Annotated in this window: 98 protein-coding genes, 3 tRNA genes and 2 riboswitches (2 of these 103 cut by a window edge); of the genes, 25 read left to right on the top strand and 76 right to left on the bottom strand. The window is 46.7% G+C overall.

The window, feature by feature from the left end; all coding sequences use genetic code 11:
• The 6 genes from K7R11_RS04500 to porV all read right to left on the bottom strand — a co-directional run.
• Nucleotides 1–249: the start of an SDR family NAD(P)-dependent oxidoreductase gene (locus tag K7R11_RS04500; protein WP_224488989.1), read on the bottom strand. The gene continues 438 nt to the left of window position 1, outside the view; 249 of the gene's 687 nt are visible here — the first part of the coding sequence; its start codon is at nt 247–249; the stop codon falls past the left edge of the window.
• Nucleotides 250–286: 37 nt separating this feature from the next.
• On the bottom strand, nt 287–1,282 hold the full coding sequence (locus K7R11_RS04495) for a M28 family metallopeptidase (RefSeq protein WP_224488988.1): 996 nt from the start codon (nt 1,280–1,282) through the stop codon (nt 287–289).
• Between the two features lie 93 nt (nt 1,283–1,375).
• A complete protein-coding gene (locus K7R11_RS04490; RefSeq protein ID WP_224488986.1) occupies nt 1,376–3,004 on the bottom strand; it encodes a pyruvate dehydrogenase complex dihydrolipoamide acetyltransferase in 1,629 nt (542 codons plus the stop codon).
• A 5-nt stretch (nt 3,005–3,009) separates the two neighbouring features.
• Nucleotides 3,010–4,008, bottom strand: coding sequence for a pyruvate dehydrogenase (acetyl-transferring) E1 component subunit alpha (pdhA, locus tag K7R11_RS04485; protein ID WP_224488984.1), 999 nt, complete (start codon nt 4,006–4,008; stop codon nt 3,010–3,012).
• 160 nt (nt 4,009–4,168) lie between these two features.
• Nucleotides 4,169–4,660, bottom strand: a complete 492-nt coding sequence (locus K7R11_RS04480; protein WP_224488982.1) for a cytidine deaminase — start codon at nt 4,658–4,660, stop codon at nt 4,169–4,171.
• A 112-nt stretch (nt 4,661–4,772) separates the two neighbouring features.
• Nucleotides 4,773–5,930 carry a type IX secretion system outer membrane channel protein PorV gene (porV, locus tag K7R11_RS04475; RefSeq protein WP_224488980.1) on the bottom strand — a complete coding sequence of 386 codons (1,158 nt, stop codon included), beginning with the start codon at nt 5,928–5,930 and terminating at the stop codon, nt 4,773–4,775.
• A gap of 397 nt (nt 5,931–6,327) precedes the next feature.
• Between porV and gldJ the strand changes: the two genes are divergently transcribed.
• Nucleotides 6,328–7,977: a gliding motility lipoprotein GldJ gene (gene gldJ, locus K7R11_RS04470; RefSeq protein ID WP_224488978.1), complete on the top strand. Its 1,650-nt coding sequence runs from the start codon at nt 6,328–6,330 to the stop codon at nt 7,975–7,977.
• Between the two features lie 66 nt (nt 7,978–8,043).
• Complete coding sequence (locus K7R11_RS04465) at nt 8,044–9,321, top strand: UDP-N-acetylmuramoyl-tripeptide--D-alanyl-D-alanine ligase (protein ID WP_224488976.1); 1,278 nt, start codon at nt 8,044–8,046, stop codon at nt 9,319–9,321.
• Between the two features lie 58 nt (nt 9,322–9,379).
• On the opposite strand, the gene K7R11_RS04460 is transcribed toward K7R11_RS04465, so the two are convergent.
• The 3 genes from K7R11_RS04460 to K7R11_RS04450 are packed head-to-tail and all read right to left on the bottom strand — an operon-like array spanning nt 9,380 to nt 11,119.
• Complete coding sequence (locus tag K7R11_RS04460; RefSeq protein WP_224488973.1) at nt 9,380–9,973, bottom strand: outer membrane beta-barrel protein; 594 nt, start codon at nt 9,971–9,973, stop codon at nt 9,380–9,382.
• On the bottom strand, nt 9,970–10,617 hold the full coding sequence (locus K7R11_RS04455) for a DUF4136 domain-containing protein (RefSeq protein WP_224488971.1): 648 nt from the start codon (nt 10,615–10,617) through the stop codon (nt 9,970–9,972). Before K7R11_RS04455 ends, K7R11_RS04460 begins: the two co-directional genes overlap by 4 nt.
• A gap of 16 nt (nt 10,618–10,633) precedes the next feature.
• Nucleotides 10,634–11,119 carry a hypothetical protein gene (locus tag K7R11_RS04450; protein WP_224488969.1) on the bottom strand — a complete coding sequence of 162 codons (486 nt, stop codon included), beginning with the start codon at nt 11,117–11,119 and terminating at the stop codon, nt 10,634–10,636.
• Between the two features lie 197 nt (nt 11,120–11,316).
• Here K7R11_RS04450 and K7R11_RS04445 point away from each other — a divergent pair, with 197 nt between their 5' ends.
• The gene (locus K7R11_RS04445; protein ID WP_224488967.1) at nt 11,317–12,519 is read left to right on the top strand and encodes a glycoside hydrolase family 53 protein; all 1,203 of its coding nucleotides are present in this window, start codon (nt 11,317–11,319) and stop codon (nt 12,517–12,519) included.
• A 4-nt stretch (nt 12,520–12,523) separates the two neighbouring features.
• On the opposite strand, the gene K7R11_RS04440 is transcribed toward K7R11_RS04445, so the two are convergent.
• The 5 genes from K7R11_RS04440 to K7R11_RS04420 form a co-directional block, all read right to left on the bottom strand.
• A complete protein-coding gene (locus K7R11_RS04440) occupies nt 12,524–13,690 on the bottom strand; it encodes a serine hydrolase domain-containing protein (RefSeq protein WP_224488965.1) in 1,167 nt (388 codons plus the stop codon).
• Nucleotides 13,691–13,695: 5 nt separating this feature from the next.
• Nucleotides 13,696–14,298 (bottom strand): hypothetical protein, encoded by a 603-nt coding sequence (locus K7R11_RS04435; protein WP_224488963.1) that lies wholly within the window; start codon nt 14,296–14,298, stop codon nt 13,696–13,698.
• Nucleotides 14,299–14,393: 95 nt separating this feature from the next.
• A complete protein-coding gene (locus K7R11_RS04430; protein ID WP_224488960.1) occupies nt 14,394–15,242 on the bottom strand; it encodes a LytTR family DNA-binding domain-containing protein in 849 nt (282 codons plus the stop codon).
• 42 nt (nt 15,243–15,284) lie between these two features.
• Nucleotides 15,285–16,508: an OprO/OprP family phosphate-selective porin gene (locus tag K7R11_RS04425; protein ID WP_224488959.1), complete on the bottom strand. Its 1,224-nt coding sequence runs from the start codon at nt 16,506–16,508 to the stop codon at nt 15,285–15,287.
• Between the two features lie 12 nt (nt 16,509–16,520).
• Nucleotides 16,521–18,272, bottom strand: coding sequence for an amidohydrolase (locus K7R11_RS04420; protein ID WP_224488958.1), 1,752 nt, complete (start codon nt 18,270–18,272; stop codon nt 16,521–16,523).
• A gap of 354 nt (nt 18,273–18,626) precedes the next feature.
• On the opposite strand from K7R11_RS04420, the gene K7R11_RS04415 reads away from it, so the two are divergent.
• A complete protein-coding gene (locus K7R11_RS04415; RefSeq protein ID WP_224488957.1) occupies nt 18,627–19,442 on the top strand; it encodes a DUF5694 domain-containing protein in 816 nt (271 codons plus the stop codon).
• A gap of 676 nt (nt 19,443–20,118) precedes the next feature.
• On the opposite strand, the gene K7R11_RS04410 is transcribed toward K7R11_RS04415, so the two are convergent.
• The 9 genes from K7R11_RS04410 to K7R11_RS04370 all read right to left on the bottom strand — a co-directional run bounded on the left by K7R11_RS04410 (nt 20,119) and on the right by K7R11_RS04370 (nt 28,007).
• Nucleotides 20,119–20,193: transfer RNA gene (locus K7R11_RS04410), tRNA-Val, on the bottom strand.
• 618 nt (nt 20,194–20,811) lie between these two features.
• Nucleotides 20,812–20,886 (bottom strand) — tRNA-Val (locus tag K7R11_RS04405).
• A gap of 60 nt (nt 20,887–20,946) precedes the next feature.
• Nucleotides 20,947–22,158, bottom strand: a complete 1,212-nt coding sequence (locus K7R11_RS04400) for a bifunctional folylpolyglutamate synthase/dihydrofolate synthase (RefSeq protein ID WP_224488956.1) — start codon at nt 22,156–22,158, stop codon at nt 20,947–20,949.
• Nucleotides 22,159–22,162: 4 nt separating this feature from the next.
• Nucleotides 22,163–23,080, bottom strand: a complete 918-nt coding sequence (locus tag K7R11_RS04395; protein WP_224488955.1) for a cell envelope integrity protein TolA — start codon at nt 23,078–23,080, stop codon at nt 22,163–22,165.
• A complete protein-coding gene (locus K7R11_RS04390) occupies nt 23,080–23,466 on the bottom strand; it encodes an ExbD/TolR family protein (protein WP_224488954.1) in 387 nt (128 codons plus the stop codon). The genes K7R11_RS04395 and K7R11_RS04390 overlap by 1 nt, the downstream gene beginning before the upstream one ends.
• Nucleotides 23,467–23,532: 66 nt before the next feature.
• Nucleotides 23,533–24,222 carry a MotA/TolQ/ExbB proton channel family protein gene (locus tag K7R11_RS04385; protein ID WP_224488953.1) on the bottom strand — a complete coding sequence of 230 codons (690 nt, stop codon included), beginning with the start codon at nt 24,220–24,222 and terminating at the stop codon, nt 23,533–23,535.
• A gap of 54 nt (nt 24,223–24,276) precedes the next feature.
• Nucleotides 24,277–25,638, bottom strand: a complete 1,362-nt coding sequence (gene nhaD / locus K7R11_RS04380) for a sodium:proton antiporter NhaD (protein WP_224488952.1) — start codon at nt 25,636–25,638, stop codon at nt 24,277–24,279.
• Nucleotides 25,639–25,657: 19 nt separating this feature from the next.
• The gene (locus tag K7R11_RS04375) at nt 25,658–26,884 is read right to left on the bottom strand and encodes a Glu/Leu/Phe/Val dehydrogenase dimerization domain-containing protein (RefSeq protein ID WP_224488951.1); all 1,227 of its coding nucleotides are present in this window, start codon (nt 26,882–26,884) and stop codon (nt 25,658–25,660) included.
• A 64-nt stretch (nt 26,885–26,948) separates the two neighbouring features.
• Entirely contained in the window at nt 26,949–28,007 is a 1,059-nt protein-coding gene (locus K7R11_RS04370) for an anhydro-N-acetylmuramic acid kinase (protein WP_224488948.1), read from the bottom strand.
• Nucleotides 28,008–28,094: 87 nt separating this feature from the next.
• Here K7R11_RS04370 and K7R11_RS04365 point away from each other — a divergent pair, with 87 nt between their 5' ends.
• From K7R11_RS04365 to K7R11_RS04330, 8 genes are all read left to right on the top strand, one after another.
• Entirely contained in the window at nt 28,095–29,237 is a 1,143-nt protein-coding gene (locus K7R11_RS04365; RefSeq protein WP_224488946.1) for an acyl-CoA dehydrogenase, read from the top strand.
• A 440-nt stretch (nt 29,238–29,677) separates the two neighbouring features.
• Nucleotides 29,678–34,189, top strand: coding sequence for a glutamate synthase large subunit (gene gltB, locus K7R11_RS04360; protein WP_224489141.1), 4,512 nt, complete (start codon nt 29,678–29,680; stop codon nt 34,187–34,189).
• Between the two features lie 2 nt (nt 34,190–34,191).
• Nucleotides 34,192–35,649: a glutamate synthase subunit beta gene (locus K7R11_RS04355; protein WP_224488943.1), complete on the top strand. Its 1,458-nt coding sequence runs from the start codon at nt 34,192–34,194 to the stop codon at nt 35,647–35,649.
• Nucleotides 35,650–35,740: 91 nt separating this feature from the next.
• On the top strand, nt 35,741–35,947 hold the full coding sequence (locus K7R11_RS04350) for a hypothetical protein (RefSeq protein ID WP_224488941.1): 207 nt from the start codon (nt 35,741–35,743) through the stop codon (nt 35,945–35,947).
• An 81-nt stretch (nt 35,948–36,028) separates the two neighbouring features.
• Nucleotides 36,029–36,586 (top strand): PepSY-associated TM helix domain-containing protein, encoded by a 558-nt coding sequence (locus tag K7R11_RS04345; RefSeq protein WP_224488939.1) that lies wholly within the window; start codon nt 36,029–36,031, stop codon nt 36,584–36,586.
• 132 nt (nt 36,587–36,718) lie between these two features.
• Complete coding sequence (locus tag K7R11_RS04340; RefSeq protein ID WP_224488937.1) at nt 36,719–37,582, top strand: sigma-70 family RNA polymerase sigma factor; 864 nt, start codon at nt 36,719–36,721, stop codon at nt 37,580–37,582.
• 252 nt (nt 37,583–37,834) lie between these two features.
• A complete protein-coding gene (gene rpe / locus K7R11_RS04335) occupies nt 37,835–38,494 on the top strand; it encodes a ribulose-phosphate 3-epimerase (protein WP_224488935.1) in 660 nt (219 codons plus the stop codon).
• Entirely contained in the window at nt 38,494–39,471 is a 978-nt protein-coding gene (locus K7R11_RS04330) for a YpdA family putative bacillithiol disulfide reductase (protein ID WP_224488933.1), read from the top strand. The genes rpe and K7R11_RS04330 overlap by 1 nt, the downstream gene beginning before the upstream one ends.
• Nucleotides 39,472–39,495: 24 nt before the next feature.
• Here the strand turns inward: K7R11_RS04330 and K7R11_RS04325 are convergent, their stop codons facing one another.
• From K7R11_RS04325 to K7R11_RS04315, 3 genes are all read right to left on the bottom strand, one after another.
• Nucleotides 39,496–39,921: a CBS domain-containing protein gene (locus K7R11_RS04325; RefSeq protein ID WP_224488930.1), complete on the bottom strand. Its 426-nt coding sequence runs from the start codon at nt 39,919–39,921 to the stop codon at nt 39,496–39,498.
• 12 nt (nt 39,922–39,933) lie between these two features.
• Complete coding sequence (locus K7R11_RS04320) at nt 39,934–40,359, bottom strand: hypothetical protein (protein WP_224488928.1); 426 nt, start codon at nt 40,357–40,359, stop codon at nt 39,934–39,936.
• Between the two features lie 116 nt (nt 40,360–40,475).
• On the bottom strand, nt 40,476–41,696 hold the full coding sequence (locus K7R11_RS04315; RefSeq protein WP_224488925.1) for an SGNH/GDSL hydrolase family protein: 1,221 nt from the start codon (nt 41,694–41,696) through the stop codon (nt 40,476–40,478).
• 416 nt (nt 41,697–42,112) lie between these two features.
• Between K7R11_RS04315 and K7R11_RS04310 the strand changes: the two genes are divergently transcribed.
• Nucleotides 42,113–42,298 (top strand): hypothetical protein, encoded by a 186-nt coding sequence (locus K7R11_RS04310; RefSeq protein ID WP_224488923.1) that lies wholly within the window; start codon nt 42,113–42,115, stop codon nt 42,296–42,298.
• A gap of 178 nt (nt 42,299–42,476) precedes the next feature.
• Here the strand turns inward: K7R11_RS04310 and K7R11_RS04305 are convergent, their stop codons facing one another.
• The 16 genes from K7R11_RS04305 to K7R11_RS04230 form a co-directional block, all read right to left on the bottom strand.
• Entirely contained in the window at nt 42,477–44,390 is a 1,914-nt protein-coding gene (locus K7R11_RS04305) for a CocE/NonD family hydrolase (RefSeq protein WP_224488921.1), read from the bottom strand.
• A gap of 795 nt (nt 44,391–45,185) precedes the next feature.
• Nucleotides 45,186–45,259: transfer RNA gene (locus tag K7R11_RS04300), tRNA-Arg, on the bottom strand.
• A gap of 41 nt (nt 45,260–45,300) precedes the next feature.
• Complete coding sequence (locus tag K7R11_RS04295; protein ID WP_224488918.1) at nt 45,301–45,753, bottom strand: GatB/YqeY domain-containing protein; 453 nt, start codon at nt 45,751–45,753, stop codon at nt 45,301–45,303.
• 109 nt (nt 45,754–45,862) lie between these two features.
• Nucleotides 45,863–47,830 carry a cell division protein FtsZ gene (ftsZ, locus tag K7R11_RS04290; protein ID WP_224488917.1) on the bottom strand — a complete coding sequence of 656 codons (1,968 nt, stop codon included), beginning with the start codon at nt 47,828–47,830 and terminating at the stop codon, nt 45,863–45,865.
• 59 nt (nt 47,831–47,889) lie between these two features.
• Nucleotides 47,890–49,254, bottom strand: coding sequence for a cell division protein FtsA (gene ftsA / locus K7R11_RS04285; RefSeq protein ID WP_224488916.1), 1,365 nt, complete (start codon nt 49,252–49,254; stop codon nt 47,890–47,892).
• Between the two features lie 3 nt (nt 49,255–49,257).
• Nucleotides 49,258–49,977: a cell division protein FtsQ/DivIB gene (locus tag K7R11_RS04280; protein WP_224488915.1), complete on the bottom strand. Its 720-nt coding sequence runs from the start codon at nt 49,975–49,977 to the stop codon at nt 49,258–49,260.
• Nucleotides 49,974–51,332, bottom strand: coding sequence for a UDP-N-acetylmuramate--L-alanine ligase (gene murC, locus K7R11_RS04275; protein ID WP_224488914.1), 1,359 nt, complete (start codon nt 51,330–51,332; stop codon nt 49,974–49,976). The genes K7R11_RS04280 and murC overlap by 4 nt, the downstream gene beginning before the upstream one ends.
• Complete coding sequence (murG, locus tag K7R11_RS04270; protein WP_224488913.1) at nt 51,325–52,431, bottom strand: undecaprenyldiphospho-muramoylpentapeptide beta-N-acetylglucosaminyltransferase; 1,107 nt, start codon at nt 52,429–52,431, stop codon at nt 51,325–51,327. The genes murC and murG overlap by 8 nt, the downstream gene beginning before the upstream one ends.
• Nucleotides 52,424–53,620, bottom strand: coding sequence for an FtsW/RodA/SpoVE family cell cycle protein (locus K7R11_RS04265; protein ID WP_224488912.1), 1,197 nt, complete (start codon nt 53,618–53,620; stop codon nt 52,424–52,426). The genes murG and K7R11_RS04265 overlap by 8 nt, the downstream gene beginning before the upstream one ends.
• Before the next feature lie 46 nt (nt 53,621–53,666).
• Complete coding sequence (gene murD / locus K7R11_RS04260; RefSeq protein WP_224488911.1) at nt 53,667–55,001, bottom strand: UDP-N-acetylmuramoyl-L-alanine--D-glutamate ligase; 1,335 nt, start codon at nt 54,999–55,001, stop codon at nt 53,667–53,669.
• Nucleotides 55,002–55,003: 2 nt separating this feature from the next.
• A complete protein-coding gene (mraY, locus tag K7R11_RS04255) occupies nt 55,004–56,251 on the bottom strand; it encodes a phospho-N-acetylmuramoyl-pentapeptide-transferase (RefSeq protein WP_224488910.1) in 1,248 nt (415 codons plus the stop codon).
• Between the two features lie 38 nt (nt 56,252–56,289).
• On the bottom strand, nt 56,290–57,753 hold the full coding sequence (locus K7R11_RS04250) for a UDP-N-acetylmuramoyl-L-alanyl-D-glutamate--2,6-diaminopimelate ligase (protein WP_224488909.1): 1,464 nt from the start codon (nt 57,751–57,753) through the stop codon (nt 56,290–56,292).
• Complete coding sequence (locus tag K7R11_RS04245; RefSeq protein WP_224488908.1) at nt 57,750–59,756, bottom strand: penicillin-binding protein; 2,007 nt, start codon at nt 59,754–59,756, stop codon at nt 57,750–57,752. The genes K7R11_RS04250 and K7R11_RS04245 overlap by 4 nt, the downstream gene beginning before the upstream one ends.
• Before the next feature lie 2 nt (nt 59,757–59,758).
• On the bottom strand, nt 59,759–60,076 hold the full coding sequence (locus tag K7R11_RS04240) for an FtsL-like putative cell division protein (RefSeq protein ID WP_224488907.1): 318 nt from the start codon (nt 60,074–60,076) through the stop codon (nt 59,759–59,761).
• A gap of 3 nt (nt 60,077–60,079) precedes the next feature.
• Nucleotides 60,080–60,982 carry a 16S rRNA (cytosine(1402)-N(4))-methyltransferase RsmH gene (gene rsmH, locus K7R11_RS04235; RefSeq protein WP_224488906.1) on the bottom strand — a complete coding sequence of 301 codons (903 nt, stop codon included), beginning with the start codon at nt 60,980–60,982 and terminating at the stop codon, nt 60,080–60,082.
• On the bottom strand, nt 60,972–61,439 hold the full coding sequence (locus tag K7R11_RS04230) for a division/cell wall cluster transcriptional repressor MraZ (RefSeq protein WP_224488905.1): 468 nt from the start codon (nt 61,437–61,439) through the stop codon (nt 60,972–60,974). The genes rsmH and K7R11_RS04230 overlap by 11 nt, the downstream gene beginning before the upstream one ends.
• Nucleotides 61,440–61,726: 287 nt before the next feature.
• Between K7R11_RS04230 and K7R11_RS04225 the strand changes: the two genes are divergently transcribed.
• Together K7R11_RS04225 and yihA are read left to right on the top strand one after the other, a co-directional pair.
• A complete protein-coding gene (locus tag K7R11_RS04225) occupies nt 61,727–62,491 on the top strand; it encodes an alpha/beta fold hydrolase (RefSeq protein ID WP_224488904.1) in 765 nt (254 codons plus the stop codon).
• Between the two features lie 4 nt (nt 62,492–62,495).
• The gene (gene yihA / locus K7R11_RS04220) at nt 62,496–63,104 is read left to right on the top strand and encodes a ribosome biogenesis GTP-binding protein YihA/YsxC (protein ID WP_224488903.1); all 609 of its coding nucleotides are present in this window, start codon (nt 62,496–62,498) and stop codon (nt 63,102–63,104) included.
• Here yihA and K7R11_RS04215 read toward each other — a convergent pair.
• The 3 genes from K7R11_RS04215 to gldB form a co-directional block, all read right to left on the bottom strand.
• Nucleotides 63,101–63,340 (bottom strand): hypothetical protein, encoded by a 240-nt coding sequence (locus K7R11_RS04215; RefSeq protein WP_224488902.1) that lies wholly within the window; start codon nt 63,338–63,340, stop codon nt 63,101–63,103. The genes yihA and K7R11_RS04215 overlap by 4 nt on opposite strands.
• A 137-nt stretch (nt 63,341–63,477) precedes the next feature.
• Nucleotides 63,478–63,813: a gliding motility protein GldC gene (gene gldC / locus K7R11_RS04210; protein WP_224488901.1), complete on the bottom strand. Its 336-nt coding sequence runs from the start codon at nt 63,811–63,813 to the stop codon at nt 63,478–63,480.
• Entirely contained in the window at nt 63,813–64,769 is a 957-nt protein-coding gene (gene gldB, locus K7R11_RS04205) for a gliding motility lipoprotein GldB (RefSeq protein WP_224488900.1), read from the bottom strand. The genes gldC and gldB overlap by 1 nt, the downstream gene beginning before the upstream one ends.
• Before the next feature lie 139 nt (nt 64,770–64,908).
• Here gldB and nadE point away from each other — a divergent pair, with 139 nt between their 5' ends.
• Together nadE and K7R11_RS04195 are read left to right on the top strand one after the other, a co-directional pair.
• Nucleotides 64,909–65,697, top strand: coding sequence for an NAD(+) synthase (nadE, locus tag K7R11_RS04200; protein ID WP_224488898.1), 789 nt, complete (start codon nt 64,909–64,911; stop codon nt 65,695–65,697).
• 150 nt (nt 65,698–65,847) lie between these two features.
• Nucleotides 65,848–66,477 carry a response regulator gene (locus tag K7R11_RS04195; RefSeq protein WP_224488896.1) on the top strand — a complete coding sequence of 210 codons (630 nt, stop codon included), beginning with the start codon at nt 65,848–65,850 and terminating at the stop codon, nt 66,475–66,477.
• Here the strand turns inward: K7R11_RS04195 and dnaG are convergent.
• From dnaG to K7R11_RS04110, 17 genes are all read right to left on the bottom strand, one after another.
• Nucleotides 66,474–68,432 (bottom strand): DNA primase, encoded by a 1,959-nt coding sequence (gene dnaG / locus K7R11_RS04190; RefSeq protein ID WP_224488895.1) that lies wholly within the window; start codon nt 68,430–68,432, stop codon nt 66,474–66,476. The genes K7R11_RS04195 and dnaG overlap by 4 nt on opposite strands.
• 76 nt (nt 68,433–68,508) lie before the next feature.
• Nucleotides 68,509–69,585 (bottom strand): hypothetical protein, encoded by a 1,077-nt coding sequence (locus K7R11_RS04185; RefSeq protein ID WP_224488894.1) that lies wholly within the window; start codon nt 69,583–69,585, stop codon nt 68,509–68,511.
• Between the two features lie 31 nt (nt 69,586–69,616).
• A complete protein-coding gene (locus tag K7R11_RS04180; RefSeq protein ID WP_224488893.1) occupies nt 69,617–70,315 on the bottom strand; it encodes a hypothetical protein in 699 nt (232 codons plus the stop codon).
• Nucleotides 70,296–70,883, bottom strand: coding sequence for an RNA polymerase sigma factor (locus K7R11_RS04175; RefSeq protein WP_224488892.1), 588 nt, complete (start codon nt 70,881–70,883; stop codon nt 70,296–70,298). The genes K7R11_RS04180 and K7R11_RS04175 overlap by 20 nt, the downstream gene beginning before the upstream one ends.
• Nucleotides 70,884–71,013: 130 nt before the next feature.
• Complete coding sequence (locus K7R11_RS04170; protein ID WP_224488891.1) at nt 71,014–71,991, bottom strand: polyprenyl synthetase family protein; 978 nt, start codon at nt 71,989–71,991, stop codon at nt 71,014–71,016.
• 453 nt (nt 71,992–72,444) lie between these two features.
• Nucleotides 72,445–73,488 carry a 23S rRNA (adenine(2503)-C(2))-methyltransferase RlmN gene (rlmN, locus tag K7R11_RS04165; RefSeq protein ID WP_224488890.1) on the bottom strand — a complete coding sequence of 348 codons (1,044 nt, stop codon included), beginning with the start codon at nt 73,486–73,488 and terminating at the stop codon, nt 72,445–72,447.
• Between the two features lie 130 nt (nt 73,489–73,618).
• On the bottom strand, nt 73,619–74,668 hold the full coding sequence (gene queA / locus K7R11_RS04160) for a tRNA preQ1(34) S-adenosylmethionine ribosyltransferase-isomerase QueA (protein WP_224488888.1): 1,050 nt from the start codon (nt 74,666–74,668) through the stop codon (nt 73,619–73,621).
• 262 nt (nt 74,669–74,930) lie between these two features.
• Nucleotides 74,931–76,157 carry a 3-phosphoshikimate 1-carboxyvinyltransferase gene (locus K7R11_RS04155; protein WP_224488886.1) on the bottom strand — a complete coding sequence of 409 codons (1,227 nt, stop codon included), beginning with the start codon at nt 76,155–76,157 and terminating at the stop codon, nt 74,931–74,933.
• 72 nt (nt 76,158–76,229) lie between these two features.
• Nucleotides 76,230–76,556 carry a nucleotide pyrophosphohydrolase gene (locus K7R11_RS04150; protein ID WP_224488884.1) on the bottom strand — a complete coding sequence of 109 codons (327 nt, stop codon included), beginning with the start codon at nt 76,554–76,556 and terminating at the stop codon, nt 76,230–76,232.
• A gap of 4 nt (nt 76,557–76,560) precedes the next feature.
• On the bottom strand, nt 76,561–78,504 hold the full coding sequence (locus K7R11_RS04145) for a DUF3857 domain-containing protein (RefSeq protein WP_224488882.1): 1,944 nt from the start codon (nt 78,502–78,504) through the stop codon (nt 76,561–76,563).
• Between the two features lie 44 nt (nt 78,505–78,548).
• Nucleotides 78,549–80,480, bottom strand: a complete 1,932-nt coding sequence (locus K7R11_RS04140; RefSeq protein ID WP_224488880.1) for a DUF3857 domain-containing protein — start codon at nt 80,478–80,480, stop codon at nt 78,549–78,551.
• Between the two features lie 69 nt (nt 80,481–80,549).
• A complete protein-coding gene (dtd, locus tag K7R11_RS04135; protein ID WP_224488878.1) occupies nt 80,550–81,002 on the bottom strand; it encodes a D-aminoacyl-tRNA deacylase in 453 nt (150 codons plus the stop codon).
• A 20-nt stretch (nt 81,003–81,022) separates the two neighbouring features.
• Nucleotides 81,023–81,973, bottom strand: a complete 951-nt coding sequence (gene rsgA / locus K7R11_RS04130) for a ribosome small subunit-dependent GTPase A (protein WP_224488876.1) — start codon at nt 81,971–81,973, stop codon at nt 81,023–81,025.
• A 566-nt stretch (nt 81,974–82,539) separates the two neighbouring features.
• Entirely contained in the window at nt 82,540–83,622 is a 1,083-nt protein-coding gene (locus tag K7R11_RS04125) for a bifunctional 3-deoxy-7-phosphoheptulonate synthase/chorismate mutase type II (protein WP_224488873.1), read from the bottom strand.
• Between the two features lie 13 nt (nt 83,623–83,635).
• Entirely contained in the window at nt 83,636–84,490 is an 855-nt protein-coding gene (locus K7R11_RS04120; protein ID WP_224488871.1) for a prephenate dehydrogenase, read from the bottom strand.
• Nucleotides 84,487–85,653, bottom strand: coding sequence for a pyridoxal phosphate-dependent aminotransferase (locus tag K7R11_RS04115; protein WP_224488869.1), 1,167 nt, complete (start codon nt 85,651–85,653; stop codon nt 84,487–84,489). The genes K7R11_RS04120 and K7R11_RS04115 overlap by 4 nt, the downstream gene beginning before the upstream one ends.
• The gene (locus tag K7R11_RS04110) at nt 85,650–86,474 is read right to left on the bottom strand and encodes a prephenate dehydratase (RefSeq protein WP_224488867.1); all 825 of its coding nucleotides are present in this window, start codon (nt 86,472–86,474) and stop codon (nt 85,650–85,652) included. Before K7R11_RS04110 ends, K7R11_RS04115 begins: the two co-directional genes overlap by 4 nt.
• Before the next feature lie 311 nt (nt 86,475–86,785).
• Between K7R11_RS04110 and gldA the strand changes: the two genes are divergently transcribed.
• A complete protein-coding gene (gene gldA, locus K7R11_RS04105; protein WP_224488865.1) occupies nt 86,786–87,682 on the top strand; it encodes a gliding motility-associated ABC transporter ATP-binding subunit GldA in 897 nt (298 codons plus the stop codon).
• Here gldA and K7R11_RS04100 read toward each other — a convergent pair.
• From K7R11_RS04100 to metK, 8 genes are all read right to left on the bottom strand, one after another.
• Nucleotides 87,679–88,431 (bottom strand): head GIN domain-containing protein, encoded by a 753-nt coding sequence (locus tag K7R11_RS04100; protein WP_224488863.1) that lies wholly within the window; start codon nt 88,429–88,431, stop codon nt 87,679–87,681. The genes gldA and K7R11_RS04100 overlap by 4 nt on opposite strands.
• A gap of 5 nt (nt 88,432–88,436) precedes the next feature.
• A complete protein-coding gene (locus tag K7R11_RS04095; protein ID WP_224488861.1) occupies nt 88,437–89,537 on the bottom strand; it encodes an acyloxyacyl hydrolase in 1,101 nt (366 codons plus the stop codon).
• 24 nt (nt 89,538–89,561) lie between these two features.
• Nucleotides 89,562–90,515 carry a methylenetetrahydrofolate reductase [NAD(P)H] gene (gene metF / locus K7R11_RS04090; RefSeq protein ID WP_224488859.1) on the bottom strand — a complete coding sequence of 318 codons (954 nt, stop codon included), beginning with the start codon at nt 90,513–90,515 and terminating at the stop codon, nt 89,562–89,564.
• Nucleotides 90,516–90,547: 32 nt separating this feature from the next.
• Complete coding sequence (gene metH, locus K7R11_RS04085; protein WP_224488857.1) at nt 90,548–93,232, bottom strand: methionine synthase; 2,685 nt, start codon at nt 93,230–93,232, stop codon at nt 90,548–90,550.
• The gene (locus K7R11_RS04080; protein ID WP_224488855.1) at nt 93,229–94,230 is read right to left on the bottom strand and encodes a homocysteine S-methyltransferase family protein; all 1,002 of its coding nucleotides are present in this window, start codon (nt 94,228–94,230) and stop codon (nt 93,229–93,231) included. Before K7R11_RS04080 ends, metH begins: the two co-directional genes overlap by 4 nt.
• A gap of 91 nt (nt 94,231–94,321) precedes the next feature.
• A riboswitch (SAM riboswitch) is annotated at nt 94,322–94,426 on the bottom strand.
• A 153-nt stretch (nt 94,427–94,579) separates the two neighbouring features.
• Complete coding sequence (locus K7R11_RS04075) at nt 94,580–95,752, bottom strand: trans-sulfuration enzyme family protein (RefSeq protein WP_224488853.1); 1,173 nt, start codon at nt 95,750–95,752, stop codon at nt 94,580–94,582.
• 23 nt (nt 95,753–95,775) lie between these two features.
• Nucleotides 95,776–99,192, bottom strand: coding sequence for a bifunctional aspartate kinase/homoserine dehydrogenase I (gene thrA, locus K7R11_RS04070; RefSeq protein WP_224488852.1), 3,417 nt, complete (start codon nt 99,190–99,192; stop codon nt 95,776–95,778).
• 76 nt (nt 99,193–99,268) lie between these two features.
• Nucleotides 99,269–99,373: riboswitch (SAM riboswitch) on the bottom strand.
• A gap of 42 nt (nt 99,374–99,415) precedes the next feature.
• On the bottom strand, nt 99,416–100,702 hold the full coding sequence (gene metK / locus K7R11_RS04065) for a methionine adenosyltransferase (RefSeq protein WP_224488851.1): 1,287 nt from the start codon (nt 100,700–100,702) through the stop codon (nt 99,416–99,418).
• 512 nt (nt 100,703–101,214) lie between these two features.
• On the opposite strand from metK, the gene K7R11_RS04060 reads away from it, so the two are divergent.
• Complete coding sequence (locus K7R11_RS04060; protein ID WP_224488850.1) at nt 101,215–101,829, top strand: deoxynucleoside kinase; 615 nt, start codon at nt 101,215–101,217, stop codon at nt 101,827–101,829.
• A 215-nt stretch (nt 101,830–102,044) separates the two neighbouring features.
• On the opposite strand, the gene K7R11_RS04055 is transcribed toward K7R11_RS04060, so the two are convergent.
• The 4 genes from K7R11_RS04055 to K7R11_RS04040 form a co-directional block, all read right to left on the bottom strand.
• Nucleotides 102,045–104,396: a sodium-translocating pyrophosphatase gene (locus K7R11_RS04055; RefSeq protein WP_224488849.1), complete on the bottom strand. Its 2,352-nt coding sequence runs from the start codon at nt 104,394–104,396 to the stop codon at nt 102,045–102,047.
• Between the two features lie 111 nt (nt 104,397–104,507).
• Nucleotides 104,508–105,035, bottom strand: coding sequence for an inorganic diphosphatase (locus K7R11_RS04050; RefSeq protein ID WP_224488848.1), 528 nt, complete (start codon nt 105,033–105,035; stop codon nt 104,508–104,510).
• Between the two features lie 103 nt (nt 105,036–105,138).
• Nucleotides 105,139–107,631 (bottom strand): DUF5686 and carboxypeptidase-like regulatory domain-containing protein, encoded by a 2,493-nt coding sequence (locus K7R11_RS04045; RefSeq protein WP_224488847.1) that lies wholly within the window; start codon nt 107,629–107,631, stop codon nt 105,139–105,141.
• 65 nt (nt 107,632–107,696) lie between these two features.
• Nucleotides 107,697–108,674: a pyruvate dehydrogenase complex E1 component subunit beta gene (locus K7R11_RS04040; RefSeq protein ID WP_224488845.1), complete on the bottom strand. Its 978-nt coding sequence runs from the start codon at nt 108,672–108,674 to the stop codon at nt 107,697–107,699.
• Nucleotides 108,675–108,855: 181 nt separating this feature from the next.
• Between K7R11_RS04040 and K7R11_RS04035 the strand changes: the two genes are divergently transcribed.
• The 5 genes from K7R11_RS04035 (at nt 108,856) to K7R11_RS04015 (ending at nt 114,011) form a co-directional block, all read left to right on the top strand.
• The gene (locus tag K7R11_RS04035) at nt 108,856–109,602 is read left to right on the top strand and encodes an electron transfer flavoprotein subunit beta/FixA family protein (protein ID WP_224488842.1); all 747 of its coding nucleotides are present in this window, start codon (nt 108,856–108,858) and stop codon (nt 109,600–109,602) included.
• 38 nt (nt 109,603–109,640) lie between these two features.
• Nucleotides 109,641–110,609, top strand: coding sequence for an electron transfer flavoprotein subunit alpha/FixB family protein (locus K7R11_RS04030; protein WP_224488840.1), 969 nt, complete (start codon nt 109,641–109,643; stop codon nt 110,607–110,609).
• 83 nt (nt 110,610–110,692) lie between these two features.
• On the top strand, nt 110,693–111,319 hold the full coding sequence (locus tag K7R11_RS04025; RefSeq protein WP_224488838.1) for a bifunctional nuclease family protein: 627 nt from the start codon (nt 110,693–110,695) through the stop codon (nt 111,317–111,319).
• Nucleotides 111,320–111,378: 59 nt separating this feature from the next.
• Nucleotides 111,379–113,052, top strand: coding sequence for a NupC/NupG family nucleoside CNT transporter (locus tag K7R11_RS04020; protein ID WP_224488836.1), 1,674 nt, complete (start codon nt 111,379–111,381; stop codon nt 113,050–113,052).
• Nucleotides 113,053–113,186: 134 nt separating this feature from the next.
• On the top strand, nt 113,187–114,011 hold the full coding sequence (locus K7R11_RS04015) for a thymidylate synthase (RefSeq protein ID WP_224488834.1): 825 nt from the start codon (nt 113,187–113,189) through the stop codon (nt 114,009–114,011).
• 113 nt (nt 114,012–114,124) lie between these two features.
• Here K7R11_RS04015 and K7R11_RS04010 read toward each other — a convergent pair whose 3' ends face one another.
• Nucleotides 114,125–114,562, bottom strand: coding sequence for a protein-disulfide reductase DsbD domain-containing protein (locus tag K7R11_RS04010; protein ID WP_224488831.1), 438 nt, complete (start codon nt 114,560–114,562; stop codon nt 114,125–114,127).
• 3 nt (nt 114,563–114,565) lie between these two features.
• Nucleotides 114,566–115,114, bottom strand: a complete 549-nt coding sequence (locus K7R11_RS04005) for a peroxiredoxin family protein (RefSeq protein WP_224488830.1) — start codon at nt 115,112–115,114, stop codon at nt 114,566–114,568.
• Between the two features lie 171 nt (nt 115,115–115,285).
• Here K7R11_RS04005 and K7R11_RS04000 point away from each other — a divergent pair, with 171 nt between their 5' ends.
• Nucleotides 115,286–115,343, top strand: partial view of a YybH family protein gene (locus tag K7R11_RS04000; protein ID WP_224488828.1) — the 5' portion only. 431 nt of this gene lie beyond the right edge of the window; only the first 58 of its 489 coding nucleotides appear in the window; the start codon lies at nt 115,286–115,288; its stop codon lies off the right edge, out of view.

Below are 115,343 nucleotides of genomic sequence, written 5' to 3'. Positions count from 1 at the left end.
GCTCCCTGCATTATTAATCAGGGCATCCACCTGTAACTGTTGTGTTTCGAGGTAGTTTCCTAACATCTCAAAACTGGAACTACTTTCCAGGTCAAAGGAAAACGTCTTCACACCGGGAAGATCTAAAGCCTTTACCGGCTCCTCGTTCCTGGATAATGCAATCACCCTGTGCCCCATATCAGCAAACAGCTTTACCATTTCAAATCCTATACCCCTGCTGGTTCCTGTTATCACTATGGTTTTCTTCATATTCAATGGAATTGTATTAAAAGACACCTGTCGTTTATCATTTCATCCGAATTACCCCTTTCTCACTATTCACCATACCCTCGACTACCGGTAAGATCCGATTTACGAAAGCGGCCATATGCTCCAGGTTCATTAATTCGAACTCATCCCCCGGCTTATGGTAAAAGTCGAAATTGGTAAAATCAAAGGTACAAACGGTTTGAGCAGGTACACCGAACTTTTGATAAAAAGGGTAATTATCTGATCTCTGAAATAATTTATATTCCCTGGCCTGAGGGAGAAATCCGATAAGCTGCTCTCCCGCCAATGTATTCATCTCCTCTGCCATAGTACTCATTTCATACCCGGTTAGATAGGCCGTATAATCCTTTTCAAGCGGCACCCCTACCATTTCAAAATTAAGCATCGCATAAACCTTTACCCCTTCCTTATCCAGGCGATCGGCCAGATGCGCCGAGCCCTTCAGGCCCCGCTCTTCCGCAGAGAAAAGCACGAACATCACACTCCTTTTCAAATGCTCAGACCCGGCCATTTTTCGGGCAATCTCCATTACAGCTGTAGTTCCTGAGGCATTGTCATTGGCTCCGTTGGCGATAAAGTCGCCCCCAACAGGCTCAACGGCACCTATATGGTCGTAATGGGCACCAAGCACCACAAACTCATGTTTCAATTCCGGATCTGAACCTTCAAGGTACCCCACGATGTTAACTGTGGCGGGCTTTACATTGGAAAGCGTATCCCTGTAACCGGGATAATAGGGTTTGATACCGGATGCTTCAAAATAGCGTGCAATATAAACTGCAGCCATCTCGATACCCTCATCATCAGAAGCTCTACCCTTAAGCGCATCGGAAGCCAGGTAGGACAGAGCTGTTCCTATGCTCCCGGCATCCACCGCACTAGCAACGGAGGGAATCTCCGGGGTCTCCTTATATTCTTCTGCAGAAGCGGGTTGTGCACTTTGATCCGGGGGCATTTGAGCTCCACAGGAAATCAATAACAGCGCTACGGCAAGCATCAATAAAATTCGCATAAACAGGTGATTAAGGTTACAGAGTTAAATATAACAAAAATCCCGCCGGAGGCGGGATCTTGTACTTATATAATATTCCGGACACATGGAGCCTTAAGCCAGCATAGTCACGGGATTTTCAAGATAAGCCTTGAGCGTTTGCAGGAATTGTGCCCCTGTGGCTCCGTCCACGGTACGGTGATCACAGGCAAGAGTAACCTTCATAGTATTACCCACAACGATCTGCCCGTTTTTCACTACCGGCTTTTCTACGATTGCTCCTACAGAAAGAATGGCTGAGTTAGGCTGATTAATGATGGAAGTAAACTCCTGAATGCCAAACATTCCAAGGTTGGAAACGGTAAAGGTACTTCCCTCCATCTCCTGTGGGGTTAGCTTTTTATTTCTCGCTTTACCGGCAAGCTCCTTCACCTGCGAACCGATCTGCATCAGCCCCATTTGGTCAGTGAATCTCAGTACGGGTACCACCAATCCTTCATCAACCGCAACGGCCACACCGATATGCACGTGCCTGTTGTAAACGGTAACATCCCCTTTCCAGGACGTATTCACCTGCGGATGCTTTTTAAGCGCCATGGCACATGCCTTGACCACCATGTCATTGAAAGACACTTTGGTATCCGGCAAAGCATTGATCTGACTTCGGGAAGCCATAGCATTGTCCATATCCACCTCAATGGTGAGGTAATAATGCGGAGCAGTGAATTTAGACTCTGCCAGTCGCTTAGCAATAGTCTTTCTCATTTGGGAGTTTTTCACCTCTTCCACCATTTCTTCTCCTGCCGGAACAAAAGTCGTGGTACCTGCAGATTCTGCCGCCGGTTTCGTTGCTGCCGGAGCCGCTGCCGGAGCTTCCTCTTTATAGTTCTCGATATCGCGCTTAACGATACGTCCGTTCTCTCCACTACCCTTGACCCTGGAAAGATCAATTCCGCGATCTTCAGCCATCTTTTTGGCCAGGGGTGAGGCAAAGATCCTTCCAGATCCTTTGCTCTCTGATGCAGTAGCCGATGTGGAAGCTGCACTTTCGGTTTCCTGGGAAGGCGCGGCAGTTTCGGTTGATTCCGCAGGCTTCTCAGCCGACTTGCTTCCGCCGGATTTCATAGCTGCCAATACCTGATCTACATCTGTTCCTTCAGGTCCGATCACAGCAAGCACATCATCAACAGGAGCAGACTCTCCTTCTCCGATCCCGATATACAACAAGGTACCCGAGTAGAATGATTCAAACTCCATGGTAGCCTTATCGGTTTCGATCTCGGCAAGGATATCGCCTTCTTCCACCTTATCTCCAACAGACTTCAACCATCCGGCAACAGTACCTTCTTCCATCGTATCACTCAGACGAGGCATGGTTACCACTTCAACGCCATCAGGCATTGCTACTTCAGAAGCAGCAGCAGTTTTTTCTTCCTCTGCGGAAGCTGACTTTTCAGCCGGGGCTTCTTGCGAAGCTCCGTTCAGCAACCCGGAAATATCTTCCCCCTGCTCCCCAATAATAGCCAGCATGGTATCCACCGGCGCTCCTTCACCTTCAGGAACTCCGATATGAAGCAAAGTACCTTCATGAAAAGACTCGAATTCCATCGTAGCCTTATCAGTTTCGATCTCTGCCAGGATATCTCCTTCTTCTACTTTATCTCCAACGCTTTTTAACCACTTTGCTACTACACCTTCTTCCATGGTGTCGCTCAAACGTGGCATATTTACAACTACTGCCATTCTAATTATAGTTTATGCGGTAAAAACGGATAATCTTCCTGTTCGTATACGGTGTCGTACATGATATTGGCCTCCGGCCATGGCGATTCCTCGGCAAATTTTTCGCACTCTTTCACCAGATCCTTTACGCGCTTGTCAATCTTTTCGATATCTTTTTCAGAACCGTATTTCTTTTCCAGGATCACATCCTTAACCTGAGTTATAGGATCGATCTTCTTATACTCTTCCACCTCTTCTTTGGTTCTGTAATGCTGCGCATCCGACATGGAATGACCACGATACCTGTACGTTTTCATTTCCAGGAAAGTCGGTCCTCCTCCGCTACGCGCTCTTTCAACTGCTTCCGAGACTGCTTCCGCAACCTTCACCGGGCTCATTCCGTCTACCGGACTGCTCGGCATATCATAGCCCAAGCCCAGCTTCCAGATCTCCTGTTCCTTCGCGGTACGCGCCACAGAAGTACCCATGGCATATCCGTTGTTTTCACAGATAAATACTACCGGAAGATTCCAGAGCATCGCCAGGTTAAAAGTCTCGTGAAGTGACCCCTGACGCACGGCTCCGTCTCCCATATAGCAAAGGGTCACAGAGTCTCTTTTAAAATACTTATCGGCAAAGGCAAGTCCGGCTCCCAGGGGAATCTGCCCTCCTACGATACCGTGACCACCGTAAAAATTATGTTCTTTTGAAAAAATATGCATGGAACCACCAAGACCCTGAGAGGTCCCGGTACCCTTACCGTACAACTCAGCCATTACCCTTTTGGGATCTACTCCCATTCCTATCGGCTGCACGTGATTCCTGTAGGCAGTGATCAGGCGATCCTTCTTGATATCGATCGCATGCAGGGAGCCTGCAAGCACTGCTTCCTGCCCATTGTAAAGGTGTAGAAACCCTCTTACCTTCTGCTGTATGTAAACTGCTGCCAGCTTGTCTTCAAACTTTCTCCAGAACAGCATGTCTTCATACCATTTCAGATAAACCTGTTTTGTGATTTTTTTCATGAACTAATTATTTATTGCAATAGCTTCAGGGGCAAAAAAACACCTTGTCCGGTTACTCTGTAAAAACTTTGCAAGCAACCCGTATTTTTTTTGCAACTACAAAAGTAGCACTTTAAACAAAAGTGGAAAAATGAAAAAAGTATTTAATCCCGCAAAACCTCTATTTCTGCAGTAAGCTTTTTTCTGTAAAGACCAGGGGAAGCAATTCTCTCACGGATGGGGAGTGATACACCTCGGTATTATCACCCATAAAATAGACCGCGACAGGCGATTTCTGACGGTATTCATATTCTGCAAGGGCCTGCCTGCAGGCTCCGCATGGTGCCACGGCATCCTTAACCCTGAAATCCAGGGATGCCGCACATATGGCCACCGCTTTAATCACAGCATCAGGAAAAGTAGCTCCGGCATGAAATACCGCAACGCGTTCGGCACACAGACCCGATGGAAATGCTGCATTTTCCTGATTGTTTCCGCAAACCACTTCCCCGTTATCGAGCAATAGCGCCGCTCCAACCTGAAAACGGGAATACGGAGCATATGCCATGGCACGGGAACGCACTGCATGTGCCATCAGGGCAGTCACCTCAGCGGGCAATTCATCGACACCGGAATACACCGTCAGGGTTGATTTTATCTCTATCTTTTTCAAAAACAATAAATTACAACTTAAATATACTGAGAAGCATTTAAATAACCCTCAAAAAAAGATCCTTTCAAAAAAGGATCGGTTTATCATTGATACACGCATTTCGATGGCTTAGCTAGAGACTGGTGTTCTCACCCAGTAAAAAGGTAAGTGAAAAACGCAGGGTATTCTCGAGTGGATTCCGGACATTAGAAGTGGAAAACAAGTAGGAAAGATCAATGCTGGTTGCATTGAACTTAAAGCCTGCTCCCATAGTAAAGAACTGCCTGGCTCCCTTTTCCTCGCTTTCATGAAAATAGCCGGACCTTAAAAAGAAGGCCTCATTAAAGACATATTCTGCCCCCAAAGCCCAGGTCACCTCTTTTAACTCCTCGCTAAACCCGTCCGGAGCATCTCCGAAAGAAGAGAATATCCCGCTAAAAAAGGATTCGTTATAGTAATCATCCAGGCTGTCTATCCTCCCATCACCATTGCTGTCACTGGGCGTAGGAACGAGCAGCTTATTAAACTCCAGGTTGATCCCAAGGGTATTCTGAACATCGAAGATAAAATCGAAACCTCCCCCGAGCTTCAGGTTGGTAGGCAGGAAGGTCTCTCTTCCGTCTGCGTCATATTTAATCTTGGGTCCGACATTACTAACATTGAAACCAAATTTCCAGATCCCGTTAAAATTGTCATAAGCCACTTCGGGCGCCTCGTAATATCCGGCTACATCTACAGCAAAAGAACTCGCCGCACTGGCATCTATACCTTCTTCCTGCAACTTAAGGTCTGACCTCAGGTATCTCCCGGCAACGGCCATAGAGAAGGTCTCACTGAGTTTAAGGGAATAAGAAGCATCTACAGCCAGTTCGTTAGGACGCTCAATAATAGGGCGCAACCCCTGGATGGCCTCTGCTTCCGATATGAACTCGATATCTCCAAGACTGAAGTATTTCACACTCGCTGCCCAGGCACTACGCTCGTTAATACGACTGTACACGGTAGCATTCAAAAGTGCAATATCATTTACCAGCTGACTCAGGTAAGGTGTATAACTTATCCCGATCCCAGTCTTTCCGGGAGCAAACGCATATTTAGCCGGATTCCACTGTTGGGAATAAGCATCCGGGGCCGTAGTTGCTCCAAGCTCTCCCATTCCTCCTGCCCTCGCATCAGCAGTGATCAGCAAGAACGGCACACCGGTGGTAATCACCCTGGAGTTCGGATCACTTTGAGCAGTAACAGAAGAAATGATAAGTATGAAACCCAGTAGCAGATAGAAGTTTCTCATACAACGATTTTATAAAATAAAAGTAAACACTCTCTGTTTCAGGACTTTACTTTTTTCGACCTTCAACATGGTTATACCCATATAACGTAATTATGGGGGTAAATAATATGTAAAGGTACATTTAAATGTGTATTTCCTACAAAAAAGAAAATAAACTCCGTCAGGGAAGGCCGCAAACAGCACCCACCCGCCATTCCTGCATACATTCTGACAACCAGCACCCTACATCGCCCGAAAAAATAGATTCCCACATACAATAAACAAAACCGAATCACGTTTTGACAACACGAGCCGATTGTTTGACAACATTAGCCTTACAATTTCTATGAATTTAATTGACTTGAAATACTTAATTACTATATTGCGTACTGTTTTCAAGACAACTCAAATCTTAATTATGAGAAAGTATCTATCTAACGCTTGCATGCTGTGCCTGGTTGTGTTAGCGGGCTTTACGAGCTGTAAGAAGTCTTCGTCAAAGAACGTTTCCCGCGCCACAGGCTGGCAGATCAATTCTAAAGATGGCGGCTTCCAGTACAATACCAGCTTCAAAGAACAAGAGACTGCGCCCGGTCTTGTTTTCCTTGAAGGGGGGACCTTCACCAGAGGTCGTGTACAGGATGACGTAATGCACGACTGGAACAACTCACCTACACAAATGCACGTGCAATCGTTCTATATGGACGAAACAGAGGTAACCAACAAGATGTACATGGAGTACCTCGATTACCTTAAACAAGTCTACCCACCGGAAAATCCGGCTTACACCAATATTTATTACGGGGCATTGCCCGATACGCTGGTTTGGAGAAACCGACTGGGGTATAATGAAGTAATGACCAATAACTACCTGAGGCATCCTGCTTACGCCGAATACCCTGTTGTAGGGGTAAACTGGGTACAGGCTGTTCAATTCTGCGAATGGCGTACAGATCGTGTAAACGAACATATTCTTGAGCGCGAAGGGTACCTTGACCGCAACGTGAAATACCAGGTGGTAAACGGAGATATTGAAGGAACATTCAGCACAGAAACCTACCTGAACAGCCCTTCCAATATTTACGGAGGTCAGATCGATTCCCTTCAGGGAAATGTAAAAAGAGATTCCACCAATGTATTCGCGAAGCGATCCAGCGGAATTCTAATGCCTTCTTACCGTCTTCCCACAGAAACTGAATGGGAATATGCGGCCCAGGCGATCGTTGGTTCACGTGAATACAACAATTACAGAGGACGTAAAAAATATCCATGGGACGGACAATATACCCGCTCTGGAAAAAGAAGATATCGCGGAGACCAGTTAGCCAACTTTAAACAAGGTAAGGGTGACTACGGCGGAATTGCCGGATGGTCTGATGATATGGCAGACATTACTGCCGAAGTAAAGTCTTACCCACCTAACGACTGGGGTCTTTACGACATGGCCGGTAACGTTGCCGAATGGGTGGCTGATGTATATCGTCCTATCGTTGACGACGAAGCAAACGACTTTAACTACTACCGTGGTAACGTTTATATGAAGACCGCCATCGATAAAGAAGGTAAGGTGGACATTGTTACCCAGGATAAAGTGCGTTTCGACACCCTTCCTAACGGAAGAATCATCGCGAGAGACCTTCCGGGAGAGATCGCCATGGTGCCTGTGGATGAGAACGACACTTACCTGAGAACCAACTTCGATTCCAGCGACAACAGGGATTACAGGGACGGAGATCCAAGCTCTACCAGATTTTATGATATGTTCGAGGGAGAAGAAAATGAGATGGATCCGGCTAAGCGCATGTACAACGCGCCTACTCATAAGATCAAAAGAGACGAAGAAGGAAATATCGTAAAGCAGTATGACGAATCCAACGAGCGCACCACGCTCATCAACGATGAAGTACGCGTTTACAAAGGAGGATCCTGGAAAGATCGCGCCTACTGGCTCGATCCTGCACAACGAAGATACTTACCTCAGTATATGGCCACAGATTATATCGGGTTCCGTTGCGCGATGTCGCGTGTAGGTTCAAAGGCCACAGAACAGAAAACGCCAAGACACTAAATTTACTTAAGTGTTCATTCATAAAAAGCCCTGAGAAATCAGGGCTTTTTTATTTATTTTAGCCCTATGAATATTACAGACCTGCACACGCTATTCCTCAATGCCTCCGGCGTATCAACAGACAGCCGGAAGATCGCCCACAACACCATATTCTTTGCTCTGAAAGGCGATAATTTCAATGGAAACCGCTATGCGCTGGAAGCCTTAAAGAAGGGGGCTTCCTATGCCGTGGTCGATGAGAATGTAGACCATAGCAATGTTCGCCTTATACAGGTCGATAATGTTTTACACACCCTTCAGGAACTGGCCACCTTTCACCGCAAGTATCTGAATATACCCGTACTTGCCCTGACCGGTAGTAACGGTAAAACCACCACCAAGGAACTAATCAAAGCTGTACTCTCTGCCAAGTACAAGGTAAAGGCTACCGTTGGCAATCTCAACAACCACATCGGTGTACCATTAACCATGCTCTCCTTTGACCATTCCACAGCATTCGGAATTGTTGAAATGGGCGCAAATCATCAGAAGGAGATAGCAACCTTATGCAACATCGCGTATCCGGACTACGGCCTGATCACTAACTACGGAAAGGCTCACCTGGAAGGATTTGGCGGTGTGGAAGGAGTGATCAAGGGGAAAAGTGAAATGTACCAGCACCTTATTCAACACCATAAAACCATTTTCTATAACAGCTGCGACCCTATTCAACAGGAAAAATTAAAAGATTACAAGAACACCTATGCTTTCGGGCATTGCGATGGTGCTGATTTCCCAACAAAATACCTGAGCAGTGATCCCTATGTAAAGTTTATGGCCGGCTCCACAACGGTGAACACCCAACTCACCGGAGGGTATAATTACAACAATCTGGCCCTTGCTGCCGCCATAGGACACTTCTTTGAAATTGACGCCGAAGCCGTTCGGGAAGCGCTGGAGGCTTACAGTCCGGATAATAACCGTTCTCAGATCATCAACAAAGGAAGAACACAGATCCTGCTTGATGCCTATAACGCGAATCCCAGCAGCATGGAGGCCGCGTTGAAACATTTCGCTACTTCCCATCCAGGAAAAACCAAAATGGTGATCCTCGGGGATATGTTCGAACTGGGTGACGCAGCAGCAGATGAACACCAGAAAATTACCTCTCTTTGCAAAGAACTCGATCTGGAGGAGGTGATCCTGGTCGGAAAAAATTTTAAGGCGTGTACTACCCCATACCCCCAGGTAGCCTCCTACGAGGATCTAAAAGCCTACCTGAAGGCACACCCGGTGGCCACAGAACAACTTCTTATAAAAGGTTCCCGTGGAATGGCTCTGGAACGGGTTTTAGATTTAATATAATTTATACAATCATCGGGGGAGAGACTTCCACCGGTGATACCCCATTTTAGCCAGAACCTTAAAAAAAGTACACCCAGCCAAGATCAATTGCCATATAGGAATGTTCATCCAGGTCTTTCGTATCGAAGGTTTTGTTGTATTTGTATGCGAGCTTTATCCCGTTACTACTATTTAAACGGTACATAAATCCCACTTCGGGACGAATAGCAAAAAACCAGGTAGTTGTCCTGTCTGCAAAAATTCCGAATTCAGTTTCCCTACCTGTGTAAATGGTTCCCAGACCAAACCCTACAAAAGGCTCGAATTTTTCATTAACCGCAAAAAAATAGTTCGCCCCAACCAGGATCGGCATACTGAAGAGGCTGCGATTCTGATTCCCGGTAATAGAGGCTGTACCCTGGGTAAAGGTCCCATAGTCAAGGTCTTCATAAAATGAATTAAACCCTATATCAAAACCCACATATAGTTTGCTGGAAACCTCTTTCCTGTATTCCAAAGATGTACCCAGCCAACTAACCTTCCCTATATAATCGGACATCCCTGACGCAGGGATCCCTACAGAATAATTTATGGCGGAATATTCATCTTGAGCAAGGATATTATTTGAGATAAGCGCTATAGCGATTAAAAAAATTAAGTCTCTTATTTTCATGGCTTCCTTAAATATGATGATTGAATAAAACTCTGATCAATGGTATTCTGCAACCTGGTATTTATGGAATTGGTACTTCCTTCCAATAGTCCATTGATCACAGCGGTCCATATCACAGGAATGGTCTCATTGGCCCCAATACCATCGGGATAGGTCATCTGTATCAAAACACTCCCTGAACGATATCCGCTGATCAGGGGAGGGTAATATCCCGGATACCACCAGCCCCAGCCGGGCCCATACCCAGGATAGCCCCACCAATTCCAATACCCCCAATCGTAATAATAAAAAAGATTGGTCGTGGTCATGACAGAAACCAGTACGACCACATCCGGATTATTATCTTTAGATGTTTCCGTCCATCCATATGCATCCATATTTTCACGGATCTTTCCCAGAATAACCGAGGCATATACATCATCAATAAATTCGGGGTCCTGCCCGGGTTCATCAAAATCTTCGTCCTTTATTTCTATCACCTTATCAGGGATGCTGTAGGTTTGCAATCCGGAAAACTCAATTTGTTCAGAGTAATTGGTATACACAACATCCAGTTCATCGACATATGTAACATCGTCCCGCTGGCACGATATGATGCCTAAGCACAACAGTACGAGTACTATGAAATTCATTTTTCTTTTCATCTCTTTTAAAATTTTATCATCCGCGAATTTGCTGCAATTCGTCAATAAACGGGATTCCGCTTTGCACCTCTATCCTTATCACGGATTCTATATATCGCTCGGCCTGAATAAATTTACTGGCCTCCAGGGGACCAACCGCCTTCTTCATTCGCTTATAGCACTTTAGCTGAAGTTTTTCCAGAGCCATGTTGTTCTTAAATAGACGTTCGGTTAATTCATCGGCTTTTTCCCCGCTAAGTCCGTCATAATTTTCTGCATACTCCTTGAGAATCTGATAGCGATCCATACCCAGATCCTTTCGTTCGATCATGTAGGCATCGTATACTTCCCAGAAACTGTTTGCAGCCTCCCCTGAAAGCCCCATGTATTGGTCGATCATTTCTTTTTTATCCAATCCCCAGGCATCCTGGATCAGTTTAGCCTCCTCATCCGAAACTTGTGCCTGTAGCGGATACGCCATAAGACAGATCAGTACCCCAAAAATTACTCCTACTCTTTTCATTTTATATATATTTAGATTTTACATTGAAATTACTTCAAACATCAGTATTTCCTGCTCTAATGCGCACATTTTTAGATGTTTACGACGTTTTTACCGCTGTTAAACCATGTTAAAATGCCACCCTCTCCATTTCATTTTTATCTCATTAACATCTATCTTGGCGGAACACTTTAGTAAATACCCGGCCAACCAATCCAATGAGAACTCCGTTTAAGACCACTATCCTCGCTGTATTTATTTTACAGTTTCTCACAGCATGCCAGACAGATGCCTCCAAAAAGGCGACTTCCATTACGCCCACATCTGAACCCGGCGCTTCTCTTTATGACACTCCTGATTTTTTCTATGGGGCAGACCTTTCCTATGTAAATGAACTGGAAGACTGCGGAGCCATCTACTACGATCACTCCAACACGAAAAGAGATCCCTACATGATCTTTAAGGAGGCCGGTGCCAACCTTATACGATTGCGCCTTTGGCATGATCCGGACTGGACAGAATACAGTACATTACCGGATGTAAAGCGATCGATAAAAAGAGCCAGGGCATCCGGCATTCCTGTTTTGCTGGATTTTCACTATTCAGACGACTGGGCCGACCCTCAGAAACAGGAAATTCCAAAGGCCTGGGAACATCTGATCAATGACACCGAGTTGCTCGGTTCAAAACTCTACGACTACACCTATACCACCCTGAAAGAACTGAATCAGGAGGGATTATTGCCTGAAATGGTACAGGTAGGAAATGAGATCAACGGAATGATCCTGAGAAAAGGGGAATCCAAAGACAGTATTAACTGGACGCGCAACAGTTACCTGCTCAAAAAAGGGGTTCAGGCGGTCCGGAAAATTACTGAAGAGACGGGAAAAGATATCGGGATCATGCTTCATATTGCACAACCCGAAAATGCGATCAGGTGGTTCAGGGAGGCTAAAGCACATGGGATAACCGATTATGACTGGATCGGAATTTCATACTATCCACAGTGGTCTGATCATAAATTGGAAACGCTTGAAGAAGCCCTTTCCGGATTAATCACCACCTATGATAAAAAGCTGATGATCGTAGAGACCGCCTACCCGTACACCCTTGACAACGGAGACGCAGCCAGCAACATCATGGGTGAGAATGCCCTGCTGGAAGGATACCCTGCAACCCAGGAAGGACAATTGGACTATTTGCTCACCCTCAGGGATATCGTAAAAAAGGCTGGAGGCCAGGGCATTGTGTACTGGGAACCGGCATGGATCTCGAGCAGTTGTGAGACCCGATGGGGAAAGGGATCGCATTGGGATAATGCCACCCTGTTTGATCAGAATGGAAAGGCGAACCTCGGCATGAATTTCTATTACAACGCCCTGAATTCAGATAATACAAAGTCTCATCGCTACAACCCTTAACCCCTCAATCTGTTAAAAGCGTACTGAAGATCTCCTCTCTGATCACTTCGATCTGATCATGCAACGGACTATAGGTAACCGTTCCCAGATTAATTGCAATAAACATATAAAGTTCCTTTTCCGGAAAATAATACAGTTCACACCCCGCGCCCAGGCCACCCCCGCTATGCCCGATCGCCTGGAATCCCTGAATTTGTCTGGTAGCCAATCCCAGTCCGTAGCGCGGGTTTCCCGACTCATCTTTTACCCAGGAGGTCATCTCGGTTAACGCTTCATCTGACAACAAACGACCATCCCATAACGACTTTAAAAAGGTAACTGTATCCATAGGTGTAGCGATCAATCCATCATCACCAGCCATTCCGGCCACATTAGCCCTTTGTAAAGCAGTGACGTTTTCGATGGTACCATTACTGAACCGGTCCCAGTAACTCTCCACTAAAAGTGGATTATCCAGATAGCCGTTCGTATTTCTGTAAAATGTATTTGTCAAATGAAGAGACTCGAAAATACGCCGCTGCATATAAACGCCGTGATCGCCAGTAAGATGATCGGCAATTAAAGAAAGGATCACATAATTTGTATTTCGATATGCATACCGCGTACCCGGATCGAAATCAAGGGGCTTACCAGCTATATAATCAAGATACTCGACCGGCTGAAAGGTATATTCCGGGTGTTGGAGCAGATAACTTACATATCCCGGGGAATAATTATACTCGGGATATCCTGAAGTATGATTAAGTAACATTCTTACGGTTACCACATCCGACTGGGGTAATTTTTCGAGAATTACATCGGGTAAATACCGGTTAACAGGAGCATCTAATTCCAATTCCCCGTCCTCCTTAAGTAACATTATCACTACGGCAAGGTAAGTTTTGGATATACTTTGCAAATATTGCAGGTGGCATGCACTCATTTTGGTTCCCGATTCTATACTGGCTACCCCTGAGGAATAAAAAGATTCCCCTTCAGGTCCAGAGGTTGCCAATACTGCACCTGGAGCTCCTGATCTGGAAAGCGCATCTACCAGGGAATCCAGGCGTTTATTATTACTCAGATTTAGTTCGACCTCGCAAGGAAGTGTGTGCACAAAGTCCTTAGGGGAAACACAGGAAACTGTGAATCCGGCCATTATCAATAGAAATAAAATCAGCCTTCTTTTCATGATCCTTATTCTTTGAAATACATCCCGATTCCCGCCTCGAAAAATGTATTTGGAATCACGGGTACATCAGCGTTAAATCCACTGTGAAGAAAAACGTCATAAGCCAGGTATGAGCTAAGATACGTTTCCGCATCTAACTCATTCCAGGACAGGTAAACCCCAAAGGGAACACTGAGCATTCCCTTTGTACGGGATGCTGGACTCCATTGCCCATCCATATTTTTCATTGAAGGATTAGGTTTAAACAACCAGGTATAACCAATGCCTCCCTTGATTCCACCCAATACATCAGCGTACAATGCAGGTCTCCAGAGCATCTGGGAATATACAGAAAACCCATTTCCGGATCCCCGGTTAAAAAAATACATGATATTGAACTGCTGGGTCCAGTGCTCACTTTTATTCCAACTCACTTCAGTCCCCAAGCCTACTCCTATATTCATAAAGTTACCCTTCAGATCCTGAAATGGCATGGCCAGATTTTGGAACTTGACAGAAACCATTAAAGGGAAATTGCGAAAGGAGGCGGAAGGAGACGTATCCGATTGACCACTTACGGAAAATGCTACGATAAATACCCAAAAAAAGAGAAGGGACCTCAATGTCATAGTGATTTTGATTGATAATCCAAATCTACATGACTTAACCACGTTTCAGCCATTAAAATCAAAGGAAATTCCGTAAAATGCACCAAAATCACCCGTCAGGCGACCTGGTTTATTGCAAACCATTTTTTAAATTCAGGAGCCCTGGTTCGACTTACGAACGCCTGCGTATTAACCACTTTCTTCGTCTCGAAGAAAATAATTTCAAGCTTTCTGGTTTCCATAACATGGAACCCCTTAATCGATTTTCGATTCATGATGACTCCCCTGTTCAGTCTGAAAAAGTCAAAAGTCGGAAGGGAATTCTCCAACTCCTTCAAGGAGATATGGAGAAAGTACTGCTCAGCCTCGAAAGTTTCTATTAAGGTATAGTCACCATCCCTGCAAATGTGGAATATTTCCCCAAAGGGCACTAATACTTCCTTATTACCGGCCCGCACGGTAAGACCTTCCGGTTTTCGAACTGCCATACCTTCATGTTCAGTCGGAATGATACTTCGATTATGGAAATACAGGGTAAGATAAATTCCATTGATCACCAGAAACCATATACTGATAATAAACAGATCGAAGGTATAAAAGTCAACGGAAGCAAATTCGCCCTTAAAAATCAGACTTAACATTTCTGTAGTGAGACTTATCACCAGTAATCCAACCAGGGTTGTGAAAAAAACCTGAACAAGAATACGTTTTGACGGTTGAAAATGGAATGGCAGTTTCTCATCCAGCAGAATGATAAGATGACGTACCGACAACCAGGCCATATACCCCTGCAGAGTATCCAAAGTAAAAGTCAGCAACAGAAAACCATTAAGCCTGATATTGGAGTAGGTCAGATAATAATTAAATCCGGCAATGAGCGGAATCAAGATCAGGAATAGTTTTATATCAGGACTATAACAATTCCAGTAAGTAGATTTTAAATTCAGGGAGCATGCAGATTTCATGCTCCTAAATTATCAAATTTCTACTTTTACAAGAGAAATCGCCTAAAAAGATATATCCCACTGCACCCGGACCCGGAACTCATCCGTCACGGGAAAAGTGGGTCCTTCGAGTTCGAGCCAGGTTACCTCGGCAGTTAATTTATTCCGGTGTCCCGCAAAAAACCAATTCACCCCGAACCCCAATTCCTTATGCAAATTATCCACAATACGTTCCTCGGGAGTATACCAGGCATACCTGGCCGCGACCTCCAGGGGCTCAGGCACGGCTTCCCAGGCCTGATGTAAAAAATATCCCGCCTGGAAATAACTCCCTTCGAGAATGGTGGTCTGCCCCAGAACACGATCCTGTATCTCCTTATAATGTGATTCGTGCTGCCAGGAGAACCCCCGATACATGAAAGCGGTCTCCAGTAAAAGTTGATTCACCCTGTACTGGCTATCGACTCCATCTTCGAAGCCTACCAATTGTCCTCCGCCGGAAGTGGAGAAACGGGTATAGGGACTCCTGTTGGTAACCCCTGCGACGGCAATGATACCTTCCGGCTTTTCGGTAATGGAAAGGTCGGAACCCGTAAAACCGAGCTCACGACCGAAAACATTCCATTGCAGCCTTCCCACATACATAAGATGCTCGTCATCGTTGGAGGAGTTCCCCCTTCCTGTCCCGGTAAGTACAGAAATATTATAGCTAAGGTCAAAAAGCTTTTCAGGGAAGATCCTCCCATAAAACTCCACCCCCTGCTGCCGGTCCACGGTAAAAGGCCTGTTGATAATGGAGCGGTCCACCAATTGTTGTTTCCCTGAGGAGATCACCCGCTCGCGGGTAAAATACGTTTTCCACTGGCCCACCTTTAATTTAAAAAATGGCCACTTCTCCACCATCACCCGAAAGTCCAGCAAATTCCCCCCTACCACGTCGTATTCCCAGTAATATTTTAACCAGGGTTTATAGGCATGTCCACCGATCTTGAGTCGCGCCCGGTTTACCTCGAATACATGGGTTTGATTATCCTGGAAATCTTCAAAGGTGATCGGGTCCTGATCCTGGGGGTAAGCATACCTGAACTGCAACCTCGATTCTATCTGAAGGAGAAATTTGTCATCAGGAGTACTGAACTGGAATCCCTTCCCGGTATAATCCACCCAGGAAAAATCCTCATCAATGGTTTGCTGAGCCCATCCGGTAGCGGACACTAAAAATAAGAACGAACAGAGAAGACCATGCGCAAGGGCATACTGTTTTCTTTTAGGGAATAAATTGATCATTACAAACAGCGTTTATTTCATTGCGGTTTCCTCGCCTTTCCATTTATAAACTGTCTCACCCTCCTTGATCGTCTCCAGCACCCTGATATCCTTAAGGGTCATCGGGTCCACCTTCAGTGGATTTTTATCCAGGATAACAAGGTCGGCCAGTTTTCCTTCCGTCAGGGTTCCTTTACTGTCTTCTTCAAAATGCTGCCAGGCGCCCCAGCTGGTAAACGTTTTCAAAGCCTGGTAGGGTGTTAACCGTTCGTCCGGCCCCATTACGGTTCCTGAACGGCTTACCCGGTTCACTGTGGTATGCATAACCATCATCAGATTTGGCAGGGCTACCGGAGCATCGGTATGGCTGGTCACCGGAATCCCCATTTCTAAAGCCGAATTGATCGGACTGATCTGTTGGGCCTTTTCAGGACCAATGATCTCCTTGTACCAATCGCCCCAGTAGAAGGTGTGCATGGGAAAAAAAGATCCCACCATGTCGTATTTTTTCAAGCTGTCCAGCTGATTCATCCGGATGAGCTGCCCGTGGATCAGGGTGGTTCTTCTGTCGGTATTTCCATACTGTTTTACCGCCTTATTCATTGCCCGGAACAACTGATCGGCAGAGGCATCGGCATTGCAATGGATCAGAAGCTGCCAGTTATTGGCAAATGCAGTATCAACTATTGCCTGAACGTCTTCATCATTGGGAATGGCCGGATAGCCACTATACCCTTCCTTCTGACCGTCCGGGGGAATCAGGTAAGGTTCCGTTCTCCAGGCGGTTCTTCCCTGTGGAGAGCCGTCCAGGGTAAGTTTCATACCCCCTATGCGGTAATGATTCCGGTAATTTCTACTGTTCCAATCGGTATGCAGGTATTTGGGAAAGGCATAATCGATATAGGTCACCACGTCGAGCTTCAATTTTCCGCGCTCAGCATAATCGGCCAGTTGTTCATGATTTTGCATGGCGCGTCCCTCCTGGGCCGTGGTATACCCAAAACTAAAGGCCATTTCCTGCCCCTTGTCCATATAGAAATCCACCATTTCCTGACCACTCGGGCTCAAGGCCTTTAACATGGCCGGGATCGCCGCCAGCTCTTCCAATACTCCATTGGGCTCCTGTGAACCTTCTAGCCTTCTTATGACTCCTCCATCCGGGTCCATGGTACTGGCATCGTAACCGATCAATTCCAGTCCTTTGGTATTAACCGAACAAAAATGACCGCTAATATGGGTAGCCATAACGGGGAGTTCTGAGGAGACTTTGTCAAGATCCTCCTTAGTAGGATGCCGTCCTTCCTTCAAAACCGCATCATCATACCCCATTCCGATGATCCAGCCATTGGTCATATCGGTACCATTTTTCTCATTCCATTCCCGCATGGCAGTTACTAAATCATCCATGGTATTCACATTCCCGTCAGGTTCTGCCAAAAGATTAGCGGTGACCGCCTGAGCTCCTAAATTGGCAAAATGCACATGCCCATCCACAAACCCGGGAACCATGGTATGCCCCTGCAAGTCCACCTCTTCTGCCTTTCCGCCATATTGATCCATAGCGCCGGCTTTGTCTCCGACGTAAACGATCTTTCCTTCGCGTTGTACCAGGGCTTCCACATACTGTGGCTCTTCTCCATCCATGGTGATGATATCCCCGCCGTAGAATATGGTTTGCTGAAGTTTATAGGGTTCTGCAACCGCGTCCTGTTTCTTTTCTGAAGATTCTTTGCAGGATGCCAGCATGAAGAAGCATGCCAACAAATAAATTAATCTGAATTTCATAATGACAATTCTTTAAGAAGCAGGAAAGTTAGGGAGGGTATCCGGGGAGTAAAATAAAAACCCTAATGTACTGATTTTCTTCTAACTAAACACGTGTTCTGCAAGGTATAAATCTTACATCTGGAATCGTATAGCCTCTATCTCCATAACCGTTTTTAAAAAAACAGGCTCCCGGAAACCTATATACACCTTTATTTGATCGAGGCAGGACTTTCCAATTCCCAATTATAACAGGCGGAGTAATGCAGGCACAACTCCCGTAGAAATCAATACGAGCCTCACCAGGTAATTCTAAAACTGTAACAATCAAGAAGAAGGTTCGTCACTTATATAAACTAACCAATAACACGAAAAATGAAATTTCACGCTATTTCAGCAGTCACCCTGATCTTCCTTCTTATCACCTTATACCCCATTATTTCAAACGCACAGCCGGCATCCCAAAAAAAGGAAGTAGCCCTGCTCGGCACCTTCCATTTTGCCGGAAGCAATGACATGGTTTCTATGAACATCGAGGGCCTCAACAGCCCGGAAAGACAAAGGGAAATAGAAGCACTTTCCGTGAACCTGGCCGCTATGAAGCCCGATAAGGTCATCCTGGAGTACCCGTATGGAAAATCCAAACTGGATTCCCTTTACGGGGAGTACCTCAAGGGCAACCACCAGCTCTCTATTAATGAAAGGCAACAATTAGGCTTCAGAATTGCCAAGATGCTGGGCCATGAACATATTTATGTGGCCGACCACCCCATGGATATTGCATTCGGGCCATTGATGGAATACCTGCAGGAGAGCAACAAAACATCCATTTTAGACTCATTGGTAAAAGATGCGCAGGAACTCATGTCATCCTGGGAAGCGGTCTATAAGAAAGGTTCGGTTTCCGACCTGTTATCGGAAATGAATACCCCGGAATCCGATAATGAAAATAAAAACATTTACCTGGAAGTATTTAACCGGATAGGTGGCTCTGAAAACAACATTGGAGTAACGGTCGTTTCCAAATGGTGGGAACGCAATTTCATCATCATGAAAAATATCGACCTGATCACAGAACCCGGAGAGCGTGCCCTGGTGATTTTCGGACAGGGACATACGGCCATACTCAAGGATTTCTATGGAAGTCGTAAGGATGTGAAGCTTTTGGATATTCAGGAGTATTTGAGGTAATGAGAGAGTAAAGTGGAGAGTTTGAGTTTGGGTTTGAGTTTGGGTTTGGGTTTGGGTTTGAGTTTGAGTTTGGGTTTGAGTTTGGGTTTGAGTTTGAGTTTGAGTTTGGGTTTGAGTTTGGGTTTGAGTTTGGGTTTGAGTTTGGGTTTGAGATTGCCATTAATACGTCCTGATTGCATATGAAACCTCTCCTACCCCTTCAGAGGGAGTGGGCCATCCCTGTCTTCGGCTGGCTGGAAATTCTGCAACTACCGCCGGGTAGGAAGATTGCACGTACTAAGGGTGCAGCAGGAGGAGGGGGCTTGTTTATTTAATGCTGCGGTATGGAAGGGTAATAAAACGCTGCGCCTTGTGATCCAAGGAGGGGGCGATACTTAACCTTATGTACATGACGTCAAATCTCAACAAAAAACGGAACCTACCCTCCCCCTGCATGGGGAGGTGGATGCACCAGGGGTGCAGCCGGAGGGGGTGGCTCAAGGCTGATATGCTTTGTTTAAGGAATGGGATTACGCCCCTCCAGGGCGTGATCCAGGCTAAGGGGATGATGCAATACCAAAATCCCGGCGCATCCTGCACCGAGGTTTTTTTATGCCCACACGCTTCGCTCAAGCAAGCTTGGCTCGCTTATGGGTATAAAAAAATCCCGACAGTTTCCTGTCGGGATTTTGGGTTGTGGGCGATACTGGATTCGAACCAGTGACCCCCTGCTTGTAAGGCAGGTGCTCTGAACCAACTGAGCTAATCGCCCTGATTGCGGGTGCAAATATAAAACAGTTTTTTATTTCTGCAAGGCTTTTTTTAAACTCCCCTGAAAAATAATCAGGAGGATGGAATTGGCAAGGCTACCCAAAAACATCATGACTGTTCTAAGTGCTTTGATGATTGTTAATTACCTCATGAACCTGACGACAAATCTCAACAGAAAACGGAACCTATCCTCCCCCTGCAGGGGGAGGTGGGTGCACCAGGGGTGCAGCCGGAGGGGGTAGCTCAATTCTTTAACCCTGCAGTAAGAACAGGCTTACATACCTGCGCGTTGTGATCCCGGGAGGGGGCAATGCTCAACCCTAAAATCCCGGCGCATCCTGCGCAATAAGCCCTTGCGCCAGCCGGCTGCTTTACTAAAAAAAGTCCACCGGACTTTTTCTTAACGTTCGCCCCTATGCCCACACGCTTCGCTCAAGCAAGCTCAGGAGGATTACGCCCTTACAGGGCGTGATCCAGACTAAAGGGATGTTGCAATACCAAAATCCCGGCGCATACTGCGCCGCAGGTTTTTTTATGCCCCTCCACCGCAAGCAAGCAAGCTTGCGCGGTGTTTGGGCATAAAAAAATCCCGACAGTTACCTGTCGGGATTTTGGGTTGTGGGCGATACTGGATTCGAACCAGTGACCCCCTGCTTGTAAGGCAGGTGCTCTGAACCAACTGAGCTAATCGCCCCTGAATGCGGATGCAAATATAGAACAGTTTTTTAATCCTCAAAAGAAAAAATTAAATAAATCAGACTATTTCCGCAACCGTAAAAGTACTGCCACCCACAAAGACAAGATCATTTGTAGCTGCTTGCCTACAGGCCTCCTCAAGAGCCGCTGTAACTGAACTGTATACATTTCCCTCCAGGTGATACTGGGCTGCCTTTTCCTTAAGCAACCGGGCATCCAGACCTCTTGGAATATCAGGCTTGGCAAAGTAATATTTCACATTTTCCACTGGAAATAAAGGCAGGATCAGATCCAGGTCTTTATCCTTAACAACCCCGATCACCATATGCAGCTGTGCAAACTCTTCTTCCCGGAGTTGCTCCATGACCAGGCTCAGTCCTTCCCGGTTATGAGCGGTGTCACAGATCACCTTCGGATCCTTTCGCAATTGCTGCCACCTGCCCAAAAGTCCGGTATGTTCCACCGTTCGTGATAACCCGTTTTTGATGACTTCCGCATCGACATGAAGACCCTTTATTGCACGAATCGCTGCTACGACAGCCCTGATATTTTTTGATTGATATTTCCCCTTGAGATCAGAAGTAAAGGAGTCGTCGAGAGATGCTGCCAAAATGAGCTCGCTCTCCTCGCTTTTCGCCTTTTCTTCGAACACGGGCCAGGTTTCCGGCTGGTACTCACTCACCACCACGGGAACCCGGTGTTTAATAATCCCCGCCTTTTCCGCAGCGATCATTTCCAGGGTATCGCCCAGCATGTCCATATGATCCATTCCGATATTGGTAATAACCGAAATTTCCGGAGTAATGATATTGGTAGAATCCAACCTCCCACCGAGTCCGACCTCTATCACCGCAAAATCCACCTCCCTTTGGGCAAAATAATCGAATGCCATTCCTACCGTCATCTCAAAAAAGGAACACCGGTGTTCCCTGAAGAATTCCATATGGGTTGTAATGAAATCAACCACGGCCGATTCCGGGATCATTTCTCCGTTTACCTTAATACGTTCCCTGAAATCCCTGAGATGGGGTGAGGTATACAATCCGACCTTAAAGCCCGCCTCCTGCAACACAGAAGCCAACATATGGCTGGTAGACCCTTTTCCATTGGTACCGGCCACGTGAATGCTCTTAAATTTCGTATGAGGATGCCCGAGATGATCATCAAGGGCCATAATATTGGCTAATTTCGGCTTAAAAGCCGATTTGCCGTCGCGCTGATACATGGGTAACTGCGCAAACATCCAGTCTACCGTTTCCTGATATGTCATTTCCTTACTCTCCCAGTTTGAAGTTCACCACAACAAATCCGATCTGTCTTGTAGGTGCTTTGGGGTCGGCATTCCATCTGTAAGAACGTGCCGTTTTTTCTGCCGCCTCCTTCAGGCAGCTTGCAGTATTGGTAGAGCCCTTGACTCCGGGAACCGCGTTAACCACATTTCCATTGCGGTCGACCTCGATCTTCACCACTACCCTTCCGGATTCATTACAATCCTGAATATATTTCTGGCCTGTTACCAGGCTTCTTCCGTTTAAACCATACCCTACTCCACCGGAACCACTACCGGGACTACCAAAATAACTGCTGGCATAGGGATCGCCGTTCAATTGCCCCTTATCCCCGGGACTGTTATCATTACCTTCGCCCCCTGTTGCATTACCGTCGCTGTTATTCAGACCGCCCATCATTTCATCCAGCTTGCGCTTTTTAGCCTCCTGCTCCTGACGTATGCGTTCCTGTTCTGCCTGTCGCTCTCTTTCCTTGCGCTGCTCTTCGGCGATTCGCTCACGTTCCAACTGCTCCTGGCGCTGCTGCTCTTTTCGCGCTTCCTCCTGTTTTCGCAAGCGCTCCTCTTCAGCCTTCTTCATGACCACAGACTCCTCGCTTTCCTGGGTTACCACCTCTTCACTCTGCGCCTTAACAGGCTCCGGAGGAGGGGCCACCTCTTCTATTTTTTCTTCCTTAACCGGTTCCGGCTCTGGCACCGGTTCTGGTTTTGAGCGGATAGGCTCTTTTGGCTGCACCTTACCGCTGCCTACTTCCGAATAACCGAAATTCACGGAGATACCGCTCTCCAGAGGCGGATCAAGATAGGACAACCCAACGTAGAACATCAGGATGATCAATACTGACAGGATAACAGAGGTCAGTGTAAATGATTTTCGTTTATGTCGGGTATCCAGTAATGACATTAGTTAGGCCTTACCGCCAGGATTACTTTATACTTATTTTGATTGGCAATGTCCATAACCCTTACGGCGTTATTGATCGGAACACTCTCCTCTGCTCTAAGGATGATCGTGGGTTTTTCCACGTCCTTCAGGCGTCTTTTAAGTTCGGTCTCCAGGAATTCTTCTTTGACCTTATTATTATCTACAAAAAATTCCAGGTTCCTGTTAATACTCACAGAGACGTTTTGGGTATTGGTAGATTTTCCTTTGGCCTTGGGCAACAAAAGATCCAGGGCATTAGGTGCATTGGAGGTGATCATAAAGAACACCAGCAGCAGGAATACAATATCCGTCATGGAACTCATACTGAATTCGGGAGACACCTTATTTCTTCCTTTAAGTTTCATAAGACAGGTTTTAAATTACCCTTGGGGTTATTCAACGATGGCGCATGGGATCGGGCTAAGCGGAGCTTAGACCGGCTCATTGAGCAGGTCTAAGAATTCCACCGCATTACTTTCCATGGTGTGTACCACTTTTTCTGTACGAACCACCAGGTGATTATATCCAATATACGCCACGATACCTACTATAAGACCGGCCACCGTTGTGGTCATTGCAGTATAAATACCACTGGCCAGCTGTCCCATTTCTGCCTGTCCTCCGCTGGTAGCCATTTGGTGAAAGGCGAGGATCATCCCTATAACCGTACCAAGGAACCCGATCATGGGCGCCGCACCGGCTACGGTTGCCAGGATACTCACATTTTTCTCGAGCTTATACACTTCCAGTGTACCGGCATTTTCGATGGCCTTATTGATATCCTCCAGGGGCTTTCCTATGCGGGAGATCCCTTTTTCGGTAAGTCTTGCCACCGGAGAATCGGTTTGAGCACAAAGAATTCGCGCAGACTCGAGCTTACCGCCCGAAACGTGATCTCTGATCTGGTTCATAAAATTCTTATCAATCTTTGATGCCGCTTTGATAGCAAACAACCGTTCAAAGTAGATATACAAAGCAACGAAAAGAAGGACGAAAAGAATGGCTATAATAACCACACTACCTGTACCCCCATTCGCGATCAGATCAATCACAGAGAGCGTTTTCTCTTCTGAGAGCAGCTCTTCAGCTGCCTCCTGTGAAGCTTCTTGAAAAAGTATCATAGGCAATTAAATAGGTTAAAGTTCTATAACGGTAATTTACAATTTAAATTATGCTTACAGCACAAAATTTCGCAGGGCAATAAAGATTACGGCACCGCCTATAAATCCAACAAAAGCGAGCCATGCGATCTTTTTCAGATACCAGAAGAAATCGATCTTCTCCATACCCATAGCCACTACTCCCGCAGCAGAACCGATAATGAGCATACTTCCTCCGGTTCCTGCAGAATAGGCGATAAAATGCCAAACCGCATCATCCAGGGGCACAGAGAACATCCCGATACTCGCTGCCACCAATGGCACATTATCGATGACGGCAGATCCAACTCCAAGGATAAGTACTACCAGGTCAGAAACGAGCTCACCCACAGGCTCCGTTCCTAATTTTGGCATGGTCTGCTCCAGGGTTTCAGCAAAATGAAACAGCATCCCCAGGGATTCCAGCGCTGCCACAGCCATCAGGATACCAAGGAAGAAAAGGATACTTGGCATCTCAATTCTCGACAGGGAATGGTGTACAGGACTGTGATGTCCCACAGGGTCGTTAGATTCATCTGCATGAACCTCAGAAAGACTGAACTTCGAGCTGCTGTAGATCTCCGCAAAAGCGGCCACCACAGCAAGAGACAGCATCATCCCTACATAAGGAGGCAGGTGGGTTATGGTCTTAAAAACCGGAACAAAGACGATAGACCCCAACCCGAGATAAAGCATGGTAGAAGCATAAGGACTTTTGGGTTTTTCGTTGCCAAAATCACCTTCGATCTCCCCCTGAAAAACACTCATTCTCGAAGCGATATAGGTGGGCAACACCATACAAACAATAGACGGTAACAGTACATGAAGTATCAGTTGCGTAACGGTCACCTTGTTGGCGATCCAAAGCATGGTGGTTGTCACATCCCCAATAGGAGACCAGGCACCACCGGCATTGGCGGCAATAATTATAAGGCCGGCAAACCACAAGCGAAGGTTGCGATCCTTGATCACCTTCTGAAGAATGGTGATCAACACAATGGTTGCGGTCAGGTTATCTATAATAGCTGAAAGTATAAAGCCCAGAATGGCAAAAATCCATAACAGCGTACGTTTTCTTTTGGTTTGGATATACCCTTTAATGGTCGCGAAACCATCAAAGTAATCGATGATCTCCACAATAGTCATCGCCCCGAGCAGGAAGACCAGGATCTCGGCCGTTTTCCCTAAATGGTGCAGCAGGATCTCATCGAGATGCGTAGCTTCCAGTTCTTTTAATTCGGTATTCACCTCAAACACCGGCAAGTGGGTAAGCGCGATCAGAGCCCATAACAAGGCCATCATTCCAAGTGCAGGAATAAGTTTATCTATTTTGAGATTGTGTTCGAGGGTAATAGCAAGGTACCCGAGAATAAAAGTCAGAATAATAATTGTTTCCATAGAAATGTGTTAGTTTCGTCTAAATTAATTGTTTTAAAGCGATTTCGAAAGCAGTGCTGCTGATATTTGTTTTGGCAGCACTCTGCTTAAAGGTATTTTGAAGGGCTTTCTTAATTGTTGAGGAGGTATCATCAAAAATAGCCTCATCCGTCATCTCCACCCTGCGCTCCATAAAATAGGCAAACACGCGGGCCATTCCGCAGTTCGAAATAAAATCAGGGATCAGACTGATACGCTGGTCGGTGTATTCCATAATTTCTCCAAAGAAGATCTCCTTATCGGCAAAAGGCACGTTTGCACCACAGCTCACCACCTCGAGACCTTTATCGATCAGGCTGTTGATCTGCGCCTTGGTGATTAAGCGGGAAGCCGCACAGGGAGCAAAAACCTCAGCCTGCATTTTCCACACCCGCTCATTCATTTCCTCGAAGGGAATCAGGTTTTCTGCCCTCAGGGTATTGCCATCCTTATTAAGGAACAGGTCGCGGATCTCCTCAAAACTAAATCCATCCTCATTGATAAGTCCGCCGGAAATATCGATAATGGCCACTACCTTAGCTCCCATTTGTGCCAGGTAGTAAGCTGCTGCAGAACCTACATTCCCAAAACCCTGTACTATGGCTTTCTTACCTTTCACATTACCGCCATAGATATCGTAAAAATGACGAACGGCCTCGGCCACCCCATAACCAGTGATCATATCCGCAACAGTATACTTTCGGCGGATGTCGGGCGAATAGGCATCACTTTCCAACACCTTAATCACCCCCTGGCGCAATTGCCCGATCCGGTTAATCTTATCGGCTTCCGAAGGTTTAAAATGACCATTAAAAACGCCTTCCTGAGGGTGCCAGACTCCACAGTCTTCTGTAATGGGAATTACCTCGTGGATCTCATCCACATTGAGATCCCCGCCGGTACCATAATAGCTCTTCAACAATGGGGAAACCGCCTTATACCAGCGCTCGAGCACGCCCTTTTTCCTGGGGTCCTTGGGATCGAAATTGATACCGGACTTTGCCCCGCCTATAGCCGGACCTGAAACGGTAAATTTAACTTCCATGGTCTTGGCCAGGGAAAGCACCTCATTCATATCCAACCCCTTTCTCATGCGGGTACCCCCTCCGGCAGCACCTCCCCGGAGCGAATTGATAACGGTCCACCCTTCGGCATCGGTCTCAGGGTCTTTCCAGTTAAATACAATCTCCGGTGATCGCTCTTCGTATTTCTTTAATAAATCTTTCATAGCTTGGTTAAAATGCCCCCAAATATAAAAAACTAAAAATGACTCTAATGTTAAAGCGTAACTCTCAGCGTATAAAAACGTATCCGCTGCTGTGGTCGGCGCTGGCTCCCGTTACGCTGCTAAGGCAGTTTACCTCCTCCCTTAACCTGAGCACACCCAGGAGACCGAAAATAAGTGCCTCCTTGTATTCCAGGATCTTAGCTTCAGGGATTACAACCTGAGCCTCAATGCGCTTTCTCAGTTCTTCGATCAAAAAAGAATTGTAAGCACCCCCGCCGGTCACCAGCAGGTCGCCTTCTTCACCAAGGGAATCGGCAAGTATATCAGCAACATGAACCGTATAGGTGGCAAGCACATCTTCGGCCCCCAGATCAAAGGAATCGATCAGGGGCAACACCTCGGCCTCTACCCACTCTATCCCCAGGGATTTAGGAGCAGGTTGTTTATAAAAAGGCAAAGTCGATAATTCTTTCAGCAGGCCCAGATTAACACAAGCTGACCTGGCCACGTCGCCACCTGAATCATATGGCATATTGAGCTTTTCGGCGTAATGATTCAACACGGTATTGACTGCACAGATATCAAAAGCCAGACGCTGCCCGTCCTTTTCTGTAGAGACATTGGCAAAACCTCCCAGGTTCAGGCAATAGCGGTATTCCGGAAAAAGCAGACGGTCTCCTACAGGTACCAGGGGAGCCCCCTGTCCGCCCAGCTTCACATCCTCTATCCGGAAATCGCACACCACCTTGTTGCGGGTGAGCCGGGCGAGTTCCGGACGGTTCCCGATTTGCAGAGTAACGCCCTTGTGAGGCTGGTGAAATACCGTATGCCCGTGAGAGCAAATGGCATCGAGGTCCGTGATTCCGTTTTCCGAAATAAAATCCTTGATCACCCCGGCGAGGTATTGAGTGTATTCGACATCCATCTGCGCAATATCCTCCTGCCCCATTCGCACAGCTTCCCTGAATTTCTTCAGCCACGATGAGGGGTAAGGGATGGTTACTGCTTCTGCGATCTCAAAACTCCATTGGTCATTCTTTTCAAAATGAATCCGGGCGATATCGATTCCGTCGAGGGATGTTCCTGACATCACCCCGAGCACATGGTAGGTTTGCTTTTCCATTTCGGTAAAATTAACTAACTAAGATTGATAAAATTGCATTTTAAAAGTATCTTTGAGCCCCTTTTCTAAAAAAACACTAAAAATACAATGGATTTTAAACTTTCCGAAGAGCATTTAATGATACAACAGGCTGCCCGTGATTTCGCGCAGACTGAATTACTACCGGGAGTCATTGAACGAGATGAGAAGCAAGAGTTCCCGGCTGAACAGATTAAAAAGATGGGAGAACTCGGATTCATGGGGATGATGGTTTCTCCGGAATACGGCGGAAGCGGGATGGACACGGTAGCCTACGCCCTTGCCATGGAAGAGATCTCCAAGGTAGATGCGTCGGCATCGGTGGTTATGAGCGTAAACAACTCTTTAGTTTGCTGGGGACTGGAAACCTACGGCAGTGAAGAGCAAAAACAAAAATACCTCACAAAACTGGCCTCAGGAGAAATGCTGGGAGCCTTTTGCCTTTCTGAACCGGAAGCCGGAAGTGATGCGACTTCTCAGAAAACCACGGCCATAGATAAAGGAGACCACTATATTCTTAACGGCACCAAGAACTGGATCACCAACGGAGGAACTGCAGACGTATACCTGGTGATCGCCCAAACCTACCCGGAAAAAGGGCATCATGGCATCAACGCCCTGATCGTTGAGAAAGGAATGCCCGGATTTGAAATTGGCCCGAAAGAGCAAAAAATGGGAATCCGCGGGAGTGACACCCATTCACTCATGTTCACCGATGTGAAGGTTCCTAAGGAAAACCGTATCGGAGAAGACGGGTTTGGCTTTAAATTCGCCATGAAAACCCTGGCGGGCGGACGCATCGGGATCGCCTCCCAGGCCCTTGGAATTGCATCCGGCGCTTATGAACTGGCTAAGGAGTATTCTAAAGTGAGAAAAGCCTTTGGCAAGGAGATCTACAAACACCAGGCTATCGCTTTCAAACTGGCCGATATGCATACCCAGATCGAAGCTGCCCGCCACCTGGTACTTAAGGCAGCATGGGACAAAGACAATGGAGAGAATTACGACCTAAGCGGAGCAATGGCAAAACTTTACGCCTCCCAGGTAGCCATGGATGTAACTGTTGAAGCTGTCCAGGTGCATGGGGGTAACGGATATGTAAAGGAATACCATGTAGAGCGCCTCATGAGGGATGCCAAGATCACCCAAATCTATGAGGGGACCAGCGAAATTCAAAAGATCGTAATCTCAAGAGGTATACTGAAGGACTAGTCTTTTCATTCTATTACAACATTTTCCTTCAGTCCGAAAGCACAACCCGAAAACACGATTCAGGTTGTGCTTTTTTTATGGCTTTCCAAAAACATCGGGAAATACATCCATACGACTTTACAGTTTCTCACCCCCGCTTACCCCCCCGTCATTCACACACCTAAACTACTCGGATGGCGTATATTTTACGATAAACCCCTAATAAGAGAGGGGATGGATTGCCATATATCTGCAATTACTATTAACAGACCCCTCAATAACCAGGGTTAACCTTTGAAACACCCTCCGAATTAAGGCATTCATAATTTACCATGGGCTGAAATGTATATTTAACAAAATGATACCGTTCATTTTTCGAAATTCAATTTTCTGCATCTAATATTCTGATTTACTGAATTTTTGCCACTGTTTTGGTTAATTTAAAAGGAACAATTCAAGATATTATGATAAAGGAACAAGGTTTATACGCACCGGAATTCGAACATGATAATTGTGGAGCAGGTTTCATTTGTAACCTGAAAGGAATAAAATCCAACACTATAATTCACAAAGCTCTTGATATCCTTGTACGGCTGGAACACCGGGGAGCGGTAAGTGCAGATGGAAAAACCGGAGACGGAGCCGGAATCCTTATAGAAATCCCACATGGATTTTTTAAAAAAGTATGCCCTTTTTCCCTGCCGGAAACCGGGGATTATGCCGTGGGTATGGTATTTCTTCCTCCTTCCGAAAACCAGGCCAACCTCTGCATGGATCTGTTTGAAAATGCCTGCTCCACTCAAAAGCTGAACATCCTGGGCTGGAGAGATGTCCCGGTAGACCAAAGCTGCCTGGGCAGTATCGCTGCCCAAAGCGAACCCCGCATTAAACAGGTATTTATAGGGAAAGACCACAGGGGTACTACTGACCAGCGCTTTTCAGATCAACTCTTTAGCGCAAGAAAAACAGCAGAGCATCAGGTAGAGAACTCAGGACTCTCGGAGGCCGGATACTTCTATTTCTCCAGTTTGTCTGCCACGACAATCATTTATAAAGGTTTACTTATGCCCCAGGACATCAGTACGTATTACACAGACCTGAAAGACCCTGACCTGATCACAAAACTGGCCCTGGTACACCAGCGATTTTCCACCAACACCTTTCCCACATGGGATCTGGCTCAGCCCTTTAGATACATGTGCCACAATGGCGAGATCAACACACTGAAGGGGAACCTGAGCCGAATGAAAGCCAGGGAAGAGTTACTTCAGAGCTCCCGTTTCGGGGAACACATGAAAGATATTCTCCCGGTAGTAATCCCCGGAAAATCCGATTCAGCTTCCATGGACATGGTCCTTGAACTGTTACTGCATACCGGAAGGTCCCTGCCCGAAGCCATTATGATGCTAGTTCCGGAAGCCTGGGAGAAACACTACTCCATGAGCGCTGAGAAAAAAGCGTTTTACGAATACCACTCCTGTATTATGGAACCCTGGGACGGGCCGGCATCAATTCCCTTTACAGACGGGAAATACATTGGTGCCGTACTCGATCGAAACGGACTTCGCCCATCGAGATATACCGTCACGAAAGACGGCTATGTGATCATGTCATCAGAAACCGGGGTGGTAGATATCGCACCGGAGAATATCGCTATGCACGGCCGACTGGAACCTGGAAAAATGTTCCTCGTAAACATGGAAGAAGGCCGGATCGTGAATGACGAAGAAGTAAAATCTGAGATCGTCGGGAAACGTCCGTATAAAACCTGGATCAGCGAACACCTCCTGCCCCTGGCAGACATCCCCTATACAGGAAATCAGACGGATGATGAAAAAGTCGCCTCCGAAATACGGCAGCGGTTATTCGGATACACCTCAGAAGATATTACCACTGTAATTACCCCCATGGCATCTGAAGGCAAAGAAGCCATTGGATCCATGGGTACAGACACCCCCCTCGCAGTGCTTTCAGGTCGATCGCAATTGCTTTACAATTACTTTAAGCAGTTGTTTGCCCAGGTCACCAATCCGCCTCTTGACGGAATCCGGGAAGAGATCGTTACCGATACCTCTATCATGATCGGCAGCGACCTCAACCTGTTCAGTATTATTCCAGAGCAGGCTAAAAAGCTTAAGATTCAGAACCCGGTGATCTCCAATGAAGACCTGGATAAGATCAGGTTTTTACAGCATCCGGACTTCAAAGCGATATCCATCGCCATGCTGTACGAGGCAGACAAAGGACTGAACGGCCTGGAAAACCGACTGGAATCCATGCTGGATGAAATCACGGAAGCGGTAAAGCAGGGAGGGAATATGATCATACTTTCAGACAGAAATGCATCCCGGGAGATGGCCCCCATACCTGCTTTGCTCGCCTGCTCACACGTACATCATGGCCTGAAGAGAAAAGGTGTTCGCTCTTCGGTAGGTATCATCATCGAATCGGCCGAACCCAGGGAACCACATCATTTCGCGATGCTCTTCGGATATGGAGCCAGCGCCATTAATCCATACATGGTAAACGAGATCATCATCAACCTTTCGCGTTCCGGGGCCCTGGACATCCATCCGGAAAAAGCCATCAACAACTACAACAAAGCCATCGCTAAAGGCATTGTGAAGATCATGAACAAGATCGGTATCTCAACCCTGCATTCCTACCGCGGCGCTCAGATCTTTGAAGCGCTCGGACTGAACAGGAAATTTGTAGACCGGTATTTCTGTAATACTCCAACCCGGATCGAGGGCATAGGCCTTTATGAAGTGGAAAAAGAGATCCAGGAGCGCAGAAGAAAAGCATTTGATCATCCTTCGCACCTCCCTGCACTTGAGATCGGAGGAGATTACCGATGGAGAAGAAACGGAGAACACCATATGTTTAACCCGGCCACCGTAGCTAAGCTGCAACAGGCCGTTCGGCAAAACAATCCTAAAAGCTACCGGGAGTATTCAGACATGATCAATAAGCAAAGTGAAAGGTTAATGACCCTAAGGGGGATGTTTTCGTTCCGAAGTCTCAACCCTATTCCCCTGGAAGAGGTAGAACCCTGGACCGAGATCGTAAAGCGCTTTAAAACCGGGGCTATGTCGTTTGGATCGATAAGCAGGGAGGCCCACGAAAACCTCGCAATTGCCATGAACCGTCTTGGTGGGAAAAGCAATTCCGGGGAAGGAGGTGAAGATCCGGAACGCTTTCACAGAGATCTGAACGGGAATTGGAAAAACAGTGCAATTAAGCAGGTGGCCTCCGGTCGCTTTGGCGTCTCCATTAACTACCTGTCTAATGCCAGGGAAATACAGATAAAAATGGCCCAGGGAGCCAAGCCTGGGGAAGGCGGACAATTACCCGGCCCAAAGGTGAACCCTGAGATCGCCAGAACGCGGAACTCGACCCCGTATGTAGGGTTGATCTCCCCTCCTCCGCACCATGACATTTATTCCATCGAAGACCTCGCCCAGCTCATCTTTGACCTTAAAAATGCGAACAGGGACGCCAGGATCAACGTAAAACTGGTCTCGGAGGCCGGGGTGGGTACGATAGCCGCAGGAGTAGCCAAAGCCAAAGCCGATGTTGTACTGATCTCAGGATACGACGGAGGAACAGGCGCCTCCCCCCTGACCTCTCTGCGCCATGCCGGATTACCCTGGGAACTTGGGATCTCGGAAGCCCACCAGACCCTCGTCTTAAACGATCTCCGCAACAGGATCACCATAGAATGCGACGGACAGCTAAAAACCGGGAGAGATGTAGCCATCGCCTGCCTTTTAGGCGCAGAGGAGTTCGGTTTCGCCACCGCACCCCTGGTAGCGTCCGGGTGTATCATGATGCGTGCCTGCCACCTCAACACTTGTCCGGTGGGTATTGCCACCCAGGACCCTGAGCTGCGCAAAAATTTTAAAGGTTCCCCCGAACACGTCATTAACTATATGTATTTCGTGGCCCAGGAGCTGAGGGAGATCATGGCCAGCCTCGGCTTCAGGACGCTGAATGATATGGTAGGACAAAGCCAGAAGCTCGATATGAATAAGGCGCTTTCACATTACAAAGCACAAGGCGTCGATCTTTCCAGAATATTGTATAAGGCAAAGCTTCCTTTAGAAAAGCCAGTGTATAAGACCCAGGCCCAAGAACATCATCTCGAAAATGTTCTCGATTTTGAGATTCTGAAAAAAGCGCACCCGGCCATATACAGGAAGGAAAAGGTTAGCCTTGAATACCCCATCAGCAATATTAACAGGACCACCGGCACCATTATCAGTAATGAAATCGCAAAGCTTCACGGAGAAAACGGGCTCCCGGAAGACACCTTATCCCTCTATTTTAAAGGCTCTGCAGGACAGAGTTTCGGTGCATTTGCTGCAGAAGGACTAAGCATGACCATAGAGGGCAATGCCAACGATTACCTGGGCAAAGGATTGTCCGGGGGCAAACTCATTGTAAAGGTTCCCAGGGAAGCCGACTTCCGGCCGGAGGAAAATGTCATCATTGGTAATGTGGCCCTTTACGGAGCCATTCGGGGAGAAGCCTATATCAATGGGATGGCGGGTGAACGGTTCCTGGTAAGAAATTCAGGGGCCAGAGCTGTTGTAGAGGGGGTTGGCGATCACGGATGCGAATATATGACCGGAGGTATTGCCGTGATCCTTGGAAAAACCGGCCGAAACTTCGCCGCAGGTATGAGCGGAGGAATGGCCTTTATTTACAACCAGGAAGGCAACATTGTTGCCGATCACTTCAATATGGAAATGATCGAACTGGAAGACCCCACAGGAGAAGATCTCCGTGAGCTCCACAGACTGATCTCCAATCATGTAAAATACACCAATAGTCCGCTGGCCGGAAACATTCTGAACGATTGGGAAAACAACAGGAAAAATTTTATCAAGGTGATGCCGGTGGAATACAAAAAGGCATTACAGAGGCTAGCAAACCAAAAAGCGAATAAAAAGAATTACACAAAAATTTAGAAATGGGAAAACTTAGAGGATTTTTGGAATACGAAAGAAAACATGAACCCACCACTCCCGTTAAAGAACGTATCCGGCATTACAGGGAGTTTACACAGGAACTACCTGTAAAAGATCTAAATAATCAGGGTGCCCGTTGTATGGATTGCGGGATCCCATTTTGCCATAGTGGTTGTCCCCTGGGAAATCTTATCCCCGACTTCAATGATGCCGTTTACCGCAACGACTGGAGAACGGCCCTGGAGATCCTTCATGCCACCAATAATTTTCCGGAATTCACTGGCAGGCTTTGTCCTGCCCCATGTGAATCGGCTTGCGTTCTGGGCCTGATCAAAAGCCCGGTAGCCATTGAACTTATAGAAAAAACCATTGTTGAGCGCGGCTTCAAAGAAGGATGGATACAACCACAGCCCCCGGAAAGAAGAACCGGGAAGCAGGTTGCCGTGGTAGGTTCCGGCCCGGCAGGTCTTGCTGCAGCTCAACAGCTCAACAGGGCCGGTCACCAGGTCACCGTTTACGAACGTGATGCCCGGCCCGGGGGATTACTCCGGTACGGGATTCCGGACTTCAAGCTGGAAAAACATCTGATAGACAGGCGCATCGATATCCTGAAAAAAGAAGGAATCGAATTCGTTACCAACACCGAAGTAGGAAAAGATATTTCCACTGAGGAACTCAATTCATTTGATGCTATCCTCCTTTCGGGAGGAGCTACCAAAAGAAGACCGCTTCCTATTGAGGGAGCAGAAGCCTGCGGTGTTACTCAGGCCATGGCGTTTTTAAAACACAATAATGAACGGGTCTCAGGTACGGCAGATTTTGATCCGGATTACAACGCCAAAGACAAGCATGTGATCGTCATTGGTGGCGGGGATACCGGGTCTGATTGTATCGGAACATCGAACCGACAGGGCGCCCGCTCAGTGATTAACCTGGAAATTATGCCCATGCCTTCATCACAAAGAACCGAAGCCCATCCCTGGCCTTACTGGCCTTTTACCCTGAAAACAACCTCTTCTCATGAGGAAGGCTGCCAGAGACAGTGGAGCGTTATGACCAAGGCATTCCTAACCGATGAGCAAGGAAAATTAAAGGCCCTTAAAACGGTTGATGTGGAATGGGTGCAAATTCCCGGAGAAGCGCCCCAGCTTAAGGAGAAAGAAGGCTCGGAGAGAGAATGGCCCTGTGACCTGGCCCTTTTGGCTCTCGGATTCACCGGCCCCGAACCGTTACTGCCGGAACATTTTAATGTAAGAACCAACCGCCGGAGTAATGTGGAAGCCACAGGGTATCAGACCAATATACCACACATTTTTACTGCTGGAGATATGCGCCGTGGGCAATCGCTTATCGTTTGGGCGATTTCCGAAGGCAGGGAGGCTGCCAGAGCCGTAGATATATACCTGATGGGTGAAAGCCAACTGCCCACCAAGGAAAAAGGAGATCTTCCCGGGGCCTAAAATTCCTCGCTTAATTTAGCTCAAAGGTCTATTTCTTGGCAGTAAACATGGTGTAACCGCGGTTTCCAACAACGACCAACCTTTGGGTACCATGAAGGAAAAGGCAGATGGCAGCAGGCAATTTAAAAAAGTAATCCGCTACCCCGGGATGATCATCTCCAACAAGGCCAACATAGCCCTTGCCAATGACCTGCACAAACAGGCAGGGTCTATATGTTTAATGGCTAACAGCTGTAATTTCCCTGTTGAACACCACCCCAAAACCCAATGCAAGTCTCCCCTTCACCACAGGCGTTAAATTGTTCTTAAAGCCGAAAGCCGGATGTGTTAATTAAAAAAATACCTCTTAAGTTTGACAACCTCAAATGCTCCTACCATAATGGCTAACAGCAGACAGAAACACGCCCGTATCCTCAGGGACTTCAGAAAGGTTCACCGCTATACCGGTGCCCTGCTGTTTATCATCTTTTTGTTTATCGCTCTTACCGGGATCTCCCTGGGTCTGAAGAAGAATACCGGCGATATGATCCTGCCAAAAACCAGAACGGGTACCACATCCCAGTTAACGGACTGGCTTTCTCTTGCCGAACTGGAAAGCAAGGTGTACCGTCACCTGGATTCCATCGGGAAACCGGAGGTGACCCTGGACCGGGTAGATATCCGCAAGGATAAGGGAATTGCCAAATTCATTTTCAAAGAAGAGGTACTGGAGGTACAGGTCAACGGAGCAAACGGGAAAATTCTCAATACCGGCAAACGTTACAGCGATCTTCTGGAAGACCTCCATGACGGATCCTATGTCGACGATCTTTTCGGAATTCCTCACGGTATCTTCAAGATCATTTACACTATGGTAAGTGGTTTGGCCCTGCTTATTTTCACCATTACCGGGTTCTGGCTGTGGTACGGCCCCAAATACATGAAACGCCTCCGGTAATCTTCACCCTTTGCGCCCTTTGTTCATAAGGGATTAAACTTTTTTTTGATCTTTATTGTAACCTTTTCTCCTTTTCGTACGTATAACTTTAAGCACACCCATTATTCACTAAAAACATTCAGGACAGATTAGATGAGACAGCTCAAAATTACGAAGCAGGTTACGAACCGTGAAACCGCTTCCCTGGACAAGTATCTACAAGAAATTGGTAAAGTTGACCTGATCACCGCCGACGAGGAGGTGGAACTGGCACAGCGAATCAAAGCCGGAGACCAGCGCGCCCTTGAAAAGTTAACCAAGGCTAACCTGCGTTTCGTGGTTTCGGTTGCGAAGCAATATCAGAACCAGGGATTAACCCTACCTGACCTCATCAATGAAGGAAACCTTGGCCTTATCAAGGCGGCACAGCGTTTTGATGAGACCCGTGGATTCAAGTTTATTTCTTATGCCGTCTGGTGGATTCGTCAGTCTATTCTTCAGGCCCTCGCAGAACAGTCAAGGATCGTAAGATTGCCCTTAAACAAGATCGGATCGATTAACAAGATCAACAAGACCTTCGCTTTTCTGGAGCAAGCTCATGAAAGGGTACCCTCTGCAGAAGAGATCGCCAAGGAACTCGACATGTCCGTGAACGACGTAAAAGAATCCATGAAAAATTCGGGGCGTCATGTATCTATGGATGCTCCCCTTGTAGAGGGTGAAGATTCCAATCTATACGACGTACTTCGAAGCGGGGAATCGCCAAATCCGGACAAGGATCTGTTGCACGAATCGCTCAGAACAGAGATCGAAAGAGCGCTTGAAACCCTGACGCCAAGAGAGGCAGATGTGATCCGACTTTATTTCGGGCTGGGAGATCAACACCCTATGACCCTGGAAGAAATCGGTGAAACTTTTGACCTGACAAGAGAGCGTGTAAGGCAGATCAAAGAAAAAGCGATCAGAAGACTTAAGCATACCTCAAGAAGCAAAATCCTTAAGACCTATCTGGGCTAAATATTGCATTTACAAATTATTTTTGTATTTTACGCGAACAAATTTGATATTACATCGCGCTAAAATATTTACAATAACAACAGTTCATCATAACTGTTCGTTTTTTGATTGATGAATGAACTCCGGCTGATTACCGGAGTTTTTCATTTCACAGGGTTAGAGCTCTTGCCTTCCGGAGCGTTAACACCTTCTAAAACAAGCCTCCTAAAAGATTAATTTGCCTTACTTTTGTATCGAAATTTAAACAACCCTATGGACAAAAAACTCATAGCCCCTTCAATGCTTGCAGCCGACTTCGGTAACCTGCAACGCGATACAGAGCTGGTAAACGAATCCCAGGCAGATTGGTTCCACATTGACATTATGGATGGTGTATTTGTACCCAACATCTCTTATGGTATGCCGGTATTGAAAGCGATTCAGAAGCACGCCAAAAAACCCCTGGATGTACACCTGATGATCGTTGATCCCGACCGTTACATTAAGAGCTTTGCCGATCTGGGTGCCGAAATACTAACCGTACATTACGAGGCCTGCACCCATCTTCACAGAACCCTTCAGGCTATAAAGGCAGAAGGGATGAAGGCAGGAGTTGCCCTGAACCCACACACCCCGGTCTCTGTACTGGAGGACCTCATAGAAGATATCGACCTCGTTCTGATCATGAGTGTAAACCCCGGATTCGGTGGACAAAAATTCATCGAGAATACCTATAAAAAAGTACGGCAGTTAAAAGCCCTGATCCGGCAACACGAGACAACAACTCTTATAGAAGTAGACGGCGGAGTGAATGCTGCCAATGCCGGAGCACTTGTGGAAGCCGGTGCCGATGCCCTGGTTGCCGGAAGCTTTGTATTTTCCAGTGAAGATCCAAAAGCAACCATAGCCAATCTTAAAGAAGTAATAGCTTAATGATACACAAAGAGCTGATCATTATAGGCGGAGGGCCCATAGGTATTGCCTGTGGGCTCGAGGCCAAAAAACAAGGTTTAGACTACCTCATACTTGAAAAGGGAACTCTGGTGAATTCGCTTTTCAATTACCCGGTGAACATGCAATTCTTTTCCTCTTCTGAAAAACTGGAGATCGACAACATCCCGTTTATCAGTAAAGAGGCAAAACCAAAACGCAATGAAGCCCTGGAATATTACAGGCGTATTGTCACCGGAAATCAGCTTCACATCAACCTGTTTGAGAAGGTGGAGGAGGTAGAGAAAAAGGATGATCGCTTTTATATTACCTCATCAAAAAATACCTATAGCAGTAAGTACCTGGTAGTAGCCACCGGATTCTACGACCTGCCCAATCTACTCAACGTACCCGGAGAGGATAAAGACAAGGTTTCCCATTATTACAACGATCCGCATTATTATGCCATGCAAAAGCTGGCAGTGGTCGGAGCGAGTAACTCGGCTGTAGATGCCGCCCTGGAATGCTATCGCAAAGGAGCCGAGGTCACTATGATTGTCAGGGGTCCGGGTATCGGAGAACGGGTGAAATACTGGGTGAAACCCGACATGGAGAATCGCATTAAGGAAGGCTCCATCAAAGCTTACTTCAACGCCGAGATCGAGGCCATTAAAGACAAGACCATCCTTATACGGCAGGAAGGCAAAACATTTGAAATTGAAAATGACTATGTGCTGGCCCTAACAGGGTACCGGCCTAATTTCAGTTTTCTCAGGAATATGGGGATTCAACTTTCTGATGACGAAAAATACTACCCTCAGTACGATGAGAAAACCATGGAAACCAATGTTAAAGGCTTATACCTGGCAGGAGTGATCTGCGGTGGTATGGATACCCACTTATGGTTTATTGAAAACTCAAGAATTCACGCCAGAATGATCCTCGATCATATCGCTTCCGTAGAGAAAGAAAAGGTCTGATTGTATTCCTTGCCCTGAAGGGGGTTATTTATAAGCCTCGTTCAGGTAATACCGGATCACATCTGTGGTGGTAACAATACCCACAAGCTCGTCCTTATCTACAACGGGAAGAGCGTGAAACTCCCTACCGGTAAGAATAGCAGCAGCCTCTTTTACCGTCGTATCCGATGAAATAGTTTCCGGCACGCGGGTCATCACCTGTGGCAATTTGAACATATTGTAAACTACGGACTCTACCGTATCATCGTCTTCGTCAATAACATCGGCATAACTGATTCGCATCAGATCGGTAAGACTTAAAATACCCACGATCTTTTTCCCGTCGGTAACGGGAATATGACGAATCTTATGTTTGTTGAATAACTTTTCTGCCTTGTAAAGATCATCATTCACATTTAACTGAACCAGCTCTCTGGTCATGATCCTGTCTACTGTATCCTTGATATCCATAGTCGTATTGTTTTAAGATGTTAAGTCACCGGGCTTCTTGTTTTCCAGAATATGGTCTGCCAGGTCAAATAGTTTCTGCTTGAATGATTTAAATTGAAGTTTGAAGTCTCCCACCTGTACCTTTACGGCCTGATGTTCCCGTTCATAAGAAGATTCGATCACTGACTCCCCTTTTTCGAACACGCCTCCCATATGATTTACATGATTGGAAACACTTTCCCAGATGTCCGTTCTCGACTTTCTCAGTTCTTCAAAATCCCTGACCAGGTCATTCCGAAGATCAAAATCTTCCTTATTATCCGGGACATACTGGTATGAATTCAACAGCTTATCAAAGAAATTGAACTCATCCAGACAAAACTTCAGATCCGATTTCCATCCCATCGATTCTGCATGCATTTCCTTTAATCCGCTACTTTGATGTTCCTCTTCTTTCATAACGTTTGATATAACACTTCAACTTGTTCTAAATTAGTCTTATACCCCCATGTAAAACATGACTTTTATCATTCTACCTCAGGAAATGAAGCCCTGAAACCTGCAGGGAACAGCCATCACTCCACAAGCAATCCGTCGCGCTCTGCCACCTTATCGAGAAGGTTAATATAGAAAGGGCGGATCTGGTCTGCCATTAACTCATGATCTTCTAATCCGGGATGGGTGGCACAGCCGGCCAACCCTACATCTTCAAATTTAAAGACCTCTATGATCTCTGTGTCCGAAAAATGAGACTGCACCTTACTCAAAGCCTCCTCTAAAACAGCAGTATTTTCTCCGGTAACCATAGGAGAATTCAAAAGTGCAAATGCTGCCTCCGGGTAACGAAGATTAAGATCCTCCACGAATTTAATATAGGCATTGGTGAACTGCTCCGGATCAAATGCCGCCCTGTTTTCGGGATCCGACCCTCTGGAAAAATCATTCGTTCCCAGGCAAATGCTCACTATATCAGGGTTCCAACCATCAGGATCCCAGGTCGCCTGCCTCCCATCATCCAGATAAAGGTATCCGTAAATTTCCGGCATGGTCTCTTTCCGGTCTTCCCGATAGTTTCTGTAGATACCGATACCACTTACTGCACTCAGGTTGTACCCGGCCCGAAGTTCCCTGGCAACACGCGCCGCATAGGCCTCGTAAGGATTATGCTGATCATAAGAAACACCCTCTCCACAAGGGATTTCCGTGGCATCTGCCCCGTAGCCGCAGGTAATGGAATTCCCTATAAATTCAATATGAAGCTCCGGTGCAATGCCGGTAGTTTTCAGGGACTCGGCCTGGGCGCCATGAAAGATAACTCCTCCATTATGCGCCTCCGTTAGCTTGTAAACTGCCAGCTCGTGCCATGCATCCTTATTACCCATTGGGATCGGTATTTCACTTATCCCCGAACCGGGAAGCCGGAACTTCCAGCTGAATGTCTCGTTGAGGGTAACCAGAGCATAACCATGCGCTTCCCCGGCGGTTTCCAGGCGAACCACCGTTGTATCTCCCATAGCCCTGAATCGCACATGTGAGGCAGGACTGATGAGTTCTGTGGATCCATCCTCCAGAATCGCTGTTCTTCCATATCGGCTGTACACCGTATCCTTAGGTGTCAATTCACGTTCTTCTTCATTGGTGTCAACCGCCATTCCGGGCTCTGTACTTTCAGTTTTTTGTTCGGGGGTACTTTCCTTTTGCTCCGTCTCCTGGGGCTGGGGTTCCTTTTCAGAAGTTTGCCTGCAGCCAGAGACCATCAGCAGCGTCATTACGAATAGTAAATATAAATGCTTCATTTTGAGTTATTTACTACTAAAGATAGAACAACCCTCGCATAGTTACAACCCTGAACCAAAGGAAAATAAGTTCGTTAAGCTTTTAAAACAAGAAGTGCCCGCATCTTTCAATACGAGCACCTCTAAAACGAAGTAAGTAAATTGATTATTCGCTAAACCAAATACGCCGGTATCGGGTTTAACTAATCCCGGTATACCCGAAATTCAGATACAAACCTAAGACTCCTTTATTAGGAAAAGGTTTCCTACAGAACAAGGAATCATTGTCACTGCGTTAAGTAGTTAAAAAGAACCTTAAGCCGGCCCTACCCCTGCGATCTGACATGCACACCCTTTTAAAGTGTTAATTTTGTAGGATTTATCTGATTTAAATTTATTTTACTATATTACTCTTCCCAAATTTTATTTAAAGAACTATGAATCTATCCCGCCTCAACATCCTTATCCTGGGTGTATGCCTTGTCATTATTGGTGTGGTACTGCATCTGCTTCATTACATGCTTTCCGATTTCATTCTCGGCATAGGGTTGCTAATTACCCTAAGTGCAGCCTTCCTGTTTACTTACAACACGGAGCACAATGATGTCAATGAAGAAGAATAGCATCCCATTTTTCTGAGAAACTTCACATGCTGCACACCTGCTTCCTGTTTTGCCACACGTAAGGCGGTAAATGCAGCCCAATGCTATATGCGCAATTCCTGAAACAAAAAAGCCGGTCCGCATCATACGGCCCGGCAATCCAAATTTCCATGGGTTTACTGGATAGATCCCGCTATTTCTATTTAGTAATGGGAATCCTGATCTGTGAGGGATATTCAGAAGAATGATGCACCTTATTGTGTGCCACCACTCCCTCCGATTCATCGAAGTTGTTTCCTCCGGTATTTAGGTTTCGTGCAAAACGGGGAAAATTACTGCTGGAAACCTCAATTCGTATACGATGCCCCTTTTTAAAGTAATTACTAGTGGCCATGGGGGTCAGGTCTACCTGGTATACCTGGCCTTCCTCCATAAACACCTCTTTATCATACCCTTCCCGGTATCTTACCCGCTGTATGGTTTCATCCAGGTTGTAGGCACTCCCGTCAGGGTGAACTTCGATCAATTTAATAGTGAAGTCGGTGTCTTTGACATCCGAAGAAACATACAGGGTCGATTCAATAAATCCGGAGACCTCGGTATCTTCGCTTAAGGGCTCGGTGGTATAGACCAGAATATCGTTCCGGGCTTCCATATCCTGCTGATCAAAAGAGCCACCCATAACGGCATTTCCGGTACAGCACACATTTCCGCCATAGGATGGAACGGGATTCATGGGATCGTATGTAAACGCATCCGGATGATCCTCTCCGGGCATTTCCGTACTTAGCGTCCCGTCACCGAACCTGCTGTTGGCGGCGCCTTCGCTGTTCAGGTAATAGGTTTTCATCTCTGTACCTTCGGGAGGCCAGGTTTCAGAAGACTGCCATTTATTGAGTCCCATGGTGTAGTACTGTACTCTTGGAGTCGTTTCTTTAAAGTCATTATCTTCACCCTTGAGCCATAGGTCAAACCACTTATAGATCTGTTCCTCATAATTAAGGCGGGCATCCCCCACACTTAATTCGCCAACAATCGTATTCTCTGTAGCCCGGGTATAAGCGCAATGCAGGGTTGGTGCGATCACCATGTACTGGTTATCCCGTATCTCAGCATCTTTGGCATTATTCCTTACGTGATTGAACAAATAGAGGTTAGGAGTGATAGATACATCATACCAGGAAGCAAACCAAAAGGAAGGCACCCCGATCTCCATGTTATCGTGATAGAGTCCGCCTTCATACCAGGCCGGATCATTGGGTTTGCGTCTTACCATTTTATCGAAGATCTCCTTTTTCCCATTAACATTTTTCAGGATATCCTGGATAGGCAAATGAGCCAGGGCTTCTTTCATATCCACCGGTGGGTTCTCAGGAGCCAGGTCGTAATATCTCGATATTCTGATCAGATCTTCCTGGGTAGCACCCTCCGGTATCCTGGGTTTAAATTTATCATGCTCCACCCCGTATAACCAGGCAAAGAACAGCATTTGCTCTGCACCTCCCCTGTACCAGTTTCCCTGTTCATTGATCTCTCCTACCCTGCCTACTCCGGCACCATACCCCTGAGGCACCATCGCGGCATGAGAAGGGTGATCAAGGGCAGCCACTGCCATCTGCCATTCGGCTGTTGAAGAACACCCGTATGTACCTATCCTGCCATTAGACCAGTCCTGATCCTTCATCCAGCTAAAGGCGTCGTACCCGTCTGTAAGCGGTACCCCGAGGATATCCCATTCCCCTTCAGAAAAATAACGCCCTCTTTCGTTTTGCACCACATAGGCATAGCCGTGTTTTACAGCCTCCAAAGCCCTCTGGTAGGTCCGGGTTCTTTCTTCCCCGTCGCCCCAGGTATTAAAGTTATAGGGGGTGCGCGAAAAGATGATGGGAACTTTCTTATCTGTCTTAGGACGGTAGATATCCGTGGCGAGGCGTGTGCCATCCCGCATGGGCATCATTACCTTTTGATCGATAATAGCGATCTCTTCAAGCTGTTCCCGGTAGTCCTGTGCCATTCCCTGAAAAGAAGACAGGAACATAAAGATGGTAATAGCCACATACCAATACCTCAGACATTCGGAAATCGTCTTGGTTTGAATTCGAGTGAAATACATTTGTTGATTTTTTTAGATTATGAACAGTTATAAAAAAGTGGGCGCACAGGTTTCCTTGCTTTCTTTAACCTGTCGCTGTCTAAATGTAAGAATTAGATTTCAGATTATGCTGTCTGTGATGCAACCATGACATGGTCTTTTGGAATGTCAATCTAAAATATGTGTATACGATACACTCCATATAACTTCCATTTGAAAGCGGGTTTTCTACCCCTGAGAGGGGAAGGTGGGCTTAGCTTTGCTGAAAACAGAAGGGGTGCGTTATTCGGTTACCTTCTGTCAAATAAAGGATCACTCGCCCCTGCTCGTAATTCTCTGCAGTTTCTATGAAATAAACCATCACTAACCACGACTCCTTAGAATAGCACGTTCTCCTTCCCCTGTCAGGGGAAGGTGTCAGCACCCCGGTGCTGACGGAAGGGGTGTGCAAACCATTTATATTTGGCCAAAAAGAAGGAGTACTCCCTTCGCTCATGATCCTCGGTTGCGGCTATGAAACAAACCATCACTAACCATGACTCCATAGAGTAGTACGTTCTCCTTCCCCTCCCAGGGGAAGGTGTCAGCACCCCGGTGCTGACGGAAGGGGTGTGCAAACCGTTTATATTTGGCCAAAAAGAAGGAGTACTCCCTTCGCTCATGATCCTCTGTAGCTCCCCTCAGCAAATAGAAAACCCAGGCTTGCTACAGCAAGCCCGGTGTTTTTTTATACCCCTGCACCCTAAGCAAGCGAGCTTGCAGGGTTTGGGGTATAAAAAAAACCCATCGCCTTCGCGATGGGTTTTCTGCTTGTAGTGACCCCGGGAGGATTCGAACCCCCAACCCTCAGAGCCGAAATCTGATATTCTATCCAGTTGAACTACGGGGCCTGTTCGTTCTTACGAACCACTACGTATTGACGAGGGCAAATTTAACCCGCTAATTTATTTTTCACAATAGCTGAGATGGTTTTTCCATCAGCTTTTCCTGCAAGTTCCTGGGAAGCCATACCCATGACCTTTCCCATATCCTTCATACTCTCGGCTCCGGTCTTCGCTATAATGGCAACCACCACCTTCTCGATCTCTTCTTCACTCAATTGTTCCGGAAGGAATTTTTCTATAATTGCCGCCTGAGCAAGTTCCGGTTGGGCCAGATCCTCTCGTCCCTGCTCCGAAAAAACCACTGCGCTTTCCTTACGTTGCTTCACCAGTTTCTGAAGTAACTTAATTTCCTGTTCTTCGGTAAGCCCTTCTTTAGTCTCTGCATTGGACTTGGCCAGCAGCAGTTCCGACTTTACCGCTCTCAAGGCCTCCAGTGCCGCAGCATCCTTATTCTTCATGGCCGCTTTCATATCGGCCATCACCTTATCCTGTAAGCTCATAACGTTCTTTCTTGATTTGTTATCAAAACAGCTGTGCGAAGATAAAAAAATAACCCGAGAACAATTGACTGTTCCCGGGTTTTCGTAAAACACAAAATGCTATTTGCTATTAATCAACATTATCGTGTAAAAACGAATTATTACTTCTTAACTGCACATCATCGTTGCTGTCTGACCCTACACTCATCCTGGAGGTATTGTCCTGACTGCGGTGATCATCTAAATCGATACCCATACGCTTGTATGCAGGTTGTTTTTCAATTTCGTCAATTCTTGCAGCGTTGTTCTGGAACTTGTAATTAAAGTCCTTAAGCTTTCTTCTGCGCTCTTCAGCTCTTTTTCTCAGACTCTCTTCGATAGACCGGTTAAAAGGGTCTGCCTCTTCCTCCGGCTGCGTTTCTCTTACCGGTTCCGGAAGTACTTTCTTCTCTACCCTGAGCTCTTCTTCAAGTACCTCTGCCGATTTCTTCTCCGGCTGCGCATTGGTGAGCTTTTTCTCTACATCCATATAATCATCCAGGCTGTAGCGTTTTGGTCCCTCTTCCGAGTATTCGGTGTAAGGAATTACTTCCACAGGTTCTTTCACTTCCATGTCTTTCACCTCTTCGGTCAGGTCAAAGGTGATGGTAGTCTCCTTCTCCTCTTCTTCCTTTTCCGGTTGTAAAGGCATATCGAAAGAAAGTGAGATCTGTGCACGCTCCTGCTCCCGGGTAACATCCACAGGATCGTTCACCTCGATATCCCGGATCTTAGCACTGGTATCTATGATCACAAAGTCATCTTCAACGGCGCGAACCTCCTCGAATTCCACATTCATATTACGGATCAGGTCTGAGGTCGGGATCAGGTCGAGGTTGCTATGTGTCGCTTCCGGGGTCTTCGCCTCAGGCTCATTGAGCTCGTGGCGAATCACCTTTTTTTCTTCCTGCTGTACCTCTTGCGGCCGGACCGAAGGCTGAACCGACTTCTTAGACAGGTTTACTCCCCCCATAAGTCCGCCTTCAGGACTCAGGTCGTGGGTAGCCTTTTGCTCGTCCTCAAGGGTATGAATAATACGTTTTACTTCTGTATTGGTAATTTCATGCTGCTGGTCGGTATTAAAACCCGTAGCGATAATGGTTACGGAGATGGCATCGCCCAATTCTTCATCTTCTCCAACCCCCATGATGATGTTGGCATTATGCCCGGCCTCATCCTGGATATGGTCGTTGATCTCTCCGATCTCGTCAAGGGTGATCTCTTCTGTTCCGGATACGATAAGCAACAGCACGTTTTTGGCACCCGCGATCTTGTTATCGTTAAGCAGTGGCGAATCCAGGGCTTTCATAATAGCTTCCTGCGCCCTGTTGGAACCCGTTGATGCTGCAGACCCCATGATGGCCGTTCCGCTATTGGAGAGTACGGTCTTGGCATCCCGAAGGTCAATGTTCTGTGTGTAATGATGAGTAATTACTTCGGCTATACCTCGTGCGGCCGTGGCCAACACCTCGTCTGCCTTTGAGAAGCCGGCCTTAAACCCAAGATTTCCGTATACTTCTCTTAATTTGTTGTTATTAATAACGATCAGGGAATCCACATTGCTTCGCAAACGCTCTATTCCCTTTTGCGCCTGCCCGCAGCGGTTCTTTCCTTCGAACTGGAAAGGACTGGTGACGATCCCTACCGTGAGGATATTCATATCCTTTGCCAGCTTGGCAATAATAGGTGCCGCTCCGGTACCTGTACCTCCCCCCATTCCTGCGGTAATAAAAACCATCTTGGTATTGGTATCCAGCATGGACTGCAGTTCCTCAAGGCTTTCCAGGGCCGCCTGTTCTCCCACTTCGGGATTGGCTCCGGCCCCAAGTCCTTCGGTCAGGGACACCCCTAACTGAACCTTGTTCGGAACCGAGCTGTTCTGAAGCGCCTGGGCATCGGTATTACACACTACAAAATCGACCCCTTTGATGCCCTGCTGGAACATGTAGTTGATCGCGTTGCTACCTCCGCCACCTACTCCAATCACCTTGATCACGTTACTTTGATTTTTTGGTAAATCGAATGAGATGTTGCCAAAATTGTTGTTTTCTCCACTCATAATTACACTTTTTTACCCGGTTTTATTGTTGTTAGTTAATGCTGACTCTTGGGTATGGGTTATTCAGCATTATCCAGAAAATCTTTTAATCTGTCCGAAAATTTCTCCAGGAACGACTTCTTCGGAGAGGTAGGCTTCACATGTTTCTCCTGACCTTCTGTATCCCGGTTTTCGTCTTCTGTTTCACGCACAGGTTCCTGCTGCGAAATGCTTTCCTGTTCAGAAATCACCTCCTGCTCGTCTCCGTTCATCCCTTTGCGATACTGTTGCTCCAGGGCCTTCATGACCAATCCCACGGCAGTTGCATATACAGGGCTGGCTACCTCACTATCTGAATCGCCAGCGAGGTGCTCGTTCGGATAGCCTATCCTGGTATCCATCCCGGTAATATACTCCACCAGTTGTTTCAGGTGCTTTAACTGGCTTCCGCCTCCTGTAAGCACAATACCTGCGATCAGTTTTTTCTTCTGCTCTTCATGCCCATAATTCTTGATCTCCATATACACCTGCTCGATGATCTCTACCACACGGGCATGGATGATCTTGGACAGGTTCTTCAGGGTGATCTCTTTTGGTTCGCGACCGCGAAGTCCGGGAATGGAAACGATCTCATTGTCCTTATTTTCTCCCGGCCAGGCCGATCCGAACTTGATCTTGAGCAGTTCGGCCTGCTTTTCTATAATAGAACATCCTTCCTTGATATCTTCGGTGATCACGTTTCCTCCGAATGGGATCACGGCTGTATGACGGATAATACCATCCTTAAAGATCGCCAGGTCGGTGGTTCCTCCCCCTATATCGATGAGAGCCACTCCGGCCTCCTTTTCTTCCTGACTCAAAACGGCATTTGCCGAGGCGAGGGGTTCAAGGGTGATCCCGGAAAGTTCCAGTCCGGAATTCTTTACACATCGGCCGATATTCTTAATGGAGGTTACCTGGCCCACGACCACGTGGAAGTTGGCCTCGAGACGGCCACCATACATACCAATAGGCTCTTTGATCTCTGCCTGCCCGTCTACCTTATACTCCTGCGGAAGCACATGAATGATCTCTTCCCCGGGAAGCATCACCAGTTTATACACCTGGTTACACAGGTCTTCCACATCTTTTTCCCCTATCACCTCTTCAGAATTGCTCCTTGTGATATAGTCACTGTGCTGCAGGCTTCGGATATGCTGTCCGGCTATCCCAACCACACAGTCGTGGATCTTTAAACCTGATACGCTTTCTGCCTCCTCAATCGCCTGCTGAATAGACTGTATGGTCTGGGTAATATTATTAACCACCCCACGGTGAACCCCCAGGCTTTTTGATTTCCCTATACCCAGGATCTCCACCTTACCATAATCGTTTTTACGGCCGATCATGGCCACGATCTTTGTGGTACCTATATCTAATCCAACAGCGTATTTAGTACTTTCCATATCTTATTTTTTGGTGCACACCACCTGGTTGTCATAATCCAGGTTAACGGCCTTATACATGGCCAATGACTTATCTTTAGTGCCTTTCTGATAAAAGGCTTTAAAATTATTAAACTTCTTATCCAGCTTTGTTATATCACTGAATCTTAAAACAAATTCGTTGGTCCTGAATCGCAGTTCGAACCCTTCCTTATCCTTGTGGATGCCAATCACATTCCTACGAAGGAAGTCGTCGTTATAAATGTAATAGGCCAGGCGGTGAACTTCTTCAGTTCGTTCTTTACTGACCTCCCCGGTAACCAGGGGCACCCGGGCAGAATACACGGGAGACAAGGGCATATATTCCCCATCCTCATCGATATAATAAGCCTGATCTCCAGCCACCCGGGCAATTGGAGTTCGCTGAATGATCCTGGCCCCCAATCCGCCATTTACGGTCAGGTAAACATCTGCATTCTTGACCATATCATTCTCATTCAGAGCGTTTTCGATCGTATTCAAATCTAATTTTTCTAGCAAAACCTTTGAAGCCGCCTCTTCACTTTGTATCAACAACTTATCAACGGAAGCATAGGTGATAAATAAGGCATCTTCATTTACAAATTCAATATGCCGCTCTTTCAGGATGGTTCGTTTATCGTTGCGCGCGTTTGAAAACGAGTACAGGAATACTGCAAGTCCTGCAATAAGCACTAACCTGATATGTGGCCAATATTTTTTCACTGCTTCAATGTGCTTTTAATTTCCGTTACCAATTCTCCGATGTCTCCTGCACCAAGGCTCAAGACCACTCCGTTTTTCTTCTTGCCTATATACTCCAGCATGTCCGGTTTCGATAAAAGCATCTTATTCCGATTATCAATCCGGTCAAGCAGGGCTTGCGAATCCACCCCTTCAATTGGGAGCTCTCTTGCCGGATAGATCTCCAGCAAAATGATCTCATCAAACTTCTCCAGTGCCGAAGCAAATTCCTGCATAAAATCCCGGGTACGGCTAAACAGGTGGGGTTGAAAAACCACTGTTGTCTTCATCCCCGGATGAAAACTATTTACGGCCTCAAATACCGCCGCGATCTCTGTAGGATGATGGGCATAGTCATCAATATACACCAGCTTATCCTCTTTGATCTGGTAAGAAAACCTTCTTTTCACGCCTTTAAAACTCTCTAGCGCTTTAGTAAGGCGGTCGAGGGGGGCTCCCATTTCGACCGCCATTGCTATTGCTACTAAAGCATTTAACAGGTTGTGTTTCCCGGGCTTCCCGAAAACAACCTTGCGTGCCTCGCCATTAGGCGTAACCAAATCACATGTGTAGGCTGAGTTGGAGATCTTAATATTTTCAAACCGGTAATCCGCTTCTGGCTCTGTTCCATAGGTTATCCCTTCCATGGGCAACCCATATCTGACCAGCATTTTCCCTTCAGGCTTTAATTTTCGTTTAAATTGTCTGAAACCTTCCTCGAGTTCGGCCTTGCCTCCGTAAATATCCAGGTGGTCTGCATCCATAGAGGTTATACAGGCAATATCCGGCGACAAATGCAGGAATGACCTGTCAAACTCATCGGCCTCGACCACAGTGCAATCACTCCCTTCCACCAGAAAATTACTTTCGAAATTTTCGGCGACTCCACCCAGAAAGGCTGTAATAGCGTAACCGCTCTCTCTAAGAAGGTGCGCCAGGATACTGGAGGTGGTGGTTTTCCCATGGGTTCCGGCCACTGCCAGACACTTGTTCCCCTCAGTGATCAGCCCCAGCACTTCCGAGCGTTTCATCATCTGGAAATCTCCTGCCCTGAACCACTGCATCTCATTACTGGTTGCGGGTACAGCAGGGGTGTAAATAACCAGCAGGTCCCTCCCGCTGGTTTTAAAAGCTTCAGGGATCAATTCAACATCATCCTGGTAATGAATCTCAATACCTTCGGATTCCAGCTTTCGCGAAAGTGCTCCAGGGGTACGGTCATAACCGCACACCTCTGCCCCTCTGAATTTAAAATAGCGGGCCAGGCCTGACATACCTATACCTCCTATTCCCAGGAGGTAAACTCTTTTAATATGTTCAAGATCCGGTCTATGCATTTCGCGCTCTCGCTTTTAATATCTTTTCTATTTCGGTTACGATCTGTTCAGTCGCCCCGGGTAAAGCCAGCTTCTTAATATTCGCGGCCAGCATTTTCTGTTGTTCTTCAGAGCGCATCAGCGTCCGGAACACTTCTTCAAATTCATTCTCCAAATTGGCCTCTTTAATCATCAGGGCCGCCTGTCTGTCGGCTACCGATTTCGCATTTTTGGTCTGATGGTCTTCTGCCACATTTGGTGAGGGTATAAAAATCACCGGTTTACCAACAATGGACAGTTCTGAAACTGAACCGGCTCCCGCCCGGGAGATGATCACAGAAGCCGCCGCATAGGCGAGGTCCATTCTTCCGATAAAGGGCTTGATCTTTACGGTATCACCTTCCAGATCCTTATACTGGTCGAGGTATAACTTTCCGCACTGCCAGAGAACCTGAACCCCCAGTTCCCCGAACAGTTCCAGGTGATCTGCAACCAGTTCATTTATGCGCCTGGCTCCAAGGCTTCCCCCCATCACGAACAATACTGGCTTCCCGGGATGAAGTCCGAAATACTTCAGAGCTTCCTCCTTACGGTTTGCCGAATTCAGCAAATCCTGCCTAACGGGGTTTCCGGTTTTAATGATCTTTCCGGATGGAAAAAACCGTTCCAACCCATCGTAAGCCACAAATATTTTCTCCACCTGGGGTGCCAGCCATTTATTGGTGATGCCTGGAAATGAATTTTGTTCCTGCAACACGCAAGGCACCTTCATGGATGTCGCCATTTTTAGCAGCGGTCCACTGGCAAAACCACCTGTACCTATCACCAGGTCGGGATTAAAATCCTTCACAATCTTCCTGGATCTCACAAGACTGTCTACCAGCTTAAAAGGAAACATGAGGTTAGACAGGGTCAGCTTACGCTGAATTCCCGATATCCATAAACCCTTTATATCATAACCCGCCTGAGGCACCTTCTCCATCTCCATCTTATCACGGGCGCCTACAAACAGAAAGCTGGCATCAGGAAACCTTCGCTGCAATGCATTGGCAATGGCAATTGCAGGATAGATATGACCTCCTGTACCTCCTCCGGATAATATGAACTTATAACTACTCACTTAGTACCGCTAACGGATTTTCAATGTTTTCTTCTGTACTATCACGCTCCACATCTTCCTGCCTCCTGGCACTCACACTCAAAATTATTCCAAGTGCCATGCAGGTCATCCAAATGGAGGTTCCCCCGCTGCTGATAAGCGGCAGGGTCTGCCCCGTAACCGGAAACAATTCCACGGCCACGGCCATATTCACAAAGGCCTGGAATACTATGGGTAACCCCACGGCCGTAACCGCAAGTTTTCCATAGACCGAATCGGCCTTGTGCGCCACCACCACAATACGGAACAACAGCAGGAGATAAAGAAAGACCAGGGTCAATCCTCCGGCAAGGCCATATTCTTCTACGATGATAGCATAAATAAAATCTGATGAACTTTGGGGCAGGAAATTCTTCATTACACTCTTCCCGGCACCCATACCTATAACCCCTCCCCGGGCTATAGCGATCTTTGCCTTTTCGATCTGATAATCCCCGGAGGGATCATCGTCACCGGCAAAATTTTCGATACGACTCATCCAGGTATCCACCCTGTTTGGGAACAATCCCGGAAACGCTTTAGCGGTGAGCACGAACATGGTGAGTACCACAAGTCCGGCTCCGAGGATACCCAACAGGTATTTGGTGGGATATCCCCCTAAAAAGCACACCACCATAACCATAAGAAACAGGATGGCAGTTGTCGAAAAATTGGCTGGCAAAATTAAAGCTAAAACTGAAAAAACCGGTATCCAAAGCGGAAGAATTGACGCTTTAAAAGTCGGTTTTTCATCCTTGATCTTTGCCAGGTACCGTGCCACGTTGAGTAACAGCACAATAGCCGCCAGGGTGGATGTTTGAAAAGAGATCCCAACGAAGGGAACCTGTATCCATCGACTGGCATTGGCCCCACCAATAGTTGTTCCCTGGGCGAGGGTAAAAATCAGCAATAGGATCACCACAGGCATAGCCAGGATGGAGAGTCCTTTAAAATAACGGTAGGGAATCTTGTGTATGGCGTAAATAATCCCAAACCCAACAAATAAAAGGAAGGCATGCTTGCCCAGATGCCCCAGCGTCGTTCCGTTACCCACCACATAAACCAGATTGGTACTGGCACTGTACACCGGTAAGAACGAAAACAAGGCCAGCAAAGCCACGACCGCCCAAATCGTTTTATCTCCTTTTATGTTATTAAAAATATGCTGCACTTTTCGCAGGTATATTAGGGTTTAGGTATTCTTTTTAAATCATCAATTACAAGGCACGAACAGCTTCCTTGAACTTGTGCCCACGATCTTCATAGCTCTCGAAGAGATCGAAGGAAGCACATGCAGGCGACAATAAAACGGTATCGCCCTTATCGGCCATTTTGTGAGCAATTTGCACCGCCTCATTCATGGAAGTGGTCTCGACCACCACATCAACCACGTTACTGAAGGTATTCAAAAGCTTGGCATTGTCTACACCAAGACATACAATGGCCTTTACCTTTTCACGGACCATAGGCATCAGCGAAAGATAGTCGTTACCCTTGTCCACCCCGCCAACGATCCATACAGCCGGAGTCTTTACACTTTCCAGCGCATAGTAGGTGGCATTCACATTGGTAGCCTTGGAATCATTAATAAACCATACATCCTGGATCTTCAGTACCTTTTCCAGGCGGTGTTCAACACCCTGGAAATTCTGCATACTGTCTCTGATGGTCGAATTTCTGATCTTTAAAAGCTGGGCTACCGCAGAAGCCGCCATAGCATTCTTCTGGTTGTGTTTTCCCTCTAAGGTTAAGGTCTCTGTTGACATGGTTAATTGCTGATTATTTATGTTAATTACTATTTCTTTGTCTTTCACGTATACCCCTTCTTCCAATTCCCTTTCCAGGGAAAACGGAATTAAACGGGATCGAACCGGGTGCTTTTCAAGCCATCCGGTGATCACCTCATCATCGGCGTCATAGATCAGATAATCCTCCGGAGTCTGATTCATGGCGATCCTGAATTTCGAGGCGATATAATTTTCAAATTTGTATCCATAACGATCCAGGTGGTCCGGGGTAATATTGGTGATCACCGCAATACGAGGCCTGAACTCCAGTATGCCATCTAACTGAAAGCTGCTGATCTCAAGCACGAAATATTCCGGGTCACGATCGGCTACCATGGCTGCGAAACTATCTCCTATATTACCGGCTACCCCAACATCAAGACCAGCCTCCTTTAGCACATGACCGGTTAGCATGGTGGTTGTGGTTTTCCCGTTACTCCCGGTAATTCCCACGATCACTGCACTGGTATAAGCCGAAGCAAATTCGATTTCGGAAATAACCGGAATGCCTTTTTCACGCAATTTCACCACCAGGGGTGCTGTATCCGGAATTCCCGGGCTCTTCATCACCAGGTCTGCATTGAGGATCACCTCCTCAGTATGCCCTTTCTCTTCCCATTTTATATCGTTATGAATAAGAACGTCCTTATACTTTTGCCTGATAGGCCCTTTGTCTGACACAAAGACCTCGAAGCCTTCCTTTTTGGCCAGAACCGCCGTTCCTGCACCACTCTCTCCTCCTCCCAAGACCGTTAGCCTTTTCATTCCTAGCGCACTTTTAAGGTCACTATTGACAACACCGCAAGGATGATCCCCACGATCCAGAACCGGGTCACGATCTTACTCTCGTGATATCCCTTCTTCTGGTAATGATGATGCAGGGGCGACATCAGAAAGATGCGCCTGCCCTCACCAAATTTCTTCTTCGTATACTTAAACCAGGATACCTGCATAACCACAGAAAGGTTTTCTGCCAGAAAAATTCCGCAAAGCAATGGAATCAGCAGTTCCTTTCGTACCGCTATGGCGATCACTGCAATAACTCCACCGATCGTGAGACTACCGGTATCTCCCATAAACACTTGTGCAGGGAAGGTGTTATACCAAAGAAACCCTACCAGAGCCCCTACAAAGGCTGAGATGAAAATGGTGATCTCTCCCACTCTCGGGATATACATTATATTGAGATATTCGGAAAAGATGATGTTCCCCGAAACCCAGGCGAAAATCCCCAGGGTTAGTGCTATTATTGCCGAACTTCCGGCAGCAAGCCCATCGATACCATCCGTAAGGTTGGCTCCATTAGACACTGCGGTGATGATGAAGATTACGATAGGAATAAACAACAACCAGGCATAATCCCTGTAATTGTCTCCCACCCAGGAAATAAGCTCTGCATAATCAAACTCATTATTTTTTACAAAGGGAATAGTGGTTTTGGTAGACTTCTCCTCTGCCGTATATTCCTTATTGGTGACCTCGTCTAAAGAGGTTTGAACGTTCTCTATTTTATCTTTTTTCACCTCGGTTACCTCCTCTTTAATTGTAACCTCCGGATGCATATACAGGGTTACCCCCACAATAATTCCTATCCCTATCTGCCCGATCACCTTGAACCGGCCCTTTAATCCTTCCTTATCCTTTTTAAAGGTTTTGATATAGTCATCCACAAAACCGATCACTCCCATCCACACCGTGGTAGCAATGAGCAGTTCGATATATATATTGTCCAGCTTGGCGAATAATAAAACCGGAATCAGCGTAGCCAGGATAATAATCACCCCACCCATGGTCGGGGTTCCCGCCTTTTGAGACTGCCCTTCCAGTCCGAGTTCGCGAACGCTTTCTCCGATCTGTTTACGCCTGAGGTAATTGATGATCTTTTTACCGTATATGGTTGAGATAAGCAGCGAAAGAATGATAGAGGCAGCAGCCCTGAAGGAGATAAACTCAAAGAGTCCCGCCCCCGGCAACTGATATTCTCTTTCCAGAAAGTCGAACAAATAGTATAACATATATTCCTGTACAGCCCGGACCTGGTCCGGAAACTGGTTTATTTATTTAGTTGTTTCAACAATTCCTTAACCACCTTGAGGTCGTCAAAGTCACTTCGCACTCCTTTTACCTCCTGATAGGTCTCATGCCCCTTCCCGGCAATGAGAATAATATCGCCCTTCCCCGCCATGGTACAGGCAGTTTTTATAGCCTGCTTTCTGTCGATCACAGAAAGGGTTTTGCTAAAGTGCTGAGGCTGCACCCCCTTCTCCATATCATCTATAATCGACTGAGGGTCTTCAGACCGTGGATTATCGGAAGTAAAAATGGCCTTGTTGCTCAGGCGGGAGGCGATATCTGCCATCACCGGCCGTTTGGTCTTGTCCCGGTCTCCCCCACATCCCACAACTGTGATCAGGGTCTCGTTACCTGTGCGAATGGCACTGATGGTTCCAAGGACATTTTCAAGAGCATCCGGGGTATGCGCGTAATCCACAATCGCCGTTACCTCCCCGGAGGAAATGAAATACTGAAAACGCCCACCAACACTTTCCAGTTCGCTAAGCAACCGCAGCACTTCCATTTTATCCAGTCCAAGCAAACATCCTGAAGCATATACAGCCAGGAGATTATACGCGTTAAAACTTCCTATTAGCCGACTCCAAACTTCGTGCTCTTCCACTTTAAGCAGCAAGCCGCTCAACTGATTTTCAAGGATCTGCGCCCTGAAATCGGCATACGATCTTACCGCATAGGTATATTTCCTGGCCTTAGTATTCTGCAACATCACCATACCGTTTTTATCATCGGAATTGGTAAGCGCAAAAGCCTTTGAAGGCAATTCGTCAAAAAATCGCTTTTTAACATCCCGGTACTCCGCAAAGGTCTTATGGTAATCCAGATGATCATGACTCAGGTTGGTAAACACTCCTCCGGCAAACACAAGACCCGTTGTGCGCTCCTGGTGAATTCCATGTGAACTCACCTCCATAAAACAAAACTCCACTCCTTCGTCATTCATCATACTCAGGTAGCGATTAATGCTCATGGAATCGGGGGTGGTATGGGTAGCCGGATACTCCTTTTCTCCAACCATAACCCTTACGGTGGAAAGTAATCCGACCTTATATCCCGCCTTTGTAAAAAGCTGGTACAAAAGCGAGGTCACGGTGGTCTTCCCATTGGTTCCTGTAACACCAACCAATTTCAGGTTACCTGAAGGATTGTGGTAGAAATTGGAAGCCATCACCGCCAAAGCCTTCTTGGAGTCAGATACGAGCACATAGGTAACTCCGTTAACCACTACTTCAGGCATCTCCTCGCATATCACCGCAATGGCCCCCTGGTCGGTGGCCCTGCCCATATACTGATGCCCGTCGGTAACGGTACCTCTCACAGCAACAAACACATCATCGAGAGACACCTTGCGCGAATCAAAATGCACATCATTCACCGGCGTATCGGTTTTCCCGTACACCGCTTCAATATTCACCTTATATAATATGTCTTTCAGGTTCTTCATGAAAGCTTCAATACCACCGTTTTGTTTTCTTTAATCTGCGTTCCGCCCTTTGGCAATTGAGAAACTACCTTCCCATTACCTTCCACCTGCACTTTAAGACCGATATTCTCCAAAAGTGAAACCGCATCCATTCCACTCATGCCCTTTACATCAGGCACCTGCTGGTAATGCTTCTGCACCTTTGCATAATAGGCCTCGTAATTATTGTATGCAGGGTCATTCTTCTTTTGCAATTCATCTACCGTATCAATAAGAGGAGAATTGGTATAGATCTTTTGGGCAATGCTTTTAAAAACAGGTCCGGAAACATCCGCCCCGTAATACCCGACATTTTTATCGGGCTCATGGATCACCACGATACAGGAATATTTCGGCTGATCAGCAGGAAAATACCCGACAAAGGAAGAAATATATTGCCTCTTACTTTTATCACTGTAATTCTTCTGAGCCGTACCGGTTTTTCCTGCCATGGAAAAATCCGGACTGTAAAGCTTATGTCCGGTTCCGTGTTCCTTCTCCACTACATTCTTCAACATCTGTTGCAGTTTTTTTACCGTTTCTTCAGAGCATATCGAAGGATTAAGCACTTCCTTTTCAAAGCCGATCACCGGCTGATCCCATTGACGCACTTCCTTTATAAGTCTCGGCTTTACCATTTCGCCGTCATTCGCCACTGCATTATAAAAGGCCAGGATCTGTAAAGGGGTTAACTCCACCCCATACCCATAGGCCATCCACTGCAATGCGATCCCGCTCCACCGGCTTTTATCATTTGGATGTGGAATTATAGGCTTCCCTTCACCGGCTATTGGCAAACCCAGAGGCTTATCCAAGCCTGTATTATATATACGGTTCACAAACTTTTCCGGCCGATCGCCATAGAATTCATCCACGATCTTCACCACTCCGGTATTGGAAGAAACCTCGAACACCTCAGAGGCACTGATCTTTCCATAACCCCCGTGATGTGAATCCCGCACCAGTTTTCCATAAAAACGCAACACCCCTTTTTCTGTATCGATCACAGTGCTGGTGTCTACCGCTTTGTCTTCGAGGGCAGCCATCATAGACATAAGCTTAAAGGTAGACCCCGGCTCGTGTGATTCTCCAATAGCATAATTGAGGCGTTCGTAATATGTTCCTTTACTTGTTCTGCCCAGGTTAGAAATGGCTTTAACCTCTCCGGTCTCCACCTCCATAACCACCACGCATCCGTGATCGGCATTGTATTTTTCCAATTGAGAAAGAAGGGCGTGATGCGCCACATCCTGGATGTTAATGTCTATCGTTGAAACCACATCATAGCCATCCTGCGGCTCCACCTCATTGTAATCGGTAATGGGTTTCCATTGGCCCTTAGCGATCTTCTGCTTCAGCCGTTTCCCCTGCTTACCTCTAAGGTATTCGCCGAAGGCCCGCTCCAGGCCTACCCCGAAATACCTCCCGGACTCAGCGTTAAAGCGCTCATACCCCACACTGCGCTGAGCTATAGACCCCAGAGGGTGCTCCCGCTGCGTTTCCTGCTCCACGATGAGGCCTCCTTTATAAGGACCCAGACGAAACATCGGGAAATTTCGAACCCTGAGATAATCGGTATAACCGAGATCTCTGGCAATTAACAAATACCGGTTTTTAGAAGCCCTGGCTTTTCGCATCAGGTTCTGATAATAGGAAGACGTCTTATTAAACACTCGGGACAGAGAATCAGACAATGCCTTAACATTGCCCTCAAAAACCTCCTGGGATGGCGTTAAAGCATCAAAGCGAATATCGTAACGGGTCACAGAAGTAGCCAGTAAGCTGCCATCGTCAGAATAAAGATTTCCGCGATTGGGCTCTATGACAAAGTTCTTTACCGTCCTGTCTTCCGCCAGCGCCTTGTAATGCTCCCCCTCTACCACCTGGATGGTTACTAACTTCACCATCACGGCAATAGCAAAGAGAAACATACAACCCGCCATGAAGTACAATCGGTTAGATATGTTTTTTTCTGTTATCGCCATGTTTATTCCTGACTTGCTACCTTTATTTTTTTCGGCGGCGTCTTTGAAGGCGCCAAGCCGTATTTTTCAACCCTTTGTTTTACACTCGATTCCAGCTTTCGCTGCTGCAGCCTGGTGCGCACATCCACAAACTCACTTCGCAACTCCAGCACCTCTTCATTGAGGCCGGCCAGCTGATGCACCTTCTTATCGGCACGATGCGCACTGCTTATCATAATTACCGCCAGAAGCGAAGCAAAAAGAATGAACCTCCAGTTCCCTGCTGCATCGTCACTGGTAAGAAAGCTTCCCCTCAAAACATCCAACAGTCGCTGTCTCATACCTTATATTCGTTCTGCTATTCTCAACCGGGCACTTCTGGCCCTGTTATTTTGCGCTATCTCGTCTTCTGTTGGCTTAATAAGCCCACCAACCTTTTTAAAAGGAACCTGAACATTACCATAAAAGTCCTTTTCAGGCTCTCCCTCGAACTTTCCGCTTCGGATAAAATTCTTCACCAGGCGATCTTCAAGAGAATGATAACTGATCAAACTCAGCCGCCCTCCCACTTTTATAAGCTCAGGCATCTGAAGGAGAAACTCCTTGAGCACCTCAATCTCCTGATTCACTTCGATCCTTATCGCCTGATAGATCGGAGCCAGTATCTTTTGCTCTTTGTGCTTAGGTAACAACCTACCCAAGGCCAGCTTAAGAGCATCTGTGGTTTTTATATCACCCTTCTCCCTATGAGCAACGATCGCCCGGGCTACTGCCCCGGCATTCTTAACCTCTCCATACATACGCAAAACGCGTCTTAACTCCTCTTCACTATAGTCGTTAACCACCTCGTAGGCAGAAAGCTCACTACGCTTACTCATCCGCATATCCAGTCCGGCATCGAAACGGGTAGAAAAACCCCGCTCGGCCACATCGAACTGATGCGATGAAACTCCGAAATCACCCAGAACTCCATCTACCTGCTTTACTCCCTGAAACCGGAGAAATCTTTTAATGAACCTGAAATTCTCATTGATTAGCGTGAAGCGCTCTTCGTCTATAACATTACGCAAGGCATCCTCATCCTGATCAAAGGCAAACAAACGTCCCTTTTCACCAAGCCTGCTCATGATCTCCCTGGAATGCCCACCTCCACCGAAGGTCACATCCACATAGACCCCATCAGGCTTAATACCCAGGCCATCTACGGTTTCCTTCAGCAAAACAGGATTATGATACTCACTCATCATCTTCAAGACTTAGATTACCCATTACTTCTTCAGCCAGTTCAGAAAAATCTTCCGCCCCCGCCTCCAGAACGTTATAGTAACGTTCTTTATCCCAAAGCTCTATCCGGCCAATGGTCTCACTTAACACCACTTCCTTGGAAATCCCGGCAAACTCCATCAGGTTCTTAGGGATGGATAACCGACCATTTCCATCAATCTGGATCAGACGAACCCCGGCAGTGAACTGCCGTATGAAATCGTTATTCTTCTTTACAAAGCGATTGAGCTTCCCTACTTTTGCAGCCTCCTTTTTCCACTCTTCAACGGTATAGATCTCCAGACAAGACTGGAAAATAGAGCGTTTAATCACCAATCCTTCGTGCAATACAGACGCAAGCTTGGCCCGCAAAGTAGACGGCACCATGATGCGCCCTTTGCTATCTGCCTTACACTCATATTCTTCTGTAAACTCAAACACGTAGAGGTCGGGATTTTATGTTACATTTCAAATATATAGAAATATTTACCACTTTTTACCACAAATGAGCACTTTTTACCACTTTGTTGATAAATTGTGAGGGAATCCCGTTTAAGTGCAGCAACGGCCTGGGTTTCAGCAGTGTGAAAAAGTGTCAGAAAAGGGCTATAAGCGCCCTTTTTGAGGGATTTTCAAAAATTTGAAGGTATTTTGCACTTCCTGTGGAAAAAGCCTGAATTATTGGTGAAATCGCTATATTTGTTTCGAAGAAATGTAACTAACCATTAATGGTACACGAATTAAAGAAGGAAGGTAAGTACACCTATTTAGAAGTTGGAGAAGGGACGCCATTGATCGTACTGCACGGATTGATGGGAGGCCTGAGTAATTTCAACGGTGTTACCGACTATTTCTCCAAAAGAGGCTACAAAGTGCTTATCCCGGAACTCCCCATCTACGGTATGTCGCTTTTAAAAACAACCGTTAAAAGCTTCGCTAATTTTCTCGAAGAATTCATTGAATATAAAAACTTTGACCAGGTGATCCTTTTAGGCAATTCCCTGGGAGGTCATATTGGATTACTGCATACCAAACTTTACCCGCAAAAGGTAAAGGCCATGGTGATCACCGGAAGTTCAGGCCTTTACGAAAGCGCCATGGGAGACGGCTATCCGAAAAGGGGCGATTACGAATTCATTAAAAAGAAAAGTGAGGACGTATTTTACGACCCAAAGGTTGCCACAAAGGAGATCGTAGACGAGGTATACGCCACGGTAAACGACAGGGGCAAATTGGTAAAAACCCTTGCCATTGCCAAGAGTGCGATTCGTCACAATATGTCAAAAGACCTTCCGCACATGACCACCCCTACATGCATTATCTGGGGCAGGAATGACAGCGTAACCCCTCCTAATGTAGCAGAGGAATTTCACCGACTTTTACCGGATTCAGATTTATTCTGGATCGACAAGTGTGGTCACGCCCCGATGATGGAGCACCCCGAAGAGTTTAACCGTATTCTCGGAGCGTGGTTAAGCGACAGAAACATTTAAGATCATGAAGATCAAATCAGCTTCCTTTGTAGTAAGCAATACCGATGTCGGGAAATGTCCGAAGGACCCCATTCCTGAATATGCATTTATAGGGCGTTCCAATGTAGGAAAATCGTCTCTGATCAATATGCTTACTGAAAGAAAGCACCTGGCGAAGACTTCCGGAAAACCGGGAAAAACACAACTGATCAACCATTTCATAATCAATGACAATTGGTTCTTAGTGGATCTGCCGGGGTATGGCTATGCCAAAGTCTCCAAGAGCCTCAAAAAGACCTTCCAGAAGTTTATCACCGATTATTTTGCTAAAAGGCAACAGCTCGTTTCCGCCTTTGTCCTCATAGATGTGCGTCATGAGCCCCAGAAGATCGACCTGGAGTTCATGCAGTGGCTGGGAGAGCACCAGATCCCCTTCTCCATCGTTTTTACCAAGGCCGACAAGCTTAAGCCCAAAGCTCTTGAGAGAAATGCAGAAGCTTACCTGAAAGCACTGGAACACGGGGCCTGGGAAGAAGCTCCAAACCACTTTATCACCTCTTCGACTTCCGGAATGGGCCGGGAAGAATTACTCGGGTATATCGACGCTATAAACCAGGAGATCAAGGGGCGCTAGGTCAAGGAATTAAGCTCCTGCCGGAGACTGGTAATGAACTCCGTTGGCCCTGACATCTTCTTCAGGTCTCCAGTCGTAAAAACCGGTTTCCAGATACGCTTCTCATACAACATCACCACCGGAGCTCCTCCTGCTTGCCTTACGAAAACTTCCATCTCCGGAGTCAGTTCATTAAGGTGATAAAATTGCACCCGGATGGCTGCCTGTTCTGAAAACGACCTTATCTCTTTCCGCATTCCGGTGAGCCCATGGGTAATCCTGCAAAGATCACAGGAGTAGGTTTGAGGGGACCACAGTTTATGAAGGGTGTCAGACACGCCCCGGAACCATCCATTTTGGGCGTTATAAACAAAACAAACCCGGGGTTTTTCCATTACTCCTTCAGCTCCAGTTTCTCTGCAAAATAATCACAGAAATCCCTCATGGTAGCCGACATCTTTTCATCCTGGGTAGCCCTTTCGAAGGTATTTGCCATGGATACGAGGGTCTGGTGGAAAAACGTTTTCATTTCATCAACGGGCATATCTTTGGTCCACAGGTCGATCTTAAGCGTCTCCTGCTGCGCACTGTCCCAGATCGAAAGCAGCATCGCTTTGGCCTCTGCCTTGTTCACACCGCCATCTTCTGCGCTCCACTGCAGTTTTTCAGGCACCTTATTTTCATCGAGTCCTACGGTAATACTAATATCCGAACTATGTTTTACAGCCATTATTTCAAAGGTTTAAATCGGGAATCATTAAATATCTCTTCCGCTGGTTTTTCCAGCATTTGCTGCAAAGATACTTCATTATTTTCCATATACGCCTCAATGATGCGCCACCCGATATACTGCCCTACCCTGCCCGGGGATTCGTTATCCAGTTCAAGGTAGAACTTGGAAAAGGGTGCCGGGGCCAGGAATCGCTGCTCCAGTTTAGCGTCTGTGGAGAACAGCAGGTCCCGATCTACAAAGTACCTCCAGATCTCGCTCTCGTTAGCCCGGACCCATGCATATTCAGCTTCGGTATAGGCCATTATAGCCTCTTCGGGCTGCTCAGGCAAGAGCTGATGCATTATATACCGGAGTTTACCATAGTACAACATCTTAGCGATAAAGGTGCGATTACGAGGCATGGGCACCAATCGCCTTGACACCTCTTCAGAGGCATCAACAACGATACGTTCCGGAACGAAATCCTTTTTAATGTATTGCTGAATGCCCTCATAGAATCTGTGATCTTCCCCCAGGTAATTATCCAGTCCGATAAGAAGCAGGGAATCGGCATAGATAACCCTGTTTCTGTAATCGACGTCCGAGGTCACTGTAATGACCTGTGGCGTGCTTACCCCGGGGAAATAATATTTCAGGTGCCTGAAAAGATCTGCCAGGGATTTGGTCTGTGAATCAAACCCGGAGAATTTCCCCCTTACTTCCGCAAAGAGTTCCTGCTGCAAACTGTCTTCCATTCGATGGTACCAGACACTGTCAGCAAATTGCGCCGGAAAGAGGTAAGGGAATTTCGCCTTTAATACCGGCAGGTCCTTTCGATCGGCCGAAGCAAAAGCAAGATCGAAACGCTTTACCCGAAGGTCTACCTCCAGGGCGGCTATTTCCTTTTCCCGCTTATCGGCATTGGAACACGATAACAGACTTAAAACAAAACACAATAGCAGTATCTTCTTCATACCTTTTTTAGTTCTCTGACGCTCCCGCCTGTATAAAGACAAGAGAATGATTTATTTTTGTGTAAGATTATTCGAAACCAAAAATATAAAAGGAAATCTTGTTACCCGTTTTCGGGAGCCTTAAAATTTAAAAGATCATATGAATACTGCAGCAGTAAAAGACCATATCGTACAATGGTTAAAGGATTACGCCACCCAATCGGGTATGAATGGATTTGTTATCGGAGTTTCCGGGGGAATAGACTCTGCCGTAACCTCTACTCTATGTGCCGAAACCGGACTGGATGTGCTTTGCCTTGAAATGCCTATTCACCAGGCACCTACCCAGGTAAGCCGGGCGCTGAACCATATTGAGTGGCTCAGAGAAAACTATCCTAATGTACGGATGACCCAGGTCAACCTCACCCCGGTATTCGATGCCCTTATCGCTGCCTTACCCCCGGTAGCCAACGAGGAAGAGCGCTTTATGTCTCTCGCCAATACCCGTGCCAGGCTCAGAATGACCTCCCTATATTATTTTGCCGCCCTGGAGAAACTCCTGGTGGCCGGAACAGGGAACAAGGTTGAGGATTTTGGGGTCGGATTTTTCACCAAATACGGGGATGGCGGAGTAGATCTCAGTCCTATCGCAGACCTTGTTAAAACCGAGGTGTATGCCCTGGGGGAATATATGGGTATCAATAAAGCGATCATGGAGGCCGCTCCCACCGACGGACTCTGGGGAGACGATCGTACCGACGAAGACCAGATCGGGGCCTCATACCCGGAACTGGAATGGGCTATGGAACAGGACGCCCTCGGAAAAACTCCCGGGGATTTTCAAGGCCGTAAGAAGGAAGTTTTTGAGATTTACACCCGTTTAAATCGAGCAAATAAACATAAAATGGTTCCAATTCCGGTGTGTAACATCCCTCTGAGCCTGAAATAATTACAAAATAAAAGAAAGTTTTTTCAACTATTTTGCAGAAGTATTTTTTTTAGTTATTTTTACATAAGTTTCATCCCCAATTTTCCTTCCAAGATCTTAGAATTGAGCTGGCAATGCTTTGGCTGTCTTTATAATTAAAAAAACTGCATTATGATCAAAGTATTAGTGGCCGATAATCACCCCGTTGTAAGAGAAGGGTTGAATGCTGCCTTGGGTAGCTCCGATGACTTTAATGTTATCGCAAGTGTCAGCACAACCTCAGAATTGTTTGATGCCCTTTCCAAGGAAAAACCGGACCTGGTTTTACTGGAGATGGATATTCCTGAAGTAAACGGAATCACCGCACTCAGGAAAATGAAGAAAGATTACAGCGATGTAAAGGTGTTGATTTTCAGTGCCCAGGCAGAAGATGTATACGCACTGTCCACCCTAAGGGCTGGTGCTTCAGGATATGTTTCTAAAACCGCAACGATGGACACCCTCAAAAATGCCATTAAGAAAGTGGCGGAAGGGGGTATGTTCATCACCAACGAACTCGCCCAGCGACTGGCTTTTGATGAGAGCACAAATAAACCGAGAAGATTTTTCAGAAAACTCTCTACCCGGGAGGTGGAAGTACTCAAACTTCTGGCTTCAGGAAAACGGAATAAACACGTGGCGGAAGAGCTCGGGCTAAATGAAAAAACAGTGAGTACCTATAAGGCACGTTTAATGCGAAAGCTCAATGTAGATAACATGGTAGACATGCTGCAGCAGGCCAAAGCCCTCGAACTGTATTAAAGTACGCGGTTTAATTTATTAGACAACAATCTTTTCAAATGATGGTAGTTCATGATCTCTTCCAGTAGTTCATGGCTGCCATCTTCTATTTTAAGGATCTCTCCCTGCAATTGATCTACCCGCTTATCGATCAGGTGGCATCTTAAAGAAAGTATCGTTTCACTGACCAGCTGAGCCATCCCTGCCTTTTTCTCCTTCACAAATATGTTGTTCTTATCCCAGTTGTGCAAGGCATATCTTTCGTCATCCATCAGGATGGATGACAGTTCGGAGGCCACCTCAGCTTCCACCTGGTTGAGGAAACCGTCAACGGTAAAATGTTCATTGGTGTGCATTTCCTCAATCAGTCTTACATATACCTGTCTGAAAACCGGGTTCGAAAGCTCCACTTCATCCTGCTGGAGATCCAGGTAGATCTTTTCAAAAACCCGGGCTCCATGAACTTCCGGCTCCATGACCAGTTCTCCCTTATCATCCTCCTTAAGTACCATATCCTGAAATTCACCTTCTTCCAGGCCGTAGAGTAACAACAGCTCTATGATCTTGCGTTCCAGGAATTGCTGAGCATCGACTTTTTCCACCTGTTGCTCCGACCGTACCACTTCAAAGGCCTTTTGACTCTTCTTCTGTGCCTTACCGGCTTCTGCGATCTCCTTTTTCCCTAATTGTGCCAGGCTGTTGAAAAGCACCTCTTCTGAGATGTCCATGATACGGGCACATTCCTGTATGTAAACCGTACGCTGAATATTGTCCGGGATCTTATTGATACTATGAACAATATCCCGGATCGTATCCGCCTTTTTTACCGGATCACCCTGTGCCTGATCTACAAGGACAGAAGCCTTGAACTGAATAAAATCCTTGGCGTTGGTATCCAGGAAGTATTGCAATTCTTCCGGGGAATTTTTTGTAGCAAAGCTATCGGGATCTTCTCCCTGGGGGAAGGTCACCACTTTTACATTCATACCCTGCTCCAGGATAAGGTCAATACCCCGCATCGAGGCCCTTAATCCGGCTGCATCCCCATCGAACAGCACCGTAATATTCCTGGTAAGTCTGTTGATCAGGCGGATCTGCTCGGACGTTAAGGCAGTTCCACTCGAGGCGACCACGTTGGTGATCCCGCTTTGATGGAACTGGATCACATCTGTATACCCTTCCACCAGATAGCAATTATCCAGTTTGGCAATTGCCTGTTTGGCCTGGTACAATCCGTAAAGCACTTTACTCTTATGGTAGATATCACTCTCCGGAGAATTCAGGTACTTTGCAGCCTTTTTATCATTATTCAGGATTCTCCCTCCAAAACCAAGAACACGTCCGCTCATGGAATGGATTGGGAACATGACCCTGCCTTTAAAGCGGTCGAACCTCTTCTGCTCTCCCTTTATAATGGTAAGACCGGTTTTTTCAAGAAACTCAAGCTGGTACCCTTTATCCAGAGCTGCCTTGGTAAAGGCATCCCATTCGTCAAGACAGTAACCAAGATGAAACTTTTTAATGATCTCATCCTTAAATCCACGCTCTTTAAAATAGCTCAGGCCGATCGCTTTTCCCGAGGAAGTATGATAAAGGGTTTCCTCAAAATACTCCCGGGCAAATTCAGAGACCAGGAACATACTTTCTCTTTCACTGGCCTTTTCTTTCTGCTCATCGTTCTGCTCAGTTTCTTCAATCTCGATCCCGTATTTCTTAGCCAGGTATTTAATGGCCTCAGGATAGGAAAAATGCTCGTGTTCCATGAGGAATGCCACAGCATTCCCCCCTTTCCCACTACTAAAATCCTTCCAGATCTGTTTTACCGGAGAAACCATAAAGCTCGGGGTACGTTCGTCTGTAAACGGACTCAGCCCCTTAAAATTGGAACCTGATTTTTTCAGCTGAACAAAATCGCCGATCACCTCTTCCACCCGGGCAGCGTCAAATACTTTATCTATGGTTTCTTTTGCGATCAATGGATAAGACTTTGGTTAAAAATAAGGATTCCCGCCAAAAGCGGGAATCAAAAATAAGCAATTCTAAGCAGTTTGTTTAAAGCTCCAGACGCAGTCCGAAAGCGATGTTATGCTGATCCGGATTCGGATCCTTGAACAGGGTATTGAGCTCATAGCGGGTATAAAGGGTAAGATCTCCAAATCCTACGTACCCCGCTAATCCGTAGATGGTGTTACTGGTGTTGTAGTTGTTCTTGAGTTTATCTTTGGAGCGATCCCCATCGATCTTGTATTTCAATTTCTGCCGGGTACTGTAATTCAGTCCGAAATACCCTCCTAAACCAACCCTGAACTTTCTTCGGGTACTGTACCGGAAATAATCATCTCTGTCGATGCGCTTTGAAGGGCCCATTTCAAAATAGACAGGTATTACGATATTATCCATACGCAGTTTGGACTTATCGAGATTCCCCGGAAAAGGCTCCAGGACGGTCAGGTCGCCATCCCGTACAAAGTAGTTATCATCCTCGGGTTTAAATCCGTTGAATTGGAAGTTAAGTCCATAGACCAACCTTAACCAGTTACTTTCCCGGAATACCCGGGTTTTAAACTGCCAGCCTATCTCGAAGAATTTACTCCCCCCTATGCGATAAGGACTATCATCAAGGGAGCCGCCTTCAGGGATCACATTGTTAAATCCTGCGGCCAGTACCAGATCACTCGTTGTTCTTCTGTCATATCGCTTTGGTCCGGAGCAGGGAAAACACTCATCAAATCCCACAATTTGCAGCCAGTCTTCCTCTTCCCTGATATCTATCTTTAAAAACCCATCGGAGGTCCCTACGAATTCTCCCCGTTTCACCAGGGCAATCTTATTGTCGAGGATAGCTGTTCTGTTCTCAATATTGCGGGCCGTATTGCGGGCAGCCTCCTCCTTCTTTACCTTGGCTTCTTCCGGAGTCAGCTGGCCATCTTCAACCATTTGATCGATTTCGGCCACCTTTTCCTTAAGCAGAGACCGCTCTTCTTCTATCATTCGCTCCCTGGCCTCTTCCAGACGCTCGAGTCGCGCCTTTATGGCCGGAGTTATTTCCACCTCAGCTTCCTGGGCTTCCAGGGGCTGAACAATACTCAACAGGACCGCAATTGCGGTAAACACTTTAATTCTAAACATGATTTTGGGTTATTGATTAATGAATGAACTATTAGTTTCCATCGGCAACAGCCGAGCGTAATCTTACAAGACCTTTCTTTAAGGCTTCCAGCGCCCTGTCCTTAAAATTCTGATCCAGCTCTTCTTCCACATCCTCCAGCAGAGCAGCTGCACTAACGGTAACAGACATGGGGGCGTCTTCCTGCCTGAGATCAGCCCGGGCTTGAGCCAAAAGTGCATCAACCTCCTTCTCGGTCACCCCACCGGCATGATCAGCCTTCCTTACAGGTGGTATCCACCGCAACCTCTGATCAGACTTCAGAGTGTTTACTACAGTAACTCCATCTATCCTGTTTTGAGTATGACTCCCGGGGTTCTCCTCGGTTGTAACCAGGGTAGATCCGGGCGCCGCGTTATCGGCAATACGAACCCCCTGATCAACAGGATTACGCTGCGGGGTTTCCAACGGAAGGGATTTTTTATGTGGTTGCGGGGTTTCCTCAGCCGGAGCTTTCTCAACAACCACCACCTTATGCACAGGGGTGGAACGGAACAGCATGGCACCGGAAAGCAGTAAAAATCCCGCTACCGTTGCCGCGGCAATAAACCGCAGGTACCTCCCTGAAATCAACGGAGGCTGAGCAGGCTTGTCCAGCTTACCTTCGAGCTTTTCCCAGGCCGATGGCGACGGAGTAATTTCCCGTTGCTCCAATAGGTTTTTTACGCGATTATCAAATTCTTCCGACCTCATATATTTCTGGTTTTAATTCGGCCAGTTTACCTTGTAATTGTTTCCGGGCCTTAAATAACTGTGTCTTTGATGTACTTACAGAAATACCAAGGGCTTCTGCGATCTCCTGGTGGGAATAACCCTCTACTGCATACATCAGGAAAACCGTACGATACCCTTCCGGCATTTGATCGATCAGCATCTGTAAGAGCTCTGTTTCGAAATACCCCGGAACCTCCAGTTCCTGCATCCGTGGAAGTGGTTCGCATGTGGTAAGATCCACAAATTGCTCCGGCCTGCTTTTTCGCAAATGATCTATACACTGTCTTACCATGATCCTTCGGATCCACCCTTCAAAACTACCCTCGTTACGGTAAGAGGAAAGGCTTTTAAAGACTTTGAAAAATCCCGTCACCATGACATCTTCAGCATACTGAAGATCGCTTACGTAACTTCGGCAAACACTGAGCATCTTAGGAGCATAACGCCTGTAGATCTCATTCTGAGCCTCTCGGTTACCTCCTGTCGCCTTACGTATAAGTTGCGCCGGATCGTGATGCAGGTTGATGACTTTCAAAAGCGGTTTCATTTGGTCTTCTATTTATATAGACGGGAATGAAAGGAAAATGGTTGCCCGGGAACATGATTTTTTTTCATGCTCCTTTATTAATAGAAGGAAAAGAAGTGAAATTGTTACAGCTGTTCAGGCAATTTAACCTTTACTTTTTGCGCTCGATCACATAATTGACCATCAGCTCCAGCGCTTCCCGAAAAGGAGATGTAGGATAAGTATGCAAAATATCGAGTGCCTCTTTTTGAAAGCCTATCATTTTTTGTTCTGCATAATCAAGACCGCCTGAAGTTTTTACGTAGGAGATCAGTTCATTAACCCTGCGTTTGTTCTTATTGTGGTTCTTAACGGAATTAATGATCCATCGCCTTTTATCGGGTGCCGCCTGGTTCAGGGCATAGATCAGGGGCAGGGTCATCTTTTGCTCCTTAATATCGATCCCTGTGGGCTTCCCTATCGGTCCATCCGTATAATCAAAGAGATCATCTTTGATCTGAAAAGCCATTCCTATCAGCTCTCCAAACTTCCGCATCTTCTCCACCTCAACCTGGTCTTCGGCCACAGAACACGCTCCCAAAGAACAGCACGCAGCAATCAGCGTCGCCGTTTTCTGCCTGATGATCTCATAGTACACCTCTTCGGTTATATCCAGTCTTCTCGCTTTCTCGATCTGCAGGAGCTCACCTTCACTCATCTCCCGTACCGCAACGGATATAATCTTTAACAGATCAAAATCTCCGTAATCTATGGAAAGTAACAAGCCCTTGGACAACAGGTAGTCTCCAACCAGGACAGCGATCTTGTTTTTCCAGAGCGCATTGATCGAGAAAAAGCCTCTTCGGCGATTACTGTCGTCCACCACATCATCATGGACAAGGGTAGCCGTGTGTATCAGTTCTATAACAGATGCCCCGCGATAGGTACGTTCATTAACCCGCCCTCCGGAGACCATCTTGGCTACCAGAAAGACGAACATTGGGCGCATTTGCTTCCCCTTACGGTTAACGATGTAATGCGAGATTCGGTTCAGCAGAGCTACCCTCGAAGACATTGAATCATAGAACTTCTTTTCAAAGAGTTCCATTTCTTCATGGATGGGCTGCTTTATTTGCTCTACTACCTTCATTCAGACTTCAAATATAAGCTAATGCGCAATTATTGAATAATTAATTCATACAGATTATATGCATCTTATAAAATAGCTTTCATCCCTGTTATCCCAACTCCTGCAGCGAATCTCCCTTCCATACCCCACTCTTCGCACTCCACAGAACAAAGACCTTACGAGAGAAGAACCCCTGGGCAGGCCTGGCTTTTAAAATCGTTAGAAACTGAAGATCGTAAAAGCCGAGTCCCCCCCCTTAAAGCCTGGCATCAAAAACAGGATTGATAAAATACAGGATAGCACACCCGGACAGTCCGGGAAAGACAGAACCTCCTACGTATTTAATTGTTCCATAAGTGATGCTAAAGACTTAAGAAAAATCAGGAAAATAAGAAGGGAAAACAGTACAAGCACCCGGAAACAACTCCGAATAAGGCAAATAATACGATTGGGGGAATTCCTGGATAAACAAGGCTAAGCCTGCTTGTTGGCCAGCTGGCCGCAGGCAGCGTCGATATCTTTTCCGCGGCTGCGTCTTACCGTTACCGTAATGCCATTGCTTTCGAGCGTCTTTTTGTACATTTCAATGGCACTGAAATCTGCCTGTTTGAAATGTTCATCTCCTATGGGGTTATATTCGATGAGATTCACCTTGGAAGGAGCAAAACGACAAAACTGAACCAGTGCTTTCACATCTTCAGGCCTGTCATTAATCCCTTTCCAGACCACATATTCATAGGTGATCCTGCTTTTTGTCTTATCGTACCAATGCTGGAGGGCATCGCGTAGTTCCTGAAGGGGAAAGTGTTCGTTAAAAGGCATGATAGCGGTTCTCACCTCGTCAATTGCAGAGTGCAGGGACACTGCCAGCTTAAACTTGACCTGGTCATCTGCCAGTTTCCGGATCATTTTGGGCACTCCGGAAGTAGAAACTGTAATACGTCGGGGCGACATGCCAAGACCTTCCTTGGAGGTGATCTTTTCAATGGCCTTCAAGACATTGTTATAATTCATCAGTGGCTCTCCCATCCCCATGAAAACGATATTGCTAAGGGGGCGGTCAAAGTATAGCCTGCTTTCATTATCAATTGCAACCACCTGGTCATAGATCTCATCCGGATTCAGGTTGCGCATGCGCTTAAGCCTGGCAGTTGCACAGAACTTACAATCGAGGCTACACCCCACCTGACTGGAAACACAAGCGGTGGTTCGGGTGGGCGTGGGTATCAGTACAGATTCTACTACCAGCCCGTCATGCAGGCGCACCGCATTCTTTATGGTGCCATCACTACTGCGCTGCATCTGGTCTACACGGATATGGTTGATCACAAAATTAGCTTCCAGCATTTCCCGTGTTTCCAGCGACAGATTCGTCATTTCTTCAAAAGAATGGGCAGACTTGATCCACAACCATTCATACACCTGATTGCCGCGGAAAGCCTTATCTCCCCTGGAGATGAAAAAATCCCTTAACTGTTCGCGGGTCAATGCCCTGATATCTTTTTTAGTAGTCTGCATAATGCTGCAAAGATAGGTGATTTAAATGCGTATTTAAAACCGGGGTAATTCCCTGATTCCGGGGTGTCATCCGGATAAAAAAAGCCCCGGCATCTTACCGGGGCTTTTCTACAGAATCTATTACTTTATCTTACAGGATAAGCATGGCATCTCCGTAAGAGTAGAATTTATATTTTTCCTTCACCGCTTCCTTATAGGCCTTCATGATGAGGTCATGGCCGGCAAAGGCCGAAACCATCATCAACAAGGTTGATTTTGGCGTATGGAAATTAGTCACCATACAATCGGCAATACTGAACTCATATGGAGGAAAGATAAACTTATTGGTCCATCCCTCATAAGGATTCAGGGTATGTTCTGAAGAAACCGAGCTTTCCAGTCCGCGCATAACCGTAGTTCCGATCGCACAGACTTTTCGTTTGTTCTTCTTGGCCTTGTTCACTACATCAGCGGCTTTATCCGCAATAAAGAGTTCTTCACTATCCATTTTGTGCTTGGAAAGATCCTCCACCTCTACAGGGTTAAAGGTTCCGAGACCTACGTGCAGCGTTAATTCCGCAAAATCGATCCCTTTGATCTCCAGTCTTTTTAGCAAATGCTTGGAGAAATGCAGTCCGGCAGTTGGAGCGGCAACCGCCCCCTCTTCTTTGGCATATATGGTCTGGTAGCGCTCTTCGTCTTCGGGCTCTACCTCCCGCTTAATATATTTAGGCAGGGGAGTCTCTCCGAGTTCATTAAGTTTCTTTCTGAACTCCTCATAGGATCCGTCGTAGAGAAATCTCAGGGTTCTTCCTCTGGAGGTGGTATTATCGATCACCTCTGCAACCAGGCTTTCATCCTCTCCGAAGTACAGTTTGTTTCCGATACGGATCTTTCTGGCAGGATCCACCAGAACATCCCAAAGTCGTTGCTCTACATTGAGCTCACGAAGCAGAAACACCTCAATACGGGCCCCGGTTTTTTCTTTATTACCAAACAATCGCGCCGGAAATACTTTGGTATTATTCAACACCATAACATCGCCTTCGTCAAAATAATCGATAAGGTCTTTAAACATCTTGTGCTCGATCTTTCCATCCTTGCGATGAATGACCATCAGCCGGGCTTCATCCCGGTTTTCAGAGGGGTATTCGGCCAGCAGTTCTTTGGGGAGATCAAAATTAAAATGTGATAACTTCATAGACATTTTTTATTTACAGCACCTGTCCTTCCCATGCTTATAACAAGAGCCCCGGCGACACAGGGGTACAAGGACTGTATCAGGAAAATTATACGTTATACTGTTTTTCTTACAGCTATCGCGCGGGCGGGCACAAATATACGATATCAGAACAGGGGTTGTCAAGGAAATCAATAATTATTTCCCGCACAAGACATTAGAGAAATTAAACTTCTTCCCTTTTCGCTTCCCCTAAGATTCCCGGGCCGGAACATCTGCTCTGTCAGACCTCCTCGATCCGGAATCCGAGGGCTTTCAGATCGTTCCAGAAATCAGGATAGGATTTGGAAACCACTCCCGCATCATTTATAATTACAGGAACCTTAATAGCCAGGGGAGCAAAAGCCATGGCCATACGATGATCGTTATACGTATCTACAGCAACCTCAGGGACAATGGTCCCGCCGGGCTCCAGGATAAGTTCGTTATCGGTAACGCTGATGTTAGCCCCCAGTTTACTGAGTTCTTGTTTTAAGGCTTCAAGACGGTCCGTTTCCTTGATCTTAAGGGTATGCAACCCGGTAAGATGACACCCCATTCCTTTAGCAAAACAGCTCACCGCGATGGTTTGTGCAATATCAGGTGCATCTGCAAGGTCAAGGGTAATGCGTTCCGGGACCTGCATTGCATCCTCCTTTTCGAGCATCAGCTGGTGATCAGAAAAGGCAGATTTCACCCCAAATTCCTTATAGATCTCCTGAAGCACGCTATCGCCCTGTAAACTGTCGGATTTGTAACTTTCTATACCGAGGGAAGCTTCCCGGCAGATGGCAGCGATACTGTAAAAATAGGACGCTGAACTCCAGTCTGATTCCACAGTCAGAACTTTTTCAGCACAGGCCGGTAGCGGTGCAACCCTGATGACCCCATCTTTAAAACTGGTTTCGGCACCGATCTCTTCCAAAAGAGCAAGGGTCATCCGTATGTAGGGTACGGAGGTGATTTTCCCCTCAAGATGGAGTTCCAGGCCTTGTGGTAAACCCGGAGCGATGAGAAGCAGGGCCGAAATATACTGGCTACTCACATTGGCTGCCATGGATACCACAGACTTTCCAAGGCGCTTTCCCCTGATACGTAATGGAGGATAACCCGGTTGCCCGGCATAGGTAATATCGGCTCCCAAAGACTTTAGGGCATCGACCAGGATCGATATGGGTCGCTCGGTCATTCGCTGAGACCCTGTAAGTAACACCTCTGCACCTTCCTTAGCAGCAAAGTAGGCGGTTAAGAATCGCATCGCGGTTCCCGCATGATGGATATCAACGGTACCACCGGCAGACCGAAGCCCCTCACGCATGACCCGGCTATCATCAGAATTGGACAAATTATTCAACTCCAGGTTCTTGTATAATGCCTGTAAAAGCAGCAGTCTGTTGCTTTCACTTTTGGAACCTGTTACTCGGATCGTTCCATGGATCGATTCTTTGGGGAATGTTAGCCTTAACTTCAATTTTTATTGCTTTTTGGTACAGGTGGATAAAAATAAAAAAGATTCCCGCCGAAGCGGGAATCTCAATGCAATTTATTTAAGTTTTTCATTGTTGTGATGCCTTTGATGATCCCGCCTGGTTTTCTTATCCATCTTACGGTCAAAAGCCTCCTGAAGATCGATGCCCGTTTGGTTGGCCAGACAAAGTACTACAAAAACCACATCGGCCAATTCTTCCCCAAGGTCCTTATCCTTATCGCTCTCCTTTTCACTTTGCTCCCCGTATCGCCTGGCGATGATCCGGGCTACTTCTCCTACTTCCTCGGTAAGCTGGGCCATATTGGTAAGTTCATTAAAGTAACGAACCCCGTGTTCTTTGATCCATTCATCAACCGCCAGCTGGGCATCCTTAATATCCATATAATCACACTTTTGATAGTACTACCTTTTCTGATTCTTTTTTAATAACCTCTCCGTAGAACCCTCTAATATAATCGTAGTATTCTGACGGCACAAGGTCCATATTGATCTCGGAGATCACCCTTAGCTGCAGCATATTACCCTGGTTTACGATATGATACATGAAGCTTCCGAGGTTATCCGGAAGCACAAATTTAGCACTTTCCGGAAGAGATTCCACCTGATACCCTTCAGGAATGATATAGCTGATGTTATATGTAAAGGATTTAGGAAAGACAAAATCGATAGGATAGGTTCTGGTTTCTGAAGTAAAGGGATTCTCTGATGTGGAAAAGAACATCATGGGCGACAAAAAGATCTTTCCGGAGATCTGCTCTACAGCCACGTCTTTATGGAAATCATAATTTTCTACGACGGGCTTATAAGGATTCTTCAGATTTTCCACTGCGTAATTTCCGATCTCTATACCTGAAAGTTCATTCTCCAGATCTTCCAGGTATTCTTCTTCGGCCACATTAACGTATTCATTTCTGAAACCATAAGCCCTGTGGTTGGTATAATGTCTTCTTATTTTGCCATCGGCGCTGCCATCCTCATGAAGCTCCACACTTAGACTCACTACACTTTGTGCTTTTTGTGAAGGACTCAGGTCGATAGAAACCGAACTTCCATCTTCCCGGATCAGTCTTCCGTTCCAGTTCAGCACCCGATATGGAAGTATGTTCGGAACCGACAGTTTGGAGGTCGCATCAAGCAAGACCACCTTGTTCTCCATTTCCACAGCAACCACGACATAATTAAATCCGTCTGAGGTCGGGAAGATCGGTATCCCGTGCGATTTGGTACTTACCAGAACCGGGTTGGCCTTCAAACCGGCATATCGCAACATCCCGGTAAGCATGATATTGATATCGGCTACATTACCTGTTCCCTCCTTGTAAGCCTTGCGCACTCCATTACTGCATAGATACCCGTACCGATCATTCCAGTTCACTTTAGATTTAACGAATTCAAAGACCACTCCGATCCTTTCTAAGGCTCCGGGCGCTTTCTGCAGCAGCGGATCGAGTTCATCCTTGAAATACCCATCCTTGCGCAGTTCGGTCTCCAGACCGCTGTCGTAGATATTTTTGGTCACGTCCTCCCAGGTCTGGGTGAAACTCTTGTAATACGATCCGGGGATATTGATATTGGAAAGCTCAAAATTTACTCCCGACCTGTAGTTATCAATATTATCCACATAGGCCTCCTCCTTTAAGGAAGGGATATTATTCCGGTTAAAGGTATAAAGAACATCGGTGGTTTCGGTGGAAGGGTTATTTTTCCGGGAGGTTTCCGCATTGATAAAATAGTACCCCTTATTCCGGGTATTAAAGGTAAAGTAATCGGGAGCACTGAAGCTGGCTTCCAGTTTATTCACCGGAATACCATACTGAAACCTGAATGGATCAATATTGAAGAAATAAGAGGAGTGTACCTTATACTTGATCTCAAGCACAGAACCTTCCTTTACCTTAGGCATGGTAAAGGTAATTTTACGCCTGTACTCATTGATCTCCTCTTCAAAAATATCATCCTTATCCAGCTTATTTTCCTCTACACTCCCGTCTTCCAGGTTGTAGGTATAGGCCCGCAGTCCTGAAAGCACCTCAGCTCCGTTGTTCCCATCGTACAGATATATGGAAAATTCAGCATAGGGGAATCCTTCATCAGAGTAGATCTTGACCCGTTTCTGGATCTCGGTAGTCAGGGATATTTCCCCCCCGGTTACCGTGTAGTAGGAGTTTCTGTAATCGTAGAGGTAGGCTGCTTCTGCCTCCTTTTCAATAGGGTGTTCCTTTTCCAGAAGTTCAGCTTCAGAAACCTTTCTGAACTTGAAGTTCTGGGCATTCCCTGTTGCCACGGCTAAAACCGCAAGCAGGATGGTGCAGGTAGATAGTAGTTTCATGGTTAGGTAAAGTTTATGGTGGATATGATTAATTCTCGGGAAATTTAATTTTGAGCTAGTTCTCCATTGGGAACCAGCAGGATCTTTGCCTGATCTGAGGAACGGACCTTTTTAAGAAAGTTCCGGAATTCCCCGTATTTTTCTTTCGGATAGGACCCATTTTTTAGTAAAAAAGACCTTTTATAAGTAAGGGTGCCATCTTCATTGGCCTTGCAGGAAATGGCATAATCCCCGAATTCGGTCTTCAGACTAACGCTGTCAGGTATGCTTTCGGGGCGATACCCCTCAGGGAGATGAAAGGTATATTCATCCGTATGCAGTTTACCTCTGTTAACCTGGAAAGGCAGCTTCCGGTTTCTGTAACGATCCGGCAGTTCCACCTTCCTGTTAAAGACATTTAAACTCAGTAACAACTGCTCACCGGCCTTTGACATATAACTGCCTACCTCAACCTCAAGGTTTTCAGTCAGCACGACGGCATCCCTGTCATTTTGATGCGAGTAGCTGTCCAGTCGGAACCCGTTGAGATAGGGCCAGAAGTTGGCATACCACTCTTTCATATCACTTTCATCTCTTATCATTTCCCACTTGGGGAAATAATGATCATACTCGATACCCTCGGCGGTGAGCTCAAGGGAAGCTTCCAGAGCGCCGTTGTCATACAGGTAACACTCAGCTTTTGTGTCCAGTCGGTTATCACTATCGAGATAGGCCACGGTTCGCTCCAGCCTTCCTCCCGCCGGAGTAATTACCAATACATTTCTGTTATCGGTAAAATCGCCTATAAATCCAAAAGGATGAATTTTAGAAGTACAGTCACTCCAGATATATCCCTCCTTATAGGGGATGGCGAGAATAACATGGTCTCCGGCAGCAAGACTCGCAAAATCCTCTGAAAAGCTCTGCATGGCATTACCCGACTCCACATGAACATAATAAGCCTCCACGCCTACAGCATTTAAAAGTGCAATGGTATAGTTGGTAAGTCCCTTACAGTCTCCGTATTTTACATCGTCGACCTCTATGGCTGCTATAGGCTGGATACCTCCAATGCCTACCTGCACACTGATATACCTGGTTTGCTCCTGGACGTAGTTATAAACGATCTTGCTTTTTTCATAAATATCATCAATGCCCTCGGTAAGCGCCCTGACCTCTTCAATGGATTGACCGCTTAATTCCTGTCTGCCCGCAAGAATTTCCTTGTACATCCAACTGCCAAGCTGTTCCCAATTGGCGGCGTAACCTTCCCTGCCCTCCAGGTGAAACTGATTCATGGCTACCTCTATATTTGGAACCACCTCGCTAAACTGAGGAGCATAATCTTCCCGCTTAACAGAGGTTAACCCCCTGGCCTCATAATAAAGTCGCCCGGGTTGCACTTCCTTTTTTATGTCCAACCCCTGCACATTGCTCTCCAGTACCCTTGGCGCTTCCATTTCCGGGGTGTAGTGAAGTTCATAGGAGGCAAACTCCGTGCTGATCCCATAACCCGAAAGGAAATAAAAACGAGGCAGATAACTGGTATTAGAGGTGGTACTCTCAAAAGAAAATTCCATGGTAAAAGGATAGGTTACCGGAGTATAATCCAGATACAGCACACGGCTGTCTGAGTACATGGTGCCACCGCTGACTGCACTCACATCCTTAAAATCCTTTTTGCGAAACTTATCGATCTCCTCGCCGTTCCTGTCATAGACAATGGCTTCCATACTCTTAATACGGATGGCATCATTGTAGTAGGCGAAAGCATTTAAGTAGCCCAGCCCATCTTTATCGAAGACGGTAATTGCCCACCTGATCCCGGCCTTGAGCTTATCCCGGGCCTCAACCTCATAAGAAGCCTTGTAATTGCGCACTACGGCATTTGCATTGTATTTTAAACTATCAGGAATAAGGGAAGTACGGTAATCCTGAGCGGTTGCAGCAGATAATACAACCAAACTCAGAATAAAAGACAAATAGAATCTAACCATTGTTGCAGATGATGATGGGCCTGCAAAATAAAAAATTTTCTATATAAAGGTAGGATTATTCTTTAAAAATTATTCCCGATTCTTACTATCTATCATAATCGTTACCGGGCCGTCGTTAACCAGGGAAACCTCCATATGCGCCCCGAAGACCCCGGTACCTGCCGCCTTTCCCAAATCGTACTGCAGTTGTTTCACGAACTCCTCGTAGAGCGGAATAGCCTTTTCAGGTCCGGCTGCTCTGATGTAGGAAGGCCTGTTCCCTTTTTTGGTAGAAGCATGCAGGGTAAACTGACTTACCACAATAACCTCCCCTTCCACATCTTTTACAGAAAGGTTCATTACCCCATTGGTATCGTTAAATATCCTGAGTCCGCTGATCTTTCGACATAGCCAGATTATGTCCTCTTTAGTATCAGCGTCCTCCACACCGAGCAATACCAACAGTCCATGCCCGATGTTCACGGTGGGTTCTCCATTGGCAATCACACCGGCCTTTTTAACACGTTGAATCAGTACTCTCATGATTTGATCTGGTGTCTTTTTTAATCTTCAGCGTAGATATCGGTGCGATAGGATTCTTCATCCCCTTCCAGGATCTGGAGATAACTCTTGTAACGACTCCAGGCTACTTCTCCTTCTTCAAGGGCATCCTTAACTGCACATTTAGGCTCATCAATGTGAAGACAATTATTAAATTTACACCCGCCTTTAAGCGCAAAGAACTCCGGAAAATAATCGCCCACCTCATCCTTTTCCATATCTACTATTCCAAATCCCCTGATTCCGGGGGTATCAATGATCCGGGCGTTAAAATCCAGGTCAAACATTTCGGCAAAGGTCGTGGTGTGCTGTCCTTGTTTATGCTGTTCTGAAATTTCTGCGGTACGCAGGTCAAGTCCCGGCTGCAGTGCATTAATCAGGGTCGATTTTCCAACTCCTGAATGACCGGAAAACATACTTGTTTGTTCTTCCATCAGCGTTTTCAGCGCTTCCACCCCAAGACCTTCCTTAGCAGAGATCTCCATACACCGGTACCCGATTTTTTCATAGATCGAACTCAGGTATTTCACTTCTGCTACCTCATCGATTATATAGGTATCCATTTTATTGAACAAAAGTACAGGGGTAATACCATAAGCTTCTGCAGTGACCAAAAACCTGTCTATAAAATCAGTGTAGGTCTTCGGGTTGTTTAAGGTAACTATAAGAAAGGCCAGGTCCACATTCGCGGCAATGATATGTGTACGCTTGGAAAGATTGACCGATTTTCTGACCACGTAGTTCCTGCGATCCAGGATCTCGGTAATGATACCATAGGTTTCATCGCCTACGGTTTCCAGATCAAAGGAAACCCGGTCTCCCACGGCGAGCGGATTGGTACTCTTGATCCCCTTCATCCGAAACTTCCCCTTGATGCGACAGTCATAAAAATCGCCTTCAGCGGTCTTTACACTGTACCAGCTTCCGGTAGATTTATAAACGGTTCCTGTCATATTCCGAGAATTACCTTTACTTCTTACTAAACATTCGCTGGTAAAATTACTTACATTTAATCTAGTAACCCATTAATCCCTTAAAAATATAAAAAAGCGCATTCTTGTATCTTCCCCATGGATCACTGCCTGGGGCGATGAATCACAAAGTTAGAGATACCTGCGAATTATCTGCACACTGTTCAGGTCACCGGCTGAACCATAAAGACAAGGCCTGGTTCTGCCAACAGAGATAGAAGGCAGGAGGAATATTCCCGCTCCCGGACTTCAACCAATAAAGGGTGAAACCTGCAGGCAAAGGAAGAGATCAGGGGATAAACTTCGAGAAGACCAGGCTTCGCATCAATTACCACTTCGCTACCGTCCGATTAAGGAGATTCATAACCTATGATCCTGTGGTTTTTTCAGTATACAGCAAGCTCATTGCCCTCTTTAAAATCTCCCTTCCTTAAATAACGAAATGAAAAGTAATTACTGATATGGAGGCTGCATCGGGTATTTTAATAGCAGAATCCGCTTTAAAAAAGCATAAAAAAAGCGGCCTGAGCCGCTTTTTTTAATTCTTGTTATTTCTTCAGGATCTTCTCCTGGTGGTTAATGGACTCCTGGTGAATCGCCTTAAAGATGCGCAGTACGAATTCTTCGCTGAGTCCGTGATGCTCTCCTTCAAGGATCATCTTGCCGAGGATCTCGTTCCACCTTTTGGTTTGCAGAACAGCCACGTTTCTGTCTTTTTTAAGTTGTCCGATCTCATCGGCCACCTTCATCCGTTTCCCCATTAAGTCGATAAGGGTATTATCGATCACATCGATCTGTGCCCTGAGGTTCCCGAGCTTGGTGGTATACTCTCCTTCCGGGTCGGTCTCCTTTCTGATCTTGAGATCTTTCATGATCTGCACCAGGGATTCGGGAGTTACCTGCTGTGCGGCATCACTCCATGCATTATCAGGATCCATATGCGTCTCGATCATAAGTCCGTCATAATTCAGATCAAGTGCCGTTTGAGAAACGTCGAAGATCATATCCCGCTTCCCGGTAATATGGGAAGGATCACAGATCAGAGGAAGATCGGGGAACCTGTTTTGCAGTTCAATAGCGATCTGCCATTCGGGGATATTCCTGTATTTTGTTTTTTCATAGGAGGAGAATCCGCGATGAATCACCCCCAGGTTTTTAATATTGCTCTTATACAGTCTCTCGATACCGCCAAGCCAGAGCGAAAGATCGGGATTGACGGGATTCTTAATTAAAACGAACTTATCAGTTCCCTCGAGGGCATCCGCGATCTCCTGTACAATAAACGGACTTACGGTAGAACGGGCTCCGATCCACAGCATATCCACATCGTGCTCCAGGGCCATTTCAACATGGGTTCTGTTGGCTACCTCGGTCGCGATCTTTAACCCGGTTTCTTCCTTGGCCTTTTTTAGCCATTTTAACCCTATCGCTCCAACGCCTTCAAAATTACCCGGCCGGGTTCTGGGCTTCCATATTCCTGCCCTGAGATAGCTCACATCCGTATCCTTTAACTGATGTGCAATGCTCAATACCTGATCTTCGGTTTCTGCGCTACAGGGGCCTGCGATCACGACGGGGTGCTCCAGTTTAAGATCGTCAAGCCAGGTTCTAAGTTCTGGTGTATTTTTCATGCTTAATGTACTATTAAGTGTTTATGGTTATTCCTTTTAGTATGTCTTTTATTCGGTTTGTTTTTTCCATTTCGTGGTAAATCGCCTCATAGTTTTCCTGTTCCAGAAACGTTTTAAACTGCCGGAGATTCTCAATATACCCCTCCAGGGTTGCAAGAACATTTTCCCGGTTGTGTTTGAATATGGGCGTCCACATATCGGGGGAACTCTTTGCAAGACGAACCGTGCTTTCAAATCCACTGCCCGCCATATCGAAGATATCCCGTTCATTTTTTTCCTCCTGTATCACTGTTTTCCCCAGCATAAAAGAACTTATATGTGAGAGGTGGGAAACATAGGCGATATGCTTATCGTGGGCCTTGGGATCCATATACCGGATTCTCATTCCCAATTCTTCAAAAATAACCATGGCCCGCTCCTGTAATTTAAAGGCCGTTTTTTCCACCTCACATACGATATTGGTCTTCCCCCTGAACAATCCTTTCATCGCAGCCGACGGCCCGGAAAATTCTGTTCCTGCAATGGGGTGGGTAGCAAGGAAATTCCTGCGTTTGTCATGGGTTTCCAGCTGTTGACAAACCAGCGTTTTGGTGGATCCCACATCCATCACCAGGGTGGTATCGGATACCTGATCGAGTATACCGGGTAGCACAGTCAGGGCAGCATTTACCGGTATGGCCAGGATTACGACGTCTGCATTTTTGAGCACCTGCTCATCAGCGGCCTGGTCAATAAGACCGAGGTCGAGAGCCTTCTTAAGATGTGCTTCACTGGCATCCAGGCCGTAGATCGAAAACTTCCCAGTTTGTTTCAGATCAAGGGCGATAGAGCCCCCGATCAATCCCAAGCCCATTACAACTACCTTCATATGGCCATATTTTTTTTGGTGCATCGCCTCAGGGCTTCCTGAAGCGCGTGCTCGGAGACGCACAACGAAAATCTCACATACCCTTCTCCATTAGAACCAAAAACGGTTCCGGGGGTAATAAATATATTTTTCCCGTAAAGAATTTCGTCTGCAAAGGCCTCTGAATTCTGACTTCCTTCAGGGATCCTGGCCCAAACGAACATTCCAACGGTATCCCGGTTGTAGGTGCACCCGAGGCTGTCGGCGATCTCAAACACCAGTTCCCTCCGATTCTTGTAGATCCTGTTAAGATCGGCATACCACTGGGAAGAAAGTTCCAGGGCTTTCACAGCTCCTTTCTGAATTCCGTAGAACATTCCGCTGTCCATATTGCTCTTCACCTTTAAAACCGCACTTAGAAAACCGGCATTCCCCATCAGAAAACCTACCCGCCAACCGGCCATATTAAAGCTCTTGCTCAGGGAATTCAACTCCAGGGCAATCTCTTCTGCTCCTGCTACCTCGAGGATACTCATCGGCTCCTGGTTAAGCACAAAACTGTACGGATTATCATTAACCAGCAGGATCTCATGCTTTCGTGCAAAATCCACAAGGCGTTTAAAATCGGCCTTTGCAGCCTTTGCCCCGGTAGGCATGTGCGGATAGCTTAGCCACATCAGCTTAACCTTACTCAGGTCTTTCTTTTCCAATGCTTCCAGATCCGGCAACCAGTTATTTTCTTCCTTCAGGTCATAGTAAACGGGAACTGCTTCCACCAGTCTGGTTACTGAGGTATACGTCGGGTAGCCGGGATTGGGGATCAGTACTTCGTCTCCCGGATCCAGAAATGCCATGGAAACGTGCATGATCCCTTCCTTGGATCCCATGAGGGGTAATATTTCCTTGTCCGGATCGAGATCTACCTGGAAAAACCGCTTGTAAAACCCGGAAGCTGCCTTTCTCAGCTCCGGAAGTCCCTGGTAGCTCTGATACTGGTGGGCATTATCGTCATACACAGCAGAGGTAAGCGCTTGCAACACCTCATCTGAAGGAGCCAGGTCAGGACTACCTATTCCAATATTGATCACAGGTTTTCCCTGGGCCATCAACGACCTTACTTCTGCAAGTTTCCTGGAAAAATAATATTCTTCCACCGAGTTTAATCTGCGGGCTTGTTTAATCATCGTTTTGCATTTATATACTCCCCGTGAATCCTGAATTCCTCAGCCATGATCTTCAGAATGGCTTTGGCCTTTTCGAAATGCTGGTACGACTCAAAGGTCACATCGACAAAGAAGGCGTATTTCCAGGGCGTTTCGATTTTTGGCAGGGATTGAATTTTTGTCATGTTCAGTTTACAGTCGCTCATCACGTTCAGTACCGTAGCCAGACTGCCTCTTTTATGATCGAGTTCAAACTTCATGGAAGCCTTGTTGATCCGATCTTCAGGGATCACCGAATTGGTAGGTTGAACAATAACGAAACGGGTCTCATTATTCTTGATGGTCTGGATCTCCTCAGCAAGGATTTCCAAATCATAAAGCGTTGCAGCTACCCTTCCGGCTATAGCGCCAACTCCCTTTAATTTCTTTTCATGAATACGCCGGGCCACCTCTGCCGTATCGGCATCTTCCACCAGTTTGATATGCGGATACTGCCTGAAAAACTGCTTACACTGAAGAAGGGCCATCGGATGCGAATACACCTCGCGAATATCACTGATTCGCTGGCCTCCGAGCGCCATCAGGTTGTGATGGATGTTCAAGTAATGTTCTCCGATAATATGGAACCCATTAGCATCGATCAGGGCATAATTGGGAATGATGGATCCGGCAATGGAATTTTCTATAGCCATGACAGCCACGTCTGCCCTTTTCCCGAGCACAGCGTCAATAACCTCGTCAAAAGAGAGACATTCTTCCACCTCAGCATCCCCGAAATATTCCAGTGCTACCTGATGGTGAAAAGATCCTTTGATACCCTGAATGGCGATTTTTGTATTCATACTAAAAAAAAAGTCCCGGATTTCCGGGACTTTACATCTTATATTATTGTTTTCAATAAGCTATACAGACCCCTTTGCTTCCTTTGTAAAATAAAAGAAGAAATAAAAGAAGTTCCAGATATAGCGAGTTGCGTTCATATGTGTATCACTTATACCCTGCTAAGGTAAAAATTAATATGAAACTGCAAACCCTGATCATTATTTTTTGCACATTAATTTATTTTGACTGGGCTTTTTTATATTTTTCGCTGCCCAAGGGCGAAAATATTATATATCCTGAATTTTCACCGCGCAAAACAACTCGATACTTCATGTCTATAAAAGCAGAACATCTAGATAAATATTACGGAAAGCAGCAGGCCCTGAAGGATGTTTCCTTTAGCCTGAGATCCGGAGAGGTAGTAGGTTTCCTGGGACCTAACGGAGCAGGAAAATCAACCCTTATGAAGATCCTTACCACCTATCTGCAAGCCGATAACGGACAGGCCTGGGTCAACGGATTTGATGTGGCAAAGGAAAAAAGGGCTGTACAACGCAGCATAGGATACCTGGCTGAAAACAATCCGCTCTACCCCGACATGTACGTGCGGGAATACCTGGAATTCAATGCCAATCTATACAGGGTTTCCAGGAAGAGGATCGATGAGGTGATCGCTATGACCGGGCTTACCCCGGAGGCCCATAAGAAGATCGGGGCCCTTTCTAAAGGCTACAAACAGCGGGTGGGCCTCGCCACTGCGCTGATACACGACCCCAAAGTACTCATACTCGACGAGCCTACCACCGGACTCGACCCGAATCAATTACTGGAGATAAGGGCTTTGATAAAAAAATTAGGAAAGGAGAAAACGGTTTTACTATCCACCCATATCATGCAGGAAGTAGAAGCCATGTGCGACCGGGTGATCATGATCAAAAAAGGCAGCATTGTTGCCGACAAGGAACTGAAAGCCCTGAAAGAAGACCAGGAACAGATCATCGAGGTCGAATTTGATTATCGCGTCGAAGAAGTACTGCTGCAAAACATTCCGCATGTTGCCGAAGTAAAAAACCTGATTGGCTTTGTATACCAGATTCGTTTTACCACCAAGAAGGATATGCGCCCTGCTGTTTTTGACTTTGCCCACGATAACGGGTTAAAAACCCTGCAACTCAACCAAAAGAACAAGAACCTGGAAAACCTTTTCCGGGAACTCACCGGTGATTAATCCAGAATAAGCTTCCCCTTGTAATTTTCTTTTACCTCTATTACCGGGGGAACATTCACCAAAACCAAGTTTCCGGTACCCCAAAGTTCTCCCCGAACAGAGTCGACAGGAAAAAGGGTTACATCGTTCGAGCTCCGGTGATAGATATTGGCATACCCCACATAGAGTTCCGGCATATACGCCCTGACGCTCCCATCGGCAAGATTCATGTGCAGACTGTTTGCCCTTCCTGAAATCTCGAAATTCGCGAGTTCATTGGCCAGAATACTCAGCCGGTCCACCTCGACCTCAAGTATGAATTCCCCGTTCGTCACCGAACCTTCCAGGGTAAACCCATCTGACAACAGGCTCAGGTTGTTAAAATCAAGTATTCCCTCCGATCTGATGGCATACTGGGTTGAACTTACAATACGGGTAATATCCGGAGCGGTTATCCAAACCTTTGTTTCATTATAGGCCCGAAGGATCTCACACGTATTTTCCATTGTGAGGGTAAGCACTCCTTCGGTCACCTCAGCCTTAAAATCATCGAACAGACGCTCTCCTGTTTCCACCACCACTTTATACTGAGCACCCTGGGTCACCACCACTTCAATATCTTCATTTACAAATAATTCATTAAAGGAATCCACCGTGATTTCTTCCATGATCCTGTCTCCCGCACCCCGGAAACAATCGCCTCCGGAATCACATCCGGAGATCGGAATTCCTATCAATAACATTACAATGTATGTCAATACCTTTTTCATTCGTTTTACAATCTGTAACCCACTCCGAATTCGACAGCTTCAGCCTTTGCCCAGTGTGATTTTAAGGTGGCGACGGCAAAAAAGTGATCGTTTAGATAATACTTGATCCCCAGCCGCAGGTACACCTCGGTATCATAAGAAACCGGAGCATAAACATAGTACCCCAACTGGCTAAGCATGCTAACCTTTCCAAGAAACAATTCATGTCCCGCAAATACGCCTACCCGACGGTAATCTTCCAATCCGGTTCGGTTCTCTTCCGGATACGCGGCTGCACGGTACCGGTTGTACTCGATGAGGAAATCGGAAAAGAAAACATCGGCACCCAGCTGAAGTGCACTTTTCCTGTTAATTCGTTTATCGGCATAAAAGGAACCGATGTAGAACGGGAACTGACCGCTACCCACGATATCACTTTCATTTACCCCGGCACGAAAAACAAAATTATACCGAACGGGTTCGCTGAAGCGCTTATCCAGTTGCTGCACCTTAACTACCAGCGGATCTTCATCAAGATCGTAATTGGCCCCAAAATTCAGAACCAGGGAATTGGTACTCGTATTGGGAGCTCTCACATTGGCGTTGGAATAGTGGATCAGGGAAATTCCAAGATTCACTCCCAAACGGTCAATAATACGCTTCTGACTGTAATTGAGCATCATATAAGTACTGCTCAGCAGACGGGTCCCGTAAGCATTATTCCTGAAGTTCTCCAGCTTATCATAAGGGTTGGTCGTAAGCCCCAGCCCCTGGCCGATCCTGAACATAAGCTTTCTGTTGAGAAAGTAGAAGTTATAATGCGCATACAACCCAAAGTTCTCCCCCAGGGCCTCATTTTTGAGGTCCTGATAGGTCAGGCTTACCCCGTAATCCGGATAATTATACAGCTGGTGCCATTCTTTGGAACCATCGGTTTTTTTATTCCAGCTAAGAATGAAACCGTTTGGATGCCCGGTGATCAAATGAAGAATATCCGGGTTGTGTTCCAGAATGTGACCGTGAAAGTAACTCAGATCAACATAAGAATTGCGACGTTCTCCCTGACCGAAGGCCAGGGCAACACACAACATAAAAAGCAGACTAAAGGTCCGTTGATCTAGCGTCATACAGACCAAAAATAAACTTATTATTTAAAAGAGCGCCCTGGCTATGGCCTTAATATTATCCGATTTTCCCATGGAATAATAATGCAATACAGGCACTCCGGCCTCTTTGAGTTCCCGGGACTGCTGGATACACCACTCCACGCCTACCTGGCGCACATCTTTATTGTCCTTGCATTTTTCTACCTCAGCGATCAGATCTTCCGGAAGGTCGATCTTAAATACCTGTGGCAGGAGTTGCAAATGCTTTTTTACAGCTATGGGTTTAATTCCCGGGATAATGGGCACCGTAATTCCCATGGCCCTTGCTTTTTCCACAAACTCAAAATAAGCTTCATTTCTAAAAAACATCTGGGTAACCACATAATCTGCACCCATATCCACCTTGTGTTTGAGTTTTTTCAGGTCAAAATCAAGAGACGGAGCTTCCAGGTGCTTTTCCGGATAACCGGCTACCCCGATACAGAAATCTGCCAGGTTACCCGCTTCAACCGTGTCATGAAGGTATTTTCCCTGTCCCAATTCGCGGATTTGTTTTACCAGGTCGGAAGCAAATTCATGCCCTCCGCTGGTCTTCTCAAAATAGCGCTGATGTTTCATGGCATCGCCCCTGAGCGCCATTACATTTTCTATTCCCAGGTAATGACAATCCACCAGGAGGTATTCGGTTTCTTCCCGGGTAAAGCCCCCGCAAAGTACATGCGGAATAGTATCCACATCATATTTGTGCTTTATAGCCGCACAGATCCCTACGGTTCCGGGTCTCATCCTGGTGATCTTGCGCTCCAGCAGCCCACCCTTATTTATGTAAACATACTCCTCCCGGGAAGTGGTAACATCAATAAATGGCGGATCGAACTCCATCAAAGGGTCTATATTCCTGTATAATTCTTCTATACTGCTTCCCTTTTTCGGGGGAATAATCTCGAAGGAAAAAAGCGTTTTACCCTTTGCCTCTGCTATATGTTCGGTAACTTTCATAAAGATGTTGGTGTATGCTGTCTATATTGTATTTAACGGGCTGCGATATTGGGGTTCAGCCACTTCTCTGCCTGTTCAGTTGAGATATTTCTTCTCTTCGCGTAATCCTTCACCTGGTCATCGAGAATCTTACCCAGCCCGAAATACTTGCTCCCGGGATTGGCGAAATAATAACCTGAAACGGAGGCTGCAGGCCACATAGCCAGACTTTCGGTAAGGGTGACCCCGATGCGCTCTTCCACTTCGAGAAGTTTCCACAGGGTGGCCTTCTCTAAGTGATCGGGACAAGCGGGATAACCGGGTGCGGGACGAATGCCCTGATAGGCCTCCCTGATGAGCTGCTGATTATCCAGAGCCTCGTCACGGGAATAGCCCCAATGGTGTTTTCTCACCTGTTCGTGGAGATACTCAGCAAAAGCTTCTGCCAACCGGTCGGCCAGCGCTTTTACCATGATGCTGTTATAATCGTCATGCGCTGCTTCAAAGGCTTTGGCCTTTTCATCCACCCCAAACCCGGAAGTCACACAAAACGCACCTACGTAGTCTCGGGTTCCTGTAGTTTCAGGCATTATGAAATCGGCAAGCGCCAGGTTAGGCACTTTTCCGGATTTCTTGAGTTGCTGCCGCAGGGTGAGAAACTGCAATCCGGGCTGTCCGTTTTCGTCGTACAACTGGATATCATCATCATTAACCGTATTAGCCGGGAAAATACCAAAAACACCCCTCAGGTCAAACCACTGCTCCTTTTTGATCTGCTCCATCATTTCGGAAGCATCCTTTAAAAGCTCTTTTGCCTGATCACCTACCACCTCATCCTTAAGAATTCCGGGATATTTCCCGTGAAGGTCCCAGGTTTTGAAGAATGGCGTCCAGTCTATATAGGGTTCCAGTTCCTCCACAGTCACGGTAACCTCCTTTACCCCGGTAAACCCGGGCGCTACAGGCTGATACCCTTTCCAGTCCAGCTGCAATTTATTCTTTCTTGCCTCCTCTATTGTCAGGTACGATTTTGACTTTGACCGGCTCAGATACCCTTCCCGAAGTTTCTCGTATTCCGACTTCACACCTTCCATATACGAGGCTTTTTTACCCTTATGAAGAAGGTTTCCTGCTACGGTAACGGCCCGGGAAGCATCATTTACATGTACCACCGCCCCGGAATATTCCGGGGCGATCTTCACTGCGGTATGGGCTCTGGAGGTGGTTGCCCCCCCGATAAGTAAAGGCGTATGCACAGCTTTCTTTTCAAGCTCTTTTGCCAGGTAAACCATTTCATCAAGAGACGGGGTTATCAACCCGCTCAATCCAATGATATCGGCCTGCTCTTCCACAGCCCTGGCTATGATTTTCTCCGGTGGCACCATCACCCCGAGATCCACGATTTCATAATTATTACAGGCCAGCACCACACTTACGATATTCTTCCCGATGTCGTGAACGTCTCCCTTAACCGTAGCTAAAAGTACTTTCCCGGCAGACCGGGCATTATCTTCCTTTTGAGCCTCTATAAAAGGAAGCAGGTAAGCAACGGCCTTTTTCATTACCCTGGCCGATTTCACCACCTGGGGCAAAAACATTTTTCCGCTTCCAAAAAGGTCGCCAACAACATTCATACCGTTCATCAGGTGCTGTTCAATCACCTCGATCGGGCGATCTACCTGGTTTCTGGCTTCCTCTACATCGGTTTCTATGAACTCATCTATACCCTTTACCAGGCTATGGGTAATCCTTTCCTGCAGGTCGTCGTTACGCCACTCCTGGTTGGATCTCGCCATGACCTTACCATTGCCTTTAACCTTTTCTGCAAAATCAAGCAGCCTTTCAGTGGCATCATCTCTCCTGTCGAGCAACACGTCCTCAACGTGTTCGAGAAGGTCTTTCGGGATCTCATCATATACCTCAAGCAGCTGTGGATTCACGATCCCCATGGTCATTCCGTGCTTAATCCCGTGATAAAGAAAGGCCGAATGCATCGCCTCTCTCACGGTATCGTTCCCGCGAAAAGAAAAGGAAACATTACTCACCCCACCGCTTACATGGGCACAGGGAAGGTTATTACGGATCCATTTGGTGGCCAGGAAAAAGTCAAGGGCATTTCTCCTGTGTTCTTCCATTCCGGTAGCTACCGGGAAAATATTAGGATCGAATATGATATCCTCCGGAGGGAAGTGCACCTCATCCACCAGAATCCTGTAAGAGCGCTCACAAATTTCGATCCTGCGCTCATAGGTATCGGCCTGGCCATTTTCATCAAAGGCCATCACGATCACTGCGGCACCATACCTTTTGATCTTTCTTGCATAGAGTTTAAAGGCCTCCTCGCCTTCTTTCAGGGAGATGGAATTCACCACGCTTTTCCCCTGCACCACCTGCAGTCCTGCTTCGATGATCTCCCATTTGGAACTGTCGATCATCTCGGGTACCCTTGCAATATCAGGTTCTGAGGCAATAAGTTTTAAAAAGGTGGTCATGGCCTCCACCCCATCGATCATTCCCTCATCCATATTCACATCGATGATCTGGGCCCCACCCTCCACCTGGGCCCGAGCCACTTCCAGGGCTTCCTCGAACTTTTCTTCCCTGATCAGGCGAAGAAACTTCCTGGAACCTGTTACATTGGTACGTTCGCCGATATTGACAAAATTCGTCTCCGGGGTCACCACCAGGGGTTCCAGCCCTGAAAGCTTAAGGTGTCTTTCACAATTATTGGTTGTCATAGTACAGCTGCATTCTTTCTGGGTTCATATTCTGCGACGATATCGGCTATAGCCTTTATATGTTCAGGAGTGGTGCCACAGCACCCCCCGATGATATTCACCACATTTTCTTCAAGGTATCTCCGAATCAGGGACTGCATTTCGGCAGGATCCTGGTCGTACTCGCCAAAATGATTCGGCAATCCCGCATTGGGATGAGCAGATATAAAGAAATCGGACTTCTGAGAAAGTCGTTTTACATAGGGCAAAAGCTGATCTGCCCCCAGGGCACAATTAAAACCAACGCTAAGCAGGTTGATATGTGATATGGAGATCAGGAAGGCCTCTGCGGTCTGACCGGAGAGTGTACGTCCGGATGCATCAGTTATGGTTCCACTCACCATCACCGGGATATCAACGCCCAGTTCCTCTTTCACTTCTTCTATTGCGTACAGGGCGGCCTTGGCATTCAGGGTATCAAAAACGGTTTCCACAAGAAAGACATCCACCCCTCCTTTAGCCAGGGCTTCCGCCTGTTGCTTGTATGCCATACGGAGCTCATCAAAACTTACCGCACGAAATCCGGGATCATTTACATCCGGAGACATGCTCGCCGTTTTATTTGTCGGCCCTATGGATCCGGCAACAAACCTGGGTTTTTCAGGTAGTCTTGCGGTAAATGCATCTGCTACCTCCCTTGCAATCCGGGCACTTTCAAAATTCAGTTCGTAGACGTAATCTTCCAGCTCATAATCGGCCATGGCAATGGTGGTCGAAGAAAAGGTATTGGTCTCGATAATATCGGCCCCCGCCTCGAGGTATTTGGAATGCACCGCGGCTATGGCCTCAGGCTGGGTAAGCGACAACAGGTCGTTGTTGCCTTTTTGCGATTGGGGAATATCCGCAAACCGCGCTCCCCTGAAATCAGATTCTGTAAACCGGTATTCCTGCAACATGGTCCCCATGGCACCGTCAAGTACCAGGATCCTCTTCTGCAACGCTTCTCTTATATCACTCATATGCTTTGTATCGTGCGGGTAAAACCCAACGCGTTATTTTCTATAATTAATGCTGATGGTACCGGGAAAGGAAAAAAAGGAAGTTAAACCTGTGTTATCTTTCCTTTTTTCAGGCAGAATGTAGCACCTTCTCCCAAAAAACGGAGGGTTGCCAAGGCTTCAATGGGTCCTGTCCCTTCACCTTTCTTGATAACCTATCAGTATGTCATGAACAAGGCTGCAAATATAGCCACTATTCCATTCCCGGCAAACCCTCTGACGCCTGAAATCCATGGATCCAGACCGCCAATTTCCCGGTTGGCCAACAAAGGATCTGCCCTCCTTTCCCCGGTTCTCCACAATGCTTCCGTCAGGCATTGCGCAAGGCCTGATCGAGATCAGCCAGGATGTCTTCCACAGCTTCCAAACCTACCGAAATCCGGACCAGTCCGTCGGTGATCCCCACTTCCAGCCGGTCTTCCTCCGAGAGCTTACTATGGGTTGTTGAGGCAGGATGGGTTACAATAGTGCGGGTATCTCCCAGGTTAGCAGAAAGGGAACACATCCCTATACTGTTAAGAAACTTACGTCCGGCTTCAACCCCACCTTTCACCTCAAAGGCCACAATGCTTCCCCCGGCTTTCATTTGCCTTTTAGCCACCTCATATTGGGGGTGCGATTTCAGAAAAGGGTGTTTCACCCAATTTACATTGGGATGCTCTTCCAGAAATGTTGCCACCTTAAGGGCATTTTCACAATGACGGTCTACCCTGACAGGCAGGGTTTCCAGGGACTTGGACAATACCCAGGCGTTGAAGGGAGACATGGCCGGCCCTGTATTCCTTGCGAACAGATAGATCTCCCTGATCAGATCTGCACGGCCTACCGTAATGCCTCCAAGAACGCGGCCCTGGCCATCAATGAGCTTGGTTGCGGAATGGATCACCAGATCGGCACCAAATTTTATGGGCTGCTGCAAATAAGGGGTGGCAAAACAATTATCGATAATCAGGATCAGGTCATGATCGCGGGCAACTTTTGCCAGGATCTCAAGATCGAGTACATCCACTCCGGGATTGGTAGGAGTTTCGGCATAGATCACCCTGGTATTAGGCTTTATAAGGCTGGCCACCTCCGCTGCATCTTCTGCCTTGAAATACGTGGTTTCGATATTCCATTTGGGCAGGTATTTGGTAAACAGGGTATGGGTAGATCCAAAAACAGAGCGACAGGAAACAATATGATCCCCGCTGTTAAGAAGGGCTGCAAAGGTTGAAAATACCGCAGCCATCCCTGTCGCAAAGGCATAACCCGCTTCGGCTCCTTCCATCTTACATATCTTTTCTGTGAATTCGCTGGTATTCGGATTGGTAAAACGGCTGTATATATTACGATCCTTTTCCTCTGCAAAACTTGCCCTCATGTCTTCTGCATCCTCGAAGACAAAGCTCGAGGTGAGATAAAGGGGCACGGAATGCTCCAGGAATTCCGTCCTGTCCAGTTGGGTTCGTATGGCGTTGGTTTCTACGTTCTTATAATTCATTACAATTGATTTTCCGGTTAATGTTATAAATAGTTGCGTTCGCTTATTTTAAGGATATCTCCGAAGACGCCCCTGGCGGTAACAGCTGCTCCAGCACCGGCACCCTGGATCACCACTGGATGCTCTCCATAGGAATCGGTATAGATCTCAAAAATAGAATCAGCACCTCTTACCTGCCCGAGTGCAGAGTGTTCCGGAACAGATACCAGGTTCACATCCAGTATCCCTTTCTCCTGCTGAAGGTCGCCGTGGAGGTCGCCGGTATACCTTAACACATGCCCGGGCTTCTGATTTCTTTTCAGGTTCTCGAAGTGCTCATCGAAATCTTCCAGATGTTCCAGAAAATCTTCAAGCGCCAATCCCTGCAGGGATTCCGGAACCAGGTTTTGAATATTGACATCCTGCATTTCGTTCTTCAGGTCGAGTTCCCGGGCCAGGATCAGAAGTTTTCTCCCAACATCATTACCATTGAGGTCTTCCCTTGGGTCGGGTTCAGTATACCCATTATCGTATGCACTCCTGAGGATCTCACTAAACTTACGGTCTTCCACCGAGAAACGATTAAACAGGTAACTAAGCGTTCCGGAAAACACCCCCCTTATCCGGGTGATGTTTTCTCCGGAAAGGTGCAGCAACCTGATGGTATCAATCAGGGGCAGTCCTGCTCCTACATTGGTTTCATAAAGGTATTGCTTCTGATTATGCTCCAATGCGGTTCTCAGGGAGCGGTATCGCTCATAGGGCATGGTATTGGCGATCTTGTTGGAGGAGACCAGGTCAAATCCCGCACTTACCAGCGTCCCATATTGCCCAACCAGGTCCTGGCTGGCTGTATTATCGACCGCAATGAGATTCCCCAGGTGGTGCTTTTCTGCATAGCTTATCACGGCATCGACAGAACTCTGCTCCTGCGACGCCTCCAGCCCGGATTGCCAGTTCCTGTCTATTCCAGAGGCGTCCAGCAATACCTTCCTGGAGTTCGCCACCGCAAAAATATTAAGTTTCAGTTTTTTACGATCCTCAATATTTCCGGCAGACTGGAGGATCTGGTCGATAAGCACACCCCCAACCGTACCGTGCCCGAAAATTGCGATATTCACAGCCCTGGAAACTCCAAATATCTCCCCGTGAATAACGTTTACCGCCCTGTGGAGGTCCTTTTTTCGCAGTACAAGACTCACATTCTTTCCTGTAACCGTATTATTGAGCAACAGCGGCTCGACCTTATTTCGGATCAGGGTTGCATAGGGTTTATGAAAATTAGAAAGGTCCTGACCTACTACAGAGATCACGCCCACCTCGTCATTAACGGAAATACGATTTACATCACGGGAATAAAAATCGTTCTCAAATTCTTTTTCCAGCGCAATCACTGCATCTGTAGCCCGACGGGCATCAACCACCAGGCCAATGCCCCGCTCTGAAGAGCCCTGGGAAATGATACTCACACTGATATTCTGATTTCCAAGAGCGCGAAAGATCCTCGCGTCGACTCCCGATTTCCCGAGCAGCCCCCTTCCTTCGAGGTTCACCAGGGCCACATTATCGAGTACGGACAAGCTCTTAATGCCCTGGCGGCCGGACGCGGACTCGGCCCGGATCAGCGTACCTTTTCCTGCCGGATTAAACGTATTACAGATTCGCAGAGGAATATTCTTCTCCAGCAACGGAATGATGGTTTTGGCGTGGAGAATGGTAGCCCCGAAATTTGCCAATTCGTTTGCCTCATTAAAGGAAAGCTCCTCTATAGGAGTTGCCCCGGGCACCCATTCCGGGTCTGCGGTAAAGATCCCGTCTACATGGGTATAGTTCTGAAGTTCTCCGGCATCGAGATAATTAGCCACCAGGGAAGCGGTATAATTACTTCCGTTGCGTCCAAGGGTGGTGGTTTCGTTCTTCTCATTGGACCCTATAAATCCGGTCAGGATGTTTACTGTGGTTCCGTTGTAACTGGTGAAATGATTGACGATATTCCGGCGGGATATCTTTTCTATCGGCAAGGCATTTCCAAAGGTCTCCGTAGTTTTAATCAGTTCCCGGGTATCAGCAAACCGGGCATTAACCCCTTTTTGCTTCAACAATTCAGTGACTGTGATCCCGGAGAGCACTTCCCCCTGGGCCAGCACCTCATCTTTGACCTTTTCGCTATAATCCCCTAATAGACTCACCCCGGCAAGCAATTCCTCGAGCTTGGCAAAAGGGGCTTGCAGGGAAGCCGCAGGACACACTTCCTGCTGGTAGATCTTAAACCGTTCCAATTCTTCCCTGTAGGCCTTCTTGGCTGCGGCAAGCTCCAGCATGTTTTCAAGCTGGTCGGTAGCTTTACCACGGGCCGAAACCACGACAGCCAGTCGGTCTCCGTTTGCTACCTTAGCATCGATAATATTAATGACATTTTCAATGCCCTGCCCATTGGCAAGGGACTTCCCTCCGAATTTAAGTACGATCATTTTTTTGGTTTTAGTCTCCGGGTTGAATATTTCTCCAATAAGGTTAGCCAGCTGTTCGGTTTCGATCAAAAAGGCGTCGTGCCCATGAACGGAATTGATCTCCCCGTAACTCACCTTATCACTGGAAGCTGCAAGGCGTTTATAGGTTTCTCTGTTCTCCCTGGCGGTAAAGAACAGGTCTGAGCTCACCCCGATAATCCGAATATTTGCATTGATGCTTTCCAACACCCGGAAATGAGGCTCCCTGTTGCGGGTAATATCGATGGTCTTTAACAATTGATTCATCAGCTTATAGGCCGAAAGCTGAAACCTTTCCTGAAGTTTATTCCCGTGATGCAGCAGCCAGCTTTCCACATTAAACACCTGTAATTCATCATTGGTTGACCGCCCGAACCTCTCGTTGAAAGACTCCGGGGTACGGTAGCATAGCATGGCATGCATACGGGCATCGTGAACAGGATCATTGGAGTTATTCAGGATGCGCTCCTGTATCTGGCAGTTCGCAATAAGCCAGTCTGTAGATTTCCAGTCGGAAGCAACTGGGATAAGATGTTGCGTAATGTCAGGCGACAAAACTGCCATTTCCCAGGCGATGCCACCGCCCAAAGACCCGCCTATAAGGGCAAAGAGATCAGATATTCCAAGTTGTTCGAGGCCACCCAGAAATATTCGTGCGATGTCCCTGGCCACGAAATCCCTGTAATTATCAATAAGAATACCGTCATAGCCGTTGCCCGGGATATTAAATGAAAGTATGGTAAAGCGATCCGTGTCAATGCAGAGCCCCGGACCAATAAGATCGTTCCACCATCCATCAGGACCTGTGACATTGCTATTTCCTGTTAGCGCATGATTTACCAATACCACAGGTGCGGTATGCAAGGGCCTTCCGAAAACCTGGTAAGACAGGGAGATATCCTGAACTGTACCGTTCAGGGTTTTAAAATCGACGAGTTGCAGTTGTAAAAGTTCTGCGCTTAATTCCGGCATATTCAAACAAATTTGACCTCTGTGAAAGAGGTATTATGCTGAAGTCACTGGAAAAGCGGAACTACAAGAGTAGAATGGGTCATCTTTCCTCTGTACAGAGGTAGAATGTAGCACCTTCTTTTATTCAAAAGGGTTGCTAAGGTATCACAGGGTCTAATCCCTCCACCTTTCTTGATAACTTCAGTCAGTAAATTAAAGAACTATTCTGTTCCCGGCCGTGGAATTATACCTTCCCGGCAGGTTGTTTTTTAAATTCAGGGGTAAATACCTCCTTTACCTTTTCAACATAATCCAGTTTTTCCCAGGTAAAGAGTTCCACCTCTTTTACCACCTTTCCGTTGTAGGGTGATTCGAAGGTTTTCGTTATCGTTCTGGGCTCTTTCCCCATATGGCCATAGGCCGCGGTTTCCAGGTAAATGGGCTCCCTCAGCTTTAACCTTTCCTCGATGGCGAAAGGCCGCATATCAAAGATCTCGCGTACCCGCTGAGCAATGGCTCCGTCTGATAATGCCACCTTGGAAGTACCATATGTGTTCACAAAGATCGATGTTGGCTCTACCACACCAATGGCATAACTTACCTGAACCAACACCTCATCGGCCACTCCGGCGGCAACAAGATTCTTGGCTACATGGCGGGCGGCATAGGCTGCACTTCGGTCTACCTTACTCGGGTCTTTCCCGCTAAAGGCACCTCCACCATGAGCACCCTTTCCTCCATAGGTATCCACAATGATCTTACGACCGGTTAAACCGGTATCTCCATGAGGACCACCGATCACGAATTTCCCGGTAGGGTTGATATGGTAGGTGATCTCTTCGTTAAATAATTCCTGAACATAGGCAGGCAATTGCGCCTTCACTCTTGGAATAAGGATCTCAAGAAGGTCCTTTTTGATTTGTGCGAGCATGACCTCGTCATTTTCATCAAAAGGATCGTGCTGGGTTGAGATCACTATGGTATCAATGCGCTGCGGCTCGTTCTCCTCGGAGTATTCAATGGTAACCTGTGCCTTTGCATCAGGCCTCAGGTAGGTGATCTCTTTAGACTCCCTCCTTAACTCCGACAACTCCTGAAGGATCTTATGGGAAATATCAAGTGCCAAAGGCATGTAATTCCCGGTTTCCCGGGTAGCGTAACCAAACATCATCCCCTGGTCTCCTGCCCCTTGTTCTTCCTTGGTAGCACGATCCACACCCTGGTTGATATCCTGCGATTGTTCGTGAATAAGAGAAATTACCCCGCAGCTGTCGCCACTAAACTGATACGCCCCTTTGGTATAGCCAATGGTATTGATGACCTCCCGGGCGATAGACTGCACATCGAGATACGTATCGCTCTTCACTTCTCCGGCCAGCACAACCTGTCCGGTAGTCACAAGGGTTTCACAAGCCACCTTACTTTCCGGATCAAACGCCAGAAAATTATCCAACAACGCATCACTGATCTGATCAGCTATCTTATCAGGATGTCCTTCACTCACCGATTCCGATGTGAATAAATATGCCATAAACTCGAAATAAAATAATTAATATAGGGAGTGCGATCTGACGTAGAGCCGTCTAAAGAAGATTGTCGCGTTTCTTATGGGAAAGGCGACAACTGCTTTAGCATTTTTTAGCGAGGTTGCAATCAGTCAAATCTGTCCTCCAGTAATTCGTCGACAAAAATAGGAAATAAGTTTTGTTTGCAAAACCTTTTAAGAAATAATTGAAGCTTTAACATTCTCAACTAAAGCCTGCTAGTTCATGACGGTATCACCAGGTAGCCTGAAGATGTGATGAAAACACAGAATAAAATAAGGATAACCGGAAGGATAGCATTGCCCTATACAGGGAACACAGCAGAAGCTATATTTCATGAGTCCATACCGAACCCTGTACCGGTAAAATTCGGAAAGGCTATGAAAAGGAAGGGAATTCACATACAGAAAAAATCATTTTTAAAATTGTTTTCATCCACGAGCATATCTTGTATATTTACCCTTATAAGCTATCCTTAACATCTTAATAACTGAACGAAATGCACGTTGCCATTGCAGGAAACATTGGAGCGGGTAAAACCACGCTTACAGAACTTTTAGCCAAACACTATAATTGGGAACCTCATTTTGAAGATGTGGTAGACAATCCCTATCTCGACGACTTTTACAACCAGATGGAACGCTGGAGTTTTAACCTGCAGGTATACTTCCTTAACAGCAGGTTCCGCCAGATATTACAGATTCGGGAAAGCGGAAAGAAGATCATCCAGGACCGAACCATTTACGAGGACGCCCATATTTTCGCGCCCAACCTGCATGCGATGGGACTGATGACCAACAGGGATTTTGCGAATTACAGCAGTCTTTTTGAAATGATGGAAAACCTGGTACAATCGCCCGACCTGCTCATATATCTGAGAAGTTCCATCCCCAACCTGGTGAACCAGATCCATAAAAGAGGACGGGAATACGAGAACACGATCTCTATCGATTACCTGAGCAGACTTAACGAACGATACGAAGCTTTTATTCATCAATACGAGAAAGGGAAACTCCTGATAATAGACGTAGACCGTTATAATTTTGTAGACAGCAAGGAAGACCTCGGAGAGGTGATCAATAAGATCGACGCCGAGTTGCACGGATTGTTTTAATGGAAAAGAAGAAGGAGACGCGAGACGCCGGGCGATCTGAAATCTTTCAAAAAAACAGCTTCGGTGATGTTTTTGACTTGCTTTTCAGTACTGAGGCAACGAACCCGGAACTCACATTCAAAATCTCATCTATTCACCATCATATGATCACACACCATATCACCCAATAAAAAAAGCACCGTTTTCACGGTGCTTTTTTATATATAAATCAGGTGTTATTCCTTCTCTTTTTTAACCATTTCTTCGATCTCTTCCATAGTCCCTTCCACGGTTTTCTCTTCGGTTACCTCTTCGCCATTCATCACCTTGGTGGTTTTGATCGTAGCAGTGGTTTTCCCCTCTTGTCCTTCTTCGGCTTTCACCTCTACCCGGATCTCCTTTCTCACCTCATCGGCATGAAGGGTATCAGACCCTGCAGCATGGCCTCCCAGGATAGGAGCAATAACCAATCCCACAAGACAGGTAAGCTTGATAAGAATATTCATAGAAGGTCCTGAGGTATCCTTAAAAGGATCTCCAACAGTGTCGCCGGTTACAGCGGCCTTATGGGCATCAGACCCCTTATAGGTCATTTCGCCATTGATCTCCACTCCTGCCTCGAATGATTTCTTGGCATTATCCCAGGCACCACCTGCATTGTTCTGGAAGATAGCCCACATCACTCCCGAAACACACACCCCGGCCATATAACCGCCCAGAGGTTCTGCTCCGAAGACAAGTCCTACAAGAATGGGGGTAATGATGGTAAGGAGTCCGGGTAATAACATTTCCTTCAATGCGGCCTTGGTTGAGATGGCCACACACTTTCCGTACTCCGGAGTTGCCGTACCTTCGAGAATTCCGGGTATCTCACGGAACTGCCTGCGCACTTCCTGAACCATTTCCATGGCTGCCTTACCTACAGACTTCATTGCCAGGGCTGAAAATACCACCGGAATCATGCCCCCCACAAAAAGGGCTGCCAGAACATCGGCCTTAAAGATGTTGATCCCATCGATCCCGGTAAAGGTTACATAGGCCGCAAACAGAGCCAGTGCTGTAAGAGCTGCAGAAGCGATCGCGAACCCTTTTCCAATAGCTGCTGTCGTATTTCCTACCGAATCAAGTATATCGGTACGCTCACGCACTTCAGAAGGCAGGTCACTCATTTCGGCAACCCCTCCGGCATTATCCGCAATCGGGCCAAAGGCATCAATGGCCAGCTGCATTGCAGTGGTAGCCATCATAGCCGAGGCGGCCAGGGCTACCCCATAAAATCCTGCCAGGGCATAAGACCCATAAATAGCAGCCGCAAACAACAGGACAGACCAGAAGGTAGATTTCATTCCCACGGCGAGACCAGCAATTATGTTGGTGGCTGCACCGGTAGAACTGTTCTGAACAATATCCAGCACTGGCTTCTTACCCAGACTGGTATAGTAGGATGTTACATACGAAATAAGGAATCCTACAGTGAGTCCGATGAAGGATGAGTAAAATACATGACGGGAAGGGATGGTCTTATAACCTTCACCGAAAAATTTCATCTCCATCTGCATGGGCAGCATCCATCGTATCAGGAACCAACTGGCCACCAGGGTGATGATAATTGCGGTCCAGTTACCAAAATCCAAAGCTCTTTGCACCTGTGCCTCCCGGGCAGAATTACTGCCTATACGCACCAGGAAAGTACCTATTATAGAAGCCAGGATACCAACTCCGGCGATAACCAAAGGCAGAATGATTGGCCCCATATTATTAAAGGCATCCGAGAATCCTCCGGAAACACTCATATCGCGTATCACATAATTCCCCAGGACCATCGATGCCAGAACAGTAGCCACATAAGAACCAAAAAGGTCGGCTCCCATTCCGGCCACGTCCCCCACATTATCTCCGACATTATCGGCAATAGTCGCCGGATTTCTCGGGTCGTCTTCAGGAATACCTGCTTCCACCTTCCCTACCAGGTCGGCTCCCACATCGGCAGCCTTGGTGTAAATTCCACCTCCCACACGGGCAAAAAGGGCAATGGATTCTGCGCCCAGGGAGAATCCGGCCAGGGCTTCCAGCACCACGGTCATATTCTCATAGAACGATCCTTCGCCACCCATAAAATACCCGGTAAAGAACATGAAGAACAAACTAAGACCGAGCACTGCAAGACCTGCAACACCAAGCCCCATTACGGTACCACCGCTAAAGGACACCTGAAGAGCCTTGGGCAGACTGGTTTTAGCCGCTTCTGCGGTACGAGCATTTGCCTCGGTGGCAATTCGCATTCCTATATTTCCTGCCAGGGCCGAAAAAAGCGCCCCTACCACAAAAGCAGGCACGATTAGCCAGCTGGTGGTTTCAACAATTACTGAGATTCCGTATAAGGCTGCAGCAGCCACAACAACAAATATTACCAACAGGCGATACTCTGCGTTGAGAAATGCCAGGGCACCCTCCTTGATATTTTTTGAAATAGTGCGCATCCTATCGCTCCCGGCCTCCTGGCGTTTGACCCAGCTGGCCTTCAGCCCCATAAAAATAAGCCCAAGTATAGCCATTGCTATGGGCACATAGATAATATTAGATTCCATAATTTAAGGTTGATTAGTAAATAGTTCGGTTAAATGTAGTAAAACACAGGTAATAAAAAAAGCAATAACCTTGCGGCTATTGCTTTCTTAATATGATAAAATTGGTAAGTTTTATCTGATACTAACCTCCTTGAACGGAATGTCGCTATCGCGGAAGCGCAGGATACATTTCGAGATGATCTCCTTGGCTTCGTTCACATCTCCCCATCCGCCAACATTCACTTTTTTCTTCTCAAGGTCTTTGTACACCTGGAAGAAATGCTCGATCTCGCTAATAAGGTGAGGATTTACCTCATCCAGGTTATTGAGCTTGTTCCATACCGGATCTGAAACAGGCACACAGATGATCTTTTCATCCGGCCCTTTCTCATCTTCCATATGGAATACCCCGATGGGTTTTACCTCCATCACACATCCGGGGAAGGTAGGTTCGGTTACCAACACTAAAACATCCAGTGGATCCCCGTCAAGGGCCAGCGTTTCAGGAATAAATCCGTAATCGGCAGGATACATCATAGAAGAGAAGATCATTCGGTCATAGCGGATCTTCTTCAACTCAAAATCATACTCATATTTATTTCTGCTCCCCTTAGGGATCTCGATCAAAACGTCAAAAGAATTAATTTTAACTGGACTCATAGTTTCTGCATTTAAAAAGGCTGCAAAAATAAGGAAGCAAAGCCTAATTCACAATCATTTGCAAAGGTAATTTACTTTCCTTAACTATCAGTTAGCCAAAGTCTTAAAATGTAAGTTCAAAGGCACCGGTAACCGCGAAGGGTCTGGCCTCGGGAAGATCGAGGTAATTCCCCCTGAAACTGAAGTCGATACGAAACACCTTAAAGATATTACCCACACCGAAGGAATATTCGTAATAGGGGGAGTCCTCCGGCGCCTGAAGCACCGTTCCGGTTGGCGCATTTAAATCGATATTTTCCTGTGAAAGGCTTCCCCATACAGCCCTTAACCCAATAAGTTCCCGAAGGTTCCATTTCTTAAGCAGGGGAATTCGCGCAAAGAGCCTTCCATTAAAATTATGCTCCATCTGAACACTCAGATACGTATCGGTTACAAATTCGTAAAAGTTAAGGTTGGGAAAGGTATTGAATATGGAGAAATAGGTCTGATTTCCCGGGATGGGACTCAGCAAGCTTAACGGAACAGTTCCAAAGATCTTGCCAGCCTCCAGGTTGGTTGTCATTCTTCCCACCCCACCAATTTGCAGGGGCTGCCTGTAGTAGAATTGCATTTTTTTGAAATCGAAATCACTGTTAAGCACATCTTTCATCCCCAGGGTATACCTGAAGATAATGCGGGCATAATCGTCATTCACATCATATTGATCAACCCCGTACCCCAACGTTCGTCTTCCCGGTGTATACTGTAATTGGGTAATGAGGGAAAACTGGTCGACCTCGTCACTCACCCCATCGGGGGCATCCGGATCGAGGTAACTAAGACTGAATCGTTCAGGCAGGGCCGATCGCATCCGTCGGTAGTCCATACCCCATTGGAACGTAAAATTCTTAAAAAAATCATACTGTATGGTGGCCGTAGTTAACCGGATATTGGTCAGGGTGGTATTGGATCCGGCAGTAAACAGCGCCGAAGATGCGAAACTTCGTCCAAGCACATCGTTGGTTGCCGTAAGACTTACCCCAAGCTGCTCGATATCTCGTCGGGTACCTGCAGAAATGATAAAGCGGTGCTTGCGGTCCAGCATCCAACGGGCAGATACCCCGTATTTGAACTTCCGGTCCCTGAATCCATAAGCCATATATCCCTCAACCCGCCACTGATCATTCTGGGTAAAGTAAGTACGGCCTCCCCCCCTTAACCGGATACCTTCGACCTCATTGTAACCAAAGGCAGAAAAGATGGGACCAAAATCAAGGTTGAGATCGTCAAACTCGTAATAACCGGAAGCCAGAACAGATCCTGCGTTGTAGAGCATTTTAAATTTAGGCACGGTTCTCAGGGTATCCAACATGGTGTAGATGCCCTGCTCGTCCTCGTTGAGCTTCTCCAGGCGATTGGTTTCCCAAAATTCGTCAGTCCGGTTAAATACTGCTTCGTTATAGGGATCTACCTGGGCGTCATAGAAACTCCTGGGCTTTTCCTTGTCGAACTGGTAATCGGCATAAATGGTGGTGCGTTTTCCATAGATTCCCCGGGACTCCTCTTTTTTCCTGATGCTGAAATCACTCATGACGTAGTCGCGCTTCAACACAAAAACAGAATCGTTAAGTACATCGAACTCCTGTTCGATATAGAGATCCTTTACCCAGTTCACATTAGCGCTTTTGGAGGCCTGCATATTGATCTCCTTTACGGCAAAGGTGGTGTCATTCACCCAAAAATCACCCTTAAAGGTCAACTCGTTGGACCGCCGCGGATAATAGACAATATTATAACACCATTTATCCCCGCGGAAGGTGCTGTCGGCCAGAACATAATTATAGACATCGACCCCTGTTTTAGAAAGCGGACTTACAAAGCTCTTATCGAAGAGCTTGATATAGTTGTTGTAGATATCGTAGGAAGCGTAAAGGTCCTGGATAAAACTCAGCACCGCCTGGTTCGCATCGAACCCGGAAGTCTTATTTCCCTTAACAATCTCCCTGTCGGTATTGAGCTTATTATCACCGTAAACCTCACTGGCCGATTCATTAATAAAAATGGGAAGGTACGTCTTACCCGTAACATTAGAGGTATCTACCTGATCGAACACAAATTCCATCCCTTTGAATATCTGATTGTTCATCAAAGCACTGTCTATGGTGTTCAGATCAAATTCGATCTTCTCGTATTTACTGTAATGATACTGATCGAACTTATTCAGGCCGTTCACACGTTTTTTTTCCCAGATCTTTTTCAGAATCTCTACGGCGGGATTATTTTTCTTAGGCTGTTTGCCCACATAGATCACAACCTCTTCCAGCACTTCCCCTTCGGTAAGGACCACCCGCATATTGTAATTCACCCTTTTCTCCAGGGGTATTTCCTGGGTGGTATAGCCCAGCAGACTCACTTCAAGCAGATTTTGGGTCTCATCACTTTCCAGGTAGAAAGTTCCGTTCTCATCGGTGATAGTCCCTTCAAAAGTACCCTGGAAAAGGACGTTGGCATAGGCAATAGCCTTGCCCTGCTCGTCGACTACCTTACCACTTACTTTGGTCTGGGACCAGCAAACAGCAAAGAACAAAAGAAAGATAAGGCTAAGAAGGTATCTCATAGAAATAAAAAAACTTCACTGGCTAAAATAAGGCAGTGAAGTTTTATATTAGAAGAATTTCAATATTATTTGTACAGCACTTTCTTTACCGCATCAACTACGTCCTGTGCGTTAGGCAACCATTTTTCCAGGAGTACCGGAGAGTATGGTGCAGGAGTATCGGCAGTGGTTAATCGCTGAACCGGAGCATCCAGGAAATCAAAAATATTTTCCTGAACCTGGTAGGTGATCTCAGAAGAAACACTTCCAAATGGCCAGGCTTCTTCCAGAATTACCAGACGGTTGGTCTTTTTAACCGAATTAAAGATAGTTTCGTGATCCAGAGGACGAACGGTTCTCAGGTCAATGACCTCACAACTTATCCCTTCCTTTTCCAGTTCTTCGGCTGCTTTAAAGGCTTCTTTAATGATCTTACCAAAAGAAACGATGGTAACATCGCTCCCCTCACGCTTGATATCTGCAACGCCCAGGGGAAGCAGGTATTCCTCTTCCGGTACTTCGCCTTTATCCCCGTACATCTGTTCAGACTCCATAAAAATAACCGGGTCATCATCCCGAATAGCCGATTTTAAAAGTCCTTTAGCATCGTATGGATTGGAAGGCACCACCACCTTAAGCCCCGGACAATTCGCATACCAGCTCTCAAAAGCCTGAGAGTGGGTAGCTGCCAGCTGGCCCGCAGAAGCTGTAGGACCTCTGAATACAATAGGAATGTTGAACTGCCCACCAGACATCTGACGCATCTTCGCGGCGTTACTGATGATCTGGTCAATGGCCACCAGCGAGAAGTTAAAGGTCATGAATTCGATAATCGGACGGTTCCCGTTCATGGCTGACCCAACCCCGATCCCGGCAAATCCAAGCTCGGAAATCGGCGTATCCAGAACACGCTCAGGACCAAATTCATCTAACATACCTTTGGAAGCCTTATAAGCGCCATTGTATTCTGCCACTTCCTCCCCCATAAGATATATGGTGTCGTCCTTGCGCATTTCCTCGCTCATGGCCTCGCATACAGCTTCTCTAAACTGAATTGTTCTCATCTATTCTTTATTGAAAAAGTTAATCGTATTGCCTGTTTTAAAAGATTAACAAAAATAGTAATTCTCTATCAACTTCCTCAATCTGGCGAGAAGAAAAATATATTATGCATGCATAGCATTTTTCAGAAAATATCAGTATATTGGCGACGCATTTATCAAAACTAAAAATTAGGATCAAGATATGAAGATTTTAGTGTGTATAAGCCACGTGCCGGACACTACCTCCAAGATCAATTTCACTGACGGAGATAGTACCTTTGACACCAACGGTGTTCAATTTGTGATCAACCCGAATGACGAATTCGGTCTCACAAGAGCCATGTGGTTTAAGGAAAAGCAAGGCGCATCAGTAACTGTAGTTAATGTAGGAGAAGCCGACACCGAACCTACACTGAGAAAGGCCCTTGCCATAGGAGCAGATGAAGCCATCCGGGTAAACGCCCATCCCACCGACGGATTTTTCGTAGCCAGGCAATTGGCCAAAGTAGCCAAAGATGGGGGGTACGACCTTATCATTGCCGGAAGAGAGTCTATCGATTACAATGGCGGAATGGTACCGGGAATGCTGGCCTCACTAATCGATGCCAACTTCGTGAACACCTGTATTTCTTTGGAGGTTGAAGGGAATGAAGCCACCGCAATCCGGGAGATCGATGGAGGAAAAGAAACGGTAAAGACCAAATTACCACTTGTTGTGGGTGGACAAAAAGGACTGGTTGAGGAGAAAGACCTGAAGATTCCCAACATGCGTGGAATCATGATGGCCCGAAAAAAGCAACTGACCGTTCTGGAACCGGAAGCCGCAGAGAGCAGAACCAAAGCCGTATCTTTTGAAAAGCCTGCACCGAAAGGCGAAGTTAAGCTGGTATCACCAGACAATCTGGATGAGTTAATAGACCTGTTGCACAACGAAGCCAAGGTCATTTAATCAGAGTCTGAAGTTTTAACCCAAAAAAGAAAAGAACAATGTCTGTTTTAATATATACCGAATCCGAAAACGGAAAATTCAAAAAGACTGCATTTGAGCTGGCTTCCTACGCCAGGGAGATCGCCAACACTATGGGGACATCCCTGACTGCAGTAGCCGTTAATGCCGAAAATGCAGGAGAGCTCGCCCAGTACGGCGTAGACAAGACCCTGATGGTGTCTTCCGAAGAACTTAAAAACTTCAATGCCAAGGCATATGCCGATGTGGTCGCTCAGGCTGCAAAGAAAGAAGGCAGCGAGGTCGTAGTGGTAAGCTCAAGTGCCAACGCGAAATACCTGGCTCCCGAGCTGGCTATCAAACTGGAGGCCGGATATGCCCCCAACACGGTCGCACTGCCGGAAAGCACTTCCCCGTTCAAGGTAAAACGCACCGCGTTCACCAACAAGGCTTTCAACTTTACCGAGATCAGCACGGCTGTTAAACTTATCGGGTTATCTAAAAATGCCTTTGGTTTAAAGGAAGCCCAGGGCGAAGGCACTGTTGAGGATTTTGCGCCTGAACTCGAAGCCGGAGATTTCGCAATCGAAGTGGTTTCTGTGGATAAAGTATCCGGAAAGGTAACCATTGCCGATGCCGAGACCGTAGTTTCAGGAGGGCGCGGACTAAAAGGACCTGAGAACTGGGGAATGATTGAAGAACTGGCCGAGGTACTGGGTGCGGCAACCGCCTGCTCCAAACCCGTTTCTGACCTTGGATGGAGACCTCACAGTGAACACGTTGGACAAACCGGGAAGCCTGTTGCATCCAATCTTTATATCGCTGTAGGAATCTCCGGAGCCATACAACACCTGGCAGGGATCAATGCTTCAAAAACCAAGGTTGTAATCAATAATGATCCCGAAGCACCTTTCTTTAAAGCTGCAGATTACGGGGTTGTTGGGGATGCCTTCGAAGTAGTTCCACAACTTATCGAAAAATTGAAGACATTTAAAGCGAATAACGCATAATTTAATTAAATTGTGCCCTTAAGGGGCTGTCTGAACGCGGATACGTCCGAGATCAGACAGCCCTTTTATTTTATTTGCATTGTATGAGCTTAGTGAAGTTAAACATAAAAGGAATTTCTTATAGCCAAACCCAGAATGGAGCCTATGCCCTCATCCTCAACGAGGTGGACGGTGAACGAAAACTCCCCATCGTTATAGGAGCCTTCGAAGCTCAATCGATAGCCATCGCCCTGGAAAAGGAAATCAAGCCTCCGCGACCCCTGACCCACGACCTCTTCAAGAACTTTGCAGATCGTTTTGATATCGTGGTAAAGCAGGTGATCATTCACAAACTTGTAGACGGTGTTTTCTATTCCAGTATTATTTGTGAACGCGATAAAATCGAAGAGATCATCGATGCCCGGACCAGTGATGCGATCGCCCTGGCGCTAAGGTTTAATGCGCCCATTTTCACCTATAAGAATATTCTTGACAAAGCCGGTATTTACCTCAAGTTTACTCCAAAGGAGGAAAACGAGGAAAACGAGGAGAGCATCATTGTTGACGAAGTGCTCAGCGGTGAAGAAAAATCCCAAAAATCTGCCGGTGAAGATTACCGCACCTATTCGCTCCAGGAACTCTACACCTTACTTGATGGTGCCGTAGCCAATGAAGATTACGAAAAGGCTGCCAAGATCCGGGACGAGATTTCCCGGAGGGAGCAAAAATAACCTCCCCTTCCCTGAAACAGATACCCCGGATTAAATAAAAGATAAACAACAAGAGATCATTGAAAACACTACTGGTTTCCTTACTGGTTTTATTAAACAGTATTCCCCTGTTCGCTCAGGAACTTGAGAGGTCCTGGATCATTAAAGACCAGCCCGATTCCGGTGTTCCGGCCCGGCTGCAATTCACAGACGGCGACTTCACCCTGATCTCCGGTATTGAAGAATCCTCATACCAGGGCAACTATTTCGTACAGCGCAATAACCTCATCCTCTTTTTTGACACCCCCCGGGACAGCACCTCCCGGTTTAAGATTGTATCCCTTACCGACTCTACCCTTACCTTGAAAAAGGAAGCCAGGGAGTTCACGTTCAGATCGGGTAATCCGCAAACCATTAAAGATATGGTAAAGCCTTCGGGCCTGGTTCCGAACCAGGGGTTCAACCTGAACAGTTTCCTGAGAGGGATGCTGGGTATGGTCGTTCTGCTCCTTATCGCATGGATTTTCAGCAGCAATCGCAAGGCTATTAACTGGAAAACTGTAGTGCTCGGATTGGGCTCCCAGCTGGTTCTGGCCGTGGGGGTACTCCTTATTCCATTTGTACAGAGCGCCTTTGAATGGGTGGGCGGTATCTTCGTCCTGATCCTTGATTTCACCAAGGCCGGAAGTGAGTTTTTGCTGGGCGGCATGATGGATGTGAGCAGTTACGGATTCATTTTCCTATTTCAGATTCTCCCAACCATTATATTTTTCTCTGCCCTGACCTCGGTACTGTTCTACCTTGGGGTGATACAGTTCATTGTAAGAGGCCTGGCAATGCTCCTTTCTAAAGTACTGGGAATATCCGGAGCTGAAAGCCTTTCGGTGGCCGGGAATATCTTTCTGGGCCAGACTGAGGCCCCCCTGATGATCAAGGCTTACCTGGAACGCATGACCCGTTCAGAGATCCTTTTGGTCATGGTTGGCGGAATGGCTACCGTAGCCGGAGGAGTGCTGGCCGCCTATATAGGTTTCCTGGGAGGAGACGATCCGGAATTACGGCTCCAATTTGCCAAACACCTGCTGGCCGCATCCGTTATGGCTGCACCAGGCGCCATTGTGATCTCTAAAATCTTATACCCCCAGCAGGAAAAAGTCAATACCAATGTCGAGGTCTCCTCAGACAAGATCGGAAGCAATATCCTCGATGCCATTGCCAATGGTACCACCGAAGGGCTCCGGCTCGCCGCCAATGTTGGCGCCATGCTCCTGGTATTTATCGCATTTATTGCCATGATCAATTACTTCCTGAACTGGGTCGGCGATCTCACCTCCCTGAACGAAGTACTCGCCACTAATACTCCTTACAAGAACTTCTCCCTGGAAAGTATCCTGGGCACCATATTCGCGCCCCTGATGTGGGCAATAGGGGTAGCCAAAGAAGATGTTATGCTCATGGGGCAGCTCCTTGGCATCAAACTCGCAGCCAGCGAATTTGTAGGTTATGTCCAGCTTGCCGACCTGAAAGACCTTTCCACACCGCTGAGTTTCACCTATAATAAATCGGTGATCATGGCGACTTACATGCTTTGCGGCTTTGCCAATTTTGCCTCTATAGGGATACAAATCGGAGGGATCGGTTCCCTGGCACCCGGGCAGCGAAAAACCCTGTCTGAATTCGGAATGAAGGCCGTACTCGGTGGTTCCCTGGCCTCCCTGATGTCGGCTACCATAGCCGGAATGATCATCGGGTAATCGTTAATAAAATCTTGATAAATTCAACCTCGTTTTTATCGGGCTCAAACCCAATATGGCTATCTTGAGCCCCGGAAGCCATGCAGCTGCATCCACAGGAAATTTCCCGGTAACCTATATAATACCCGAATGTTATGAAACAATATCACGACCTGCTAAAACACGTACTGGAACACGGAACCGAAAAAGAAGACCGAACCGGAACAGGAACTAAAAGTGTATTCGGGTATCAAATGCGTTTTGATCTCTCAGAAGGATTCCCCCTGGTTACCACCAAGAAACTTCACCTGAAATCCATCATTCACGAATTACTCTGGTTTCTCAAAGGTGACACCAACATTAAATACCTTCAGGACAACGGGGTTCGTATCTGGAATGAATGGGCCGACGAAAACGGTAATCTTGGGCCGGTTTACGGACATCAGTGGCGCAACTGGAACTCTGAAGAGATCGATCAGATCAAAGAGGTCATCGAGACCCTTAAATCCAACCCGGACAGCAGGCGTATGCTGGTCTCTGCGTGGAACCCCAGCGTTTTACCTGACACCTCGGTTTCTTTTGCTGAAAACGTGGCCAACCAAAAAGCAGCCTTACCGCCATGTCATGCCTTTTTCCAGTTCTACGTAGCCAATGGTAAACTTTCATGTCAGTTATACCAGCGCAGTGCAGATATCTTCCTGGGAGTACCATTTAATATAGCCTCCTATGCGCTTCTAACCATGATGATGGCCCAGGTTTGCGGTTATGAGGCCGGAGAATTCATTCACACCTTCGGAGATGCACATATCTACAACAACCACATGGAGCAGGTCCAATTACAACTAAGCAGGGAACCCAGACCCTTACCACAGATGGTGATCAATCCGGAGATCAAGGATATTCTCGATTTCAAGTTTGAAGATTTTACATTGGTTAACTACGATCCGCATCCGCATATCAAGGCGGCTGTTGCCGTGTAATAATTACAACGACCTCCCATATTCCCGCCTGGTAGTCTGCCTGAATACAACAGGTAGACAAAAGTTCCTTGCGGTAAAAAGGTTATTAAATTGCAGAAAGCTTTCAGAGCACCCTACCAAAGATCTACGGAGAACTCCAGGGCCCTGGGAAAGTAACACTTTGCGTGGTCACAAGCCTGGTAATGCAAAATGCCCTCAAAGGTTTCCAGGCCGGAAAAATCTTCAGGCACCCTGACCGAAACCTGTACAGTGAGCTCCTTACTGTAGACCTGAAGAACCTGCTGGGTTCCTTCCAGACGAAACGATTCCGTTTCAGGAAACTCCACATCCAGTAATTCCCAGCCTTCAGGCAAATCCACATCCACCCGGGTAGGAATGAGCTGATCATCCTCCGGATCACTACTTTGAATATGGTACCCTTGCCCAATTGTAAAATGAACCCATATATCCATTACATCCCCGCGCTGCCCTACTTCCGAGCCCCGGTATTCCACCCATCCTGCCTGCAGATGAAGCAGAAAAATCCAAAAAACAAAACTACTGAAACCCATACCTCAATTCCCTGCCAGGTACCTGTCTAAAGTTTCACGCAGATCGGTTAGCTTCGGATCGAAATTTTTAGAATCGAGAAGCGACATAAAGAGGATATTCCCCTCCGGACCTATCAGTAAATTGCTGGCCAGCATTACCTCATCCCTTGAAAGTTCCGGAAGCACCCCCTGGGGAGCAAAGGCGGAGGCCACCTTACCATCGCAATCCAGAAGTACCGGAAAACTCAGGTCGAATCTTTCCTGAAGTTTCTCCTTCACCAAAGCCGAAGATTCTTTTACGTCAATGATCACAACCCCAACCTTACGGTCGTGATATTCCCGGTATAACTTCTCAAGATAAGGTGCTTCAGCATTGCAGAACGGACACCAGGTGGCAGCAAAATGGATCACCAGGAACTGGCCCTGATAAGCATCAAGGCGCACCGTATTCCCATGAACATCCTTTAATTCAAAAGCAGGGGCCACTCCCAGGTCGGTTTCCTGGGCTGTACCCGATGCAGGCAACAATATTGCCATCAAAAAGAGGCAAATCAAATAACGAATTGATTCCATAACGATCTGTTTATTGGTTGTTTAGCAAAATTACTTCATCCAAAGTGAGTACCAAGAAAATTCGTAAAAACCTGCTACTTTAACCATGGCTTTCCTACAAAATCACATAAGCGTAATACGTTGTTTTTGTGTAACTTAGAGCGGTTGACCAACCAAAAAAACAGATATCATATGAAACGCACACTAACCCTTATTTTCACATGGTCATTATTTGTGGCCGGGTACTGCC

It is taken from the genome of Robertkochia flava (assembly GCF_020166515.1).
GTDB classification, from domain to species: Bacteria; Bacteroidota; Bacteroidia; order Flavobacteriales; family Flavobacteriaceae; genus Robertkochia; species Robertkochia flava.
This window is presented reverse-complemented; position numbering and strand designations above follow the sequence as displayed.

What these genes read in the sequence shown, in the direction of transcription:
- K7R11_RS04495 (WP_224488988.1), bottom strand. Translation starts at nt 1,282, where the DNA reads ATGCGAATTTTATTGATGCTTGCCGTAGCGCTGTTATTGATTTCCTGT.
- K7R11_RS04490 (WP_224488986.1), bottom strand. Translation starts at nt 3,004, where the DNA reads ATGGCAGTAGTTGTAAATATGCCACGTTTGAGCGACACCATGGAAGAA.
- pdhA (WP_224488984.1), bottom strand. Translation starts at nt 4,008, where the DNA reads ATGAAAAAAATCACAAAACAGGTTTATCTGAAATGGTATGAAGACATG.
- porV (WP_224488980.1), bottom strand. Translation starts at nt 5,930, where the DNA reads ATGAGAAACTTCTATCTGCTACTGGGTTTCATACTTATCATTTCTTCT.
- gldJ (WP_224488978.1), top strand. Translation starts at nt 6,328, where the DNA reads ATGAGAAAGTATCTATCTAACGCTTGCATGCTGTGCCTGGTTGTGTTA.
- K7R11_RS04465 (WP_224488976.1), top strand. Translation starts at nt 8,044, where the DNA reads ATGAATATTACAGACCTGCACACGCTATTCCTCAATGCCTCCGGCGTA.
- K7R11_RS04460 (WP_224488973.1), bottom strand. Translation starts at nt 9,973, where the DNA reads ATGAAAATAAGAGACTTAATTTTTTTAATCGCTATAGCGCTTATCTCA.
- K7R11_RS04455 (WP_224488971.1), bottom strand. Translation starts at nt 10,617, where the DNA reads ATGAAAAGAAAAATGAATTTCATAGTACTCGTACTGTTGTGCTTAGGC.
- K7R11_RS04450 (WP_224488969.1), bottom strand. Translation starts at nt 11,119, where the DNA reads ATGAAAAGAGTAGGAGTAATTTTTGGGGTACTGATCTGTCTTATGGCG.
- K7R11_RS04445 (WP_224488967.1), top strand. Translation starts at nt 11,317, where the DNA reads ATGAGAACTCCGTTTAAGACCACTATCCTCGCTGTATTTATTTTACAG.
- K7R11_RS04440 (WP_224488965.1), bottom strand. Translation starts at nt 13,690, where the DNA reads ATGAAAAGAAGGCTGATTTTATTTCTATTGATAATGGCCGGATTCACA.
- K7R11_RS04435 (WP_224488963.1), bottom strand. Translation starts at nt 14,298, where the DNA reads ATGACATTGAGGTCCCTTCTCTTTTTTTGGGTATTTATCGTAGCATTT.
- K7R11_RS04430 (WP_224488960.1), bottom strand. Translation starts at nt 15,242, where the DNA reads ATGAAATCTGCATGCTCCCTGAATTTAAAATCTACTTACTGGAATTGT.
- K7R11_RS04425 (WP_224488959.1), bottom strand. Translation starts at nt 16,508, where the DNA reads ATGATCAATTTATTCCCTAAAAGAAAACAGTATGCCCTTGCGCATGGT.
- K7R11_RS04420 (WP_224488958.1), bottom strand. Translation starts at nt 18,272, where the DNA reads ATGAAATTCAGATTAATTTATTTGTTGGCATGCTTCTTCATGCTGGCA.
- K7R11_RS04415 (WP_224488957.1), top strand. Translation starts at nt 18,627, where the DNA reads ATGAAATTTCACGCTATTTCAGCAGTCACCCTGATCTTCCTTCTTATC.
- K7R11_RS04400 (WP_224488956.1), bottom strand. Translation starts at nt 22,158, where the DNA reads ATGACATATCAGGAAACGGTAGACTGGATGTTTGCGCAGTTACCCATG.
- K7R11_RS04395 (WP_224488955.1), bottom strand. Translation starts at nt 23,080, where the DNA reads ATGTCATTACTGGATACCCGACATAAACGAAAATCATTTACACTGACC.
- K7R11_RS04390 (WP_224488954.1), bottom strand. Translation starts at nt 23,466, where the DNA reads ATGAAACTTAAAGGAAGAAATAAGGTGTCTCCCGAATTCAGTATGAGT.
- K7R11_RS04385 (WP_224488953.1), bottom strand. Translation starts at nt 24,222, where the DNA reads ATGATACTTTTTCAAGAAGCTTCACAGGAGGCAGCTGAAGAGCTGCTC.
- nhaD (WP_224488952.1), bottom strand. Translation starts at nt 25,638, where the DNA reads ATGGAAACAATTATTATTCTGACTTTTATTCTCGGGTACCTTGCTATT.
- K7R11_RS04375 (WP_224488951.1), bottom strand. Translation starts at nt 26,884, where the DNA reads ATGAAAGATTTATTAAAGAAATACGAAGAGCGATCACCGGAGATTGTA.
- K7R11_RS04370 (WP_224488948.1), bottom strand. Translation starts at nt 28,007, where the DNA reads ATGGAAAAGCAAACCTACCATGTGCTCGGGGTGATGTCAGGAACATCC.
- K7R11_RS04365 (WP_224488946.1), top strand. Translation starts at nt 28,095, where the DNA reads ATGGATTTTAAACTTTCCGAAGAGCATTTAATGATACAACAGGCTGCC.
- K7R11_RS04355 (WP_224488943.1), top strand. Translation starts at nt 34,192, where the DNA reads ATGGGAAAACTTAGAGGATTTTTGGAATACGAAAGAAAACATGAACCC.
- K7R11_RS04350 (WP_224488941.1), top strand. Translation starts at nt 35,741, where the DNA reads ATGAAGGAAAAGGCAGATGGCAGCAGGCAATTTAAAAAAGTAATCCGC.
- K7R11_RS04345 (WP_224488939.1), top strand. Translation starts at nt 36,029, where the DNA reads ATGGCTAACAGCAGACAGAAACACGCCCGTATCCTCAGGGACTTCAGA.
- K7R11_RS04340 (WP_224488937.1), top strand. Translation starts at nt 36,719, where the DNA reads ATGAGACAGCTCAAAATTACGAAGCAGGTTACGAACCGTGAAACCGCT.
- rpe (WP_224488935.1), top strand. Translation starts at nt 37,835, where the DNA reads ATGGACAAAAAACTCATAGCCCCTTCAATGCTTGCAGCCGACTTCGGT.
- K7R11_RS04330 (WP_224488933.1), top strand. Translation starts at nt 38,494, where the DNA reads ATGATACACAAAGAGCTGATCATTATAGGCGGAGGGCCCATAGGTATT.
- K7R11_RS04325 (WP_224488930.1), bottom strand. Translation starts at nt 39,921, where the DNA reads ATGGATATCAAGGATACAGTAGACAGGATCATGACCAGAGAGCTGGTT.
- K7R11_RS04320 (WP_224488928.1), bottom strand. Translation starts at nt 40,359, where the DNA reads ATGAAAGAAGAGGAACATCAAAGTAGCGGATTAAAGGAAATGCATGCA.
- K7R11_RS04315 (WP_224488925.1), bottom strand. Translation starts at nt 41,696, where the DNA reads ATGAAGCATTTATATTTACTATTCGTAATGACGCTGCTGATGGTCTCT.
- K7R11_RS04310 (WP_224488923.1), top strand. Translation starts at nt 42,113, where the DNA reads ATGAATCTATCCCGCCTCAACATCCTTATCCTGGGTGTATGCCTTGTC.
- K7R11_RS04305 (WP_224488921.1), bottom strand. Translation starts at nt 44,390, where the DNA reads ATGTATTTCACTCGAATTCAAACCAAGACGATTTCCGAATGTCTGAGG.
- K7R11_RS04295 (WP_224488918.1), bottom strand. Translation starts at nt 45,753, where the DNA reads ATGAGCTTACAGGATAAGGTGATGGCCGATATGAAAGCGGCCATGAAG.
- ftsZ (WP_224488917.1), bottom strand. Translation starts at nt 47,830, where the DNA reads ATGAGTGGAGAAAACAACAATTTTGGCAACATCTCATTCGATTTACCA.
- ftsA (WP_224488916.1), bottom strand. Translation starts at nt 49,254, where the DNA reads ATGGAAAGTACTAAATACGCTGTTGGATTAGATATAGGTACCACAAAG.
- murC (WP_224488914.1), bottom strand. Translation starts at nt 51,332, where the DNA reads ATGCATAGACCGGATCTTGAACATATTAAAAGAGTTTACCTCCTGGGA.
- murD (WP_224488911.1), bottom strand. Translation starts at nt 55,001, where the DNA reads ATGAAAAGGCTAACGGTCTTGGGAGGAGGAGAGAGTGGTGCAGGAACG.
- mraY (WP_224488910.1), bottom strand. Translation starts at nt 56,251, where the DNA reads ATGTTATACTATTTGTTCGACTTTCTGGAAAGAGAATATCAGTTGCCG.
- K7R11_RS04250 (WP_224488909.1), bottom strand. Translation starts at nt 57,753, where the DNA reads ATGAAGAACCTGAAAGACATATTATATAAGGTGAATATTGAAGCGGTG.
- K7R11_RS04245 (WP_224488908.1), bottom strand. Translation starts at nt 59,756, where the DNA reads ATGGCGATAACAGAAAAAAACATATCTAACCGATTGTACTTCATGGCG.
- K7R11_RS04240 (WP_224488907.1), bottom strand. Translation starts at nt 60,076, where the DNA reads ATGAGACAGCGACTGTTGGATGTTTTGAGGGGAAGCTTTCTTACCAGT.
- rsmH (WP_224488906.1), bottom strand. Translation starts at nt 60,982, where the DNA reads ATGATGAGTGAGTATCATAATCCTGTTTTGCTGAAGGAAACCGTAGAT.
- K7R11_RS04225 (WP_224488904.1), top strand. Translation starts at nt 61,727, where the DNA reads ATGGTACACGAATTAAAGAAGGAAGGTAAGTACACCTATTTAGAAGTT.
- yihA (WP_224488903.1), top strand. Translation starts at nt 62,496, where the DNA reads ATGAAGATCAAATCAGCTTCCTTTGTAGTAAGCAATACCGATGTCGGG.
- K7R11_RS04215 (WP_224488902.1), bottom strand. Translation starts at nt 63,340, where the DNA reads ATGCGGAAAGAGATAAGGTCGTTTTCAGAACAGGCAGCCATCCGGGTG.
- gldC (WP_224488901.1), bottom strand. Translation starts at nt 63,813, where the DNA reads ATGGCTGTAAAACATAGTTCGGATATTAGTATTACCGTAGGACTCGAT.
- gldB (WP_224488900.1), bottom strand. Translation starts at nt 64,769, where the DNA reads ATGAAGAAGATACTGCTATTGTGTTTTGTTTTAAGTCTGTTATCGTGT.
- nadE (WP_224488898.1), top strand. Translation starts at nt 64,909, where the DNA reads ATGAATACTGCAGCAGTAAAAGACCATATCGTACAATGGTTAAAGGAT.
- K7R11_RS04195 (WP_224488896.1), top strand. Translation starts at nt 65,848, where the DNA reads ATGATCAAAGTATTAGTGGCCGATAATCACCCCGTTGTAAGAGAAGGG.
- K7R11_RS04185 (WP_224488894.1), bottom strand. Translation starts at nt 69,585, where the DNA reads ATGTTTAGAATTAAAGTGTTTACCGCAATTGCGGTCCTGTTGAGTATT.
- K7R11_RS04180 (WP_224488893.1), bottom strand. Translation starts at nt 70,315, where the DNA reads ATGAGGTCGGAAGAATTTGATAATCGCGTAAAAAACCTATTGGAGCAA.
- K7R11_RS04175 (WP_224488892.1), bottom strand. Translation starts at nt 70,883, where the DNA reads ATGAAACCGCTTTTGAAAGTCATCAACCTGCATCACGATCCGGCGCAA.
- K7R11_RS04170 (WP_224488891.1), bottom strand. Translation starts at nt 71,991, where the DNA reads ATGAAGGTAGTAGAGCAAATAAAGCAGCCCATCCATGAAGAAATGGAA.
- rlmN (WP_224488890.1), bottom strand. Translation starts at nt 73,488, where the DNA reads ATGCAGACTACTAAAAAAGATATCAGGGCATTGACCCGCGAACAGTTA.
- queA (WP_224488888.1), bottom strand. Translation starts at nt 74,668, where the DNA reads ATGAAGTTATCACATTTTAATTTTGATCTCCCCAAAGAACTGCTGGCC.
- K7R11_RS04150 (WP_224488884.1), bottom strand. Translation starts at nt 76,556, where the DNA reads ATGGATATTAAGGATGCCCAGCTGGCGGTTGATGAATGGATCAAAGAA.
- K7R11_RS04145 (WP_224488882.1), bottom strand. Translation starts at nt 78,504, where the DNA reads ATGAAACTACTATCTACCTGCACCATCCTGCTTGCGGTTTTAGCCGTG.
- K7R11_RS04140 (WP_224488880.1), bottom strand. Translation starts at nt 80,480, where the DNA reads ATGGTTAGATTCTATTTGTCTTTTATTCTGAGTTTGGTTGTATTATCT.
- dtd (WP_224488878.1), bottom strand. Translation starts at nt 81,002, where the DNA reads ATGAGAGTACTGATTCAACGTGTTAAAAAGGCCGGTGTGATTGCCAAT.
- rsgA (WP_224488876.1), bottom strand. Translation starts at nt 81,973, where the DNA reads ATGACAGGAACCGTTTATAAATCTACCGGAAGCTGGTACAGTGTAAAG.
- K7R11_RS04125 (WP_224488873.1), bottom strand. Translation starts at nt 83,622, where the DNA reads ATGAAAAATACACCAGAACTTAGAACCTGGCTTGACGATCTTAAACTG.
- K7R11_RS04120 (WP_224488871.1), bottom strand. Translation starts at nt 84,490, where the DNA reads ATGAAGGTAGTTGTAATGGGCTTGGGATTGATCGGGGGCTCTATCGCC.
- K7R11_RS04115 (WP_224488869.1), bottom strand. Translation starts at nt 85,653, where the DNA reads ATGATTAAACAAGCCCGCAGATTAAACTCGGTGGAAGAATATTATTTT.
- K7R11_RS04110 (WP_224488867.1), bottom strand. Translation starts at nt 86,474, where the DNA reads ATGAATACAAAAATCGCCATTCAGGGTATCAAAGGATCTTTTCACCAT.
- gldA (WP_224488865.1), top strand. Translation starts at nt 86,786, where the DNA reads ATGTCTATAAAAGCAGAACATCTAGATAAATATTACGGAAAGCAGCAG.
- K7R11_RS04100 (WP_224488863.1), bottom strand. Translation starts at nt 88,431, where the DNA reads ATGAAAAAGGTATTGACATACATTGTAATGTTATTGATAGGAATTCCG.
- K7R11_RS04095 (WP_224488861.1), bottom strand. Translation starts at nt 89,537, where the DNA reads ATGACGCTAGATCAACGGACCTTTAGTCTGCTTTTTATGTTGTGTGTT.
- metF (WP_224488859.1), bottom strand. Translation starts at nt 90,515, where the DNA reads ATGAAAGTTACCGAACATATAGCAGAGGCAAAGGGTAAAACGCTTTTT.
- metH (WP_224488857.1), bottom strand. Translation starts at nt 93,232, where the DNA reads ATGACAACCAATAATTGTGAAAGACACCTTAAGCTTTCAGGGCTGGAA.
- K7R11_RS04080 (WP_224488855.1), bottom strand. Translation starts at nt 94,230, where the DNA reads ATGAGTGATATAAGAGAAGCGTTGCAGAAGAGGATCCTGGTACTTGAC.
- K7R11_RS04075 (WP_224488853.1), bottom strand. Translation starts at nt 95,752, where the DNA reads ATGAATTATAAGAACGTAGAAACCAACGCCATACGAACCCAACTGGAC.
- thrA (WP_224488852.1), bottom strand. Translation starts at nt 99,192, where the DNA reads ATGCCGGAATTAAGCGCAGAACTTTTACAACTGCAACTCGTCGATTTT.
- metK (WP_224488851.1), bottom strand. Translation starts at nt 100,702, where the DNA reads ATGGCATATTTATTCACATCGGAATCGGTGAGTGAAGGACATCCTGAT.
- K7R11_RS04060 (WP_224488850.1), top strand. Translation starts at nt 101,215, where the DNA reads ATGCACGTTGCCATTGCAGGAAACATTGGAGCGGGTAAAACCACGCTT.
- K7R11_RS04055 (WP_224488849.1), bottom strand. Translation starts at nt 104,396, where the DNA reads ATGGAATCTAATATTATCTATGTGCCCATAGCAATGGCTATACTTGGG.
- K7R11_RS04050 (WP_224488848.1), bottom strand. Translation starts at nt 105,035, where the DNA reads ATGAGTCCAGTTAAAATTAATTCTTTTGACGTTTTGATCGAGATCCCT.
- K7R11_RS04045 (WP_224488847.1), bottom strand. Translation starts at nt 107,631, where the DNA reads ATGAGATACCTTCTTAGCCTTATCTTTCTTTTGTTCTTTGCTGTTTGC.
- K7R11_RS04040 (WP_224488845.1), bottom strand. Translation starts at nt 108,674, where the DNA reads ATGAGAACAATTCAGTTTAGAGAAGCTGTATGCGAGGCCATGAGCGAG.
- K7R11_RS04035 (WP_224488842.1), top strand. Translation starts at nt 108,856, where the DNA reads ATGAAGATTTTAGTGTGTATAAGCCACGTGCCGGACACTACCTCCAAG.
- K7R11_RS04030 (WP_224488840.1), top strand. Translation starts at nt 109,641, where the DNA reads ATGTCTGTTTTAATATATACCGAATCCGAAAACGGAAAATTCAAAAAG.
- K7R11_RS04025 (WP_224488838.1), top strand. Translation starts at nt 110,693, where the DNA reads ATGAGCTTAGTGAAGTTAAACATAAAAGGAATTTCTTATAGCCAAACC.
- K7R11_RS04015 (WP_224488834.1), top strand. Translation starts at nt 113,187, where the DNA reads ATGAAACAATATCACGACCTGCTAAAACACGTACTGGAACACGGAACC.
- K7R11_RS04010 (WP_224488831.1), bottom strand. Translation starts at nt 114,562, where the DNA reads ATGGGTTTCAGTAGTTTTGTTTTTTGGATTTTTCTGCTTCATCTGCAG.
- K7R11_RS04005 (WP_224488830.1), bottom strand. Translation starts at nt 115,114, where the DNA reads ATGGAATCAATTCGTTATTTGATTTGCCTCTTTTTGATGGCAATATTG.